Consider the following 115,343-nt stretch of genomic DNA (forward strand, 5'->3'; position numbering starts at 1 on the left):
AAGGAAGTGAGGTTGTTTGTCTATCCAGGTTCATCACAAACCTGAACAGCTTTACTTCCAAACTTCTTTGTGAGCACTTGATTTCGTTAAGCAGCCCAAGAACCTGTTACGGCTCTCGCGCCTGCGCACTCATTCCAAGCGCCCACACTTATCGGTTGTCTAGTTTTTAAAGAACAAGGTATTCGGTACTGCTTGCTTGCTTATCGAGTCGTTTTTGCTTTCGCATTTACTTCTCAACTGAACAGAAGCGAGATTATGAAGGATTTTTTTTACCGTGTCAAATTGTTGCAATCAAACTATTTTTGTCTTGATCACTGCAATATGGCACTAAATCCTGCACCTGCTATGTACAAAACGCTGCTTGACTCATTACAAGTCAGACACTTCGTTTCAACTGCCAAGCCCGCTAATATAGCATGATTACGACTGCGATAAACAGTAAGCAAAGAAGACAACCATGATTGAAGACATTCTGATAAACGTGACCCCCTTTGAGACCCGTGTAGCGCTTGTATCTCAGGGTGCGCTACAAGAAGTTCAGTTAGAGCGAAGCATGCAACGCGGGCAGGTTGGCAACATCTATCTGGGTAAAGTGGTTCGGGTATTACCAGGGATGCAAAGCGCATTCGTCGACATCGGCCTTGAGAGAGCTGCCTTCATCCATATTGCTGAACTGCGAGAGAATCGAAGCGAACGCGCTGCTTCCACCGCGCCAACCCCGATTGAGAAGCTCATCTTTGAGGGTCAGAGCTTGCTTGTGCAAGTGATTAAAGATCCACTGGGAACAAAAGGGGCTCGTCTTTCGACTCAGATCAGCATTGCAGGGCGGATGCTCGTGCACCTTCCTCACGATCCTCACATCGGCGTCTCTCAGAAAATTGATTCTGAGAGTGAGAGGCAATCACTCAGAGATCGCGTAACTGCTCTGATCACCGAGGGCGAGAAAGGTGGGTACATTGTTCGTACACAAGCCGAAGGCGCAACCGATCAAGAGCTTCGTGCCGATATCGATTACCTGACAACGCTCTGGAAGCTCGTGCAAACCAAGGCAAAAACACTGCCTGCCCCTTCCGTTCTGCACCAAGAGTTAACCCTGGCGCAGCGAGTCATGCGTGACATGGTGAGACCCGAAACCAATCAGATTTTGGTTGATTCTCGGAGCACGCTTACCGAACTGATCACGTGGGCGAATATTTATACCCCCTCGGTAACTGAACGTCTGATTCACTACAGTGCAGAGAGGCCTCTGTTTGATACGGCGAACATTGAAGATGAAATCCAGCGGGCCATGTTGCGTCGTGTCGATCTCAAATCTGGCGGCTATCTCATCATCGATCAGACCGAGGCGCTGACCACAGTCGACGTCAATACGGGCGGATATGTGGGGGGTCGAAACTTTGATGACACGATATTCAAGACCAATCTCGAGGCAACCCATGCGATTGCCAGGCAGTTGAGGCTGCGTAATTTAGGCGGGATTGTGATTATCGATTTCATTGACATGGAAGATGCGGGCCATCGCGACTCGGTGCTGGCCGAGCTGAACAAGGCGCTATCGCACGATAGAACCAGAGTTACGGTCAATGGGTTCACACAACTCGGTTTGGTCGAAATGACTCGTAAACGCACGAGAGACTCTCTTGCACACCAACTCTGCGAGCCATGCCCCACGTGCCAGAGCCGAGGCAGTGTAAGAACCAACCAAACAATTTGCTATGAGATCTTGCGTGAAATTCTTCGGGAAGCTCGACAATTCAATCCTAAAGAGTTCCGGATCTTTGCCTCGCAAGGTGTGGTGGACTTGTTTCTGGAAGAAGAAAGTCAGCACCTTGCGATGCTGGGCGACTTTATTGGAAAGCGCATCTCACTCGAAGTTGCAACCGGTTATTCACAGGAGCAATATGACATTGTCTTGACTTGAAATTGAAAAAGCGTCAACCGAAGGTGAAAAAACAACAAGCACAGTCGATATCCCATAAATAAGGGATTTATCTCCTGTTACTCAGTTGGTCAAATGCAGCGTGTGCCGCATAGGCAATGGCATGACTAAATGAGACGGAGTGCGACATGAAAGTTGATTTTTACCCCAACCCGCAGCAGTTTTCTAATTTACAGACAAAGAATATTCCCAACGTACCCGATCCGATGGCGGCGAACCAATCGCAGGTTCAGAAAGCAACGATACCGGCAGCACAGGCTGCTGGCTCGCCTTCAGCGAGCGTTTATCTCAGCGCAGCAGCCAATCACACGGTTGATTTATTACAACAACCAAAGACAGTCACCGGCTACAACGCAAAGGGCAACGCGATCAGCTAAAGGTTCTAGTTCAATCCCATTTGATGCAGATTGCAGTACGCACCGCCCCGGGCAAGTAGCTCTTTATGGGTGCCTTGTTCAAGAACGCGCCCACCGTCCATCACGACGATTTTGTCGGCATTTTGAACGGTGGAGAGCCGGTGCGCGATCACTACGGTTGTTCTTCCCTTCATGAGCGTTTCAAGAGACGCTTGCACCTGACGTTCTGATTCATTGTCCAAAGCTGAGGTCGCTTCATCCAGAATAAGGATCGGTGCATTTTTTATTAACGCTCTTGCAATGGCCAAGCGTTGACGCTGACCACCCGAGAGACGAGTTGCGTTTTCACCTACCTGGGTATTGATTCCCTGCGGCAGATTATCGACAAAATCAAGCAAATTAGCGGCTTTCAGTGCTGCGCGGATCTCTGCCTCAGACGCTTCATGCAACGATCCGTAACCCACATTGACTGCAATCGTATCGTCAAACAACACAACATCCTGGCTGACCAGCGATAGCTGTCTGCGCAAGTTATTTAGACTGAGGTGAGAAATATCATGGCCATCAATTGTGACCAGGCCTGAAAGAGGCAAAACAAAGCGGGGGAGCATGTTGACGAGTGTTGTCTTGCCGCTCCCCGAGCGACCGACGAGTGCCACCGTTTGACCAGGCTCAACAGATATATTCACCTGATTAAGCGTATTAGACTCAGCGTCTGGAAAACGATGTGACAGATCTTTGAACTCGATGCGACCTTTCACTGGTGCTGTGAAATCACCCTGCCCGGCTTCAAATTCAGAGGGTTGATCAATTAAGGTAAAAATACTTTCAGCGGACACCAACATTTTTTGGGTCGCGCTGGATACCTTCGTTAATCTCTTGATAGGATCAAATATCTGCCCAAGGGCGAACAAGAAGGCAGTGAAACTGCCTATCGTCAGCCCACCGTGTTGAAACTGCCACAAGGCAAACGCGATCACTGTGGCAACTGCAATCGCAGTGATAACTTGTGTAATGGGAGTCAAGGCAGCATCGGCCGTTGCAGCACGCATATCAAAACGGCGCAGGCGCCCACTCACATAAGAAAAACGCTCCCGCTCGTACCGATAGCCATCAAATAATTTAATCACTCGCTGACCGTCAATCGCCTCGTTCACCGTGCGAGTCAATTCTGCATTCATTGAAATGGTTTCACGGTTAATTTTTCGCAAACGTCTGGTGAATTGCTTTGATATCAAGACTGAGACCGGCATCGTCAAAATGATGATGAGCGTAAGTTGCCAGGACGTCTGCAGCATCAATGAAATCATATACACCACGAGGCAAGACTCACGCACAATAGTGGTCAATACGTCCGTAGCAAAGCCAGCGACGTTACCGGCGTCTACTGTGAATCGATTGAGCAATCGTCCTGAGTCCCCTTTTTTAAACTCGTGGTCAGGCGTCGTCAAAAGCTTTTCGAACATGTCCCGGCGCATACCCAGCAACACATTATTCGCGGACCATGACAATAGGTAATCACTGAAGAAATTGCACACGCCACGCAGGGAAATCAGGCCTACGATTGCCAAAGGCACTTTCCAGATATCCGCACGTTCTGCCGCCCCCTGGTCGAGCAGGCTTTGCATCCCTGTCACCAACAGGTACTGGGTATACGGCCCGATTGCCATAAAAACGGCAGCGAGCGCGAGACCTTTCCAGTTGGAACCGACCCTGCTGTAGATACGACGCCACAAATCTTTATGTGTGGGTGGCGCTAGGGGTTTACTGGACGACTGGGGGATGGACAAGATAATAAAATCCGGATGACAAGATGGAAGAATGTTGGGGATTTTACTCGTAGACCAAAGGTATCTTCATCAATTAATTTGGGTTAACTGCTGCTTTGTCGTATCCTTACGCCGTGCACAATTCAATGACCTCCTCGACGGCCAAGACATCGGCCAGCGCTGACACACAGTCCCCTGTGCTGATTCGTCTCCCGAACTGGGTTGGGGACGTTTGCATGAGTCTGCCGGTGCTCGACCTGTTTGAAGCAGCACGGATCCCTTATGCCATCTGCGCACGGAGTTGGGCTCAGCCATTTCTCTCAGGTTTTTCGAACCAAGGCTTCTGCAAGGTCGAGGGAAAATTACTGAACGACATCAAATCCTTGCGATCGTGGCTTAGCCAGAATCCAGGCTACAAGCGTGCTTTGCTTCTACCAGACTCGTTATCAAGTGCCCTTGTTTTCAAAGCAGCCGGTTTGCGAAGCGTTGGATATAGAGATGATGGTCGTAGCTTGTTACTCACTCATCCTGTCACAAAACCCACCACCTCACAACATGCAACACAGTACTGGTTTGCATTGGCCCGTGACGCGCTGAGGATCTGGGGCCTTGACCCTGGGCCATTTGAGTTACCCGCGCAAATTTCGCTCCGCCTGACCGGTCTGCATACATCTTGCGCTTCGACTGTTTTGTCAGCTCATCAGTTGTTACCTAAAAAATTTATCTTGATCGCACCCACTGCGACTGGTTTGCACCATGGTCAGATCAAGGTTTGGTCTCACTTTGACGCACTGACGCGAGCGTTACAACAAGCAGGTTATACAGTTGCCATGTGCCCACCACCCGCTGAACGGGATGCCGCCCGGCTCGCGGCGCCAAGTGCCCTGCTGCTTCCGCCGATGGACTTGGGAGGTTTCGCAGCCTTGGCCCAGTTGGCGGCTTTGGTCATTTGCAATGACTCGGGGGTCGCTCATATCGCCGCAGCGGTCAATGCAACACAAATCACCATTTTTGGTGTCACGAACCCGGCGCGCACTCGACCATGGACGCCGACTAGTATTAATCTTGGACAAACGGGTCAATGGCCATCGACCACCGACGTGATTGACTGTGCAAAAGTTACCCTCAACACGCTAGTCTCCTGAATTTGTTAACCACAATACAAATCCCCTCTTTGCTACTGTATCCGCCCAACCTCTGCTTGCTTTTACTTGCGGCCGCGGTGGTTCTGGCCTTAATCCAAAAAAAAAGCAGTGCACTGACACTCGCAGCGATAGGATTATTATGGGTACTGATCTGGTCTTTGCCGATTAGCGCTATTTATTTTGGTGGCCGACTCGAGAATAACTATCGCTATCTCGCTGCTGACAAAGCTCAGCTGACAGATGCGATTGTCGTGTTAGGTGGCAACACGCAAAGCAACCGCTCCAACTGGTTCGAACCCTATAGTCGGCTGACCGCAGTCGATCGAATTGATCGTGCGGCGGAGCTCTATTTTGAAAAGAAGGCACCACACATCATCGTGTCGGGTGGCTCACTCGAAGGCCCCATTAGCGAAGCGCACGGCATGGCGCGCGCCTTAAGACAAAAAGGGGTACCTGAAGCGGTGATTGTTTTAGAAAACGACAGCCGCAACACCTACGAAAATGCGCTGTTTAGTCAGAAAATTCTTCAACAGAAGCATTGGACCAGTGTCGCTGTCGTCACCTCAGCCCTGCATATGCCAAGAGCGATTGCAACGTTTAAAAAACTCGGGATCGAGGCCATACCGAGCAATGTCGCGCCACAGATTGTGATCCCAAGCAATATGCGGTTCAACCCCTGGCTGCCACACACTCGAAGCTTGGAAGCCAGTCGCAGCATCATCAAAGAGTACTTCGGTTTATTGGGGTATTGGTTGCGCGGCTGGATTTAACGCTTGGTTGTAGAGCGTTTCATACTGATCTGTGACCTTATCCCACGATAGCCTATCAACTAGCTGAGCACTGTTATGAATGAGTCCCAGTCTGACTGACGGTGAAGTCATCAGTTCCCTGATCGCACGACTAATTTCATCGGGTTTGTCTGGTTGCTCAAGTACCCAAGCGTCGAAGCCGTGCGTGACGTATTGTGCAAAACCGCAATAACGGGCATCACTGAGCACTACCGGCAACCCGTGAGCCATCGCCTCAAGTGGTGCCATGGCAAAACTGTCGCCCAAGGTTGGGTGTACGTAAAGATCTGCGGCGAAATAGTAAGGCGAAACGACGGCTGTCGGGCGGACAAAGAGCAATCGTCCGCCAAGTGCCAGCGCATGGCGACGAAGACTATCTTGCAACTCGATCTCTGCGCCGACCACCAGAATTTTATAATGTGCTGGTAAGTCGTTTACCGCTTGTAACAAGGTCAACAGCCCTTTGCGAATAGGGTTAAGGGCAACTAGTAAACAAACGATATCCCCAACGTCGATACCCAGGTCAGCTCTTGTTTTGTCGCGCGCAGCGTGATTGACCGGCACTTGATCAACACCAGGGGGTATTACCGTAACATTCAAATCCTGACCGTAGGCTTGCAATAGCTGTACTTTGATCACGGGAGCCACTGCAACGATTTGACGACCAACTTGCCGCACCATGCGAGACGCTTCCAGCCAGAAATAGACGGCATTGCGTGGACTAAGCCATTGAAGCACTTGTGCCCATTTGCTACGGCCTCTCAAACGCCGAAACCGCACGGGGCTAACGTGCATGACTTGTATCTGCCCTGCTGGGCCATCCATGTTCGAATGCACGATATCAAAACCCTGTGCAGTCAGCTGCTTGGCGCGCATAGCGAAGTGCCAGACCCTGAGCCAACTTGGCCACCAGCGCGGCCCGAGAATCCTGACTTCCCTGATCGGCAACTGATGATCGAACTCGTGCGCAATCACGGTGACGTCATGATCTCGTGTGAGTAAGTGTGCGACCAGATCAACGCTATAAGCCTCTGCCCCACCATAACGTCTGCCAAAGCGATCAACCAGAAAAGCGATTCGCAAAGGCTTAGCCACCGCGTCTGTCCTCGTGTTGGGTCAGGCATTTCTGAAAGAATCGGATGAGGTGAGTTTGCCGCCAGATTCCCACTCGCCGGAGTGCAAAGCGATCATCTTCCGTGTGCGCCAAGCCACGCTCGGTCGTCGTCGCGTTGGTGTAACCAGCAGCACACGCCATGCTTGCATGCTCTGACCGATAGTCGCCGTAGGGATAGCAAAACGCAGTGACTGTCTGATTAATCGTTTGTTCGAGTACTCGTTTGGATTCGGTTATTTGATAAAGAGCCTGTTTGTCTGAAATCTCAGTCAGGTGAACATGGTCAAGCGTGTGCGATCCCACTTCTTGCCCGCTCTGAGCCCACGTACGAACTTCGTCAGCGGTCATGAGATCGGCTGAGGGGACATTTTTCGCCTGATCCCAGCTATTGGAGCCACCGAACTGGTTCGCGACAAAATAATTCGTTGAGGTGAAGCCTAACTTTGTTAAAACAGGCAAGGCATTAATCAATACATTGCGATAGCCATCGTCAAACGTAATGCCGAATACTTTCCCGTGGCGCTCGCCAGACAGATAGGGCAACAGGTCTTGCATGCTGAGTCCCTGATAACCCAGTCGCGACATCCACGTCATCTGCCTGGCAAAGCTAGCGGGATGAACTGTCAGACTGCGAAAATTAGTGCCTCTGGGCGCTGGTTGAGCAATCTGGTGATACATCAGGACGGGAATGGGTCGGCGCATGCTATTTAGGTCAGGTGTTGTAAACCGCTAAGGTTTCAGTCACAAATCTATTCAGGTTGAAGTCTTCTAGCGCTTTAATTCTTGCACGTTGCCCCATGGTTTTTAACAAGGTACTGTCGGATGCAAGGCCGCTAAGAATCTCGGCAATCGCACTCGAGTCTCGAACCGGCACAATCCAGCCTTCTTCACGATCTGTTAAGTTCTCGGGCAAACCGCCCACTCGGGTAACGATAACCGGAAGTCCCTGTGACATTAACTCGCGACAAGCGAAAGATAGCGCTTCTCGATAAGACAATACAAACCCCAGGTCGCACGCAGCCAGCCAGGGACGGACATCATCGACCAAACCGGGAAAGCTGAAGTGCTTCTCAACGCCAATAATCTCGAGACGGGCTATTTGATCAACAGAAGGCGGATCCCCAATGACGATCACGTGAAAACGCTTGCGCATTGCAGGACTCAACAGGGCTAGCGCACCGGCAAGATCCAGCCAGCCTTTGTCATCGTCAGTTCCGCCTGAGCTACCTAAAACGATTTGATGTTCGGCCTCGGGCGTGAGATGCTGTGCGCGAAAGGATGCGTAATCACTCTCGCTTGCGGGTGCGAAATAAGCGGTATCGATGCCATGACGAACAGTCTTGACGGGATGCCTACGGTATGGCGACCTGAGCAAAATATCCGAAACAAACTGACTCACCCCAATCGTGGCGTGCGTCGCGAGAATCGAGCGGATCCAATTACCGACACTATTGATCTTGTGGTCATTGTGCTTAGTGAGGATGACACGAGGCTTTGATGAAAGGCCCATGGTCGCCAACATGACCAACTTGTGATCGCTTGAACCGTTGACGTGGATGACATCAAAGCCTTGTTCTTTAATTAACCGTCTCAAGACTTTGCAAGGCGCTGAAAGTTCGGTTACTCGCCCCGGAAAAAACATATCAACTCGCTTAACGCCTGAGATCTCAGCTGCATAGCGATACAGACGACTGGAGCCTGGTGTTGCCAGTGTGATCTCGTGGGACTCGCTCAAGCCTCGCATCAAATTCATGATGTAGGTGACGTGTCCTCCCCCATTTCTAGGATGGAAGTTGGTGTAGAGGATTTTCAACGCTTTTCTCTGTCATTGATCAGCATCAACTTGGCGTATCGATAAAAACTGCCTGATGCCGCGGTCACAGCTAAGACGAGCCCGTAGCGACCATCCAAAAAACCACGCCTCAAAAAATAGATTCGAATGAATGTCCAGAACGAATGGCCCAGCGCGCTCAAGACGCTTGTTTGTTTGCCCCTGCTGGCCATCATCGTGGCTGCATCACTTGAATAGCGATTGATCTTGACGATTAAGGAGTCAAGATCAGGATAGGGGAAATGCAACAGGTGGTTTTTTAACGTCCCCACTGCATTGTTAGTCACGACACGCTCATGCACTTTTACCTCTGAGAACCGAGCTGTGTCGCGTTTAAAAAGACGCAAAACATGATCGGGCCACCAGCCGCTATGACGGATCGCTTGCCCACAAAATTCGGATAATCGCGGCACTTGATAAGCCGAAAATTCAGGTGCCGACAAAATAGCTTTAATCTCGCTCTGCAATGCTTCGGTGACCCGCTCGTCAGCATCGATGGATAGGACCCATAATTGAGTAGCTAGATCGAGCGCTCTATTTTTTTGTGGCCCGAAGCCTGGCCAATCAGCGACTGTGTGAACCTTTGCACCAAGACGTTCAGCGATTTGCGTCGTGCCATCGGTACTGCCCGAGTCCAGCACAATGATCTCATCTGCAAACGAGACGGCTGTCAGGCAAGCTTCGATATGGCGCGCCTCGTTCTTGGTGATAATGATCACCGACAGACCTAGGCTTTTTTGCGGCGTGCTCGCTTCCATAGCTTCCATTGATTGTAGAGAGGTCCCCAGTAAGGGTGTGCCGCCAACCAGGTTCGTTGTGCAAGCCAAAGAAAGCCTCTGTTGCGCACAGCGAAACGGTAAATATGCGCCGGGTCATGTCCCGCTATATTTTGACCATAGGCATCCGTGGTGTACAGATATTTAAAACCAGCATCCCTTGCTAACTGGATGTAGTCCTCGTCAAAGTAACCTTGTGGCCAGCACAGATGATCGGAAACCCCACCTAGTTTCTCTTTGAGAACCCGACGTGAATCAGCCAAATCGGCGGTCATCTTTGTGTTCTTGCTGATCGCATCGGATTGAATCAAATCCCACCGCTCATGTGTGTGTGTGTGGCTATGAAACTCGAAACTTCCTTCTCGCTGCATAAGTTCGATTTCGCTCCAGCGCAGCATGACTTTGTCTTTAAGATCAGAGAACATCAAGGCTTTTGCTTCTTTGTGTGCTGGCGTGGAAGGAAGCTCCGCTGAGCTTCCCTGGTGGGCACGCGCTGCACCCTCGCCAATTAAACCTGTGATGATAAATAACACCGCATGCATGCCGTATTTTTTTAGAATGGGATGAGCGTAGACATAATTATCAAGATAGCCATCATCAAAGGTAATGAGAATGGACCTTTTCGGGACAGCGTTGCCTTGCAAAAATCCAGCAAACTCATCGCCCGTGAGACTGTGGTATCCCGCGCGAGCCAATCCTCGTATCTGTTTTTCGAAATTGGCCGGCGATGTGGTAATCATGCCTGCGCTGGGAGAGACATGGTGATACATCAAAACCGGCACGCAAGAGGCTTGGCTCATGAGAGGATTTGATCCTCGAATTTGATAAAACCAAGGTCTTGTAACCACTTGAGGTAAACCTCTTCGGTACGCTGACCGAGACGCTCAGTGGTAAATATCCCATCTTTCCAAATTCGCTCAGCCCCGATTTGGCCCATGCGAAGCCTGACATCTGGATGATCGACCAAGGTCTGTATCGCCAGTCGGAGTGCGTCGGTATCTTGAGGTGGTACGAGCAAGCCGGTCACACCGGGGATCATCATTTCTCTGACACCGCCTACGTCGGTGCCAATCACGGCAAGTCCGCTCGAAGCAGCCTCTACAAATACGGTACCTAAGGCCTCTAATTGCGTAGCAAGCGCAAAGAAATCAAAGCCAGCGAGCAAGTTTGGCACATCTTTGCGGGTACCCATAAAATGAACTTGAGCTGCCAAGCCTGCCGCTTTCACGCGTTCTTGAAGCGCTTCCATTAAAGGCGATCCGCCACCCACTAAGACCAGATGTACATTTTTTTGCGACTGCAAAATGGGCTCGATCGCATCCAATAAATAGTGGTGGCCTTTGTTCGGACGCATGACCGCGACGCAACCGACGACGGTGTCTTTTGCCGACAAGCCGAGTTCACGTCTCAAACTGGATTTTTCAACTGGTGGGGCCAGCACGACACCGGTATAGATGGTCTCCACCAATTCGCTCGCTATGCCTCGAGCGATTACTTGCTGGCGAACATACTCACTGACAGTTGAAATCCGATGTGGCAACCAGGTATAGGTCAAGAGTGACCCAATTTTGCTGGCTAAGTGCCGGGTGCGAACGATTAACGGGATTTTCGCCAAGCGACCAGCTGCCGCTGCGATCAGGGTATCTTGTCGGCTATGTGTATTGAGCACATCAAAATTACCCGTACGCAAGATGCGCCTGATTTGAAAAATACCCTTGATAATGTTGATCAACCCATCCATGTACAGAGTATGGACGATGAAACCAGCGTCCCTTAATTTCTGAGTCAGTTCGGCATCTGGTTGACAGATTGCCTCAAGATAATGACCACGGTCTCGCATGGCGACCATTTCTTTGAAGATGCGATGCTCTTGACCACCAAAACTAGTTGCCGCTTCTGAATGGATAATTCTTAAGGTTCTTTTTGCTTGCATCAATAAGTTACCTGCACGTCCTTAGGTGAGGTCCACGTCGTCAGTTGCTCAACCAATGAATCTGGCAAACGCACTCTCCAGGATTCTCCCAGGCGAAGCGTACACAAGGCTTGGCTGGTCTCGTAGACGATTTCAACGGGCGTGCCCGTACCAGCGTTACCCTGAGTTGCACGATGCGGGTCGAGCAGTGATTTCAGCTTCGTCGCATCCGCGTTGCCGTTTAGACGAATTCTTAGCACCCTTGCACGCGCTTCGCGAGCCAACTGCAAATCATAAATACTGTCTACACCGATACGAAGCTTGCCCTCCTCATCCTGACTGACTTTTACCTGGGCGATGAGAAGCTGATCTTCTTTCAAGCGATGTTTGTGTTCTTCGAACAGCTCTGAGTAGATGGTAATTTCTTGTTGAGCGTTGCCGTCATCGAGTGTGATGTTCAACATTTTTTTACCCGTCTTGGTTATCCGAGTTTGTATCGTTGAGATCACGCCGGCTACCCATTGTTTATCGCGCGACGGTTCCAACCGGGAAATTGAACGAGGTACAAGGGTACGGACTTCGTCCTTCCAGATATCAAACAAATGACCGCTAAAGAAAAAGCCCAAGGCCAGTTTCTCTTCGCTGAGCTTGGTTTTTAAATCCCAGGCTGGGGTACGCGAGAGCTCCATCGCAACGACGTCACCACTGTCGTCACCAAAAAGAGAGACCTGGTTGGCGCTTCGCTCTGCTTGGTCAGCAGCGTCAAGTGCAGTTGAAAGCGATTCAATCAAAGCGGCTCGGTTTGACTCAATTGAGTCAAAAGCCCCAGCGCGAATCATGGCCTCGATACAGCGGCGGTTGACAGCCTGTCTGTTAATGCGCCTGCAAAAATCAAATAATGAGATGAAAGGCCCAGACTGCCTTGCAACGATAATCGCTTCGATCGCTGATTGTCCCGACCCTTTGACCGCGCCCAGCCCAAAGCGAATGGTACGGGGAGGCAGGCCTTGAACAGTGTAAGTGTCGAAGACAGGTTCAAAACGGTAACCTGACTCGTTGATATCGGGTGCGAGCACCTCAACTTTATTGAGCAAGCAATCTCGCCAGAAAATTTGCACCTTGCCGGTATCGTCCATGTCGGACGACAAGGTCGCTGCAAAGAACTCAGCGGGGTGATGCGCTTTTAACCAAGCCGTCTGATAGGCAATTAAGGCATAGGCGGCTGAGTGAGATTTGTTGAAACCATAGCCAGCAAAGAGCTCCATCAGGTCAAATAACCGCACAGCCATCTGCGTGTCGTAACCTTTTTTCGCTGCACCTTGCTCGAATAACTCGCGATGAGCAGCCATCTCTTCGGGCTTTTTCTTACCCATGGCACGACGCAACAAATCAGCACCGCCGAGCGAATAACCACCGATAATCTGAGAAATGAGCATCACTTGCTCTTGATAGACGATCACGCCATAAGTGCTTTTTAGCGTCTGCTCAAGATCTTGATGAAAGTAATCAACGGTGGCCCGACCATGTTTGCGGTTAACGAAATCATCAACCATGCCGGATTCAAGTGGGCCTGGACGAAACAACGCAAGGACGGCCACGATATCTTCAAAGGTGTTCGGCTTGAGCTTTTTTAACAGCTCTTTCATCCCGCGTGACTCAAGCTGAAACACCGCCGTGGTGTTCGCGTCACACAGAAGCTTGTAGCTGGCTGGATCATCAAGCGACAAGGACATAATGTCGAAGTCTCGCAGCTCGGGATTAAATTTTCGAACGAACCGAACAGCCCAATCAAGAATGGTCAGATTTCTCAGGCCTAGAAAGTCGAACTTAACCAAACCAACGGCTTCAACATCGTCTTTATCGAATTGGGAAAAAGCGCTGTCCTCATGCCCAGGCTGACAATACAAGGGACAAAAATCGGTTAGTTTGCCGGGCGCTATCAAGACACCACCAGCGTGCATACTGACGTTACGGGTAAGCCCTTCGAGTGGCCTGGCAAGATCAACAAGCGCTTTGACTTCTTCTTCGGTTTCGTAACGCTCGCGAAATTGTGGCTCTTCGTTTAGAGCCCGATCTAGTGTCCAGGGATCAGCCGGGTTTTGTTGAATCAGTTTGGATAACCCGTCGCACAGCATATAGGGCATATCCAGCACTCGACCAGCATCTCTGACTACGGCCTTAGCGCCTAACGTGCCAAACGTTGCAATCTGACTGACGGCTGCCCGACCATATTTCTCTTTGACATAGTCGATAACCCGCTCTCGGTTATCTTGGCAAAAATCAATATCGAAATCCGGCATGGAGACCCGTTCAGGATTCAAAAATCGCTCGAACAGCAAGTCATACCGAATAGGGTCGAGATCAGTAATACCGAGAGAGTAAGCGACTAATGAGCCTGCACCAGAGCCACGGCCAGGGCCTACGGGTACGCCATTATTTTTACCCCAGTTAATAAAATCCTGAACAATCAGAAAGTAACCAGGGAAGCCCATTTGTACGATCGTCTTGCACTCTAACGTGAGACGATCAGCATAGGTTGGGTACTGTTTCTCGCGCTCTAGCGGGTCTGGATAGAGCTGCAGCATACGCTTAGCCAGACCAGCCTCTGATAACTGGAACAGGTAGTCATCGAGTGACACACCATCGGGTGTCGGAAAATCAGGTAAGCGCGGGCGACCAAGCTCTAGGGTCAGGTTGCAGCGCTTTGCAATAGCCACTGTGTTGGCCAGCGCAGAGGGAATGTCAGCGAAGCGTTCAATCATCTCTTCGGATGACAACAGGTACTGATCTTCTGTGAACAACTTGGGGCGGCGCGGATCGGTCAGAATCTGGCCTTCCGCAATACAAACGCGGGCCTCGTGAGCTCGAAACTCTTCTTTCGACAAGAACTGAACAGGATGCGTGGCAACAACGGGTAGACCCATATCGCTGGCTAAACCAAGTGCCGCCTGCACATAGGCCTCGTCAATATCTGAGTCGCGACGCTGTAATTCGATGTAGAAGGCCTTGGGAAACCGGATTGACCACTCTTTTGCCAGCTCACGAGCCAAGTCGCCCTGCCCGTTTAACAGGGCTTGCCCGATATCACCTGAAGCGGCGCCCGAGAGAGCGATCAAACCACTGCAATCGTTGAGCCACTCACGGCGAATCTCGCCTCTGCCACGATAGGCATTAGTCAGCCACGCTTGCGTCAAAAGCTCGCAAAGCTTTAAATATCCCTTGTTACTCGCAACCAGAAGTAGAATACGAGTGGGTTTTTCGCGATCTTGGTCATTCGTTACCCACATATCGCAGCCAGCAAGCGGTTTTATCCCCGCCCCTCGGGCCGCTTTATAGAATTTGATGAGCCCGAAAATGTTTGTCAGATCGGTCAGCGCGACGGCTGGCTGATTAAAAGAGCCGACTCGAGTGATCAGGTCGGGGATACGGACAGTGCCATCCACCACCGAAAATTCGGAGTGGACACGCAAATGGACAACAGAAGTGCTTGCTATAGTTTCTGGCATCTGAGAATTGTACCCATTTGCGAGTATTGAAACGCAGGCATTTTTAGTAGCTGATAAAGGTAGTTGTAGAGGATGACAATATGAAATGGGTGATTCTTTTAGCCTGGTTAGGCTCGGTTCTGTTTGCCCATTTTCGCGGCTACGTCAGGTTGCCACTCGGCAGACAGCTACTCGATCACTCAATTTTGCTTGCCCCGCTGAACGCCTTGATGGTGTTGACGTCCAAAGTTGCCACCACCCCTTACATCCCTGTCGAGACGCTAAGTGAACTTAAGTTACTGGAAGACAACTGGGAAACCATTCGGGACGAAGCGCTGCATTTGGCCCAGCTTCGTGAAATCAAAGCACCAGAGCTCCATAATGACATTGGTTTTAATTCGTTTTTCAAATACGGTTGGAAGCGGTTCTATTTGAAGTGGTATGACGCCAAACACCCCTCGGCTGAACAGTTATGCCCAAAAACCGTCGCACTTCTCAATCGAATCCCGAGTGTCAAAGCGGCTATGTTTGCCGAATTGCCACCAGGGGGACAACTGAATCCACATCGGGACCCTTACGCGGGCTCATTACGTTATCACTTGGGCTTAGCAACACCCAATGATGATCAATGCTATATCGATGTGGATGGGATTCGGCATAGTTGGCGTGACGGGCAAGGTGTCATTTTTGATGAAACCTACGTACACGAAGCCTACAACCACACGGACAAGAATCGTATTATTTTGTTCTGCGACATTGAGCGGCCCCTCAAGTGGGGCTGGGCACAAGCGTTCAACCATTGGTTTGGCCGAGTCATGATGTCGGCGGCCAGTTCACCCAACTCAGGCTCCGATCAAACTGGTTTTATTAACCGGCTGACTCACTGGCATTGGTTGCTTGATCAAAAACGCAGAGCATTCAAAAAAGCCAACCGACCGCTTTATAAGGCCACGAAATTCGGTTTGATCGGCCTGGCGATTGTCTTGTTTGTGATTTCCTAAGTTGCTGGGCATCAGCGTTGCATGGTCGCCCAGGCTTTTTCAAGCCGTTTGACCGAGACGGGCATCGGGGTGCGTAGCTCTTGAGCGAATAACGCCACACGCAACTCTTCGAGTAACCACCTGAATTCATCAAGTGCGGGATCGGCCGCCCCTTTTTGTCCTGACCGTGTTCTTGCATATTGGGACAACAAGGGTGCCATCTCTGCCATCAGTTTTGCATCACGAGCTGAATCGCTGCGTAGTTTTTCGATACGGGTGGCTGCAGCCTTTAAATAACGCGGTACGTGGGTCAACTGCGCTTGCGGTATGGTGGAGACGAAATCCCTAGTGATCAGAGCTTGGATTTGCTGCAGAATGTCCTGGTGTGTGTTGGGGTAAGCCTTGGCTTGCGGCAATTTACGAATCAGCGCGGTGTACGCCTCAAGAACGGATCCGGCTAAACGCGCAACTTCTTGTGCCAACAACCCGACTTTCACCCTACCCTCGATACGCTTTGCCTCGAAAGACTGGGCATCGGTTGGTAACTTATCATTTAGGCAGGCCAAGTCAATGGCGCGATCGATAATTTGATCGCGTAGCTGCTCTTGAGTCCCCAGCGGCAGGAAAAGCATTCCGAGCTTCGTAAGCTCGTGCAGATTTTTCTCAAGAAACTTAACCTGCTCTTTTAAGCCTATCTTGAACAAGCGCAATAGACCTTTGCGGTGGGCTAGAGCGGCCGCCTGAGGCTCATCGAAGACATCAAGCGAGCAGTCGCTACCTTGATCGACCAAAGCCGGGTAACCGATCACTGTTTGCGACTTCTTCTTAATTTCAAGTAGCTCGGGCAATTCACCGAAAGTCCATTCGGTCAGATGATCGTGGGCAATAGACTTTGCAACCTGATGATCACTCGTGACCATTTTCGTGAAACTGCTTTGCGCTTGTTTGCCAAGATCAGCTCTGATTTGCGCCAGATTTCGACCCGCCGTCAACATGCGTCCGTGTTCGTCGACAACTTTAAACGACATAAATAGATGGGCGGGTAAAGTCTCAGTCTTGAAATCCGCAACAGTGGGTCTGATCCCAAGTTGCTCTGTGACGTCAGCAATCAACGCATCGATCAAGGTGGAGGATGGATTGCCTAAGCGATCAAAATAACGCTCATAAAACCCCGCAGCGTAGTCCGGCAAAGGCACACAGTGGCGCCGAATTTTTTGTGGCAATGATTTCAGTAAAAGCAGTGCTTTCTCTTTCAGCATGCCTGGGACGAGCCACTCGCAACGATCAGCGTCGACTTTATTTAAAAAGTAAAGTGGTACGGTCAGGGTGATGCCATCTCGCGGCGAACCGGGTTCAAAATGATAATCAACCGCCAGGTCGACCCCTTGCCAGCTGAGTATCTTTGGAAACACCTCTGTCGTTACCCCTGCCGCTTCATGGCGCATCAAAGCGTCTCGGGTCAGCACCAGCTTGGCTGCCTCTTCCTTGGACAGGCCTTTGTACCAATGCTCGAGCGTTGCAGTTTGATGAATGCCCTCTGGCAGGGCTGCCTCGTAAAATGCCTTGATCAAGCTGTCATCCACCAGGATATCGGGACGTCTCGATTGATGTTCAAGCTTCTCGATTTGTTCTATCAGCTTGCGGTTTTGGACGATAAATGGCAAGGATGAATTGATTTCGCCAGGCACTAAGCCTTGCAAAATAAAAATCTCTCTGGCCTGTTTTGGATCAATCGGGCCATAGTGCACTCGCCTGCCAGAATAAACGTGCAACCCATAGAGCGTGGCTCGCTCATTTGCCACGACCTGCCCCAGTTTTTTTTCCCAACGGTGATCAAACCAGCTTTTTCTGAGCAAATGCTTGGCGATCCGTTCAATCCAGGTCGGGTCGATTTTCGCCACACAGCGCGCATAAAGCTTGCCAGTGTCCATGATTTCGGCAGCCATAATCCATTTACCCACCTTCTTCGCAAGTTTGGATCCGGGATTAATCCAGAACTTTATATCTCGTGCACCAAGGTATTGAGTGCTTTCTTCAGATTTCAGACCTAAATTGCCCAGTAAGCCCGCCATTAACGCCAGGTGCAATTGCTCGTATGTTGCTTCAGTCTGGTTCAACCGCCAACCGTGTTCATCAATCAAGGATTTAAGCTGATGATGGATATCATGCCATTCACGCATGCGCATTGGTGACAGGAAGTTTTGTCTCAACAAAGCAACCAGTTTGCGTTGCGGCAATTTCTGTGCGAGTTGCTCGTGATACCACGTCCACAATTTGAGATAGGTCAGAAACTCTGACTTATCGTCTGCGAATTTACTGTGAGCTTGATCTGCAAGTTCTCTAGCCTGCATCGGCCTATCGCGCGGATCCTGAACGGACAGGGCAGCAGCAACGACGAGCATCTCAGCCATGCAATGTTGATCACGGGCAGCCAAAATCATTCGACCAATACGCGGATCCAGGGGGAGCTTTGCCAGTGATTTGCCTGTGGCAGTCAATGACCCGCCCTGTTCCACATCCTGACTGATCGCACCCAATTCTTGTAACAGGTGATAGCCGTCGGCGATCGCGCGCCCCGTGGGTGGGTCGACAAAAGGAAACTGCTCGATCTCGTCCCAACCGAGCGATTTCATTCTTAAAATAACACTGGCGAGCGACGCCCGAAGGATTTCTGGATCTGTGAAGGCGTCGCGTTGCTTGAAATCGATTTCGTCGTACAGCCGGATACAAATACCTGGGCCAAGACGGCCGCAGCGACCAGCCCTTTGATTAGCCGATGCTTGGCTCACTGGCTCAATGCGTAACTGCTCAACTTTGTTACGCCAAGAATAGCGCTTGACTCTTGCTAAGCCGCTATCAATCACAAACCGGATACCGGGAACAGTCAGCGACGTTTCAGCGACGTTGGTTGCCAAGACAACGCGGCGCGCGTTCGTTTTAGGTTTGAAAATTTGCTCTTGTTCTTCTTGCGACAAGCGTGCGTAGAGGGGCAAAATTTGTGTGCTTGAGTGCTGGGTTTTGCGCAAAGCTATTGCTGCCTCACGGATCTCTCGCTCGCCAGGCAAAAACACCAGGATATCCCCCGACCCGGCGCGCGCGCATTCATCGACCGCATCAAGCAAAGCATTGACCAGTTCTCGTTCTTCATCTCGTGCAGAGGGATTCGTTGCTGCAGCGAGGGCCGCTTGAGGCTGCTGTACCTGCGTACCGTCAGCAAGGTTATCGGGTTTGATCGGACGATAGCGGATATCCACAGGAAACAACCGCCCCGAGACCTCAATGACCGGCGCCGGATTCCCGTTTGCGTCAGCGAAATGCCTGGCAAAACGGGTGGCGTCAATCGTCGCTGAAGTAATAATCAGTTTTAGATCTGGCCGTCGGGGCAACAGCTGGAGCAAGTAGCCCAACAAAAAATCAATATTGAGACTTCGTTCGTGTGCTTCGTCGATAATGATGGTGTCGTAGCGGTTAAGCAAGGGATCTCGTTGAGATTCAGCAAGCAAAATCCCGTCGGTCATCAACTTGATAGCCGTTGTCTTACTGCTTTTATCCTGAAACCGGATTTGATAACCGACCCAGTCACCGAGTTCGCTTTTTAACTCTTGAGCAATTCGTTTGGCCACGGAGCTGGCCGCCAGACGTCTTGGCTGGGTGTGGGCAATCATTTTGTTGAGCCCTCTACCTAGCGCTAAACATATTTTCGGAAGCTGAGTGGTTTTTCCAGATCCGGTTTCTCCGCTCAAAATGACAACCTGATGCCTATCAATGGTTGTGGCGATTTCATCGCGTCTGGCACTGACTGGCAGGTCTTCGGGGTATTCGATAGCGGGCGTTTGTCGTGGAGAATTGACAACGCTTTGCAATGAGAATTCGGCTGACAGCTGAGTTTCGGGCATATATTCCTGTCAAAAGTAGAACGCATTATAAAATCTCGCAACATAATGTTTTCTATTAACCTTTTTTGAGACAAAACAACCCGTGACAACATCCCCTCTCGAGGAAGCCGACACCCTATCGGCACAAGAAGCGACTGAGTTCTCCCCTGCCCAGTTTGTGCGCTGGTTTCGAGAGGTTGCACCTTATGTTCACGCCTTTCGCGGCAAGACGTTCGTTGTCGCCTTTGGCGGCGAGCTCGTTCAGGCTAATGCGCTAAACAACCTGATCGAGGATCTTTCTCTTTTATCTGCGCTTGGGATCAAACTGGTTCTCGTGCACGGATCCCGGCCGCAAGTCAACGAGCAGCTTCGCTTGAAAGGTTTTCAGCAACAGTTCGGACGCGGCCGTGAGCCGATGGATCCTGATGCACTCGAATGTGCAAAAGAAGCAGCCGGCGAGATTCGGTTGGACATCGAGGCCGCGTTTAGTCAAGGTTTGCCCAACACCCCGATGTCTCATGCCCAAATCCGGGTTATCTCGGGTAACTTCGTCACCGCGCGGCCAACTGGCATCATCGATGGGGTTGATTACCGACATACCGGGCAAGTCAGAAAAATCGATGTCGAAGCCTTGAAGTTCGCCATTGAACGCGGCTCGATCGTATTGTTATCCCCTCTTGGTTTCTCGCCGACTGGTGAGGCCTTTAATCTAGCCATGGAAGAACTTGCCACCAGTGTGGCAACGTCTTTGCGTGCAGAGAAGTTGATTTTCTTGACTCAAGGACAAGGAGTCATTGACGCCGATGGCAATGTCAACACTGAGCTAGCTCGCCTGGATGCCGACGCCTTGCTTGCCGCGGGTGGCCTTGATGAGGACACTGCATTTTATTTGCAGTACGCCTCTAAGGCCGTCAAGCGCGGCGTCACGCGTGCTCATTTGGTGCCTTTCAACACTGATGGCGTTGTCTTACTCGAGATCTTTACGCATGATGGCGTGGGCACCATGGTCGTCGAAGACACACTGGACGATTTGCGCCCGGCCACCATCGATGACGTCGGTGCAATCCTGCAACTCATTGAACCTCTTGAAGAAGATGGCACCTTGGTCAAGCGAGGCAGAGCCGTCATCGAACGCGATGTCGAGAACTTTACTGTCCTGGAGCATGACGGCGTTATTTACGGTTGCGCCACGCTGCACGCTTTCGCTGAAGACCAAATGGCTGAGATGGGTTGCCTGATTGTGCACCCTGAATGGCAAGGCACAGGCGAAGGTGAGATTTTGCTGAGACACATGGAGTCTCGTGCCCGCGGTCATGGCGCCAAACGACTGTTTGTATTGACCACCAGAACTTCGCATTGGTTTATTAAGCGAGGTTTTGTGCAAGGGGGTGTGGCCGACCTGCCAAAAGAAAAGCAGGCACACTACAATCGGTCAAGAAACAGCCTGATTTTTATTAAACGTCTCTAAGGAAAGCAAGATGAGTCGTATCGTTAACTGCCTGAAACTAAAAAAAGAACTGCCTGGTTTGGACTTACCCCCTTATCCTGGTGATATGGGTACCAGAATCTGGCAGGAGATTTCGAAAGAGGCCTGGCAGAACTGGATGGACGTTCAGACGCGTCTGGTCAACGAAAACCGCCTGAATCTGGCCGATTCACGCGCACGCAAGTACCTTAAAGAACAAATGCAAAAATATTTGTTTGAAGATGGCGACGTTGAAGCGCAAGGATACGTCGCAGGCTAGACCCGGCTAAGCGCAAATAAAAACAGCCCGTCAGGGCTGTTTTTACTTTTCAACCGGTACCTATCTGATCAACGCAATCAACGGTTAAGGCCTGGTAGCAGACGCGTCGGACTTTCCGGCAACCAGGGATTCGGCGTACTTGACGCCTTGATGCCGAACATCATCACCGTGAATCAAATAGATGACCCGCTCTGCCATGTTTTTGCTGTGATCACCAATACGCTCAATAGACCGGGCAATAAACATCAAGTCAATTGCACGCGTAATCGTTCTCGGGTCTGCCATCATGGCATCAATCAGCTTACGGAAAGTCGCTTTCCATTCGCGATCAACTTCCTTGTCGCTACGCACCACCTTAGCTGCCAACACCGCATCATGACGAGCGAACGCATCCATGACTTGATTGAGCATGGCGATCACGCAGTTGGTCATGTGAAGCAACTCGATCGCAGGCAAGAAGGCCTGCGTATCTTCGTGGATACGCTTGGCTGCCAGCGCGATTTTTTCGGCTTCGTCACCCGAGCGCTCCATGTCGGTCAACATTTTCATGATTGACAACAACATACGCAAATCGCTGGCTGTTGGCTGATTTCTAACCATAGTGCCGGTTACACGCTCGTCAATTTCAATTTCGAGCCTGTTAACTTCTTTTTCACTGGCCTTGATGCGATCGATGATGGTCAGATCACCCGTCGACAAGACGTTGATCGCATCAGCAACCATAGATTCAACCAAGCCGCCCATCTGAAGCAGCATGGTGCGAACCCGCTCAATTTCTACGTCAAACTGCTTGAGAGTGTGCTCGGTCATGTCTGTGGCTCATATTAAAAAGTTCATTGAGGTTACAAAACCTCAACCCATCATTCGGTAATCTTAAGTGAGTCTTGTGTCACTTTCATGACACTAAACCGTCATCAAGGGTATTCATCCAATCCGGTACACACCCTTGTCATTCGTGGCTAGCAGTGCAACGTCTGCCGCTTTGAGAGCGAATAGGCCATTACAAACCACACCAGGAATATTGTTTATAGCAGTTTCCAAAGCTTTTGCGTCAACAATCGTAAGCTCGTGAATATCCAGGATCTCATTACCATTGTCCGTCACAAAACCGGTTCTGGGAATCGGCCGCCCGCCCAGCGCGATCAGCGCGCGCGCAACCGACTCGCGCGCCATGGGGATCACTTCTAATGGCAATGGGAAACTCCCCAGCTGATTCACCAGCTTGGATCCATCGGCAATACAGATAAATTTTTCGGCGACAGAGGCAACGATTTTTTCGCGAGTCAGCGCGCCACCACCGCCTTTAATCATCTCTAGCTGAAGATTGATCTCATCAGCCCCATCGACATAGACCGGCATGAACGTCACGGCATTTAAGTCGACCACGCGGATACCGCCGGCGATCAGGCGTTGAGCGCTTCTTTCAGAGCTTGCAACCGCCGCATAAAAACGATCAGCGTGCCTGATCAGGCTATCAATAAACAGGTCTGCGGTCGAGCCGGTCCCCACACCAACAATCGCCTGAGAATCAAGCATAGGAAGGACCAACGCCATTGCCGCATCTGCTGCTTGCTGCTTTAACTCTTGCTGTGAAAACATATGATTACTTGGCTCCTGCATCGAGATTAGGATCGTAACCGATCAACAAAGCGCGATAGCATTCGCTAAGTAAATTTTCATTAACCTTGATGACTGAGCGCTTTAGTCGGTCGAGGTTAGCCTGACAAGCTTTTTCGTCGAGGTATCCCTGCCAGCACCGATCAAAGTCGATTAACCAGATCTGATCGTCCGCGTCGACCAGGATATTAAACACGTTCAAATCAGCGTGATAGATGCCTAGGCGATGCATGTGCCGGATTGCTTGCCCTGCCCTGTCCCAAATTACCGGGCTAAGGCAATCGCTTAGTGGACGGGCGCCGGCAATCCGTTCGGTGATGATAGCGGCACGATAAACAAATCCATAGCGCCAAACCGCGACCGCGAGCGGTCGAGGCACTTTGATACCCTGCAAATAGATGCGATGGAGCAAATGCAACTCTTTGAAAGCCCGCGTATTTTGCAGGCCAGTCCAGACATAAAGGTCTTTGGATAGTTTGGCCGCCCAGCCACCACGACAATATCTTCGCAACACGGCAGCGAGCCCGGCAATCACAACAAACCAAGCTGCGTTTCGACCGCCCTTGGAAACAGGTATGGACGTCTGACTTGAAGCGGTGGGGTCGAACCACGACAGATCGGGTGAAAGCAGTCTTGTCGGATCAAAAAATACATCCACGTGAGCGTGCTTTGCGTGTGCGAATCCGGGCACAAGTTGAGAGCTTGTGGTCGTGACGGTCAAGGTTTGCGCAGGGTTGCTATCAGTAGACATAAATTTAATTCACTTGCCGCAACACGCTGAGCGGCGATGCGCGCAGCACGGCGCCGAGCGTCAGGAATCCTATCAGCCAACTGCCAAAGACACAGGCGCAGACGCCGATCAACCAGGGCAGCAACGAAAACGAAATGGGAAAATGAAAGACCCACTCAGACAAGGCCCAGGCAATGACGGTTGCTCCCCCTGCGGCCAGAAGCCCCGCAATCAGGCCTGTTATAAAGAATTCAATTCGCTGGGCGCGGCTCAATTGATCCCTTGTCGCACCAAGTGCCCTCAACAATGCGGCCTCACGAATTCGCTCGTCACGTGTGGATGACAAGGCCATCACCAAGACCAGGACACCGGCAACAACCGAAAAACCAAACAGGCCTTGAACAGCGAAAGCCACTTTATTTAAAACATCGCGAAGCTGAGCCAAAATGGCGCCGACGTCAAAAACCGTGACATTGGGGTAGCGTCGCAATAGATTTTGCAACCAGACCCCTTCGTCGGACTTAAGCTGAAAAGCCGTCATCCACGTCTGAGGTTGCCCTTCTAGTGCGATCGGACTCGTAATCGCAAAAAAATTGGGTTTCATCGAATCCCAATTCACTTTTCTAATACTGGTGACGTGAACATGGACCAAACGACCGGCGACGTCGAATACAAGCTCATCATTCAAGTTCAGCCGCAAGGTCTTGGCTAAGCCTGATTCGAGTGATACCTCATCGGCGGCGCCGTTAAGGTCGCGACCCTGCTCAATGAATGCTTCTTTCGGCAAACTGGAGGCGTAGGAAAGATTGAACTCCCGGTCAATGAGCTGCTTAGCTCGAGCATCATCAAAATCAACCGAGCCGAGCGGTTTTCCGTTACGTTCAATCAAACGCCCTCTTATCATCGGATATAGCGCAGTCGTTTCGTGCTTTTTTTGCGTAAAGTCCTGTTTAACGGCCTCCAACTGATCCGGCTGTATGTTGATCATGAAGCGATTCGGCGCATCTGGCGGGATGGTTCTCTGCCAGCCTTCTAGCAAATCGGTTCTCACAATCGTTAGCAACAATACAGCCATCATGCCCGCAGCGAGCGCGCTGATTTGAACAACAATGGCATGTCGTCGGCGTATGAGGCAAGACAGACCAAATCTCAACGCGGCGCTGGTGACAAAACGAACACGCCAGACAGCAAGTACCTTCATTGAACCGTAACTGATGAGAGAAAAAATTGCCGTGGCCGCAGCAAAACCTGCTGCCAGCAACAAACCTAACTTGACATCCTTAGCCACCCAGCACAGAAACACGAGCATACCAACTGTTGCTGGAAGATAGGCGCGAATGACAGGGACAACCCAATGACCAGCGCTTGTCTTAAATATTTGCCTCGGCGCAACCCGATTCAGTTCAAGCAAACTCGGCGTGGCCAACATTAATAACAGAAACACCCCCAAGCCCATCGCTTGCAGCATGGCTAAAGGATGAGGTGATGGGAACGAAACACCAGATAGACCATCAAGCACCCGAGCAATCAATCTTTGTCCGATAAAACCGAGGGACACACCGGCAAGGGATCCTATCAGGCCGACGATAAAAAACTCAAGCAGAAAAAGCTGGACGAGCATCTTCTGGGTTGCACCCAAACAGCGCATGACCACAACACTTTTTCTGTGACGTTGCTTGAACTGACGGGCACCCAAGACAAGGGCGATTGCCGCGATTAAGGTCGCCAGCAAACCAACCAAGGTTAAAAATTGCTGGGCTCGCTCAAGCGACTGCCGAATTTCCGGCCGTCCGGATTCGATTGTGACGATTTTTTGACCTGGTTGTAAACGAGGTACTAGCCAAGCCCGAAAGTTTTCAACTTGCTGGGGCTGTCCAGCCACTAACAAAGCGTATTTAACTCGACTGCCCAGTACAACCAGTCCAGTCCGCTCGAGGTCAGCGGCGTTGAACATCACCCTGGGTGCCAAGTTCATAAACTGAGTCCCGCGATCAGGCTCTTGAGTAATCAGTGCATCCAAGACCAGGTTGACGTCTCCGAGCGTAAGCTGAGCGCCCGTTTTTACGTCGAGTCCCGTTAGGACCTGAGGATCAACCCAGAGCTTGCCTGGTGCGGGAATAGTCGTAGCGGCGCGATCAGCTTGCTCGGCGTCTGTCGATATCCTGAGGTTCCCTCTCAGCGGATAGTGGGTCGATACTGCCTTGACGGAGACCAAGAGTGAATGTTCTTCAGTGCTCAACATCGAAGGAAACTGCCAAGTCTGCGCGACCTGAAGACTCTGTTGCTTAGCTTGTGTAAGCCATTCTTCAGCAATCGCCGCATCGGTTTCAACAAGCAAATCAGCACCGAGCAACTGGCCGGCGTCGCGCTCTAATCCCTGGCGTGCGCTGTCGGCAAGCATACTAACGGTGCTGAGGGCAGCAACGGCGACGACAATTGTCAAAGCCAAGAGCAATAAATCGCCTGCGCGTGCATCACGCCAAACCTGCTTCATTGCTAGTTTAAATATACCTGTCATCCCTATGATCTTTAATCACTTGGTTAGCCAACATTGTGCATCGCGCGAAGCAAAACCTAAGACCGCAACTTGTCCATCATTTCTTGTAACCGTTCGACTGGCCAGATTTCAAGACCTTCAATGGCTTGCTTGGGCGCATTAGCTTTAGGGATCATCGCGATCTTAAACCCTAGCTTGGCTGCTTCTTTGAGGCGTTCTTGCCCTCTGGGGGCGGGTCTGACTTCACCGGCAAGCCCAATTTCGCCAAACGCAACCAGGCCCTCGGGTAAGGGCTTATCTCTGAGCGATGAAATGATCGCGAGTAAAACAGCCATATCCGCTGCAGGCTCTGTGATGCGCACGCCGCCCACTGCGTTGACAAAGACGTCCTGATCGTAGGTTTTCACGCCGCCGTGACGATTCAGTACAGCGAGCAGCATGGCCAGACGATTTCCTTCTAAACCCACAGACAGTCGACGAGGATTGGGCACATGAGCGGTATCGACAAGGGCTTGGATCTCGACGAGCAGAGGACGCGTCCCTTCTTGAGTCGCCATCACGCATGAGCCCGCCACTTGGTTAGTGTGCTGCGAAAGAAACAGCGCAGACGGATTCGCCACCCCGCGCAAACCACGATCAGTCATGGCAAAAACGCCAAGCTCGTTGACTGCACCAAAACGATTTTTAAAAGCCCGAATCAAACGAAACGACGAATGGGTGTCACCCTCAAAATAGAGCACCGTATCGACCATGTGCTCCAGGACACGTGGCCCTGCCAGCGCGCCGTCTTTGGTCACATGCCCAATCAACACAATGGGAACACCAGTCTGTTTGGCTAAACGAGTCAACTGTGCAGCGCATTCTCTAACCTGCGAGACTGAACCGGGGGCCGCCGTTAGATCAGCTGAATACAGGGTTTGAATCGAATCAATCACCGCGACGGCAGGCTTTTGCTCGGTCAACGTTGATCGAATAATGTCCAAACGGATTTCAGCAAGCAGATCGACCGAGGCACCCGAGGCACCCAATCTTCTGGCCCGCAAAGCAACTTGCTCGGCAGATTCTTCACCGGTGACGTACAGAACCTTTGCCTGCGCTGACATAGCAACAAGCGCCTGCAACAACAAAGTTGACTTACCGATACCGGGATCGCCGCCGATCAGCACTACGGCTCCGGCGACTAAGCCACCTCCCAATACGCGATCAAACTCGGTCAACCCTGTGGATAGCCTGGGAAGCTCTAAAGCCTCAACGGAAGCCAGGCTTCTTAACTGACTGGTCGGTGCAAGGGGGGCATAGCGATGATCAGGCGCGGTGCTCGAGCCACTATCTAGCGATTCTTCGAGCGTGTTCCAGGCTGTGCAATGAGGGCATTGACCTAGCCATTTGGGGCTGACGCCACCGCATTCAGTGCATGCAAAGACTGTTTTTATTTTCGCCATGCGACAGTGTAGCTAACTAAGCCGGTACACCCGCCAAACTACCACCACCATCTATCCCGATTACCTGTCCCGTAATAAACCCGGCATCAGCTGAGAGTAAAAAAGCAATTAGGGCAGCGACTTCGTTGGCCGATCCGAGGCGACCCAAGGGCACCTGTGTGCCTTGTTGCTGAGCGACATCCTTGCCAGGTGTGGCGTGCATCAACATCTCAGTATCTATTGCGCCAGGGGCAACAGCATTCACCGTAATCCCGTATGCGGCAAGTTCAAGCGCCCAAGTCAGCGTGCATCCAATGATTGCGCTTTTAGCGGCGGCATAGCTGGTTGAATCACGAGCCCCTCTCGCAGATAAGCTGCAAAGATTAACGATGCGACCCGCACGACGGGCTTTCATTGACTCAATGAAGGCCTGAGTCACTTGGACGGCTGTTCTCACGTTAAGGTCAAAGGTCTCAAACAGCACCGACAGGTCAACGCTACCCAAAGGTTGCGATATGGCAGACCCTACGTTGTTGACGACTGCGTCGACAGGAAATTTGTCCCGAATGGTTCGAAGCACCTCTTCGGTTTGACCCGCATCAGACAAATCACATTCATACAAATAGCCAGGAAAATCAATTTCAGCCGTGTTACGGGCGATGCCGACCACATGACAACCTTGATCGGCGAGCTTCTGACTAAGTGCCCAACCTATTCCCTTGGTTGCACCCGTAATCAATACGCAAGTATCTTTCAATGTGAGTCTCCTTTTCGGGAGCCAATCGGAGCAACCCTAAGGTGTTAGTCTAACGCACTGACGTCACTTCAGATCATTCTTTTGAAAGTTCTGGTCCTACTTTTAATCCTTAGCCCTTGACCATGCCTGTCGATCATTACGAGAATTTTCCCGTCGCATCCATCGTGTTACCTAAGCATTTGCGTCAACCCGTCGAAGCAATCTACCGCTTTGCCCGAGCAGCGGACGATATTGCCGATGAGGGACACGAATCAGCCGATGAGAGGCTGGCGACACTCAGAGCGTTTCATAATGCTCTCCATTTGGTTGCCACAGGTCACCTCCAGGCACTGGCTGATTTGCCCGCCTTTTTAGCAAAAATTTTCGTTCCGTTGGCGGACACCATCAGCCAACACCAACTGCCACTTGTCCCATTTTTTGATCTTCTGTCGGCTTTTGAGCAAGATATTCAAACCAAACGTTATGAGGACTTTACCGCTTTACAACACTATTGCGCCCGATCTGCCAACCCGGTCGGACGGTTGATGCTTTATCTTTACAATCAGGCTGATAAGGCGTCGATGGCCCAATCTGACGCCATTTGCACTGCCTTACAACTGATTAATTTTGCTCAGGATGTCGCACTCGACTGGCAAAAAGGCCGTATATATTTGCCCAACAACGAAATGCAACGTTTTGGCGTCTCACCAGAAAGTATCGGCGAAGACATTTGTGACACGTCGTTTAAAAACCTCATGGCGTTTCAGACTGAACGCTGCCGGAGCTTGTTAAAATCCGGTGAGCCGTTGGGTAGAACTTTATCCGGTCGGATCGGTCTTGAATTGCGCCTAATCATGCACGGGGGATGGCGTATTCTGGATCTTATTGAAAAGAATCAATATGACGTCTTTCGTCATAGACCCACTCTGGCTAAATCCGATTGGGCCATCATGCTCTGGCGCGGATTATTAAGTAAACCACTATGACACCCATCGAATATTGCCAGGAAAAGGCTGCTAAAAGCGGATCAAGTTTTTATTACGCGTTTCTGTTTCTCCCACCCGAAAGACGCTTAGCCATCACGGCTTTATATGCATTCTGTCGCGAAGTCGACGACGTTGTGGATGAATGCAGCGACGAGTCGATTGCCCGAATCAAACTCGCTTGGTGGCGCACGCAAATCGAGGCGATGTATCAAGGCAAACCCGATCATCCTGTGACGAAAGCGCTGGCGCCCTGGTTGATTAAATTCAATATCACTTCAGAACGGCTCAATGCCATTGTGGATGGGATGGAGATGGATCTTAATCAAACGCGTTATCTCGACTGGACAGGCCTGCGTCATTACTGTTGGCAGGTGGCGGGCGTAGTGGGTGAGCTCTCTGCAAGCATTTTTGGCTACACCGACGAAAAAACCCTGACTTACGCTGGCAATTTAGGGCTCGCGTTTCAAATGACCAATATCATCCGAGACGTGGGAGACGACGCCCGTCGCGGGCGTATCTATCTGCCAATAGAGGATTTGCAAAAATTCAATATCAAAGCGGCCGATATCTTGAACGGCAAGCATAGCGAAGGTTTTGAAGCTTTGATGGCGTTTGAAGCGAACCGGGCAAGGCAACTTTACGCGGATGCTATCGCAGCACTCAGTGAGGCAGATCGTCGGTCGCAAAGGCCTGGTTTAATGATGGCAGCGATCTACTACGCACTACTTGGTGAAATTCAGGACGAAAAATGGCAGGTCTTAGAGCAGCGGATCTCGCTCACCCCACTGAGAAAGCTCTGGTTAGCCTGGAAAAACTGGGTTTTGGGTGGCAAAAGCGTGATCAAACAGATTAAACAAGGCAGCCTGACCTCTTGAAAATCGCTGTCGTCGGTGCTGGTTGGGCAGGCCTTGCCAGTGCGCTGGCGTTAACAAAAGCGGGGCATGAGGTCACTGTCTTTGAAGCCTCACCTACCCCCGGCGGCCGTGCACGCGGGGTGGCAGATGAGCATCTGGGTATGCTCGATAATGGTCAACACCTTTTGCTCGGTGCTTATTCGGCGTGTCTTGATTTGATTACGCAATTGAACCCAGGCGTTAAGCAAAGCGACTTGTTTGAACGGATACCCTTGCATCTCGAAAGTGCCAATGGTTGGTTCTGTTTGCGCACCCCTAACCTGCCAGCAGGTTTGAATGTGTTCGCGGGGCTTTGGTCTGCGCGAGGTTTGAGCTTGCGTGACAAATGGGCTGCCACGCGCCTGGTGATTGGTTTAAGACGTTTGAACTGGCAAACAGAAGCTAATCAGACCGTTGAGGCGCTGCTTTCACTTTATCGGCAGCCCGATCAACTGACTCAGCGGTTATGGATCCCCTTGTGCTTGGCTGCCCTGAACACCTCGATCGATCAAGCCAGTGCTCAGCTGTTTTTAAATGTTCTGCGTGACAGCCTCGGAGGACAAAAAAACCATAGCGATCTGATAATCCCCAAGGTCGATCTTTCGACCTTGTGGCCAGCTGCCGCTGCAAGCCGGGTTCAAATGCGCTATCGCCACCTTGTTCGCGCGATTAGCGTCTCGTCTAAGCACGTCGATATTGATTCGGAGCGGTTCGACGCCTGCGTTGCAGCCATCCCACCTTACGCCCTTGCCAGAACACTGGTAACCGATGCTGATCCCTACGCGAGCACCACATTAAAACAAGCCCTTCTAGCGTTTAGGTATAACGCGATTGCAACAGTGACGCTCAAGCTTGAGCAAGCTTGGCGCCTACCCCAGCCTCTTTTACTGCTGGACGAAGATCCAGCGCAAGGCCACTTCGGTCAATGGGTATTCAATCGTTCGCTTTACCCCGATCAATTGACAGTAGTCATCAGCGCCTCAGACGACCATTTACGCACTGACAGGGACAACTTTATTGCAGCCATCGCCCAACAGATCAGCAGTCAGCTCAAGCATCGCCCAGATCAGACGTTGCCAATGCCGCAAGTCATCGCTCACAAATTGATCATCGAAAAAAGAGCGACGTTTGTCGCACAGCCCAACCTGTTTCGACCAAGTGTGCAAACCCCCTGGCCGCGTCTCTTGATAGCCGGCGACTACACCGACACTGACTATCCAGCCGTATTGGAAGGCGCTGTGCGAAGTGGACTTGCTGCCGCAAAACACTTGTTAAGTGTTAACTTCATGCTTTGATTGTTTGAAAAACCAAAATATATTCACCATGATTAAAGCGGTTTGCTACTTTGCCAAGTGGTCTTTGTTGGCGTCATTGATCGCCCTGCTGGCGGGTACGGCATCCTCCGCCCTCCTGATTACCTTAGATTGGGCAACCAATACTCGCAATGACCACCGATGGCTTATTCTGTTGTTGCCGGTTGGCGGTTTTGTTGTTGGTTGGTTCTACCTGCGCTTTGGACAACAAGTCGAAGGCGGCAATAACCTGCTGATTGATGAAATACATGACCCTAAAAAGACAGTTCCACTTCGAATGGCACCGTTCATTTTTATTGGTACCGCTATCTCGCAACTGCTAGGCGCCTCTGTGGGACGTGAGGGGACCGCCGTACAAATGGCTGGCGCGCTGGCAGATCAGATCACGCACCTCTTGAAACTGAAGTCTGATGATCGTCGCTTAATTTTGATGGCAGGGATCAGCGCTGGGTTTTCTTCTGTTTTTGGCACCCCAATGGCTGGGTGGGTGTTTGGGATCGAGGTGCTGACAACGGGTCGTATGCGCTATGAGGCGATTTTCCCGTGTGTGCTGGCAGCGGTGCTTGCGAATCAAGTTGGTGATTTTTGGGGTGTGCATCACACGACTTACTTGGCTGGCGTGGTGCCACATCTTTCTGTTTGGGGATTCGTTGCCACCGTGATCGCTGGTGCTATGTTCGGTGTAATCGGTCAATTGTTTGCGAAGTCGACGCACGCATTGTCTAGTCAAATGAAAAAACGGATTGCTTACGCACCACTGCGACCTTTCATCGGTGGAGCGATCATTACAGCTTGTGTTTTGGGGTTTACAGCAGATCGGTATATTGGCTTGGGTATCCCTACCATTATGTCTGCGTTTGAACAGCCTTTGCCTCTGTATGACTTTGTAGGCAAAACATTGTTCACTGTTGCCTCACTAGGTGCCGGCTTCAAGGGGGGTGAAGTGACTCCCCTCTTTTATATTGGTGCGACGCTCGGCAATGCGCTGGCACAGTTACTGCATATGCCGATTACCTTGATGGCCGCTTTAGGGTTTGTTGCGGTATTTGGAGGCGCCGCTAATACACCGATCGCCGCTACATTGATGGCGATGGAACTCTTCGGTGCGGAGATTGGCATTTACGCTGCAATTGCCAGCGTGATGAGCTATGTATGCTCTGGTGAGTCTGGCATATACAAAACCCAGCGTAGCGGACACGCGAAACTTTAGACGGTTGTTTGGTGCTAGGGTCGCCAGCCGTCAGGCCCAGCTACGAGGTGACGTGATCCCGAATATAGGCACTGACCGATTCCACATCACAAGGCAAAACCGTCACTTTTTGAGCTAACGACTCTAGGTTTTCAAGGCCTTTCGGTAGCGGTGCTGGGTGCCCAATTGCCTCTTCAATTGTTTCAGAGAATTTTGCAGGCAGCGCTGTTTCAAGCACCAGCATGGGGATGCCTGGCTCGGCAAACTGAGCTGCGACTTTAACGCCATCCGCTGTATGCGGGTCAATAAGTACCCCAGTTTTCTCGTACACGGATCGAATCGTGGTGAGCCGATCGGCATGTGTACTCGTGCCAGAAACAAAGCCGTATTGCTTTTCAAACGAGGGCTGATAGCTCGACAAATCAAACTGTCCCGTTTGCCCGAGCTGGCTCCAAAGGGCGGCCACTTGCGCAGCGTCACCGTCTAGTAAATGGTAGACAAAACGCTCAAAATTCGACGCTCGCGAGATATCCATCGAGGGGCTTGAAGTCACGTGGGTTTGCAACGCTGATCGCGGTCGATAAACGCCAGTTCGAAAGAACTCCTCCAGCACGTTATTTTCATTGGTAGCCAGTACCAACCGACGTATTGGCAAGCCCATCATTCGGGCAATGTGCCCGGCAAGAATATTACCGAAGTTACCCGAAGGCACAGCAAAGGAAACCAACTGTTCTGAACGGGTTGTCGCCTTGAGCCAGCCATGAAAATAATAGACAACTTGCGCTGCAATTCGGGCCCAGTTGATCGAATTGACTGCACCAAGCTTGTACTGAGCTTTAAAATCCAAGTCGCTGGCGAGAGCCTTGACGACATCTTGTGCTTGATCAAAATTGCCTTTGACCGCCAAATTATGGATATTGGCATCTTGCAGCGAGTACATCTGCGCTCGTTGAAACGTGCTCATGCGACCTAGTGGTGAAAGCATGAAAACCGCCACGCCTGGTTTGCTTCGCATGGCATATTCAGCGGCTGAACCGGTATCCCCGGAGGTTGCCCCAAGGATATTCAAACGGGTGTGACGAGCAGCGAGAACATGAGGGAAAATCTGACCCAAGAACTGCATTGCCATGTCTTTAAAGGCCAGGGTTGGGCCTTCAGACAAACCTAACAAAGACATCTCACCCATCAGTGGCTTAATTGGAACAATCGCTTCTGTTTGAAAGGATTCTTCCGTGTAGGCATCTCGAGTCAGCTGCGCAAGCGTCTGAGCAGGAATGTCCGTTACGAACAAACCTAATACTTTCGCCGCTAAGTCTGCATAGCTCAAAGACCGCCAGCTTTCTAGCTCAGCGGTCGACACCACCGGTACGGTTTGCGGGATGGCCAAGCCCCCATCAGGTGCCAAGCCTTCAAGCAGGACCTCTGAAAACAGCTGTGCTTGCATGCCGCCACGGGTTGAAACGTACTTCATGCCAGTGATTCCATTCTCAGTCGTGTGACTTTTGATTTAACGAAAGACAGCGCCTCGATACTAGCGATTGCTTGATTAATATTGCGCTCGACAGCCTCGTGAGTCACGAAAATAAGCTCTGCTGTCTTGTCATGTACGCGGGGTTGCTGAATCATTGCCTGGATGGAAATACCAGCATCAGCCAGCAATCGAGTCAAATCCGCAAGCACGCCTGGCTGATCAAGGACTCGCATGCGCAAGTGATAAGAAGTGACGACATCGTCAATACTTAGGATAGGCGTATCAGCCATGGCATCCGCCTGAAAAGCAAGATGCGGGACACGATGCTCGGGATCGGCAGTCAATAAGCGTGTCACATCAACCAGGTCAGCGACGACAGATGAGGCGGTCGGTTCTTCACCAGCGCCTTTGCCGTAAAACAACGACTGACCCACTGCATCGCCACGCACCAGCACTGCGTTCATGGCGCCTTCAACGTTAGCGATCATCGACTCTTTGGGTACAAGTGTGGGATGCACTCGAAGTTCAATCCCCTCAGGACGGCGCTTGGTGATGCCGAGCAGCTTGATGCGATAGCCAAGCCTCTCGGCCATCTCAATGTCTTCCGCAGCGAGCTTTGATATCCCTTCGATATAGGCCTTGTCGAACTGCACAGGGATACCAAAAGCAATCGAAGCTAATAAAGTTAATTTATGGGCAGCATCCACCCCTTCGATGTCGAAGGTGGGATCAGCCTCGGCATAGCCCAAGGCTTGTGCGGCGGCCAACTCAGCTGCGAAGGATGTGCCTTTGCTGCGCATTTCGGACAAGATGAAATTCGTTGTACCGTTGATGATGCCTGCGACCCATTCGATGCGGTTGGCCGTCAGGCCTTCACGCATTGCCTTAATAATTGGGATACCACCCGCCACCGCTGCTTCGAAGGCAACGATGACCCCTTTTTTAGATGCTGCAGCAAAAATTTCATTGCCGTGCTTTGCCAGTAGTGCTTTATTGGCCGTCACGACGTGCTTACCTTGATCGATCGCAGTCAGCACCAAATCAAGTGCCAGCGTGTCGCCACCAATCAACTCCACAACGACGTCGATACTTGGGTCACGCACCAAACCCTGCGGATCTGCGTCGATCTTGACAGACGTCCCGACCAGTTGCTGTGCTTTTGCAACGTCTCGGACGGCGATGCGCGTCACCTCAATGCTGCGACCAGCACGGCGAGCGATTTCTTGCGCGTTGCGGGCTAGCACCTTCCAGGTGCCGCCACCGACAACGCCTAAGCCGAGCAAACCTACTTTAATTGAATCCATCACAACAGCCCATCCTTACGGAACATTTCTTTGATGCCGCGAACAGCCTGGCGGGTCCTCTGTTCATTTTCAATCAAGGCAAAACGAACGTATTCATCACCATAGTCACCAAAGCCGATGCCCGGTGAAACCGCTACTTTTGCTTCTTGCAAAATCCGCTTTGAAAATTCAAGCGAACCCAAGGCTCGGTAGGGCTCTGGTATGTGAGCCCAGATGTACATCGACGCTTTCGGGATATCAACAAGCCAGCCTGCTTCGTGCAGCCCACGAGCAAGTACGTCTCGGCGACTTTGGTACATTTGCACGACTTCAGAAACACAATCCTGCGAACCTTCGAGCGCAGCGATTGCTGCCACCTGAATCGGCGTGAAGGTGCCGTAGTCGTGATAGCTTTTAATGCGGGCCAGCGCGTTCACCATGTCTTTGTTGCCGACCATGAAACCAACACGCCATCCAGCCATGTTGTAGCTCTTACTCATGGTGAAGAACTCGACCGCGACATCACGTGCGCCTTCTACTTGCATGATTGACGGAGCAACATAACCATCAAAACAGATATCGGCGTAGGCAAGATCGTGGACAACCAAAATATCGTGTTCACGCGCCAAGGCGACGACTCTTTCAAAGAAGGACAGATCAACGCATTGTGCAGTGGGATTGCTGGGAAACCCGAGAATCATCATTTTTGGTTTCGGGATAGACTCGCGCACGGCCCGTTCTAGCTCTTCGAAAAAATCAACGCCTGGCGTCATGCGCACCGAGCGGATATTGGCACCAGCAATCACCGCCCCGTATATGTGGATGGGATAGCTTGGATTGGGCACCAACACCGTGTCACCCGCATCGAGCGTCGCTAGCATCAGGTGCGCTAAACCCTCTTTAGAACCAATGGTTGCGATAGCTTCTGAGTCAGGATCAAGCCCAACGTTGTACCGGCGCGAATACCAGTCCGTAATAGCTTTTCTCAACCTGGGAATCCCTTTGGAAACAGAATAGCCGTGAGTTGTTGGCTTTTCAGCGCATTCAACCAGTTTTTCGACAATATGCGAAGGGGTTGGCCCATCAGGATTGCCCATGGACATGTCGATAATGTCCTCGCCGCGCCGACGTGCCGCCATTTTTAATTCGCCAGTGATATTGAACACGTAAGGCGGCAAGCGCTCGATGCGGGGGAACTTCCTCATGAATAAATCCTTGGTAATAGCCAGTCGTATTTCAAACTGAAAACCCATTAATCTAGCTCAATGAGCGTTTTGGGGCAAATTGACACAAAATTAACTCGGCAAATACAAAAGTTTGTACAGAAAACCCCGCTTGTTTCTCAAACAAGTAGCATTTGAGTACGTTATGATCACTCAAACCTGCCGGAGTATTTATTGAAGCTTCACACAGATACCAACTCGGCAATGAATGCGGTGACTGCCTATGACACCGGGTTCGTCGAGATAAACAAGATCCGCTTCGAACATGCGGTCGCTTTTGGTCCCCTCGGTGAAATCACCCGGTGGCCTGCCCAAAATCCCCAAGATATTTCATTTGAGTTACTGCTTCAGGCAACCCGACTATCGTTGGCGGCTGTCGACCCCCTGTCTTTTCTGGATGAAGACGAATATTCGACGCCCAGGATTGAGGGCGATAAACCCGAGGTATTGCTAGTGGGCACCGGGTCAAGACAAATTATGTTGCCGCATACCGTCACCCATCAATTATTGCGTATCGGCGTCGGTGTTGAAGTGATGAGCACCCCAGCCGCTTGCCGCACTTACAACATTCTAATGGGCGAAGGACGGAAGGTTGTGGCCGCCGTGATCCCAACTTCTGCGTGAGAGGAAATCATGTCATTACTTGAAATAAACCAGCCAGTCCCCGAGTTCAACGCCATCAGCACTTTTGGTGACGTCACCCTCGCGCGTTGCCGCACCAGAGCACTGGTGATTTATTTTTACCCAAAAGACAATACGCCCGGTTGCACGACGGAGACGCAAGGCTTCAAAGATCACCATCAAGCTTTGATGGACGCGGGGGGCGCTGTGGTTGGCGTATCAAGAGACTCTCTCAAATCCCATGAAAACTGGAGCGCGAAATTAGAGCTCCCATTCCCCCTCATCAGCGATCCTGAAGAAAAGCTCTGCGAGCTATTCGGCGTGATGAAAATGAAAAATATGTATGGCAAGCAAGTTCGAGGTATTGAACGAAGCACATTCCTGATCGACGCCCAGGGTGTGCTCGTGCGCGAGTGGAGAGGCGTCAAAGTTCCTGGTCATGTCGAAGAAGTTCTACAAGCAGTGAAAAACTTGAACAATCATTGAAACGATTATCCTTACTTGGAGAGTGCCCTCTTATGCCGCTTCCGAAGTTGCCCACGCACCCAGCTAGTATCCTTGACCTCAACGGGACAGAAACCCCAAAACTATCGGCGATTCCCAAGATCGCAGATATACAGCCTGCACTATATGGACTGGAAGACAACGCTGACGATTCAGAGACCAACTTCGAAGCCAAACCGGTGCGTGCTTCAGCACACACTTCGGCTCAACAAGCAAATCGCGCCTCAAGTGCCAAGGCACCTTTAAAAGCACCCACCACACCAGCCGCGTCAAAACCAGGTCGCGCCGTTGCCAATCCGGCAACCTCCCGGGTGGCTAAACGAAGCACGAGCAAAGCGGCAAAGGCCGAACCGGCGAAACTCTTTGTGCTTGATACCAACGTATTACTGCATGACCCAAGTTCGTTGTTCCGCTTTGAGGAACACGACATATTTTTACCCATGATGGTGCTAGAAGAACTAGACCACCAGAAAAAGGGCATGTCAGAAGTTGCTCGCAATGCTCGTCAAGTCAGCCGCTCGCTTGATTCGATTGTAGGGGATAACAAATCGCTTGCGGATGGATTGCCTTTGAATGCCTTAGGTCATAAAGACGCAACAGGCTTCTTGCACTTTCAAACGAAAGCCCTCGACAACTTGTTACCGTCTGACATGCCAGTCGGCAAGGCGGATAACTTAATTCTTGGTGTTGTCAGAGCATTGCACGACAAACATCCGGAACGTCAGGTTGTGCTGGTATCAAAAGATATCAATATGCGGCTCAAGGCCTTTGCCCTCGGTCTTGCTGCAGAGGATTACTTCAACGATCAGGTACTGGAAGACTCTGATCTTTTGTATTCTGGGGTGCTCGAACTACCCGAAAACTTCTGGAACAAACACGGCAAGGGTGTTGAATCCTGGCAGCAAGGTGGTATCACCTATTATCGTATTAATGGTCCACTGTGCAGCCAGTTTATGGTCAACCAGTTTGTCTATTTTGAAGGCTCAATGCCTTTGTATGCGCAAGTACGCGAAGTCAACGGCAAAACCGCTGTCCTCGCCACACTGCGTGATTACACGCATGGGAAAAACAATGTTTGGGGCGTGACTGCACGTAATCGTGAACAGAATTTTGCGATGAACTTGTTGATGAACCCAGATTGTGATTTTGTCTCTCTGCTGGGACAGGCCGGCACGGGCAAAACCTTGTTAGCCCTTGCTGCTGGCTTGGCTCAGGTACTTGAAACCAAGCGTTACACCGAAATCATTATGACTCGGGTCACGGTGCCGGTGGGGGATGACATTGGTTTCTTGCCAGGCACCGAGGAAGAAAAAATGTTGCCTTGGATGGGAGCACTTGAAGACAATCTGGACGTGCTCAATATGGGTGACCTGGATGCCCCGCAAGGTAACGGCAGTGGCAACGGCCAGGGTAATGATTGGGGACGCGCTGCAACGATGGATCTGATCCGTTCGCGCATTAAAGTCAAATCACTTAACTTCATGCGTGGCCGGACTTTCTTAAACAAATACCTGATCATCGACGAGGCTCAGAACTTGACGCCAAAACAAATGAAGACACTTGTTACGCGCGCAGGCCCAGGCACCAAGGTCATTTGTCTGGGCAACATCGCTCAAATTGATACGCCTTATTTGACCGAAGGCAGCTCGGGGCTCACTTTTGTCGTAGATAGATTCAAAGGTTGGCCGCATGCGGGACATGTCACCCTGCAAAGAGGTGAAAGATCTCGTCTGGCCGACTACGCTGGTGATGTCCTTTAACGCAAAACCACTTGCGTTGACCTTGGGAGATGCCTGCGGCATCGGCCCCGAGATCATTGTCAAACTGCACGACAAGGGGCTTACGGCCCCTTGTATTGTGTATGGGGATGCTGGTGCTTTAAAACGCGCTGCTATCCAACTGGGATCCGCTTTGAACATCGTTGAAGTTAATGATGCCTCTAGCCATTACTGGGGGCAATTGATGCCTGGTACGTTGTTTGTTAAACCAATCAATCTGCCATTACCCACAGATCTTCCTTTAGGCTCAGTTGACGCTCGCGCTGGCCGCGCTGCTTATGAGGCCTTGTGTGCCGCCATTGACGATGCGATGGCTGGGCTTGTCAGTGGGCTGGTGACCGCACCACTTAACAAAGAAGCGATGCACGCCGCGGGACTGGATTTTCCCGGACATACCGAAATTCTGGCGTCGCGCTCACGCACGCCTCACGTCTCAATGATGCTGGTCAATCATGAGTTACGAGTGATTTTGGTCACGATTCATGAATCCATCGCCAATGTGCCGCGTTTATTGACCAAATCGCTTGAACTGCTGACCATCCAGCAAGCTGAGCAAGCTTGTAAGCAGCTCGGGATTGCAGCACCTCGGATTGCGGTCGCCGGCCTCAACCCACACGCTGGTGAAAACGGTAAATTTGGCACAGAGGACAGAGACGTTATTGCACCGGCGGTTGCCCAAGCTCAAGCACTGGGCATTAACGTCACGGGTCCCTGGCCTGGCGATACTGTTTTTATGCGTGCTCGCCGTGGCGACTTTGATATTGTTGTGGCTCAGTACCACGATCAAGGACTCATCCCGATCAAATATCTCGGTGTCGATGAGGGAGTCAATGTGACGGTTGGTTTGCCCTTCGTACGCACAAGTGTCGATCATGGCACGGCGTTTGATATTGCCGGTCAAGGCGTTGCGGATCCGTCTTCTTTGCATACAGCCTATGAATTAGCTTACAAATTATCACAAAATAAAGATAATTTTAGCTATCAAGAAAAATAATGCTGAAGACCGTAAATTTCAGTTTAAGTTCACCTGCTAAGTATATAATTCGTTTGGATTTTTACTAAAAGGCTTCACCAATGCGATCCAAACTTTACTTTTTTTCAGCCAAACACGTCGCAACGTTGATGGCCTGTGTCGCCCTCGTTGGCGTAACTGAAGCGAGTTTGGCGCAACAAAACAACGGTTCTGATAGCCAAACTAACAAAGCCAAGAGCACAACGAACAGCAAGAAAACCGACAGCAAGCCTGCCCCGTCAAGCAAGGCCAAACCTAAGCCTGAGGTCGTTACCAGCGGGGCTCTTAAATCACACGTGGTGTACGTGCAAGATCTGGCGAATAGCAATGTATTGCTGTCAAAAAATGAAGACGAGGTTCGTCCTATCGCGTCAGTTACTAAGCTGATGACGGCGATCATTGTGGTCGACGCGAAACAGCCCATGTCTGAGATGATTGAAGTAACTCAAGACGATGTCGACAAGCTTAAACATAGTCGCTCACGTTTGCCGGTTGGTACAAAATTAACCCGCGGTGATATGTTGCATCTCGCCTTGATGTCGTCGGAAAACCGAGCCGCCAGTGCACTTGCTCGCTACTACCCCGGTGGCACCAGTGCTCTCGTCCTGGCAATGAACACCAAGGCACAACAACTTGGCATGCGCCAATCGCGTTTTGTTGAGCCAACGGGCCTGTCTAGTGCCAACGTCTCGACCCCCCGGGATCTCGTCAAAATGATGCAGGCTGCCATGCAGCGCCCTGCCATTCAAGAATTCACAACCGACGATCAGCAAGAAATCAGAACCGTCGGTAAGACAGCAACCGTCTTTAGAAACACGAATTCGTTGGTGACCAAGGCAGATTGGGATATCAAAGTATCCAAGACCGGCTTTATTAACGAGGCTGGACAATGCTTGGTGATGATTGCACGCATCAACAATAGAGACACAGCCATTGTGTTGCTCGATGCGATTGGTCGTGGCACTCGGGTCGCGGACGCAATCAGAATTCGCCAGTTGATGCAGCGTCAGGAACTTGCTGCCCTGTAATCAGATCATTTGACACAAGCTGAAGACAGTCACTACACGAACTGAAACTTTTAGTAGCTGCTTCCCTGGTGACCACCCGAGAAGTTCAGGAAGCGGGTACTAGACCCCTGAAAAGTCATGCGCACGGATCCGATCGGACCATTACGCTGCTTACCAATAATAATTTCAGCTGTACCTTTGTCTGGTGAATCAGGGTTGTACACCTCATCGCGATAGATAAATAAGATCAAATCCGCATCTTGTTCAATTGCGCCCGACTCACGAAGATCACTCATGATGGGTCTTTTGTTTGGACGTTGCTCGAGGCTTCGATTTAACTGAGACAACGCAATCACGGGGCATTCAAGCTCTTTCGCAAGACTTTTGAGTGACCGGCTGATCTCTGAAATCTCAGTCGCACGGTTTTCGCCCGCACTCGCTGCGCCCATTAACTGAATGTAATCAATGACGATGAGACCAAGCGTTCCGTACTGCCGAGCGAGTCGTCGCGCACGCGAGCGAACTTCTCCAGAGCTAAGCGCGGGGGTCTCATCAATGTAGAGCTTTGCATCTTGCATTTTCTGCACAGCATGTGTGACTCTCGGCCAGTCTTCTGCCAGTAATTTACCGGTTCTCATCCGGTGCTGATCCAACATACCCACAGAACCCAACATCCGCATGGCGAGCTGCACTGCGCCCATCTCCATGGAAAACACGGCGACTGGCAGACCTTGCTCGATTGCTACATGCTCTGCAATGTTCATGGAGAAGGCAGTCTTACCCATCGAGGGCCGCCCAGCAACAATAACTAAGTCTCCCTTTTGCAGACCCGACGTCATTTTGTCTAGATCAGAAAAACCCGTTGGAACACCGGTCACGTCTGAGTCACCTGCTTGGTGATAGAGTTGGTCGATACGATCTACCACTTCAGATAACAACGGTTGAATCACTCGAAAACCGGTGGTTGTGCGAGCACCTTCTTGGGCAATCTTGAATACCTTGGCCTCGGCCTCGTCAAGCAGTTGACGGGCTTCTTTACCTAGCGGGTTAAACGCTTCTGCAGATATCTCGTCGGCAACAGATACGAGTTTTCGGAGCATTGAGCGCTCGCGAACGATTTCGGCGTAACGGCGAATGTTTGCCGCTGACGGGGTGTTATGCGCCAAAGCATTTAAGTATGAAAGACCACCAACTTCTTCTGACTTACCCGCGCTTGAAATGGACTCATGAACAGTCACAACGTCTGCCGGGCGTGACAAATTGATTAAGCGATTGATATGCTGCCAGATCAGTCGATGATCGTACCGATAGAAATCTGCCTCACCAACCGTATCGCTGATCCTTTCCCAAGCGCTATTGTCCAGTAGCAACCCGCCTAATACCGATTGCTCGGCTTCAACAGAATGAGGCGGCACGCGCAAGTAATCAAGCTGGGGATCTGGTGGATTATTCATCAGTCAATGTTAACCCTAAGGTGTTAGTTACGTACAAAAAACCCTGCACATCTTTGCCGGGAATCAAGCGCAAGATGGGCCCGACAATACGCACCAACCAAGTGAACACCATAGCCATATTTTTCAGATGTTGTTTCACTGCGACGTCAGGGTTTTGCAACAAATACTCATGCAGCATTTGATTGCAGAGCGCTTGACGTTCACTCGCTGAAATTTCATCGGCACGCATCCCCGCGAGCGAGGACAGCATCTGATAGAAATCATAAGCTTGACCCAAGGGCAGAGCCAAGGCCTCGCCGATATTCTCTTCAAAATCGATACGAGTTAACTTGTTGTCGTCGAACATCAGATTGCGCAATTGCGCACCACCGTGCACAAAACCAGCAAGGTGAAACGAAGCTAAGTCACTCGCCACCCTTTTAATCCAGACGATGCGTCCTGCTGGATCACTGGTTCGAAGGTAGTGCGGCAAATCCTCACCGACGAACTCAAGCACCAAGACACCGGGTTCTTGATGCAGTATTTTGGGAACATGACACCCTGCAGCGCGCAGCAGCTGTAGTCGCCTGGCCTCTTCAGTCAAGCCGTTTTGCAGCAATGTACGAGTAGCGGGACGCTGACCCCAAACCAGCCAACAAAGTAAGGAAAGCGTAAAAGACCGCATAAACCTGAAGGCGTATATCAGTCCGTCAAAGGGTTTGGGACCACGTCGCTTAACGACGAATTTCTGCCCACCAAGGGTAATGATTTCGACACCGTTGGGGTCATGTGCGTGAGCAGCCAACCAAGTTGCCAGGGCAATGTTTAAACTTTGCTCAGAATTTGTTTCAATAGCCACGGACACGTATCAAAACAGCACGTTTGGTTAAAACAAAAAAGCCGGCAAAAAGGCCGGCTTTTTTGCCAGAAAAATAATCTGCTCTTAGACGAGATCGCCTGCGATCACGACTTTAATCGTGCTCACCACATCGGGATGCAGGGACACTTGGATCGAGTACTCGCCAATGGCTTTCAATGGGCCTTCTGGCAAACGAACCTGAGCTTTCTCAATCCCAGCAAAACCGGCTTTGACCAAAGCGGCAGCGATATCCATATTGGTGACAGAACCAAACAGGCGGCCGTCAACGCCAGACTTCTGTGTGATGGTCACTGCCTGACCTTCCATGCGCTCACCTAAGCCCTGGGCAGCCGCAAGCTTCTCAGCTTGAACTTTTTCGAGTTCTGCGCGACGCGCTTCGAAATCTTTCAGGGCGACTTCAGTTGCACGACGAGCTTTCTTTTGTGGGATCAGGAAGTTGCGAGCGTAGCCGTCACGCACGCGAACCACATCACCGAGGTTGCCGACGTTAACGACTTTTTCGAGAAGAATAATTTGCATAATAGGCCTCGGATCAGTTGTGGTTGTCTGTGAAAGGCAACAATGCCAGGAAACGCGCGCGCTTAATCGCTGCGTCGAGCTGACGTTGATAAATTGCCTTGGTACCTGTCAGGCGAGCAGGAATGATTTTGCCGTTTTCTTGAATGAAATCTCGCAAAGTATCGATATCTTTGTAATCGATCTGGTCAACACCCGCTGCGCTGAAGCGGCAAAATTTGCGGCGCTTGAACAGGGGGTTTTGCTGAGTGAATTTCTTTTTTTCTTTACGTTTACCGAAAAAAGCCATGATGTGCCTCGTTCAAATTTGTTTAATCAGTTGCGCATGCAACCTGAATTTCGGAGAATCTTTTCGCACTGGTGCCAAAAAACCTTGTATCTGTACCTTTGATCCTAACTGCAACTTACCGGTCATCTGAACCAGATCCCCCATCGCAACAACTGGTAACGAAATAATCACCTTGCGAGATTGACCTGCTTCTATTACATCTGACTCGCTGCTAATCAAGAACTCTGAGACTGCAACCCCGGCTGGCGTATATCTCACCGGTGACACCTCAAGCACTTGACCCGCGATATCGAGTCGATTCATGAACGGTTTATTCTGAATCCTGATCCATGCTGACTGAGTCGGCAGACGCCTTACGGGCTTCATCGCGCTCAACTTGTTTCATCATGATCGAAGCTTCAGTTTGGGCAGCCTTGGTCTTGATAACCAGGTGGCGCAACACAGCATCGTTGTAACGGAAAGAATGCTCAAGCTCGTCTAACGTGCTTTGACCACATTCAATGTTCAGGCACACGTAGTGTGCTTTCACGAGTTTTTGAATGGGATACGCCAATTGACGGCGACCCCAGTCTTCGAAACGGTGCACGTTACCACCTTGGCTGGTGACTACTGCCTGGTAACGCTCGACCATTGCGGGAACTTGCTCGCTTTGGTCGGGGTGCACGATAAATACCACTTCATAGTGACGCATGGGTAAAACTCCTAGGGATATCCGACAATTTAGACAGACAAAAAACCTGTCAGACTTACCGGTGACAGCCCGCCATACTGCACATAGCCAGTTGGTCGAGCAGGAAAGCCCTCAATTATGGGGCAATAAGACAAAAAAAGCAAATAAGTCATGCACTTATTGTGATATTACAGCTCTAGCCTATCGAAAATTTTAGGCAAGCCATCCACCAGGATTGCTTTGGTGATAACAGTCGACATGTTGCGATCTTGTTGTAGTGCCTGCATCATCGCTGCACAACGGCCCTTAAACTCGCATGTCGTGGCATCTGATGAAGACCGTGACTCTCGATCAATTGAGCAACGTTGGTGCGACCAGCTATCAGCGATGGCGCAACGACTTTTCTGATTCATGGCTGATCCTTTGATTTCAACTCTATGCGAGTCTACGTCTTGCGGGACGAATTCTTGGTGCGCTGGCGCACAGATCTGAGAGCAGGCGACCGGGATACCAAGCAACAAGAGAGCCAAGCGAAGCAGTGCTATGTCAACGGACGTTCACTCAAGCAAAAAAACGTTCGGTAATTGCAGACTCAATACCCTCTGCACTCAAACCGACCTCCACCAACAAACCCATTTGATCACCGTGATCGATAAAGCGATCGGGCAAACCCAAGTGCAGAATCGGGCATACGATGCAGGCAGCTGCGAGTACTTCAGAGACGGCGCTACCCGCACCGCCCATCAGGGCACCTTCTTCGACGGTCACAAGACCTTCGTGGCGGGCAGTCAAGTCAAGAATCAAATCACGGTCGATCGGTTTTACAAATCTCATATCAACGACAGACAAATCCAGTGAGTCAGCCGCTTTGAGCGCTGCCGCTAATAAGGTGCCAAACACGAGAATCGCTATTTTTTTACCTTGCCGCTTCACAACACCCCGCCCCACAGGAACCGTCTCGAGTGATGTTGTTGGCACGACGCCTGTGCCTGAACCTCGAGGATAGCGGACGGATGCCGGACCTGGGTACTGATAACACGTCGACAGCAGCAAGCGAGTCTCCGCCTCGTCTGAAGGAGTCGCCACAACCATATTTGGAATACACCGCAAAAAAGCAATGTCGTAATTACCAGCATGAGTGGCGCCGTCAGCACCGACTAATCCAGCTCGATCGAGCGCAAAGGTCACGTCAAGATCCTGAAGCGCCACGTCATGAATCAACTGATCATAACCACGCTGTAGAAAAGTCGAGTAAATCGCGACAACAGGCTTTTGACCCTCGCAAGCAATGCCAGCAGCAAATGTCACCGCGTGCTGTTCAGCAATACCCACATCGAAATAACGATCAGGAAAACGTTTTTCGAACTCAACCAGTCCACTGCCTTCTCGCATGGCAGGCGTAATGCCGAATAATCGAGTATCTTGCGCGGCGGTGTCACATAACCATTGACTGAAGACTTGGGTATACGTGATTTTGGCTGGTGCGCTGGATTTTTGAATACCCACTGCGGGATCAAACTTACCCGGCCCGTGGTAGAGAACTGGATCTGCCTCTGCCAGCTTGTAGCCTTGCCCCTTTTTCGTCACAACGTGCAAGAACTGAGGGCCTTTCAACGCTCGCATATTCTGCAAGGTCGGGATCAGTGATTCAAGATCGTGTCCATCAACAGGGCCAACATAGTTGAACCCCATTTCTTCAAATAAGGTGGCTGGTGTCACCATGCCTTTAGCGTGTTCTTCAAAACGACGGGCAAATTCAAGCACTGGCGGCATGTGTTGCAACACCGCCCGCCCTACACTCTTTGCCGCTGCATAAAATTGACCGGACATCAAACGTGCCAGATATCGATTCAAGGCCCCGACAGGCGGTGAGATCGACATGTCGTTATCGTTCAAAATGACTAGCAGATGAATATCAGGTGTGACGCCTGCGTTATTCATCGCTTCGAAGGCCATACCCGCACTCATGGAGCCATCGCCAATGACAGCGATGTGTTCACGAGCAATGCCGGCGTTACGCGACGCGACCGCCATCCCTAGCGCGGCAGAAATAGATGTCGAAGAATGAGCCGTCCCAAATGAGTCATATTCGGATTCGGATCGTTTGGGAAAACCGGATAAGCCGCCGTGCTGGCGTAAGGTCGCCATCCCGTCTTTTCTGCCCGTCATAATTTTATGGGGATAGGACTGATGGCCTACATCCCAGATAAGGCGATCATGAGGCAGATTAAATACATGATGGAGCGCAATCGTTAACTCGACCGTGCCAAGATTGGATGACAGGTGGCCACCCGTTCGCGAGACTGAATCCAGTACATAAGCTCGCAACTCTTGCGCCAGTTGCTTGAGTTCGCGCCTATCTAAGACCCTGACGTCGGCTGGTGAATGGATAGTGTCGAGTAAATTAAAAGGCATGTTTGAATAAATTTCTAATTTTTTCTTAATAAGATGTAATCAGCCATATTTATCAGCAACTTTGCATCATCGCCTAAAGGAGCAAGCGCTGACAGTGCCTGGCCATGCAAAGCGTCAGCCAGTTGCCGGGCCTCATTCAAACCCAGCAATGAAACATAGGTGGGCTTATTCGCCGCGGCGTCTTTACCTGGTGTTTTACCCAGCTGAGAAGAATCAGCTGTCACATCCAGAATATCGTCAACCACTTGAAATGCCAGACCCATCATTCGACCATAATCATTCAGACAGACCCACTGCTGAGCGTGAGCGTTCGCCACGATAGCACCAAGTGATACGCTCGCGGCCAACAAGGCACCTGTTTTCAGTGTGTGCATCAATTCGAGACGTTCACGACTCAGGGTCTTGCCAACACTATCTAAATCAATCGCCTGTCCGCCCGCCATCCCGTGACTGCCAGAGGCGATGGCCAGCGTTCTGACGGCCTGAACCACACGTGCCGGGTCTATTTTCATATCCGTCAACCACTTAAAAGCCAATGGTTGCATAGCGTCGCCCGCCAACAATGCGCTCGCTTCATCAAACGCGACGTGCACAGTCGGCTTGCCGCGCCTTAAGACATCGTCATCCATGCACGGCAAATCGTCATGGATCAACGAGTACGCATGAATCAGCTCGACTGAGCAAGCAGCCTGATCGAGGGCGGTCTGGTTCTGATCCCCAGCAGGTCCACACGCCCTCGCTGCAGCATATACCAGAGCGGCTCGAACGCGTTTGCCTCCGCCCAGCACCGAGTAACGCATAGCTTGGTGCAAACGCTCTGGCACCGCATCAGGCCTGGGCATCGCTTCGTCAAGTGCGGCTTCTACGCGGTCGACGTGCGAACGCAGCCAAGCATCAAATCCTTCTAACCCCGCCATCATGCTTTGTCTGCGTCATCCATCGGGCGCAGCAGGCCCGCTTCAAGCACTTTGACTTGCTGCTCAGCTTGCGTCAATCTTTCTTGGCATACTCTGGTTAGTTCTACCCCGCGTTTATAAGCACCTAAAGACTGCTCAAGCGAGAATGATCCTGACTCCATCTCGGACACCAGGCCCTCGAGCTCAGCTAGTGCGGTCTCAAAATCTTGAGGCAAAGGCAATTCTTGAGCGCCAACAACTTGAGACTGGGCAGAGGTTTTACTGACTGTCGCCACGCTGACTCCGGGTATCTAGATTAAATATTGACTGCGTAGTGGGGATTGTACGAGATGCGGCGCTAAGGTGCGTTAATGATATACTTGCACACTTTGATTATCGGCCTATCCGATTTTTCTTCGCGCCAGTCCGGGTTGCCCGTTCTGGCTTTTTTATCTTTGCGGGGGGAATCATGACCGACATTGGTCGGATGGCGCATTTGACGCCAGCGCGCACCCAATTACCGGTGAGCTCTTATTTTGATGCTGCACTGTTTTTGCGCGAGCAACAGAGCATTTTCCAACAGTCACCGATTTACGTCGGGCACGAGAAATCCGTTCCTGAGCCGGGTGATTGGCGCTGCCTGATCCAAGAAGACAATGGCAGAGTGCTGGTGCGTGGCGCTAACGGTATTGAATTGCTGTCAAATGTATGTCGTCATCGTCAAGCCTTGATGCTGGGGGGTAAGGCTGGCAATGTCTCAGGTCCTCAAAATACACATGGCAGTCTAAGTGGCAGCGGTGGCAACATTGTTTGCCCACTTCATCGCTGGACCTACGACAAACAAGGCCAGTTGCTCGGGGCTCCGCAATTCGACGACAAGCCTTGCCTCAACCTGCAAAGATTTCCGCTTCAAAATGTCCACGGTTTGCTCTTTGAAGGTTCGGGCAACGTCAATGCGGATCTCGGCCATCTGTTCAAGCGCCCAGAGTTTGCTTTCTCTGACTACGTACTCGATCATGTTGAAGTGCACCAATGCCATTACAACTGGAAGACTTTCATTGAGGTGTACTTAGAGGATTATCACGTCGCGCCGTTTCATCCTGGGCTCGGGCATTTTGTGACCTGCGATGACTTGTCCTGGGAGTTCAACAAGAACTACAGCCTTCAGCGTGTTGGCGTCCACCAAGCCTTGGCGCAACCCGGTTCGCCTGCTTACAAAGTCTGGCATGAAAAGCTGATGGATTTTCGCCGCGGCCAAGCCCCGGATTTCGGCGCTGTGTGGGTAACGTATTTTCCCACACACATGATCGAGTTGTATCCGCATGTGCTGGTGCTATCTACGCTTTATCCAAAGTCACCTCAAGAGACAGTTAACGTCGTGGAGTTTTACTATCCAGAGGAAATCGCTCTTTTCGAACGCGAATTCGTCGAAGCACAGCGCGAAGCATATTTTGAAACGGCGATTGAGGACGATGAAATCGCTGAGCGCATGGACGCCGGCAGACTGGCATTGATGCAACGTGGCGTATGCGAAGTTGGTCCTTATCAATCACCAATGGAAGATGGCATGCAGCACTTTCACGAATGGTATCGTCGGATGATGGGTGAAGTATGAAACGAGTTGTACTGTTCCTGTTAACGAACTTAGCAGTCATGTTAGTTTTGAATGTCACCCTCAGCATCCTAGGGGTGAATCGTTTTTTGACGGCACAAGGTTTGGATCTAACCTCATTGGTTATTTTTTCGGGCGTCATTGGTTTCGGCGGGGCGTTTATTTCATTGCTAATGAGTAAATGGCTGGCTAAGTCCAGCACCGGTTCTGTCGTGATCAACCCTCAGGCTCCGGCGGATGCACGTCAGGCCTGGTTAGTTGATACGGTCTATCAACTAGCAGATCGTGCCGCAATTGGCAGACCAGAAGTTGCCATTTATGAAGGCGAGCCGAATGCGTTTGCCACGGGAGCTTTCAAAAACGAGGCCTTAGTTGCCGTTTCAACTGGTCTACTTGAAAGTATGACTGAAGAGGAAGTCACCGCTGTGCTCGCGCACGAAGTGGCTCACATTGCCAACGGTGATATGGTGACCTTAACCTTGATTCAAGGGGTCGTGAATACCTTTGTGGTCTTCTTGTCTCGAGTGATAGGTTATTTTGTCGACCGCGTATTATTAAAGAACGAGCGCGGCATGGGGGTTGGTTTTTATGTCACGCAATTTGTCTGCGAATTAGCTTTTGGCATACTCGCAAGCATAATCGTCGCTTGGTTTTCCAGGCATCGCGAATACCGTGCCGATGCGGGATCTGCAAAGTTGTTAAGCTCTCGCGAGCCAATGCTTCGTGCCCTCGCCCGGTTGGCAAATATGCAAGCTGGTGAACTGCCGCAAAATTTTCAAGCGGCGGGTATTACCGGTGGCAAAAGTATTAGTTCGTTGCTCTCGTCGCACCCGCCATTGATCGCCCGGATCAGGGCATTGCAGGATCTGAGCCTGCCTTTGAACTAGTGCACGTCAACCAATACCGTCGATAAATACACGACGATCACCCCGATTGCTACCAATAACAATTGGGGTATCGCATCTTTTAGAGAACCTCGTGCGTGCATCTGCGGGATAAGATCAGCGATAGAAATATAAAGAAAGCTCGTTGCAGCCACGACCAGTATATAAGGCAGTGACGTTAACGCGTGTTCAAGCAACAGGTAACCAAACAGACCACCTAAGGCTGAACAGGCACTTGAAAACAAAATCAGCAGAAAAGCCCGCTGACGAGTCAAGCCAGCATTGGTTAGCACAACAAAATCACCCAGCTTATGAGGCACTTCGTGCAAAATAATAGAGGTGGCCGTGAGTACCCCTAGCGTCGGATCTGTCAAAAACGCAGCAGCAATCACAATACCGTCAACCAGATTGTGCAACGAACTTCCAATCAAAATCAGAACACCACCTTTACCGGCAACCGTTCGATCCATGCCGTGATGATGGTGGTGCCCATCGCCCTCGTGATGATGACTATGCCTGAGCAAAGCAATTTTTTCGAGTACAAAATAACCGACCACGGAGGCAAGCATCCAACTAAAAAGGAGGCGTGGGCTAATGCCTTCAGAAAAAGCTTCGGGCAGCAGATGCAATAACGCGACGGCTAACAAAACGCCAACTGAAACGCTAACCATGTGATGCAAGTATTTTGCAAAGACGCGGGTACTGAGCCAATAAGCGATACAGACCGCCACAACCCCGCCGATGAGGGTTGAAAGTAAAATTGAAAATAACGTCATCAGTGAGCCTGCTCCCAGTTTTGTCCTACCCCGACTTCAGCAACAAGCGGCACTCTCAGGGTAGCGACATCACACATCAACTTTGGTAGTTCTGTTTTCACAAGCTCTAGCTCGTCAAGCGGTGTATCTAAGACCAATTCGTCGTGAACCTGCATGATAATTTTAGTTCTAAGCTCTTTGACCTCCAGCCAATCTTGAACCGCGATCATCGCCATCTTGATCAGATCGGCTGACGTCCCTTGCATAGGCGCATTAATCGCAGCCCGCTCGGCACCTGCGCGCCTGGCCCCTGCTGCCTTGATATCAACTAGCCAGAGACGCCGTCCGAAGACAGTTTCGACAAACCCTTGCGCGTGCGCCTGGCTTCGGGTGTCAGCCATATATTGCGCAACACCTGGATAACGGGCGAAGTAGCGGTCAATATAGGCTTGAGCCGCGTCACGCGTAATGCCCAAATTGCTAGCCAGACCAAACGCACCCATGCCATAAATCAGACCAAAGTTAATCGCCTTGGCAGCACGCCTTTGTTCAGCCGACACGTCTTGCAAACTAACACCAAAAACTTCTGAAGCAGTCGCCTTATGGATATCTTCGCCTGCGGCAAACGCGCGCTGCAAGTTCGCGTCATTTGATACATGAGCCATCACGCGTAATTCGATTTGCGAATAATCTGCCGAGACGATCATTCCCTCTGTGGCGACAAAGGCCTGGCGTACCCTTCGCCCTGCCTCAGAACGCACCGGAATATTCTGCAAGTTGGGTTCAGACGACGCCAACCGTCCCGTGATGACCGCCGCCTGTGCGTAATGCGTATGCACTCTGCCGGTTTTCGCGTTGACCATCTTGGGCAACTTATCGGTGTAGGTAGACTTCAGTTTTGCTATACCTCGGTATTCAAGCAAGACTTGGGGCAAGGGATAGTCTTGCGCGAGTTTTGTCAGTACTTCTTCGTCCGTGGAGGGTACGCCTTGCGGAGTTTTGCGGACAATGGGCAATTGCATTTTGACAAAGAGGATCTCTCCCAGCTGCTTGGGCGAATTTAAATTAAAAGGTTGGCCCGCAAGCTCGTAAGCTTTTTTCTCCAGCGACAACATTTCTTGACCGAGTACATGGCTTTGACGACCCAGTTCGGTCGAGTCAATTTTGACACCCGTACACTCAATTTTGAATAAAACGTTAGACACTTTGATTTCAAGCTCATAGATAGCCAAGAGGCCAGCGTTTTCTCTGAGCTTGGGCTGTAGCAACTGATGTAGCCTCAAGGTGTAATCAACATCTTCACAGGCATACTGAGACGCACGTTCAATGTCGACCTCGTCAAAACCAATCTGGTGGGCGCCCTTGCCACACAGATCCTCAAACGATAAGCCTTTAACGCCCAACCAACGCTGAGCGAGATCAGCGAGACCAACGGTTTTATGGGATTCAAGTACGTAAGCCTGCAACATGGTGTCGTGTGCAATCCCTTGCAACACAATCCCTTCGTTGGTGAACACGTGAGCGTCATATTTGGCATGATGCAGCAATTTGGTTGGGGTCTTATCTTCCAGCCAGGGTTTCATTTTTTCAAGCACGTTTTCTCTAGATAATTGAACCCCTGCATCCTGACCGCTGTGGGCTAGCGGGATATAACACGCTTGCCCTGGAGCAACAGACAGCGATATGCCGACGAGCCTTGCTGTCATCGGATCGAGTGCAGTCGTTTCGGTGTCAATCGCGACGCAATCACTTTGCCTGATTAAGGCCAACCAACGATCAAAGCTATCCCAATCCGTGATGGTTTCGTAGGACTGAATCGCCGGTGCGGCTGGACGTTCGGTCTCAATAGCTTGTCTGACATCGAGAGCGGGTGTACGCTGAGGTTCGCCGGTGAGCTCTCGCAACCAAGTTCTGAATCCATAACGTTCATAGATCTCAAGCAACACGGCTTGATCATACGGTTTCGGTGTTAACTCAGCGATATTCTTCACCTCGTTCTGAATATCGCAATCGGTCTTGATGGTGATCAGTTCGCGGGTCAGCGCAAAGTTAGCAGCGGCATCGCGCAAATTCTGACCAGCTACACCCTTGATGGAGTCAGCCTGTTCAACCAAAGCTTCGATCGAGTCGAATTCTTGCAGCCATTTAACCGCGGTTTTAGGACCCACTTTTTGTACGCCCGGTACGTTGTCGACTGTATCGCCAACCAGCATCAAATAATCGACGATTCGGTTAGGTGGAACACCAAATTTAGCCAATACCCCTTGCGGATCGAGTTTCTCGTTGGACATGGTGTTCACCAAGGTCACATGACTGTTCACCAGTTGCGCTAGATCCTTGTCACCAGTAGAGATAACAGAGTGAACGTCTTGTTGAGTTGCCCAACAGGCCAGCGTGCCAATAATATCGTCTGCCTCAACGCCGGGCACGCTGAGCACAGTCCAGCCCATCGCCCGTACGGCTCTATGGATAGGCTCGATCTGCAACGCCAGATCCTCGGGCATTGAAGGACGATGTGCCTTATAGTCCGGGTAGATCTCGTCTCGAAAAGTCTTGCCTTTAGCATCAAAGACGCATACTGCATAATTTGCCTGATATTCTTCTATTAATTTGCGCATCATGTTGACGACGCCGTAGATGGCACCAGTGGGCTCACCCTTGGCGTTTCTCAGGTCGGGCATTGCATGGAAAGCGCGGTAGAGATAACTCGATCCATCCACCAGCAACAAGGTTTTTTTCATGGCTATTAATCAACAAGCGGTCGCGCCCGAAATTGAGCGATCAACCCAAATTATGTCAGAGATGGTGCGAGCTGCAGAAACGCTGACAAATTTGGGCTTGGCTGTCAGTGTATTCGGTAGCGCACGTATTAAGCCATCGTCGTCTTACTATGCCCAAAGTCAAGCCTTAGGTCGCAGGCTCGCCGAGGCTGGGCTTGCAGTAATTGCCGGTGGTGGTCCCGGGATCATGGAAGCCGCGAACAAAGGCGCCTTTGAAGCGGGTGGTCACAGTGTTGGTTTACACATCAAAGTCGCCCAGGAAGCTCAGGCTAATCAGTATTTATCCAGTCAACTGGATTTTGATCATTTTCTGTCGAGAAAATCGACGTTTTTTCAGTTTAGCGTCGCTTATATTGTGCTTCCCGGAGGCTTTGGTACTTTGGATGAGCTGTTTGAATGCTTGACGTTAGTACAAACGAGACGCATCGCACCGTGCCCCATTATTTTGGTGGGTAAAGCGTTCTGGGGAGGACTAGTTGACTGGCTACGCGATCAACTATTAGCCAATGGACTGGTCGATGCTTGTGACCCAGATCTATTTACCGTTGAGGATGATCTGGATGCTGTGATGGTTCAGATCAACCATCACATCCAGAAAAAAGGCCTTGAGGTTTAAGTCAAGGCCTTGATTGGTTAGCTTAAGAGCCGCTTGAACGAGACATCTTTTTACGCTCATGCTCAGCCAAGTAACGCTTACGCAAACGAATACTCTTAGGCGTGACTTCGACCAACTCGTCATCATCAATGAACTCGACGGCGTATTCGAGATTCAACTCAACAGGCGGCACCAAGCGCACCGCTTCATCAGTGCCAGAGGCACGAACGTTGGTCAGCTGCTTACCCTTGATCGGGTTAACAACCAAATCATTGTCACGACTGTGGATACCGATGATCATGCCTTCGTATACTGGATCACCATGTGACACAAACATACGACCACGATCTTGCAGCTTCCAGATGGCGTAAGCAACTGCCTCACCATCGTCCTGGCTGATCAACACGCCATTACGACGTTCGCCCAAGAGACCATCTCTGACCGGACCATAGGCATCAAAGGTGTGGCTCATCAGACCGTTACCACGTGTCATTGTCATGAAATCGCCGTGAAAGCCGATCAGACCTCGAGCAGGCACACGATATTCAAGGCGTGTACGACCGCGTCCATCGCTCACCATGTCGAGCAACTCAGCTTTACGACGACCAAGTTCTTCCATGACAGAACCTTGAGTATTGTCTTCTAAGTCGATACTCAGATTTTCGTACGGCTCAGTTTTGACACCGTCTTCTTCATGAAACACCACCCGTGGACGCGACACGGCCAGCTCATAGCCTTCGCGACGCATGGTTTCAACCAGAATAGTCAAGTGCAACTCGCCACGACCCGACACTTCAAACACGGTGTCATCATCTGTGTCACGAACGCGTAAAGCCATATTGGACTTTAACTCGCGATCAAGACGCTCGCGGATTTGACGGCTAGTGACGAACTTTCCTTCCCGCCCTGCAAGTGGGCTGGTGTTCACCATGAAATTCATGGTTAACGTCGGTTCATCGATCTTGAGCAAAGGCAAAGCGTCAGGCGAGTCTGGTGAACAGATAGTTGTACTGATACCAATATCTTCAATGCCGTTAACCAGCACGATGTCACCAGCAATTGCTTCGTCTACGATCTCTCGCTCCAAGCCTTTGAATTTTAGGACTTGATTGATCCGACCTTTAAAGGGCACACCGTCAGGACCATCCAGACAAACCACTTCCATGCCGGACTTGATGCGACCACGACGGATACGACCAATACCGATCTTACCAACGTATGTGCTGTAATCAATCGAGGAGATTTGCAACTGTAACGGGGCATTTGGATCATCATCGCGCATGGGCACATGCTGAAGAATTGCGTCGAACAAAGGACGCATATCACCGTCACGAACATCTTCATTCAAACCGGCGAAGCCGTTCAAACCCGAGGCGAATACAACCGGGAAGTCCAACTGTTCTTCGGTTGCGCCCAGTTTGTCAAATAGTTCAAACGTTGCGTTGATGACGAAGTCGCAGCGTGCACCCGGCCGATCCACTTTATTGACGACGACGATTGGCTTCAAACCGAGAGCCAGGGCTTTTTTGGTGACAAAACGCGTCTGAGGCATTGGGCCTTCAACCGCATCAACCAAAAGCAGAACGCCATCAACCATGGATAGCACACGCTCGACTTCTCCGCCGAAATCGGCGTGACCGGGGGTATCGACGATATTGATGTGGGTACCGTCATACTCAACGGCACAGTTTTTTGACAGAATGGTGATGCCACGCTCTTTTTCAAGATCGTTGGAATCCATCACCCGTTCGGTCATTTTTTCGTTCGAACGGAAGGTGCCCGACTGGCGGAGCAACTGGTCGACCAATGTGGTTTTGCCGTGGTCAACGTGGGCAATAATGGCAACGTTACGCAATGCGCGTGACATACATATCCTTTAAGTAGTAACTGCGTTCTTGGCCGAAGGCAACAAACCTTCGGGTAATTCATTCATGGGCAACAGTACCTTTTCAGGCTCTGACATGGTCTGCAAGGGTTCAAGTTCTATCGCTTGATCCAGCGAAAAGGGCCCAACACGAGTCCTTCTCAATGCAGATAAGTGGCCGAAACAACCCAACTTTCGGCCAATATCTTGTGCCAAGGTTCTGATGTATGTGCCTTTGGTGCAAGACACCTCAATCATCGCGTGCTTGGGGCCGAAAGATAACAGATCGACATGACGAATCGTAATCTCTCTTGGTTCACGCTCTAAAACAATACCTTGGCGGGCATATTCATACAACGGCTTACCATCACGCTTTAATGCAGAAATCATCGGAGGAATCTGCAATTGAGTCCCCACGAAAGTCTTGAGAACCTGTCGTAAATCGCTTTCAGACACCCCGTCAAACCCTTCACCCGCTTGCTCTAGCACAACACCAGTCAGATCACCCGAATCCGTTTCTTGACCGAACGCAAGAGTCGCCACATACGTTTTGTCAGCATTCAACATAGAGCCAGAGATCTTAGTCGCTTTACCTAAACAGCAAATCAACAGACCTGTTGCAAAAGGGTCAAGCGTACCCGTATGTCCTGCTTTCTGAGCATCAAGCGCTCGTTTCGCACGCTGTAAGGCATGATTACTCGATAAACCTACTGGCTTATCAAGTAATAAAACTCCGTCGAGCACGCGCCCACGTCGCTGCTTTGCCATCGTCAATATCCAGATTCAAGACGACAGCCCTTAAGGCTTGTCTTCAGGTTCGTCGGCTACACCAACGTAATGACCTGGCTCATTTGCCTGGTCGATGAGCTTAGACATTTCAATCCCGCGTTTCAACTGAGGATCATGGAAAAAACGCAAGGTCGGTACAGTGTGGATGTGCAGAAGTTTAAATAACTGAGAGTGAAGCCAACCTGCCTTTTCGTTCAACAAAGTCTCGGCCTGAGCAGGCTCTGCACCTAAGACCGTAAAATAAACTTTAGCGTGGGCATAATCTGCTGTCAGATCCACCGAAGAAAGTGTAATTAACCCTGCCCGAGACATATCAATTTCGCGTTGAATAATCAACGCCAGATCTTTTTGGATCTGATCTGCGAGCCTGATGTTTCGGCCCGGGATGGATTTCTGCTTGTGTCGGTTCATGGTGAGGCTTAAAGAGAACGCGCCACTTCCTTGATCTCAAAGATTTCAAGTTGATCACCGACCTGAAGATCATTGTTACCGCGCAAGGTTACGCCGCAATCAAACCCAGACTTGACTTCTCTGACATCGTCTTTGAAGCGACGCAAGGATTCCATCCAGCCTGTCCAGTGAACCACGTTATTGCGCAGCAAGCGTACTTGTGAATCGCGTCTGACCAGGCCATCTGTCACCATGCAACCTGCGACGGTTCCGATACGCGAAATCGTGTAGACCTCGCGAACCTCGACCATGCCGATCACTTCTTCGCGTTTTTCAGGCGCAAGCATGCCCGACATTGCTGCCTTCACTTCGTCGACTGCATCATAAATAATGTTGTAGTAACGAATATCAACACCATTGGATTCGGCCAGCTTTTTGCTGCTGGCGTCAGCACGCACGTTAAAACCAATAATTACCGCACCAGAAGCAATAGCCAGGTTCACATCGCTTTCAGACACACCACCAACAGCAGCATGCACAACTTGTACGCGAACCTCTTCGGTTGAGAGTTTGACCAGTGATTGGACCAGCGCCTCTTGAGAACCTTGCACGTCAGTTTTGACGATAAGCGACAGAGTTTGTGCGCCTTCTTTGATGTTCTCAAACATCGATTCTAGTTTTGCAGCCTGCTGACGAGCCAATTTAACGTCGCGGAACTTACCCTGGCGGAACAAGGCGATTTCGCGTGCTTTGCGTTCATCCACCAAAACCATGATCTCATCACCTGCGGAAGGAACTTCCGTCAGACCTTGAATTTCAACCGGGATAGACGGGCCGGCGGTTTGAATGGGTTTACCATTTTCGTCAAGCATCGCACGAACGCGCCCATAAGCAGAACCTGCAAGCACCACGTCACCACGGTTCAGCGTACCGCTTTGAACAAGAATGGTCGCGACTGGGCCACGGCCCTTATCGAGACGCGCTTCAATCACGAGTCCCTTTGCCGGGGCATGAACCGCTGCTTTCAACTCAAGCACTTCAGCTTGAAGCAGGACATTTTCTAAGAGCTCGTCAATGCCAATACCCGTTTTTGCGGAAACCGACACAAAGGGCACATCACCACCGTAGTCCTCAGGCACAACCTCTTCTACAACCAGTTCCTGTTTGACTCGATCCGGATTGGCTTCAGGCTTATCGATCTTGTTTACCGCAACAACCAGTGGTACACCGGCAGCCTTGGCATGATGAATAGCCTCTCGAGTTTGAGGCATCACCCCGTCATCTGCTGCCACAACCAGAATCACGATATCAGTCGCTTTGGCACCCCTGGCACGCATGGCTGTGAACGCTTCGTGCCCTGGTGTATCCAGGAATGTCACCATGCCACGCTCTGTTTCAACGTGATAGGCACCAATATGCTGTGTAATACCACCTGCTTCGCCTGAAGCGACTTTGGCCCGACGGATATAGTCCAGCAATGAAGTCTTACCGTGATCAACGTGTCCCATGACAGTTACCACCGGCGCGCGAGGCATCAGCTCGGCATCTTCGTGCGGGGTGTCATCCAGGAACGCTTCTGGATCATCCAGTTTTGCCGCGATCGCTTTATGGCCGAGCTCTTCGACTACGATCATCGCGGTCTCTTGATCGAGTACTTGGTTGATGGTTACCATCTGACCCAGAGACATGAGGTGCTTGATGACTTCGCCTGCTTTCACTGACATTTTGTGAGCCAGATCCGCAACGCTGATCGTCTCAGGCACATGAATTTCACGCGCGATGAATTCGACTGGGGCTGGTTCTTGGCGGTCCACTTGACTAGTATTGCCACGACCACCTTTCTTACCACTTGATTTGCTCTTACCACCAGCGCGCCAGCCGTCCCGACCAGGAGCCGAGGGTGCATCACGTTTCTCGGGCGGCTTCTTGCCCCGTGAATCGTCGGACCAGGTTGAAGAAACTTCTCCGGACTTAATGACCTTCTTACCAGCTGCGTCGCTTGGCTTTTTGTCACCCGGTTTAGCAGGTGTCGCAGCAGGTTTATGCAAAGTACCGGACAGTGCTGCCGCATCAGGCTCTGCTACTTTTGCTGGCTTGCGCGAGCGATTCAGCATGTCACGCAGCGCAGCGGCTTCTGCTTCTGAGGCGCGCCGAGCTTCATCACGCACTGCCTCTGTTGCTACTTTTGGCGCTGGTGGCGCAACACCGCGGCCGCGAGTCGGCTTAATTGATTTAGGTGCTTCGTCCGCAGAGGACGTGGTGGTTGCAACGACCTCAGACTCGACGCCTGAGGACGTGGCATCCACGGTCTTAGCAAGAATCGCTTGTTTACCCGTCTCAGCAACAACTGGCTCAGTTACCCACTTTTCTAACGGTGCGTCGACGATAAACCCAGTCGATGACTGATCTTCAGCGTCAGTTAGTGGCGCAGCGGTCGTATCGGGGGCTGCAATGGTGACTATCGGCTCGATAACTGGAGTTAACTCGACTGGGGCGGCCTCAACAGCAGCCAAGGCTGGCGGAGCGACGTCGGGTTGTGCAGCGCTGACAACTGGCTCCACGACCAGTTGCTCAGCGGCAGCAAGCGGCTGAGTAATTTGCTTGTCCTCAGCCAAAGACTGTGCGGCATCGGCTTGACCATCTTGAGTTTCTGGAGTCGTCAAAGGTACTGGTAAGTCACCGGCATGGGACGCTGGTGCTTCAATTTGCGACACATCGTTATCTTTGCCTGGTGTTGCGGCCACATCAGCTGTTTCAGCCGCATCGCGCTTGACGAAAACACGCTTTTTACGTACTTCGACTTGAATGGTACGGGACTTACCCGTTGCATCGGCTTGTCGGATTTCGGACGTCTGCCGACGCATAAGAGTAATTTTTTTGCCGTCAGTCGCACCATGAGACTTACGCAGGGATTCAAGCAACCTAGTCTTATCCGAATCGGTGACCTTATCATCCACAGAGCCGAGATCGACGCCAGCTGAACGCAGCTGCTCAAGCAGCACATTAGCGGGCATTTTCAACTCAGTGGCGAACTGGGCAACTGTAATACTGGACATTAGACTCTCTCTTCCCATTTACTGCATGACTGCATAAACTTAAATAATCACTCAGTACAACCGTGTTCTATTCGAACCAGTGTGCACGTGCCGCAATAATAAAATCACTGGCCGATTTCTCATCTAAGCCCGTTAATTCAGATAACTCATCAGTGGCCAGTTCGGCCAAGTCATCTCGAGTATGGATGCTGCCTTTCGCCAGTAACGCGGCCAGCTCAGGAGTCATCCCCTCGAGACTGAGCAAATCCTGAGCCGTTTCGACACGCTCTTCTTGCGCAATGGCTTCGGTCAACAAAGCATTGCGTGCTCGGGTCCGCAATTCATTAATTGTGTCTTCATCGAAAGACTCAATCTCGAGCAATTCTTGCATTGGCACGTAAGCGATTTCTTCAAGACCGGTAAATCCTTCATCGATCAAGATATCGGCAACCTCTTCGTCCACATCCAGCCGGGTCATAAACGTCGAACGCAAATTAGCCCGTTCGACCTCTTGCCGATTTTGGCTTTCTTCAGGCGTCATAATGTTAATTTGCCAGCCAGTCAACTCGGACGCCAGACGGACGTTTTGACCTTTTGAGCCAATTGCCTTGGGTAGATTTTCTTCGTCAACCACCACATCCATGGCGTGACGATCTTCGTCGACCACAATCGACTCAACGTTGGCTGGTGCCAGCGCACCAATCACGAATTGAGCTGGATCCTCAGACCACAACACAATATCGACTTGTTCGCCACCGAGTTCGTTACGAACTGCAGTGACACGCGAACCACGCATACCAACACAAGTGCCAATCGGATCAATGCGCTTATCGTAAGCAACCACAGCAATTTTTGCACGCACACCAGGATCACGGGCGGCACCCTTGATCTCAAGCAAGCCCTGCTCGATCTCAGGCACTTCGTTTTCAAATAGTTGTTTGATAAATTCTGGCGCATTTCGCGACAAAATCACTTGCTGACCTCGTGCAGTCCGATCAACCTTAAAGACCCAGGCGCGCACTCGGTCGCCAACGCGCAAGTTTTCTTTCGGGATCATTTCGCTGCGAGGCAAACGAGCTTCGATTTTGCCTGTTTCGACGATGGCATCGCCCTTGTCCATCCGCTTGATGGATCCGGAAATAATCAACTCGTTTCTGTCAAGAAAATCTGTCAGGACCTGTTCACGCTCTGCATCGCGAATTCTTTGCAAGATTGCTTGCTTGGCAGCTTGTGCACCTATCCGACCAAATTCGATTGGCTCAAGCGGCTCTTCGATGTACTCACCGACTTCGATATCAGACACAACATCAAGCGCATCTGAGAGCATCTCTTCGCGATCAGGAGCCTGAAGACCAGCTTCATCGGGGACCACCAGCCAGCGTCGGAAGCCCTCATGATCGCCACTAAGGCGATCAACCGAGACGCGGATATCTGCGTCTTCTTTGAAACGTTTTTTCATGGCCGAGGCCAATGCCCCTTCCAGTGCATCAAAGACCACATCGCGCGTCACGTTTTTCTCGCGCGCTAAGGCATCAACCAACAGAAGAATTTCGCGACTCATCGCTTTTTACCCTTGAAATCCAAAACCGGATCCAGCTTAGCGCGCTCAACGTCAGAAAACTTGAACACGACTCGCCGGACTTCGCCTTTTTTTGCTTCAAAATCGACGCCAAACTCGAGATCGGTTTGCCCGGCCTCAGTTTTGGCACCTACCTCACTTGCGTCAACGGCTGTCAACACAAGCAAACCAGAAAAAACCTTTTGATTGTCCACTGCTTCACGCAGCTTTACCTCAATCCTTTCGCCGACGAATCGCTGAAAGTCTGCGTGCGTGCGCAACGGCCTGTCCACCCCGGGCGATCCAACCTCAAGGCGGCGATAATCGATATTTTCGACCTCGTAGACACGCGACAAGTGTTTTGATACCTGCTCGCAATCTTCGATACGCACGCCTTCAACTCGGTCTATGGTGATACGCAATAGACCAAGTGCCGCCCGCTCGACGTCAACAAGTTCGACATCCATCGATGCAAGGGCCTGCTGAGATAAACTAAATAGATCCGCCATCGACTCAAAAAAAAAGGGCTGAAAACAGCCCGATTGCAAAAAACAAATAAAAACCGAAGCGATTAAAGCTTCAAGCTCATTATCTTAGCATATTTCCCAGCAAAAAATCTTGCCAGACCAATAAGTTACAGAAGCAAGCTCGGCTTACCGACCCCCGCGCGGCTTACTAAAACCGAGGCGTGACTCATGCGCCGAAGCGCCACTTGGCTGCCAATCGTCGCCTTTCGGCGCCGACCGGGGCGCACCCGCTCTCGGACCTGTTGGGCCGCGACGCGGACCGGCTTTTGGCCCGTTCGCATTCGGCCCTTTTGCGGCCCTGGGTGGACGCCCATCCCCGCCAGCTGGCCTACCGGTGGGCTGTTGATTCGGTTGCTTATCAATACCAGCAAGTCCAGGCTGACCACCGCCAGGTTTACGCGGCTTGTGCGAAGGTCTTGGTTTGCGTGCGCCCGGTGGATTGCCGGAGGCAGCTGCCCCGTTACCCGCAGCACCCGCAGCAGCTGGGCCTCTGTTGCTTCGACCGCCGGCGCGTCCTTGTGGATGACCATTGGCATAGCCACCACCCACAGTAAGCGCAGCAGACGCAAACTCGCCACCTCGTGAAAAGCCACTAGGCTTGTCGCGTCCACCAGAAATCTTGCCGCGGCGACCCAGTTTGGCCCCGTTCATACCGTTTTGCTCCATCGTGCCGAATCCCGGAGGCAAGGCACTATCGTGGGAGGCTGGCTGCCGAGGGCCACGCGAACGACCATCTCCGTCACCTTCCTCGCGCAACAGGCCCACCTGTACCATCAACGCTGTGACGAATTTTGGATCGAGCTCTTCCCAACGACCACGACGTAAGGTTGTTGGCAAGACAATGTCACCAAAGCGGGTTCTGATCAAGCGGCTAACCGTTAATCCAACGGATTCAAACATACGTCTCACTTCACGGTTGCGCCCTTCGTTCAAGGTGACGCGATACCAGCGATTGCTCCCCTCGCCCCCGAGAAACTCAACCATACCAAAGCTCGCAAGACCATCCTCAAGCGTCACGCCTTCCAGCAGTGCCTGACGTTGTTCAGGCCCCAACTCGCCCAACACGCGGACCGCATACTCCCTTTCATTGCCATAACGTGGATGTAACAGGCGATTCGAAAGATCGCCTGAGGTCGTGAGGATCAGAAGACCTTCAGTGTTTAAGTCGAGACGTCCAATGGAAAGCCATTTACCCACTTTCATCTTTGGCAAACGCGAAAAAACGTTAGCACGGCCACCTGGATCGTCATGGCTGACAATTTCGCCGGCAGGTTTGTGATAAAGAATGACGCGTGGTGGCTTGCGTTGATTCGTTCGAGTCACTGGCTTGCCGTTCACACGAACTTGATCGTTCGGGCCGACGCGCTGACCAATATGCGCTGGCTCGCTATTGACTGAAACCCGACCTGCCACGATCAGTTCTTCCATTTCGCGGCGAGAACCTATCCCTGCGTCAGCCAAAACTTTATGAAGCTTAGGCATGAGTACGTCGCTGTTCAGGTATTTACCCAAACGCTGCTCGATTCGTTCTGCGCTACTTAAATAAGACAGGGCTTCTGTTGCTTCTTGCTCGCCGACAACAGGATCAATCTGCTCGGGGGAGGTATCTATGGCAATAAAGGTCTGATCCTCTGTCTGATCGTCGGCAACAAATCCCGCGCCTTGTTCCGTGGGCACCGGCTCTGAGTGATCAGCCGAATTTGTCGCTTGTGCGTCTTGGGCATCAACATCAGGCCGACGGCGACGAAATGGCGTTCTTAATTTTCTGGCCCGAGGCTTAGCTGCGCGCGCCGCTTCGGGGGGCGCTGCTGAGTCAGGTGCCGCCGAAAGCTCAGCAGTCTGCTCGGATGTTTCATTACTGTTATTGTTTGTGTTCGTCACTTGGACTCCGGATTAACCTGACCAAATTGGTCGTCGGTCGCAAAAATAATTGGTTCTGCTGGCGAGTCAGCGGCATCTGTATGTGTGCCGGTGATAACCAACTCTGTTTCGTCTTGTTTAATATTCGCCGCTGCCATGTCAGCAGCAGGTTCGCCTTCTATGTTCAGCGAACCCAGTGCCTCACCAATCTCAAGGGATCCCAGTGCAGGCAATTCATCCAACGCACGCAATCCCAAGTCATCGAGAAACTGCCGAGTCGTACCCAGCAATCCGGGCCGCCCAGGACCATCCCGGTGCCCTATCACCTCAACCCAACCTCTTTCTTCGAGCGTTTTGATGATCTGGGACGAGACTGTAACACCTCGGATGTCTTCGATGTCGCCTCGAGTCACTGGTTGACGCCAGGCAATAATGGCGAGAGTTTCCATCACAGCCCGTGAATATTTTGGTGCTCGCTCAATACTAAGACGCTGTAAATAAACTTGCATGCTCTCCCGGCTTTGAAAGCGCCAGCCGCTCGCAAGCTCAACGAGTACCATGCCGCGATCATTCCAGGAAATTTGCAGTGACTCTAAAACTTCTCTGACTTCATGGTCAGCCAATGATTCATCATCGAACAGTTTTTTTAACTCTGACATCGGCATTGGTGCACTTGCGCACAACAGCGCAGCTTCCAGTACCAGCAAGGCTTTGGGGTCATTCATCAGGTTCTTCTTTCCTTTTTAGCGCGACGTCCATTTGCGAAGACACGCTAGATAAGCTATACTCTTTTTCTCAGACGCGGGGTGGAGCAGTCTGGCAGCTCGTCGGGCTCATAACCCGAAGGTCGTAGGTTCAAATCCTGCCCCCGCAACCAAAATACAACTTCTGGTCGATCGCAAAATCTGCGCTCGGCCAGTTTTGTTTTCAGGGCTTGAACTTTGAGGACTTAAAAGTCAAATCAACAGATTCAAGTCAAAAAATTCGAGTCAGCACTCAAAAACAATTTGGCTAGATCAATCAGATTGGGCGTTGTTTCTGTATCGCCTGACCAGCACGCAAGACTGGTACAAGTGCGCGTTTCATTGCAGTGACTTGTGTAAATATGGCAATTTAGAAACGCGAGACCCTAGCGTTAAGCACAAAAACTAAATAACGGTAAGGGATCAACAACACACTTAGTGTAACGTATGAAGCAGCATCTCTTCAACACCCTGCATAGAACTAGGGTCAGTTAATGACTCTGCCAGTGCCGCACCAGCGGATGCCACCCGAACATCTAAGGTGCCAGCATAACGATACCGTTGTCCCAAAAATGGGGTGTGCTTGAGAGTAAATTTAATGTTTTCGGGGTCAGCCTGCCCGGACAGGACGACCACACCAGCAAGCTTGCGACTTTTATTTGCTAATGCTTGAAAAAATATACGCCGCAAATGATCGCCCAGGGCACTGTTTAAACCACAACACAGGCAAGACCCATCGCTGTTTGAACTTACTAACCGGGGCACGTACAAATAACGATCTCCCCCAGCCAAGGAGCAAAATTCTAATATATCGCTAATGATAATGATTTGATTGAGGCTCGCTTGCCGCTGGAGATTGCTCAGGACCGTTGCGCATGCGCTTTCGTCCAGCAACACCAACGCGATGGGAATCCGGCTGGGCATCTGGTTAATCTTGTGATTTGGCAGGCCACTGAAACATGGGTGGTTCTTTAGACAAGAAACGAGCGACTGCCTGTGCGTGCCAATCACTCGTGCGTGCGATTCCTTGAGCAGCAGCTTCAATATCAATCATTGCGTCCAGCGAAGTATTCAAGGACACGTTTAAGGCGCGCTTCATCAAGCCAAGCGAGGACGGTGAAGCTGAAGCGAAACATTGTGCAATCTGTTTCGCACGATCTAATGCCCCATCAATGGCTGTAATTTCGGTCACGATACCCAAGTGATGAGCCTCTTCAGGACCGAGCTCGCGACCAGAGAAACAAAGTTCTTTGGCACGTTGAATGCCTACAATCCGCGGCAAGGTATAAAAAGCAGCACAGTCTGGGACCAGCCCAAGTCGAACAAACGACATACAAAAGCGGCTACCCGGCTCAGCAAGGACCATATCGGCAGTTAAGGCGAGACTAAAGCCTGCGCCAAATGCCGGGCCTCGCACAGCGGCGATCACGGGAACTTCGAGCCTAAGAATGGTTTCAATCCAGGACAAATAATTAAAGCGCATTCTGTCTCGACCCGTTTCAGAGTTACCGGCAGCAGACATCATGTTGCTAATATCGCCACCGGCACAAAACGCACCGCCCGCGCCAGTAATCACCAGCGCGCGCAAATCTCGTTGCTGGGCGAGATCCGCCAATAATATTTGAAGCTCTGTCGCCATCACTTGATCGATTGCGTTCTTGCGCGCTGGCCTGTTCAGCGTCAAAACGCCTACGCCATTGTCGAACTCGTATTGAATCGCTTGCATTGCGTGCTCCTGATTGAACAAAACAACGAGGGTAAAAGACTGTCGAAGGAGCATAGCAGACGCAACCGAACACTGCTCGGTGCAGATATTTACCATCACATCGAGGGGTGCAGTGTGGTAGATTTTTGAAACTTATCACCCAGACTACACGCCATGATCAAAAACACAGAACAAGAAATCGTCGATCGCGCGATCACCTCTAGACATTCAATGCGCGCCTTTCTGCCCACGACAGTGGCGCGAGAGGACATTGAGTTAATGCTCGAGGTAGCGGCCCGAGCACCCTCTGGCTCGAACACACAACCATGGAAAGCCTACGTGCTGACCGGGAATATCAAACAGCGGTTATCAAGCGAAATTTTAGTGACGCTGGCAGATCCTGCTAAAGCGGACGAGATCACCGAAGAGTACCGCTACTATCCCCATAACTGGGTCTCACCGTACATTGATCGCAGGCGCAAAGTGGGCTTCGGCCTTTACAATTTGCTGGGACTGGGTCGAGATGACAAGGCGGCTATGCAAGCGCAGCATGAACGCAACTTTATATTTTTTGACGCGCCGGTTGGAATTATTTTCACGATCGATCGCACGATGAATACAGGCTCTTGGTTGGATTTTGGTTGTTTCTTGCAAAGCTTCATGGTTGCCGCGCGCGGCCGAGGTTTAGACACCTGTGCACAAGCAGCATTCAATCGATTTCATCAAACGATTCGGCGAGTGACAGGAATCCCTGAAACCGAAGTTATTATGTGCGGTCTTGCACTGGGCTACGCGGACATGTCTAAAATCGAGAACAGTCTGATTAGCGAGCGCGAACCTGTTTCTGAGTTTGCGAAATTTCTCGAATAGTTGCCATCGAATCAGTACCAAACCTGTTGACGACTTATGCAATACACACCAAATCCTTAGTTACCTATCCTCACAAGGCGCACGACGATGACTAGTATTTCTCTCTCTCTGACCGATTTTTGGATTCCGCTCCTTCAGATCATCGGTGTCAATATCGTTTTATCTGGCGATAACGCGGTTGTCATTGCGATGGCAGCTCGTTCGCTGGCTCCCGATCAACAGAAAAAAGCGATTTTCTGGGGATCCGGCGCAGCAATTGTGATGCGCATACTGTTAACGATTTTCGCAGTCAAATTACTCGTGTTGCCTTACCTAAAGCTCGTAGGGGCTGCTCTGTTGCTATGGATCGGTTATTCGTTATTAGCAGGCGGAGATGATGAAGAAATTGACAGTAGTGACCACCTCTTGACTGCCATCAAAACCATCCTGCTTGCAGATCTGGTGATGAGTCTCGACAATGTAATTGGCGTTGCCGCAGCGGCGAAAGGAAGCACGTTTTTACTTGTTGCCGGGCTTGCAATCAGCATCCCACTGGTCATTTTCGGTGCCTCAATGCTGTTAAAAGTAATGGAAAGATTCCCCCTCATCATTACAGTGGGTGGCGGACTACTTGGATGGATTGCAGGTGACATGGCAGTCAATGACCCGGCCATTAAAGACTGGGTGGACACGACCGTGCCGCACTTGCACGAGGCGGCGCCCGTGCTCGGCGTACTCATCGTTCTGGTTACTGGAAAATTTTTAAGTAAATCATCCCCTGCGGAGTGATCGCAAGCAACGTGCAAATAACCAGACCAGTGCAGCAAAACCAACTTCGATAAACTTGGACCAGTCATTTAATGGCTGGATCCAAGTTTCGATTAAAGGTTCATCAACAATCATGCTTGCTGCTGTCCATGCCAGTACGACCGCACCAAGATCGATCACGGCTGGATGACGCTCAATCAGTTTTAGGACGAGACCACTGCACCAGACGACGATTGGGATGCTGATAACCAGTCCCAGCCCGACCAGTAAAAAACTGCCATGAGAGGCGCCAGCCACGCCGAGCACGTTATCCACACCCATGACGGCGTCGGCAATAACGATGGTCCTCATTGCCGCCCAGAAACCAACTGATTGATCTTGAGCATGTTCATGACTGTCGTCTTGTGTCATCAGTTTGACTGCAATCCAGACGAGTATCAGGCCACCGGCGAGCATGACCCCTGGCACCTTTAGTAACCAAACGACCCCTACCGTCATGACGCTACGAACCACAATAGCGCCAACTGTTCCCCAAAAAATAGCCTTGCGCTGTTGCGCTTTGGGCAGATTTCTCGCGGCCAGAGCGATGACCAACGCATTATCGCCAGCCAACACCAGGTCGATCAAAATAATCGCACCCAGAGCGCTGAAAAACTCAATCGACCACAAATCCATGTAAACCTCAGTTAGCTATCTAATCAATTCATGCGCGCGCAATAAAAACCTTTTGGCTACGCAATCACGCAACAGGCCTGACGTACTACTTTAAAGCGAATACATAGATAAAGCGATTCATGTTGCAATACGCAACACTTTATCCAACAATGTAAGACTTCTTACAACCGCGTAGGCTCTGACCCTTGGTGCGTCGCATTGCTCACCTCGATATGGACGCTTTTTTTGCGTCCGTCGAATTACTGACTTACCCAGATCTAAAGGGCCGGCCGGTTGTCGTTGGGGGACGAAACGCTTCTCGCCCGACTATGGGACAAGACGGCGGCTGGCTCTATCCCAAACTCAAAAATTACGCTGGCCGCGGCGTGGTCACGACCTCAACTTACGAGGCCAGGGCCTTGGGTGTGTTTTCAGGCATGGGGTTAATGAAGTCGGCTGAGTTAGCCCCGGAGGCAGTCTTACTGCCCGGTAACTATGAAGCGTATCGGCATTACTCACGGTTATTTAAATCAGCGGTTGCCAGCGTTGCGCCCATCATCGAAGATCGGGGTATTGATGAAATCTACATTGATCTCACCGATCTGCTCCAAGATTCGATTGAAATCGCAACACAGATCAAATTAGCGGTGCGGGAAGCGACAGGTCTGAGTTGCTCAATTGGAATAACTCCAAACAAGCTTTTATCCAAAATCGCCTCCGATCTCGACAAACCCGATGGCATTACCATACTGAGTCAAACAGATCTTGAAGCGAAAATATGGCCCTTGGCTGCAAAAAAAATAAACGGAATTGGCCCCAAGGCGACTGAAAAGCTGAAGAATCTGGAGATTCACACCATAGGTGAACTCGCCAGGACAGAGGTCGCCCTTCTCATTGAGCATTTTGGGCAATCGACTGGCTTATGGATGAATCGAGCCGCTCACGGCCTGGATGACAGACCTGTTGTCACAGAGTCGGAACCCAGATCGATCAGCCGCGAAACGACCTTTGTCCGTGACTTGCATGTCAAAACGGACCGCAATGAACTGTCTGAGATATTTACCTCTCTGTGCACCAAATTAAGCGAAGATCTACGCAGGAAAGCCTACGCAAGCAAAACGCTGGGAGTAAAACTTAAGTATGCAGACTTTCGTGTCGTCACTCGAGACATCAGTGTGCCGCACGCCTTGTTCGAGGCGGCAGACATTCGCCGGACTGCACAGGAATGCCTCAAGAGAGTCCCGCTGGAACAAAAGATTCGCCTCATTGGCGTCAAAGCAAGCAATCTCATCCCAATCGAGGATCTGAGCCAGGCGGAACCCGCACTTCAAGCAGACTTACCTTTCGATTTCGAATAACGAAACCCGAGGCATAGCATTTTTGGTTATATGGATAGACTGATTCTTTCTTTGACCCTACCTCGTCATAGCGATAGCCTTGAGCTTTAGTTTTCGCTAAACAACGATAATAATGTATCAACCCAACGTATTCGACACTGATCGTCTTAAAGAGCGGGCCGCGCAATTAGCTGGGCAAATCCACCGGAACAAGATCGGGCAACTGAGCGACGACCACCTTAAGCCGCTGCGTTTGCAAAATGGTCTGTATATCCAGCGCTATGCTCCCATGCTGAGGATTGCGATTGCCTATGGCATGCTTAACAGTGCGCAATTAAGAACGCTTGCTCAGGTCGCTCGCCAATATGACCGAGGCTATGGTCATCTGACAACTCGTCAAAACATGCAGTTGAACTGGATCTCACTAGACGACACGCCGAAGGCGTTGGCGGATCTGGCTGAAGTAGGTATTCACGGCATTCAATCAAGCGGCAATTGTCTGCGTAACATCACCAGCGATGCGCTGGCTGGTATCGCGCCCGACGAGATTCTGGACCCTCGCCCCTACGCTGAACTGATGCGCCAATGGAGCACCTTTCACCCTGAGCTGTGCTTTTTGCCGCGCAAATTCAAAGTAGCCTTGACTGGCACACCCGAAGACCGGGCTCTGGTGCAGTTGCATGACATGGCTTTTGAAGTGGTGCGGGCTGAGCCCGAAGCAGTCTTTCGAGTTCGCGTGGGAGGTGGCATGGGTCGCACCCCTATCTTGGCACCCGTGCTGCGTGAAGAACTGGAATGGAAACACTTGTTAACCTACACGCATGCGGTGATGCGGGTCTATAACGAATTGGGGCGTAGAGATAATCTGACCAAGGCTCGGATCAAAATTCTCGTGCGTGCAGTCGGTATTGATACCTTCCGCGAGCTGGTAGAAGCAGAATGGGCACGATTGCGCGACGGCATTCACCAGTTGACTCAAAGCGAGCTTGATCGGGTCAAAGCCACCTTTGTAGAACCCGACTGGACAAAGGGCGCTGCGCTGCTTGACGTCGCCGGCCAATTTAACGGGCCAGACAAGTCGTCCTGGGATCACTGGTTAAAACGCAATCGTCTGCCGCACAGGAGAGCGGGCTATGCCGCTATTCTCATCCCGTTGAAACATCACACTCGCGCACCGGGCGATGTCACCAGTGATGAAATGGACGCTATTGCCGGCCTTGCTGATCGTTTTAGCCAAGGCTTTATTCGTGTGAGCCACACGCAAGACTTTGTTCTGCCAGCCGTGCTCGAAAAGGATTTGCCAGAGTTATATGTTGCTCTGAAAAAATTGAACTTGCATCACGCGCTAGGGGGATTGCTCGGTAGCATGGTCAGTTGCCCAGGCGGTGATTTCTGTGCGCTTGCTAATGCCCGATCCATCCCGGTGGCAGAAGACATAGCGCGCCGCTACCAGTCAATCGATGCTCAGGAGAACATCGGGCCGCTTGACCTACGGATATCGGGCTGCATGAATAGCTGCGGTCATCATCATACCGGTCACATCGGGATTCTCGGTGTGGACAAAGACGGAGCCGCCTTCTATCAAGTGCTCTTGGGAGGGCATTCCGGGCATGGATCCCCCGCAGCCCTAGGGTCCATTATCGGCAAAGCCTTTGCCGAGGATGAGATTGGCGACGCGATCGAAGAGATTCTCGATACTTACCTCGAGTTGCGCGAACCCGGCGAAAACTTTAAATCCTGTGTTGCACGTCTGGGCAAACAGCCTTTCGCGAACGCCGCAGACCTGATTAGAAAAAAGGTCAAACAATCATCAGAGGCTACGTCCGAAACAAGCGAGTTAGCATCGTGAGCGTGACCTTGATCGGGGCTGGGCCGGGTGACCCCGAGCTCATGACTCGCAAAGCTTGGCGAATATTGGGCGATGCTCAGGTGGTGTTGTATGACGCATTGATTGACTTTGAAGGGATGCGTGAAGCAGCCCCGCACGCTAAATGGCTAGATGTGGGTAAACGTCTGGATCAACCATCTGTCGAACAAGCTTTTATCTGTGCCAGTTTGCTCACCTTTGCGAAACAGGGTTTGAATGTTGTCAGGCTAAAAGGCGGTGACCCATCAATTTTTGGTCGCATGGCAGAGGAACTCGAGATCCTTCGTCGCAACCATATCGACTTTGAGATAGTGCCCGGCGTCACCGCCGCTTGCGCTGCTGCGGCCGAGCTGCAGGCTAGCTTGACGCTCAGGGGTGTGTCTCGCAGTGTCGCTTTCGTTACGCCGCGGGTCGGTCGTCGCGAACAAGAAAATGAAACACAGTGGCTAGACGCGTCAATGGCGGCAGAAACCGTTATACTTTATATGGCGGGGTCTCAGTCACAGCTCGTTTGTCAGCGGTTAATTGATGCAGGTAAATCGCCAACCACCACTATTTGTCTTGTAGAAAATGCCAGTCGCTCGGGCCGCCGTTTGCGGTCCAGCTTAGCCGCGATTGCAGCTGCTGGTTTCGCAAAATGCGACGGCCCAGTCACTTTAGTGATTGGTGACGCGATGAATGAAGTGGCTGCCGAGCGCTTGTCACAGCCTGATCACATAGAATTTGGATATAAAAATGACTCAAGAGAATTCGCCAGTCGCTGAAAATGCTCCGACGATCGTGGTGTTCGACATGCACGGAAAGCGCATTGCCCAGCCAACTACGGCAATCAACATCATTGAACCTGAAACCCTGCTGAGCAACGATACGGCACTTGGCTTAAGCGAGCAGTTAAAAAAAATCGCCGAAGAAAATCGTCACGCACCGGCGATAGGCCTCAAGTTCGCCAAGTTTGCAGACGGTCGTTCTTACTCGATTGCAGCGCGCTTACGCGAGGCGGGCTACACGGGCGAGCTTCACGCGCTCGGTGATATCAATCAAGAACTGTTGTTTCTACTCAAACGTGTGGGATTTACCCACGCCCACATCCCAGACCCTGGTGCAGAGCGCCTGGCGGAAAGCGTTGTTTCTCCCTTCGCGGGATACTACCAAGCGGGCCAGGATGGCTCCAAAGCCCCTTGGCAATCGACCGCTCATTGACTGAGCTTGCGAATCATGCCGGCCGCGACGGTGTGCTGGGTGGCTTCGTCAATCAATACAAACGCGCCCGTTGCAGTTAGCTGATCGAACAGATCCGCCATCACTGGTTTTTGCAGATCCAAATCAACCTGTCCAATATCATTCATTTGCAGCGTTTGCGAACTTTGACCACTTGACAGTGTGCGCACATCAAGCACTTGATTCACTGCCCTAACCTTCGCAAACACCGAACGGGTCGTGTGCTGTAAGACATATTTACGTGACAAAGATAAGGGTTCTGCATCCAGCCAGCAAATGTCCGCACATAACCGCTTAGCCAAGACGGGAGCGGTTTCGCTGCAAGCGCTGACGATCAAGTCTCCTCTCGACACATCGATATCATCGGTTAACCGAAACATCACAGGCGAACCTGCCACAGCTACCGTCTCAGCCGGCATTGATTGCAGATGCTTGACGCCGTTGGAGAGATGAATTTCAGAAATGGTTGATGACACGCCAGACGGCAGCACCGTGATTTTTTGACCAACTCGCAATTCACCTGATTCGACGCGCCCGAGATATCCTCGGAAATCCTCCGCGGCACTGCCATCTTGTCTGGCCACATACTGAATCGGCAAGCGCAGTGCAGGCATTGAAGGAGTAACGGATGTATCGAGACTCTCCAGCCACTGCAACAAACTTGGGCCTTGATACCAAGGCATTTTGTTGCTACGTGTGACGACATTGTCGCCTTGCAGCGCAGACAATGGAACGATCGAAGGCTCGGGCAAATTTAATTTCTGTGACAATTGAATCAAGGCCGCGCTGATCGCACTAAATGCTGTTTGATCAAAATCCAGCAAGTCCATTTTGTTGACAGCAAATACAACATGGCGCAGGCCCAACAGTCGAACAATTGCCGCATGCCGGTTGGTTTGAGCCAATAGAATAGGAGGAGTCGCAGTGAGGTCGACACCTGTCGCATCGACCAAGATGACCGCAACATCCGATTGGGACGCACCTGTCACTAAATTACGGGTGTACTGCTCATGGCCTGGTGCATCTGCAACGATAAATTTACGCTTTGCGGTCACGAAATAGCGGTACGCAATATCGATGGTGATGCCCTGCTCTCTTTCTGCTTCGAGCCCGTCGGTCAGTAATGCGAGGTCGATCGCAGCGTCTTGTGCTTTCACCCGAGCATGTTTGCTGCGGGAAACAGCAGCCAGTTGGTCGGATAATACCGCCTTCGTATCGTAAAGCAGCCTGCCAATCAACGTGCTCTTGCCGTCATCAACACTGCCGGCAGTCATGAATCGAATCACCCCTGCGCTCATCAGAAGTACCCCTCTCGTTTACGGCGCTCCATTGAGGCCTCGCTTGTTTGGTCATCCATCCGTGTTGCGCCCCGCTCGGTGAGCGCTGACAAGACAGTCTCGGCGATCACGTCTTCCGGCGTTGCCGAGTCGCTGGCAACGGGGCATGTGCAGCTGATATCGCCCACCGTTCTGAAGCGCACCTGCCTGATGCTGCTGATATCGTTTACGTGCTTGGGGGTAATATCCGTCACGGGCACAAGCAGACCATTTTTTTCAACGACCTCTCTCAGGTGAGCGTAGTAGATGTTGGGTAGAGATAGCCGTTCACGCGCGATGTACTGCCAGATATCAAGCTCAGTCCAGTTCGAAATTGGGAACACCCTCATGTGCTCACCAGGAGCAATCCGGGCGTTGTAGAGGCTCCAGAGTTCTGGACGTTGCGCTTTTGGATCCCATTGTCCAAACTCATCTCGAAAAGAAAAAATACGCTCTTTAGCGCGCGCTTTTTCTTCATCGCGACGAGCACCGCCCAAGAGGGCATCAAACTGGTTTGACGCGATGGTTTCCAGCAAAGTCACGGCCTGAGCTGCGTTTCGGGAATCGGTCGGTTTACGAAGTTTCACCGAGCCTTTTTTGATTGAGTCTTCCACTAATCCGACAACGAGACGATCGCCAGTTTGTGCAATTAAGTTGTCGCGATATTGGAGGACCTCTTGATAATTGTGCCCGGTGTCGATATGGACCAGAGGGAAAGGCAATCTAGTTGCTCGATTGCCCAAAGCAAATGCTTTACGAGCAAGGTGATACATGACGATTGAGTCCTTGCCACCTGAGAACAGCATGGCAGGATTGGCGCACTGCGCCACGACTTCGCGAATGATGTAAATGGACTCTGACTCAAGCCAGTCAAGATAATCATTCTGGAGGGCTTTGACTTCGTTATTTGACATGTAAACCACACTCCTTGTTTGCTTGTTGCAACCACCACCAGCGGCCAGCTCGCGTTTCTTCGTCGGCTCGTATAGCCCGTGTGCAAGGTTCGCAGCCAATGCTGGGATATCCTTGAAGGTGGAGCGGGTGAATCGGGACGCTATGATGTTCGAGGTAGGTCCACACATCAGCAGCGAGCCAATCAAAGAGGGGGTTGTATTTGGCAATGTCACGAGCATTATCTAGTTCTGCAAACTGCAAGGCGACGCGGGTGACAGCCTGTTCTTGTCGCTGACCGGTAATCCAGGCATCCGATCCACTCAGCGCCTGATCAAGCGGCAAAACTTTTCTGGCTCGGCAACAAGCTTTTTTTGCCTCTTCACTGTCATAAAAACCATTGAGGCCATGCACACTGATGAAGCCTTCTATGTCTCTCGGTTCGGGCTGAACTCGTTTGATCGACAGTCCGTAATGCTGTTCTGCGATCCCGACCATATCGAGCGTCTCCTGGTGAAGCCGGCCGGTATCAAGTGTGAAGATCTCGATTGGCGCACTAACTTTGACCATGGCATCGATCAGGACCATGTCCTCTGCTGCCATGCTGCTGGCAAAACGAATGACTTGATGCTGACCACTGACCAAGCTGAGCCGATCGAACAAGCTTTGATGAAGCTGCTCAACTTTCTCGCTGAGTGGGCGAGATAGCGGGATTTGCCAAAGGGCTGGACTGTAGGAAGACATATCTGGTTTCATGACTCGATTGACAATGACGTTCATGCTATCGGGGATCATCACATTGGCAAACGACTAAGTTGCTATTTGAATATAAGCAATCAACTTATTACGTGAGGCAATAAGGGCGGGCCACAATCACCATCAAACATCCCTCAGACATCCAGTTGGCGTACCTCGAGCGCTGTCATTTTCGAGCTGTACAATAGGGTAAGTACTAGTCAGGACAGGCGGCGTTTCCCGAGCCTTCCAAAACCCGCAAAGCGATTTATTTTGGTGTTTATGCGTTCATTTTTTGTTGTAGCCTTTTGTCTTGCAGTCACCGGTTGCACTGCCCCTAAAGACCAACTTCACTCACCGTCTAATCCAGAAATCAGTCAAATTGAACCTGCTTTGTCAAGCGCTGCAGGCAGAATCCGTGAACACTGGTGGGTTGACCTGCATGATCCACAACTGGTGGAAGTGATTGAGCTCGCTTTGGCCAAGTCACCCACTATCGAGACAGCGGGCACACGAATTGCCGCCGCACAAGCGATTGCTCGCGCCCAGCAAGCGAGTCTGGTGCCACAAGTCGGTTTTAATGCTCAGATCGATCAGCAGCAATTCTCGCAAAACTACATTTTTGTGCCAGGCATGCAAATCTATAATGGTTATGGCTTTGTTCAAGCCAACATGAACTGGTCTCTGGATATCTGGGGCAAACAGCACAAATATTTTGATGCAGCAAACAGCCGAGTCAAGGCTGCCCAGTTCAACGTTGCCGCAGCTCAACTCATACTCACGAGCTCGATTGCAAAGGTCTATACGGATCTTGATCGTGCACACCAATTAAAAGATCTCAGCGTAAAAGAGGCAGATTTGCGCAATCGCCTCCACCAAATCGCTGTCGCCCGACAGCAGGCAGGGGTAGTAGACGCACTGGATGCCAAGCAGCGGCTTGTTGATCGTGACTTGGCACAAGTTCGTCTGACTCAAGCTGCTTTAGCAATCAAAGTCCTGCAGCATCAACTGGCTGCTCTTGCTCAGCAGGGTCCCACCTGGGGAGAAAACCTCCAAGCGCCTAAATTAGATTCATCTCATCCCGAACTCCCGGACACCATCCCTGCAAACCTGTTGGCCAGACGCCCTGATCTGCAAGTCTTGCTTGAGCAAATCACTGCTGCTGGCCTGGACTTCGACGCTGCCAAGCTCGAGTACCTGCCCGACGTTAACCTTCAAGCTTATGCTGGCTTCCAGGCCATCGGGCTACCGATGTTGTTTCAATCAAGCAGTCAGGCTTTTAGTATTGGTCCAGTGATCAGTTTGCCTATTTTCGAAGGCGGTCGTATCGCAGCCAATGCACTAGGTAAGGAGGCCGCCCGTAACGAGAGAATCTCTACTTATCAAGAGCAACTCACTACCGCTTTAAAAGAGTCTGCTGACGGGATTGCAACAGTCAAAAGCACTGCTGTTGAGCTCACTCAGGTGCAGCGCGCTCTTGCGGATAGTCGCAGCTATTGGCAAATCCAGCAGCAGCGCAAAACCGCGGGTTTGACGACCAGTGACAACGTTCTCAGCGCTGAACTGAATGTCATTCAGCAACAAAGACAAGTTATTGACACTCAAGCCAGATCCCTCAGTGCCAAGATATCGCTGATTCAAGCACTTGGCGGCTCGTTTGAGAAACCCACAGACCACACGGCTAACTAAGCATCATGACCACACCCACCACGACCCAAACCGTTGCCCCAAACGAAACCAGTAGCCGCAACGCTGGCCGCAGCACCGCGTTTCGTCTTTTCTTCTTGTTATTACTGCTGGGAGCCATCGGTTACGGGATTTACTGGTTTATGTTCCTCGATCATTTTGAATCGACTGATGACGCCTATGTCGCGGGTACACAGGTACAAGTGACTGCGCAAACCGAGGGGACCGTTTCTGAGGTGCTGGTGCTCGACACACAAGCAGTAAAAGCAGGTGATGTCATGTTTAGATTGGATTCGTCAGATCAGAAAATTGCCCTTGAAAAAGCGGATGTTGATCTGGTCAAAGCGTATTACACGGTCAAAATAGCAATTCTCACCGCGCAACAACGCAAACAAGACTTCGACAAAGCACAAATCGACTACAAACGTCGGATGGCCTTGCAAGGCGACGCAGTCGTCTCTAAAGACGAAATCGACCGGATCAAACTTACATTGGAAAATGCCAAGATTGCATACGATCAAGCACTTGCAGCCACGGAAAACATCACGGAGGTCGCTCAAACCGCGCGTCACTCTGAGGTACTGAAAGCGATCAATGCGGTTCGGCAAAGCTACTTGGCAGTGGTTCGTACTGACATTCTCAGCCCAGCCGATGCAGTCGTTTCTAAAAGATCTGCTCAATTGGGGCAAAGAGTGAGCGCAGGAACACCAGCTGCATCCTTGGTCATGAACCAGAAGATTTGGGTGGACGCGAACTTCAAAGAAAACCAGATCCGTAATATGAGAGTTGGACAGACTGCGCAAGTCGAAGCAGACATCTACGGAAGCAAGGTCGTCTATCAAGGTAAGGTGGCAGGTTTCGCGCCAGGCACTGGCTCAACCTTAGCGCTGCTGCCTCCGCAGAATGCCAGTGGCAACTGGGTCAAAGTCGTTCAACGGCTTCCCGTTAGAATAGAAATCGATCCGGAGCAACTGAAACAGCATCCTTTGAATATCGGTTTGTCGATGAACGTGAAAGTCGACGTGTTAGATACTAAAAGCCTACCGCTAGCACCGATGAATCATAAAGCCGAGCTCAAGACAGATATTTACGCTACGCAGCTCAAAATAGCCGATGAGCACGTATCAGCTGTTCTAAAACGTGCTCGCTGAGATCTAAAACCCCATGGCAAATGAAGTAGCAGCGCAAGCGCCGCAGGAGCAGCTCAAAGGCTTGAAGCTGGCAATCGGCACGATCGCCTTGGCCGCTGGGTCATTTATGAATGTCCTGGACACCTCAATTGCCAACGTTTCATTACCAACCATCGCAGGAGACTTTGGTGTGACGGCAACCCAGGGAACTTGGGTCATTACGTCCTACGCGGTCAGTGAAGCGATTTTTTTACCGCTCACGGGCTGGCTGTCGAAGCGAATCGGCGATGTCAGACAGTTCATCTTCGCAACTTTGCTCTTTACTGTTGCCTCAATGTTATGTGGTGCAGCGCCTTCGTTCGAAATGCTGATTCTGGCGCGGGTGCTTCAGGGGGTAGTCGGTGCGTCGATGATTCCTTTGTCTCAATCCTTATTGGTCAAAATTTACCCTCCTGCGAAACGCGGCATGGCTTTGGGTATCTGGGCGACAACAACCGTGATTGCGCCTGTTTTGGGGCCTGTCATCGGAGGATGGCTTACTGACACGCTGGTTTGGCGCTGGGCTTTCTACATTAATTTGCCCTTCGGTATTTTGACCGCTTATGGCGTTTACTGGCTCTTTGGTGCCCCCAAAGCCAAATCTTCGACAGAAAGCATCGACATCGTCGGCCTGTTACTGTTAATTATTGGGGTCAGTTGTCTGCAGATCATGCTGGACAAAGGAAACGAGCTCGATTGGTTCTCGTCAGAGTTGATTATCGGCTTGTCGATTGTTAGCGCGATTGCTTTGGTAAGTTTCGTTATCTGGGAGCTCGGCGAAGAGAATCCTGTGGTTGACCTCAGATTATTCAAGCTTCGAAACTTCAGGACGGCTGCAATTTGTTTGTTTTTTGGCGCCTTCTCTTTCTATATCTACATCGTCATCGGCCCACTTTGGTTGCAAACACAACTGGGTTACACCGCGTTTCAGGCGGGGCGAGTCATGGCGTTTACGGGCGTCCTGGCCTTAATCACCGGACCCATATTCGGTGCCAACATCAATCGCGTCGATGCGCGTTTCATTGCAACGATAGGCTTTAGCTGCATGGCAGGTGGTTGTTTTTGGGCCGCAAGCTTTACAACCGCAGTCGACGAGTCAAGCTTAATGGTTGCGCGGTTGATCATGGGTGTCGGGATTTCAGGCTTTTTTATGCCGATGACAGCCATCGCCATGTCATCGTTAAAACCTCAACAATTCGCCGCAGGCAGTGGTTTAACCAATTTCTTAAGAAACATGGGCGGCAGTATCGGCACAGCGATTGCAACGACAGTCTGGCAAGACAACGCGGCCAGACATCACGCGCATTTAGTTGAAAATGTTGCACTTGGGAATCCAGCCTATCAGCAATTCTCTGAGCAAGCTACTAATGCTGGATTAGTAGAACCAGTGAAATCAGCAGTCATTGATCAATTGATTTCATCGCAAGCTTATCTGCTTTCGACCAATCAACTGATGATCGCAGCAGGCGGATTGCTTCTCTGTCTGTTGCCACTGATATGGTTGGCGAAGCCCCCCTTTGGGGCGGCCAAGGGTGCCCACTAGATAGCGTAAGATGCACACAGCACACGAGCCCGGCAAAATATAAAATCAGGCGAAATAATCGGAGACACAGATGTCGACCTCTCAACCAGCTTCAGTCAAGCGCTTTCCTCAAATCACGCTCGATACGTTGCCAGACAAGGACGCAAAAGCGTTAGCTCAAGAAATACTCGACATATCTAGTATCGGTCTCGCAGGACCTTACAACGTGATGTTGCGCAGCCCCATATTTGCGCGACGGATCAAAGATCTGCTTGACTACCTCCGCTTTAATACCTCACTGCCTAAGCACCTCAATGAATTCGCTATCCTGATACAGGGTCGTCTTTGGTCGTCTCAGGTTGAGTGGCATGCTCATTACCCTATCGCTCTCAAAGCAGGACTTCGGTCATCGATTGCAGATGATTTGAAAGCCAATATCCGCCCGCGCGATATGCATGAAGATGAAGCAATTGTTTATGACGTTTGCATGGATCTCAGCACCAAGCACAAAATCAGTGATGACCTATTTGATCGCGCCAAAGCTATCTTAGGCGAGCAGCGGCTCGTCGATCTGGTTGCTGTCAGCGGCACCTATATGACTGTTGCGGCGCTGTTAAGTTTGGGCAACGAACTACCGCCAGCCGGTGCACCCCTGCCATTTCCTGACAGTGTTTGAAAATTAGGTTACAAACTAGCACAACAATAAATAAAGTCGTACAGGAGACTAAAGATGTGGGAAGAAAGCCAGCGCTATCCTGACCCCAGAGTGATATCAATAGATAAAGCATTTGATCAGTACAGACTGGCGCTCGCGTCTGTAGAAAGAATTGCCAGCGGTTGTAGATGGGCAGAAGGTCCCGTGTGGTTTGGCGATGGCCGTTACCTGCTCTGGAGCGATATCCCCAACAATCGCATCATGAAGTGGGAAGAACAGACAGGCAATGTCAGCGTGTTTCGTCAGCCTTCAAATTACGCTAACGGCAATACCCGTGATCGCCAGGGTCGTTTAATTACCTGCGAACATATTGGACGTCTCACACGCACCGAGTACGACGGCACGATCACCGTGTTAATGGATTCCTTTCAAGGGAAACGACTCAATTCACCTAACGATGTCGTGGTGAAGTCCGACGGCAGTATCTGGTTCACGGATCCACCTTTTGGCGCAAATAGTGACTACGAAGGCAACAAACATCCAGAAGAATTGCCCCACGCGATCTATCGCCTCGATCCGGACACGGGTAAGGCAGCTATGCTGACGGATCAAATTAAAGGGCCTAACGGACTATGTTTCTCTCCTGATGAGAGCCTACTTTATGTCATTGAATCCAGAGGTACACCAAATCGTTTAATTCACGCTTACTCGTTAAAAGATGGTAGTAAAAGACTGGGCAAATCGACGGTATTTCTTGATGCAGGTGCCGGCACGATTGACGGCATGCGCGCAGATATTGATGGAAACCTATGGTGCGGCTGGGGGATGGGCAGTGCCGAAATGGATGGGGTCAGAATTATTTCGTCCAAGGGTGAAATGATCGGACGTATCGACCTGCCTGAGCGCTGCGCGAATGTCTGCTTTGGTGGCGCGAAACGCAACAGGCTATTCATGGCATCGTCACACTCTGTTTACGCGCTTTATGTGAACACTCAAGGTGCCGTGGGCGGTTAAACCGTTCGTTCAACAAATCTATTGTGGTTCTCAATGCCAAACACCCCAGCCTCTCAAGACCTGATTGACTCGCCCTATGCTCGCAGAAGATTGATCCTGGCCGTCGTACTAGGATTATTCGGCTGTAGCTGCATGTATGTCGTATCAGTGGTTTTACCCTCAGTGCAAGCTGAGTTTCAAATTTCGCGGTCAATGGCTTCCCTCCCCTATACGGCGTTAATGATCGGTTTTGGGGTGGGCGGTATGCTGATGGGAAGGCTAGCAGACAAACATGGTGTCCGACTGCCGTTAGCGATTGGTGGTATCGCCCTGTTTTTAGGCTTTGGGTTAGCCAGTATGGCCGACAACATATACAGTTTCGCGCTGGCACATGGACTGCTGCTTGGCTTACTGGGCGCGGCAAGTGCTTTTTCTCCCTTATTGGCGGACACTGCACTTTGGTGGAATAAGCGCCGTGGCATTGCGGTGGCGATCTGCGCTAGCGGCAATTACCTGGCTGGTGCTGTGTGGCCTGCCGTCACACAACAGATGATTGATCACATCGGTTGGCGCAATGCCTATCTAACGCTTGGGATCGTCTGCGCGAGCGTAGTACTGATCTTGAGCCGTTGGCTTAAGCAACGACCACCGGTCATGCAAACAACTGCGACGCCAGCTCAACAGGCAAGTGCCGTCCTACCCTTTGGTCTAAGCCTCAACCGTGCGCAATTGCTGCTTTGTCTGGCAGGCTTGGCTTGCTGCGTAGCCATGTCAATGCCGCAGGTTCATATTGTTGCCTACTGTGCAGATCTCGGCTATGGGGCGGCCCGTGGGGCTGAAATGCTTTCCATCATGCTGGGTTGCGGGATTATCAGCCGTTTAGTGTCGGGGGCAATCTGTGATCGGATCGGTGGCTTACGCACACTGCTGATGGGTTCGACCCTTCAAGGGATTGCGCTGCTGATGTTTCTGCCTTTCAACGATTTAGTGTCTTTATATCTGATCTCGGCTTTGTTTGGCTTATTTCAAGGGGGTATTGTCCCGTCATACGCCATTATTATTCGCGAATACTTCCCCGCAGAGGGCACTGGTCAACGCACAGGTGCCGTCATGATGGCGACACTTTTTGGGATGGCGCTGGGTGGTTGGATGTCAGGCAAGCTGTTCGATATCACTGGGTCATACAAATCCGCCATGCTCAACGGCTTGGTCTGGAACGCATTGAACTTATCGATTGCAATCTGGTTACTTTGGCGAGTCAAAAATCTGGGGTTGTCAATCAAGCCGCTGATTGGATCAAAAACCGTCCAGACTTGAAGTGCTTGAGAATTAAGGCTTGACGAAACGCAAAGCAAAACGATCACTGGTGGTCTCCATCTTTGTGGATTGCACCTCCCGCGTATCGGCGGCATTGCGCCAGGCGATAGACTTAGCCTCTAGCTTAAAACCAACTTTGGTCAGTTCTTGAATAACCGTCTGCTCGTCGATACGGTGCAAGCTTGCTGTGACGGTAAGGCCTGCACCCTCAGTCGCTGCGTGATCAAGGATAACGAGATGACCACCGATCTTCAGGGCATTGAATATAGCCAGATTCATCTTTGTGCGATCGATGGGCAGATTGACGATGTCGTGATAGCTCAACACCAGCGTCACCATATCGGCTTTGGGTAAATCAGACGGGTAAACCTCTTCGAATGATTGAATCAGCACCTTGATATTGCTCTGTGGATGTACAGACAAACGGGCATCAAGAGCGGCTGAGGGCTTTGATATTTGCGCGAACAATTTCCCCTGAGGCCCGACCGCCAGAGCCAACAGCTGCGAGGTATAGCCCGCACCTGCGGCCACATCAAGCACGGTCATACCAGGTTTCACTTGCGTAAATGTCAAGAAATCAATGGGCCGACGTGACGCATCCATGGTTCGATCTTTTTCAGTTCGAATCGGGCTGTCTATGGCTGTTTGATACGCAGCATCTGGTGCCGCCTCGCTCTTTGAGGCAAACACACAGCAACACACTAGGGCCATCGTGACGAGCCTAGCCCAATCAGCCACACGCGAATTTGTCATTCGGTTTACCCAAGTCTTGTGTAACATTTTCGCGCGTCCTTTTTCTCTTAAAAAGTTGGCTTGTTTTTATCTTTACCGCGCGGGAAAATAGCGGTCACTTGCGTGGGACGAACTGCATCAGAAGCCGGAGACCCAGTCGTCTTGGCGGAAGACGTATCTTTCTTGGGTTTTTTGGTTTCTTTATTGGTTTTTTGCTGACCCTTGGCCATGATGTAAGCTCCTTTTGTAGGACAATGATCCTGATTTCAATCCAATATATGATTGCCGACCACAGTGTACGACGCCATGACTAAAAATACCTAACTCGATGCCGACTCAGACAGATATCCCCTTGTTCCCGTTAGGCACGACGCTGTTTCCGGGTGGCCTATTGCCCCTTCAGATTTTCGAAGTGCGCTATCTGGATATGATCAAACGGTGTCTCAAAGAGAGCAGCAAGTTTGGAATTGTCACCATCGATCAAGGATCAGAAGTCAGGATAGCTGGTGAAGTAGTCAGCTTCGCTCAAGTAGGGACTCTGGCGAGCATCCACTCTTTCGATGCAGTGACACCAGCGCTTTTTATGATTCGTTGCAAAGGCGAGCAGCGTTTCAGCATTAGTCAGAGCAAACGCGAGGTGAATGGCTTGTGGACTGCATCCATAGACCTGATCGAAGCAGACCATTTTGTCGAAGTGCCATCAGAACTTTTTGACGCGTCCACGGCACTGAGAAAAACATTGATCGCCATTTTGGAAAAAACGGAACCAGAGGAAGAACTAGCGATTCTCGAGCCGTACCGGTTTAATGATTGCTCTTGGGTCAGTAACCGCTGGGCAGAACTGCTTCCCTTGCCGCCGCCGCAAAAGCAGCATTTGCTGGCGATGGACAATCCAAGACTGCGCCTGGACCTTATCGCCGAGATCTTACAAGACCTCGGTGTGCTAGGCGACTAAAGCACGCGACGAATCAGCGCTTATTGATCGGTCAAGCCGGCGATGTAATCCGCCAAAATAGGTATATCACTTTCTTTCACCACTGAAAGCGCCGAGGTCATATTGCCGTCCATATCCCATCGGGTATGAGCTTTAAAACCCTGAAGCTGTGTGAGCAGATAATCGTACTGCTGGCCAGCAATGCGCGGGATGTGCTGGATACCCTTGAGCGCAGCGCCGTGACACTGAGTACAGTTGTACTGTTGAGTCAACGCTGGGCCCAACTTGGCGTTTTCTTCTGACGCTTTGTGTTGAGGTGCTGTCACCTTCTCTGAGGCGAAGTAGGCAGCTAAATTATTCATCTCAGCATTGGTCAGATTAGCAGCCATTGGCGACATTTGCGCATTTTTACGATTACCTTCGCGATAATTGTAAAGTTGCATGCCGATGGCTTGCGCTGCATGACCAGAAATCGAGGGCACACCAGGCGTCACCGAGTTGCCGCCCGGCCCGTGACAGGCGATACAGGTTTGAGACATCGCCTTGCCAGCCTCAAGATCAGCCGCCTGCACCACTGAAGATAAACACAAAAAAACCGCAGTGGCCGTCAGGCCAGCTGCGATTTGTCTAACGGTTGATGCTTGAATCATTATTTCTTGTAGCTCACGCGGTAAATAACGCCGTTGTAGTCATCCGAGAACAGGATGGAACCATCAGGCATTTGAAGGATATCAACTGGGCGACCCCACATCGGAGGATCAGCCTTGTCATCGGTCAGGAAGCCAGTCACAAAGGGCTCATATTTAACAACTTTGCCATTTGCATCTAAGACTACGCGCATCAAATCGTAACCACGCTTGTCGCTTTTATTCCAAGAGCCATGACGAGCCATCAGAATGTTGTTCTTGTACTCGGCAGGAAACATGTTGCCGGTGTAGAACTGGATAGCCAGCGGTGCCACGTGTGCGCCTAACTTGAGCGCTGGCGGTGTGCTGTGCGCGCAGGTGTCGTACTTGCCGTAGATCGGATCCGCGATGTCGCCTTGATGACAGAATGGGAAGCCGAAGTTCTCGCCTTCTTTGTTCAGCACATTCAACTCGTCGTTAGGGATATCCTCACCTAACCAGTCACGGCCGTGCTCGGTAAACCAGAGCTTTTTCGTGACCGGATGGAAGGCCATGCCGACACTGTTACGAACGCCCGTTGCGATACGCTCCATCTGACCCGTTGCTGGATCAACACGCATGATGACTGCCTGGTTATAAAGCGGCATTGTGATGTTTTCAGGCGAACCGATGTTGAAGTACAGTTTGCCGTCTGGGCCCATGACCAGATACTTCCAGTTGTGACCTGGGCCATTGGTGGGATCAATACCCTCGACAACAATCTTGCCTGGACCAGGATTGTCAAGATTCGCTTCGATATTGTCAAAACGCCAGATTTTGTCATGCTCGGCAACAAATAAAGTGCCTTTTGAGAAGACCACGCCGTTAGGCATGATCATATCCTTAGTGATTGTTTTGACCACTTTTTTGCCGTCTTTCTCAACGACAGCGACGACGCTCTTGGTGTTGCGATTGCCAACGAAAATCGTACCTTTATCGCCGCGCGCCATCGAGCGTGCTGACGTGACCCCATCGGCCCAGACTTCGATGTGGAAGCCAGGTGCCATCTTGATTTTGTTCAAAGGCAAATCTTTGGCTTCGGTACCCGTCATGATGGGGGCGAAGGGATGAAGGGTCACAGGCTGCTTGGTATTATCCATACCCTGCTTCCAGGCTGGAGGCGGTGCTGCAGGGGCCGCAGCCGGAGGCGTCTGTGAAAAAGCGGGCATCGTGAATGTCAGTGCGAGCACTGACAGGGCAAGTTTAAATCGCATGGTTGTCTCCCTAAAGATTTAACTAATTCTTAATTACTCATCAAGTGAACCACAATAATCACTAAACGACCAGTCGTTCGTGCAAATCCTTGATCTGGTCGTCACTGTAGCCCAAATCCCTCAAGACTTCTTTGGTATGGGCACTGCGCTCGGGGGTTGGTTGATCAATCACCGCGGGCGTTCTGGATAACGATACGGGCTGGCCGACCAACTCGATATTGCCAAGCTCTGGATGAGCGATGGGGATGGCAATGCCAAGATGTTTAGTCTGGGGATCGTCGAAGACCTCGTTCATTTTATAGATTGGGCCGCAAGCGACGCTTGCTGACTCAAAGAGCTCGATCCATTCCTGGCTCGTTTTAGTGACCATGATCCCTTCAAGTGTCTGATTCAAAGGCACTCGATTTTTCGAGCGAAGCGGCGCTGTCGAGTAGTCGGGTACTGAGAGCAGATGCTCAGCCTTCATGGCTTTGCACAATCGTTGCCACATGTCTTGCGAGCTTGCGCCGGCAATATTGACGTGACCGTCTTTAGTCTTGAATACCCCAGTCGGTACCGATGTAGGATGATCGTTGCCTGCTTGACCCGGAATTTCTTGATTCACCAGCCATCTCGCTGCTTGAAAATCCAGCATACCGATCATGGCTTCGAGCAACGAAGCTTGAACCCACTGCCCGCGACCGGACTCTTCTCTTTCTAGGAGGGCGACCAGTACACCGAGGGCGCAATACAAACCTGCAGAGGAGTCTGCCACGGCGATCCCCGCACGAACTGGACCTTGTCCTGGCAAACCTGTGATGCTCATCAATCCGCCCATACCCTGCACGATCTGATCGTATCCTGGTCGTTTGGCGTAGGGACCATCTTGACCAAAGGCCGAAACACTTGCGTAGATCAAACGTGGATTAGTCTGACTCAAGGTCTCGTAGTCAACGCCAAGCCGGTGTTTGACGTCTGGCCGGAAATTTTCGAGGACGACATCCGTTTTGTCCGCTAGCTTCTTGAAAATAGCAACCCCTTCGGGGTCTTTTAGGTTCAAGGTAATCGCACGCTTATTTCGATGAAGATTCTGAAAATCTGGTCCATTGCGCGCATCACCCAACCCATCGCTCACACCAAGCGCATCAGGCGATTCGATTTTTAGGACATCACAGCCCCAGTCAGACAATTGACGCACGGCAGTTGGCCCTGCACGCAAGCGAGTTAAATCGAGTGCGCTAAACCGCGATAACGGTCCTTTTCTTAATCGTGTTTGCTCGCTCATTTGGAGTCTCCTTTAGGTCTTTTTTATCTTCAGCGCCACCTATGTTGCACCTACTATTTTTTTGTTTTTTTATCTGCTTCGGCAGCTTTCACTACTTTGCCCCAGCGCTCGTAGTCTCGCCTAATCAAGGCGTCGAACTCTGCAACTGAAATAGGAGCTGTATCAAATCCATCAGCAGCAAGGGAACTCTTCACATCTGGCATGGATAAGATCAGATTGATCTGGTGATTGAGTTTTTCGACAATATCAGGCGGTGTTCCAGCCGGTGCAACAATGCCATACCAACCAGACGCATCAAAATCTGGAAACCCCGACTCAGCTGCTGTTTTCACCTCAGGCAGCGCGGCCACTCGTTTGCTCGCAGTCAAGGCAATGGGTTTGAGTTTGCCCGAGAGAACAAACGGGATCGCCGATGGCAAACTTGCGTACATTACATCGACCTCCCCTCTTGCCAAATCCACCACCGCTGTGGTCGCATTCTTATACGGGACATATGTCATCCGTGTTTGACTCAACATGAGGAATAACCGCCCAATGAGTTCTGTTTGCGAAGAGGTTGAGGCGTAGGTCATATTTTCGGGATTCGCTTTTGCAAGCGCCGCCAACTCTGTCAGCGAGTTGAATTTCGAATCCGGATAACTGACCACAAGGTAAGGCTGAGTGACGCCCAAGGCGACCGCTGTGAAATCCTTTAAGGGATCAAAACCCGGATCTTTATAGATAAACGGACTAACGGCGAACGCACTGGTGTAGGCAATGGTGAGGGTATAACCATCCGGCAGTGCTTTAGCCCCCAGCGACGTGCCAAGGTTACCTTGCGCCCCAGGTTTGTTATCTACCACTACAGTTTGACCCCAGGCAGCGCTCAGTTTTTGAGCGATCACGCGTGCAAACGCATCTGTGCCCCCACCTGCCGCGTTGGGTACGATTAAGCGGATGGTGTGATCAGGATAGCTCTTAGACTGAGCATAACTGTCACCGAGGTAACTCAACAGGAGCAAAAAAACGAATACACCCGCCCAATGGCACGTGGGGAATCTTTCAGTACTTAATACGGGCTTCATCGGATTCTCTCGACATTGCGATTAACTGTGATTGACAGCTGCCGTTGGCAGCCTCGATTGTTACTTGCTTTTGGACAGTACATGGGCACTCAGCCCCACAACCAAGCCCCAAAAAGCGCTCCCAATCCCCAAGAGACTAACTCCCGAGGCTGTTACCAAAAACGTCAGTAAGGCGGCCTCACGTCCAGGGGCATGAACCAGACTATCAGACAAACTATTGCCAATGACACCAAGCAAGGCAATCCCGGCAATGGCGACAATGAGGGAGTGAGGAAAAACGGCAAAAACGCTTACTACCGTCGCACCCAGCAAGCCTAAGGCAAGGTAAAACACACCTGCCCATACAGAAGCCCAGTACCGTCGCCCCGGATCTGGGTCTGCGTCAGGGCTCATGCAGATTGCCGCGGTGATGGCTGCCAAGTTAAAAGAGAACCCACCAAACGGAGCTAAAACCAGGCCGGTCAGACCCGTCCATCCGATAATAGGTGACACAGGCAAGTCATAGCCGTTCGCTCTTAAAACCACCACGCCAGGCAGATTCTGTGACGCCATGGTCACCAGAAATAAAGGTATGCCTACCCCGATTAAGGTCGATATAGAAAAACTCGGGCGAACAAATTCCAGTTGGGCGAACTGCAAAGAGGCCTCACCCCAATGCATCTGCCCAGAACCAGCTGCCGTCAACATCCCCGCCAGCAAAGTCAAGGGCACGGCATATCGCGGCACCCACCGTTTTGCTAATAAGTACACGAGTAGCATCGTGCCCACGATTACAACACTGTTGGCTAGCTCCGCAAACACACTCACCCCAAAGCGCAAAAGCACGCCAGCAAGCATCGCTGACGCCAGCGACTTGGGGATGTATTTCATGAGCCGATCAAACCAGCCCAAAAATCCCACAATCAACAACAAGCTTGACGAAAAAATGAACACGCCGGTTGCTTCTGACATCGATACGCCGCTAAGAGACGTTGCCAACAACGCGGCGCCCGGCGTTGACCAGGCAGTGAGCACCGGGCTTTTAAAGTACAACGACAAACCGATGCAGGTAGCCCCCATACCAATGCCGAGGGCGCATAGCCAGGAGGCAATCTGTGCCGGGCTGGCGTTTGCAGCGTGAGCTGCCTGAAACACGATGGCCGCCGAGCTCGTGTAGCCAACCAACACAGCAATAAAACCCGCCGTAACGTGGGAGGGTGCAAACCAGCCCGTAAGGCTTGAACCGCTTTGACTCATTAAATTGTCCCGGTATATTCTTTTGGTCTAACCATCTCAAAAATTTTGTTGACTTCGACGTAGTCGCCTCGATAACCACAACGGCCAAGGGGTCTCGCGGCGGCCGTATCAAAGATGCCGTCCTTGATGAATTCGTTTTTGATATGCACACCGATGACTTCGCCTATCGTCAACCACGCGTTGATTTTCGTGCCTTGCAGATCAGTTAACTGAATGATCTGCGTTAATTTGCACTCCATGGCAGCGATCGCCTCTGCCACCCGAGGCGGTTTGACCAACGTTGAGGGCGCCGCCTCAAGGTTAGCCAGTTCAAACTCATTGACACCCGGCGCCACGGAGGCAGAAGTCATATTCATCGCCTGAGCAAGATCAGCACCGACCAGATTGGCAACAAACTCGCCAGTTTCTTCGATATTACGGACACTGTCCTTTTTGTCACCCGTCGTACAAAATGTTAATAATGGCGGGCTATCGCACAGCGCATTAAAGTAGCTGTAAGGCGCAAGATTGACTCGGCCTTGCCGGTCGACGGAGGAGATCCAGCCAATTGGTCGAGGCGCGACAATCGCTTTGAAAGGATTATGTTTTAAACCATGACCCTTGCTAGGTTCATAAAAATGGTCACTCATATTGATGCTCCTCATCGTTATTTTTGATAGTCATGATAGCAATCCCACCGACGTATTACCGACCTTAATTGATTATTTCACCCCTGCCTAGACATTGGACTTAAAACGGGTGAAACTCTGAGATAGAATTGAAGACACAATTAAAAATATAAAGTCAACATTACATGGGGCATTGAGAATGAGCGAATTGCGTTACGAAACACCTGCGACAGTCGAGGCCGCTGCGGCGCTGCTCGCTTCTGCGGCTGGGCCCGCACGCGTGCTGGCTGGCGGTACAGACATGCTGGTTCAAATGCGATCAGGTCGGGTAAAACCCGAGCTGCTGGTTGATGTCAAACACATTAGCGAAATGACAAGTCTGAAGCAAGAAAATGGCGGCTGGCGTGTCGGCGCTGCAGTCAACTGTATGGCGCTGGTGGAGAACAAGGAATTCGCTGCCACCTGGCCCGGTGTGATCGATGGGGCCAATCTCGTGGGATCGGTTCAAGTCAGAGGTCGTGCGACGCTGGGCGGAAACCTATGCAACGCATCACCTGCCGCAGATAGCGTGCCAGCCATGATTGCGGCCGGTGCTGTAGCAAGCGTCGTCGGCCCGAATGGTCGGCGCGAAGTGCCTGTTGAGCAGATTAATGTGGGGCCGGGCAAAACATCGCTGGCAAAAGGTGAATTGGTGGCCTCATTCTTTTTACCAAGTCGCCCCGCTCATTCGGGTGATGCCTACTTGCGGTTCACACCACGCTCAGAAATGGATATTGCAGTGGTAGGTGCGGGAGTCAATTTGACTCTTGACGCACAAGGCGTATGCACGGCCGCAAGGATTAGTTTGGGCGCGGTTGCTGCTCAGGCATTGTTTTTACCAGAAGCTGGCAAAGCACTCGTTGGGACAAAAGTTGACGAGGCTGCGCTCGATGCGTTAGCTGCCAGCGCAAGTGCGGCCGCCAACCCCATTGACGATAAACGCGGTACGAAAGCGTTCCGAATCAAAGTTGCCGGTGTGCTGGCTAAACGAGCCGCCATCGCAGCCTTAGCAAGAGCAAAAGGAATCAACTGAAATGTCCAAGCATCACATTACCACCACCATTAACGATAACCCCGTCGAGTTTCTCTGTGAACCTCAGCAACCACTGCTTGACGTCCTGCGTGATGAATTAGGCATGACCGGCACGAAAGAAGGCTGCGGGACCGGCGATTGTGGCGCCTGTAGCATCACGCTCGATGGCCGTCTGGTCTGTTCTTGCCTCGTGTTGGCGGTAGAGGCTCAAGGCAAAGCAATTCAAACCATCGAGGGAATGGCGCAAGGCGATCACCTGCACGTCCTGCAGCGTAAGTTTCTGGAGCATGCTGCTTTGCAATGCGGCATATGTACGCCGGGTTTTTTGATTGCAGCGCGTTCTTTGCTTGAGCGTAACGCCAATCCCACAGAAGAAGAAGTTCGTTTCTGGTTAGCGGGCAATCTGTGTCGTTGCACCGGTTATCAAAAAATCATCGAAGCAGTGCTCGATGCCGCGAAAGAAATCCGAGGAGCCTAATTATGTTGACCAAAACGATGGATCCAGCAAAAGCATTGAAACTTGTCGGGACCAGTCCGGTACGACCAGACGGTGTGCCCAAGGTTACAGGTCAGGCCGTCTATGGGGCTGATACGATTTTGCCCGGGATGATCTGGGGCAAGATTTTACGGTCTCCCCACGCGCACGCTCGCATCAAATCAATCGATACCAGTAAAGCGGCAGCCCTAGCCGGTGTTAAAGCAATCGTGACCGGCGCTGACCTGCCCGACCATAAATTTGAATATGTGGGACCAGAGCGCGTCGCGGTGAACTATTGGCACATGACCCGAAATATTCTTGCCCGCGAAAAAGTTTTGTACGAAGGCCATGCCATCGCGGCAGTTGCAGCAACGACTCCAGCGATCGCTCAACAGGCCTTAGATCTGATTCACGTAGATTATGAGATCCTGCCTCACGTGATTGACGTCGATGCAGCAATGCAACCGGGCGCTCCGTTGTTGTTTGAGGACATGATCACACGCGGGGTCGAGCCCGCACCCGCAACACCATCAAACATTGCTAAACGCCTTGAGTTTTCGGTGGGCGATCTGGCGAAAGGATTTGCAGAGGCCGATGAAGTGGTTGAGATGTCGTTTACGACGGCTGCTGTGCATCAAGGCTATATCGAGCCGCACTCATGCGTAGCTCGCTATGGCGCTGACGGGCAATGCGAGCTGTGGTCAGCCAGCCAAGGACACTTCGTGGTGCGCGCTTACACCGCCAAATTGCTTGGCATGGATATCGGCAGCTTACTCGTCCATCCTGCTGAAATCGGTGGTGGTTTTGGTGGCAAGACGGTGGTGTATGTAGAGCCGGTAGCAGTCGCTCTATCCAAAAAATCCGGCTTACCGGTAAAAATCATGATGAGCCGTGAAGACGTCCTCAAAGCAACTGGCCCCACCTCTGGCGCCTCCATGACGGTCAAAATAGGTGTAACCAAAGCCGGCAAAATCGTTGCTGCCGATTCTACATTTAAGTTCCAAGCGGGTGCTTTCCCCGGATCGCCAGTGATGAATGGTGCAATGTGCGCTTACGCCTGCTATGACATCCCTAACTCCAGAGCTGTAGGTTACGACGTAGTTTCTAATCGACCTAAATCAGCCGCTTACCGGGCACCCGGATCACCAATCTCAGCGTTTGGTGTTGAAAGTGTGCTTGACATCTTAGCCAAGAAAATTGGCATGGATCCCCTAGAGCTGCGCTACAAAAATGCCGTATCTGCCGGCTCACCAACCGCTTGGGGCCCTAAACATGCGCACGACGGTTTCAAAGAAACGATCGAAGCTTTGATGCAGCATCCGTCCTACAAAATTCCCCTCGGGAAAAACCAAGGTCGTGGCGTGGCGTCTGGTTTTTGGTTTAACGGTGGTGGCGAGTCCGCGGCGACCCTTCACGTCAATGAAGACGGTTCTGTCGTCGTTGCAACGGGCAGCATGGACGTAGGTGGTTCACGTGCATCGATGGCCTTGATGGCTGCTGAAACGCTGGGCATTCCTTACGATAAGGTTCGGTCAACTGTGGCCGATACGGCTTCGATTGGCTATAACCACGTAACTGGCGGCTCACGCGTGACATACGCAACTGGTATTGCAGTGGTTCAAGCGTGCAACACCGTCATTGAAGATATGCGCGGCCGTGCTGCCCTGACCTGGGATGTCAGCATTGATGACGTGATTTGGGAAGATGGTCACGCCAAGTTGGTCGATGGTCGTGCTGGCGATCATGCACCCTTATCCTTAGCAGCCATAGCGGCTAAGCGTGCTGTGACGGGCGGGCCTATAGTCGCCGAGGCGGCGGTTAATGCGGGTGGCATGGCACCAGGCTTCAGCACGCAGTTCTACGATGTTGAAGTCGATCCTGAAACTGGTCACACCAGGATATTGCGGGTCGTTGCGGCTCAAGACGTTGGTCGTGCCATTCACCATGATTACTGCGAAGGTCAAATCCAGGGTGGTGTCGTACAGGGTATTGGCTGGGCGTTGAACGAGGAGTATGTGTACGACAAAGACGGGCATTTGTCGAATGCCGGTTTTCTTGACTACCGTATCCCCGTAGCATCTGATTTGCCTCACATTGACGTGGTCATGGTTGAAGTGCCCAACCCCAACCATCCGTTTGGTGCAAAAGGTGTCGGCGAGGTCAATATTGTCCCGCCAATGGCTGCCATTGCTAATGCAATTGAGCAAGCCACTGGTAAGCGCATGACTTCACTACCGATGTCTCCGCCTAAAGTGCTCGCTGCAATCGACGGCTAAAAGAGCGAGCCATGACAGCTGCGCACATTGTTCTGACTAGCGGCTTTAGCCGCCGCTACACGAACGGCGTTAAAGAGTTTGATATTGACGCAACCAATGTGCGTGGCCTGCTCAAGGCCATGGATCAGCTTTATCCTGGCTTAGCTGAGATTCTTGAAGAAGAAACAGCGATTGCCATTGATGGCGAATTACATGAAGTGGTTTATACCCAAGTGCTTAGGCCTGGTTGTGAAGTATTTTTTATCCCTCGTATTGAGGGTGGTTAAGCCGCGCTGGCGACTCTCCTATCCATTATTGACGGCCTCACTTAACCATCAACGTAGCCATACAAGCGATCACAGCCAGAAGCGTGGCAAACTGACCACCTATCATCCAGTGAAATTTGTGATCAACACCAGATCGTAAACCCTGCATATTGCGATCCATATCAACTCGCAAATCGTCAATTCGCTGAATCATCTCTTTTCTGGTTTCGCCAATCGATTGCTCTAAGCGCTCAACTGAGCGATCAAGCCGATCGATTGATTTCTGGGTTTGTTCTGCAATAACTTCTAGAGCAGTTACTCTGTTTTCCATAGTCCAACACCTCACCTAACCATCAACGTAGCCATACAAGCGATCACAGCCAGAAGCGTGGCAAACTGACCACCTATCATCCAGTGAAATTTGTGATCAACACCAGATCGCAAGTCGTCAATTCGCTGAACCATCTCTTTTCTGGTTTCGCCAATCGATTGCTCTAAGCGCTCAACTGAGCGATCAAGCCGATCGATTGATTTCTGGGTTTGTTCTGCAATAACTTCTAGAGCAGTTACTCTGTTTTCCATCAAACACCTTAACTTTGTTGCGTAATCAGTACTGATCATGAGATCGGCACACACAACAAAACTCTACGCTGTTGAGCAGCGTAAATCAACAAACGACGACAAAAAAGCCGGCGTAAACGCCAGCCTTTTTGGTAACAAAACGCAACTAAGACTAGGAAGTCATTACTTCTGCAACATCTTGAAGATACTCGCATAATCAAGGCCACCATGACCTGATTTACTATGGATATCAAACAAGTTGCGAGCGGTGGCACCCAACGTGACTGTTGTTTTGGTGGACAAGGCGTTTTCTACAGCTAAGCCCAGATCCTTGAGCATCAGATCTGTACCAAAGCCGCCTGTGTAACCCCTTGAGGCTGCTGAATCTTCCTTAACCCCTGGACAAGGGTTGCCGTTGATCAACGCCCAGTTCGATCCGGAACTTTTACTGATAATTTCAGTCAACACTTTGGGATCAAGACCATTGGCAATACCAAGCTGCAAGGCCTCCGCCGTGGCGATCATGGTAATACCCAACAGCATGTTGTTACAAACTTTCACGGTCTGACCACTGCCATAGCCACCAGCGTGATAAATGGCTTTACCCATTTTTTCGATATATGGTTTAGCTCTGGCAAAGCCCTCAGCAGTGCCGCCCACCATAAAGGTCAAGGTGCCTGCCTCTGCGCCAAAGGTGCCACCAGAAACAGGCGCATCGACCATGGTGATGCCTTTGCTTTCGGCCAATTTGCCTAAATCGCGCGAGACTTCAGGTGCTATGGTCGAACTGTCGATAATGAGTGTGCCGGGCTTAGCAAGTGTCAACAAACCGGTCTCGCCCAAGCAGACTGCCTGAACATGCTGACTAGCAGGCAACATGGTAACGATGGTGCTGGCTGCTTTAATCGCATCAGCCAAAGACTTAGTCGATTGACCGCCACTGGCAACTAGGCTGTCGACACTTGCCTGAACCAAATCAAAACCGGTCACGACGTAGCCAGCTTTAGCTAGGTTTTTAGCCATGTGCAGGCCCATGTTACCCAGGCCGATAAACAAGACATCTGAACTCATTATTTCTCCTTGTTAGTATTAAACTCGTGTCGGTACAATTTTAGGCAGGCGCGGTTTGCGCACCTCTGACCAACTTGCCAGGATAAGCTCCAGTCGGTTTGCCGTCCAAATAAGTCACGACCCCGGATACGATTGTCGCGCGATAACCATCCGCTTGTTGCGACAGACGCCTTCCCCCTGCGGGCAAATCACGCACAATCGCTGGTGCCCGCAGTTTCAAATTATCGAAATCGATCAGATTAATGTCCGCTTTGTACCCGGGTTTGAGAACACCCCTGTCGTGCAAGCCAACAACTGCCGCGGTATCTTGTGTCTGCCATTTAACGAGGTCTGCCAGTGGCAACTTCTCGCCACGGGTGCGATCACGCGCCCAATGCGTCAATAGGTAGGTCGGGAAGCTCGCATCGCAAATGAATCCATAATGTGCGCCACCATCACTAAGCCCCGGAACGGTATCTCTATCGGTCAACATCTCTCGGACGACTTCAAGATCTTGCTCGACATAGTTATAAAGTGGGCGATACAACATAGCCTGTCCGTCTCCAGCGATTAAATAATCGTAGGCAAAAGAATAGGGATCTTGACCTGCCTGCTTGGCTAGCGAACTAATACACTGATCTGGACTGGGCTCGTAATTAGGTGGATCCTGAAGCAAATACAGGTTATCGAAGTTAGCAAAACGACGCGTTAACATGGGGGTTTGATGGCGTTCAGATAAGATTTGTCTGCGCGTGTCGGGATCCCGCAATCGTGCCAGTTTCTCGGGCAAAGGCAAATGGGCGATTGCCTCATAGCCAGGCAGTTGAGAGAACGGTGATAGCGTTAAAGCAAAACTAAAAATCAGGGCAACAGGTCTCGCACCAACTTGGGCTTTCATGACTACTCCCGCATCGACCGCTGCGTGCATGTGATCCATCACGCGACGCCACCGATCAGGCAGGTGCTCGTGCTGCAGTAAGGTCAAGGATAAAGGCCGACCGGAGGTTTCAGCGATCCTGCGCAACATGGCGAACTCTTCGTCCACATCATCGAAATCCGTCACCAGTTGCAAAACACCTTTGCCCGCCTTGTGCAATCCCATGGCGATTGCGGTCAGTTCGCTCTCTGCAGCCCCGAGGCTTGGCGTTTGTTTACCATCGCTGCTGCGATGCAAAATTGTTCGAGAGGTGGTGAAACCCAGTGCGCCTGCTTCGACTGCCTCGGCGGCAATTTGCGCCATTTTTTCTAGATCATCGACTTGTGCAACCTCATGGTTTGCACCTCGATCACCCATCACGTGAATTCGCAGAGGTGCATGGCCAAGTTGTGCCGCCACGTCGAGGTCAAATCGACGCGCTTCCAGCACATCCATGTATTCAGGGAAGCTCTGCCAGGTCCATGGCAAACCTTCTTCGAGCACAATACCTGGAATGTCCTCTACGCCCTCCATCAGCTTCATCATGACTTCGCGATGCTCGGGCAGACAGGGGGCAAAACCAATCCCGCAATTACCCATGACAACCGTGGTGACGCCCATCTGCGATGAGGATGCGATCTGCTGGCTCCATGTTACCTGGCCGTCGTAGTGAGTATGGATGTCAACAAAACCCGGTGTAACGAGCAGGCCTTTCGCGTCAATCTCTTGCTCAGAGTTGCTTGACACAGTACCCACTTCGGAGATGATCCCTTCAACGATTGAGATGTCACCAACATAAGGGACAGCGCCAGTGCCGTCGACGATAGTGCCGTTTCTAATAATCAGGGTGGGTTTAATGTCCATTGTCTCTCGTCATTATTGTTTGTCGTCTTCAGTACAGACAACACGACTTTGTTCAGTTATCGTAACAAGAATATGTCAATCCGAACAAAAAATCACAATTTATTGGGGCAAAAGTATGACCAAGATGACCTTTGAAGAGTTTGAGACTCAATCATTAAGCTCGGGTTTTAATGAGGTTGTTAAAAAAGTTTGGGAGCCTGACCTTACGCTTGAAGCGCACACCCACCCCTACGACGTGCACGTCATACTGGCTGAAGGTGAACTGTGGCTGACCAAGCACGGCATCACACATCATGTGACTCCTGGACAAGATTTCACCGTGGCAGCAGAAGAAGTGCATGCAGAGCGATACGGATCTAAAGGTGCCACTTTTTGGGTCGCAAGAAAACATACTCTGTAAAGATTGAGACATATACATGAAACGAATTGCCTTGCTCGCCTCAACGCTGTTGCTCATCGGTTCTGTACACGCAGAGCTCACCAAATTGGAGATCACCTCTACTGAACCGTTCGGTCATTTTTTGAGTGGCGAATTTGTCATCCTCAAAGGAAAGATACACGGCGAGATCTCGCCAAAAGAAAACATCCCGGGTTTAGATAAGGTCAAAATCAATCCGCATGGCAACATCGATTATTCTGCCCGAGTCGTCCTCGTGATGCCAAGCGATAACGGCAGATCAAACGGGACGCTGATTGTGGATATTCCAAATCGCGGGAAAGCTTATGCAGAGGCGCTGTACAACTCCCCACCCGGTCTGCCGTATTTATCCGGCACTTTCGCGCAAGGCACAGGATTCTTGCAGGATTCTGGCTTTAGCACCGCCGAAGTCTTCTGGGAGCTTGGGCAAGGAGCTGAGCTGCCATCCTTTGTTGATGCACAGGGCAAAACTCAATATGTGGAAGGCGTCGGTTTCGCGATCGTGCGGGATGCGGGTCTGTTTTTCGCGCACGCGTCTACTGACTGGACTGGACACGTCAATCCCTTGCAAGGAAAAATCAGTCGAACCCTTGCCAGTGGAAAATCGCAAACAGGCCGTTATTTAAAAACATTCTTGCTAAACGGCTTCAATATGGCTGGGCAGCAACGTGTGTTCGACGGCATGCATGTGTTTGTTTCTGGTGCCGGCTTATTGCCCATCATGCAAACTGGCCCTGGACCAGAATCGAGTACGAACGGCGCACCGAGCTTTGCTAACCCAGAAATGCGCGGTGTTCATGAAGAAGTGCTGACCATTTCAGACATTATTAAACGGGTTCAAGCTCGAGGAGAAGTGCCTCCAAAGATGATCTTGATATCAAGCACGACCGATTACTATTCCGGTCGCGCATCACTAGGACGAACTGGCGCCAGCGGGACCACAGACCTGGCTTTACCGGCAAATGTAAGAATGTATGACATTGCCGGTGGATCGCATGTGCTTTTGCCAATCCAGAACAAAGACTGCACGATTCCCGTTGCAACACTTGATTGGCCTCCCGTCGCGCGCGCCACGCTTGCACGATTGGACCAATGGGTGGCCGACAATACCCCACCCCCAGCGAACGCTTTATTGAAACTTCAAAAAGCGCAAGAAACACCCCCTACACTCCGGGCACCTAAACATTTGGCGGATGCAGTCATCCAAGTGCCCGTGCTTGATGAGGACGGCAATGCGCTAGGCGGCGTTCGTTTACCTGACCTCGTGGTGCCGCTTGGCACCCATGGTGGCCAGAACGCGCCACAAACCTTCACCTGTTCGCTTGCGGGCTCTTACGTCGCGTTTGCAAAAACCAAAACTGAACGGGAGGCCAATCATGATCGCAGACCATCTCTTGCCGAACGGTACAAAAATCAGGATGAGTACGTGAATCGGATCAGGATTGCCACGATTGATCTCGTGCGTTCAGGATTTCTGTTACCCGAAGATGCTGCCATCATTGTGGCTCGCGCGGCATCCAACCGCATCTTTGATGAAGTGCAGAGAGATCTAAATCCGCGCTAACGGACTGAAGACCTCAGTTGGGTTGATAGCCACTCTCTTTAATGATTTTGGCCCATGCTGAGGAATAGCTGCGCTCTCTCGTTTGCAACTGAGACGCCGTCAGATAATCAGGGCTCAACCCCATGCTGGCAAATTGCTCTTTGACGTCTGGTTTGGCAACGACCTTCTCGAGTGCTTTGGAGACTTGGTTCAAGATTGCTGGTGGTGCGTCTTTGGCTGCAAAGACCCCATAAAAAGGCAAATCTTCAAAGCCATTGATTCCCAGCTCTTTAAAGGTTGGCACATCGGGCAAGCTAGCCTGTCGTGTAGCGCCCATCACTGCCACGATCCGCAATTTTTTAGCCTGATGAAACTCAATAAAATCTGGCACGGAGGCTGATCCAGCTTCTATTTGATTGCCCAGCATATCCGCCATCATCGGTGCGCTGCCTTTATAGGGCACCGACAGCAAATCAAGTTCATATCTTTTTGCTAGGGTTTTAACTAGAAACTCAAGGGTCGATGCCGGTGCGGGGATACCAACTGAACCCTTTTTGCCGGGTTTGGATTTGACTAGGTTAATGTAGTCGTTAAAACCTTGAGCCGAAGTGCCGCTTGATAAGGCAAATGCATTGACAAAGCTAGCTACCCCAGCCACGGCAACAAAATCAGCCTCAACGTCAAACCCCGGCGTTTTCATGACCAAAGGCAAAATCGATATCGTGTGGTCATGCGATAGAAATAACGTGTACCCGTCGCTGCCAACTGACTTTAGATACTGGGCGGCAATTTGGCCCCCCGCCCCCGGCTTGTTTTCTACCACCACAGACACGCCCAATTCGGTGGATAAGCGCGCTGCCAATAAACGGGCTAAGGCGTCTGTGCCACCGCCCGCAGGAAAACCCACCATCAATCGCATCGGTTTATCGATCTGAGCTTCAGAGCTCGAACCATACACGCTCAACAACAAAGCAAGCATCAAAAAGCTGATTGAATAGATTGATTTAAGCAGTCGACCGATAACCGATGGCGTTGTCACAACAGCGTCCTTTAATTTAGGCTTGAAAAACATCACGCAGGGCTTGCGCACACATTTTGACAGCGGTGTTAGCTTCGCGCAAGACTCGTCCCATCAAGGCAAAACCATGGATTTGCCGTTCGAAGCATACATACTGAGTGGGAACGCCAGCCGCCGACAATTTGTCGGCATAGGCTGCACCTTCGTCGCGAAGCGGGTCGTAACCAGCGGTAATAACAAAGGCGGGAGGCAAATCAGCATGACTCTCTGCTCGCAACGGAGAAGCTCGCCAATCCTTGCGAGAGTCGAGATCAGGCATATAGTGATCAAAAAAGTATTTCATTGTCGCTGCGCCCAAGCCGTACCCTTCGGCGTTGGTCACCATTGACTGGGTTGTCCCGTGAGCATCGGTCACAGGGTAGATCAATAACTGCAGCACTGGTTTGAATACGCCTGATTCTCGAAGCGACAAAGCAACGACCGCAGCGAGGTGACCTCCAGCACTATCACCACCGACCGCAATACGATTCGGGTCGATATTGAGCGTTTTAGCATTGGCATGCACCCATTCTGTCGCTGCCACACAGTCGTCAGACGCTGCGGGCATATGGTGCTCAGGCCCCATCCGGTAATCAACTGATACCACTGCACAACCGGCTAAATTCGACAGTTCACGGCAGATAACGTCATGCGTCTCCAGGTCGCCAATCACATGACCCCCACCGTGGTAGTAGACCAAACATGGCAGCGTCGCATTGGCTGAACTACCGATCGGCCGGTAGCTGCGGATTTTTATCGGGCCGTGTGGGCCAGTAATATCTCGATCCGCCACAGCGGCAACCTCGGGTGCATCGGGCTGGGTAAAAAAACGCCGCGCAAGATAAGCTGCTCGACCCTCCTCGGGCGGCAGGCTCTGCATCGGCGGAACCCCTTTTTCAATCATCAAATCCAATAATGCACGCGCCTGTGGATCCAGCATGTTTATCCCCGTTATTGTGGTTAAGACAACATCTATTATGCAACGATTAAAACGCCTGTTGGCTGTACAACTGAGCAGCCATTTGAACGGTCTGAAAATGAATATCAACGATGGTCTGAATATCCGTGCTGTATCCACCAGCCATCACAATCGCCAGAGGCAATCCTCTCGCCTGTGCAAAGTGCATCACCATGGCGTCGCGCTCACGCATACCGCTACGAGTCAGCTTCAATCGTCCGAGGCGATCTGATTCATGGGGATCGGCACCTGCCAGATAGATAACGAAGCCAGGCTTGAAGGCCTTAGTCAGCTGACTAAGTGCGGAACTCAACTTGGCCAGATAAGCATCGTCGTCACACCCATCCGGTAGCGGCACATCCAAATCACTTTGCTGCTTTCTGAATGGATAATTGCGCTCACCGTGAAGAGAGAGAGTAAAGACGGACGAGTCATGTTGAAAAATTGAAGCGGTCCCGTCCCCCTGGTGTACATCGAGGTCAATCACCGCGACATTGAGCGAGCGGTTAGTCTCGCGCTGAAGCATTCTGGCGGCAATCGCAACGTCATTAAACACGCAGAAACCACTGCCATGGTCACGGTAGGCATGATGGGTGCCGCCAGCCAAGTTCGCTGCCACCCCATCGATGACGGCCGCTCTGCAGGCGCCAATAGTCGCCCCGGCGGAGCGACGTGAGCGCTCAACCATCGCGGGGCTCCAGGGGAAACCGATTTCCCTTTGCTCAACAGGGGTGAGCTCACCGCGGAGAACACGCTGCACGTAACGTGGTTCATGCGTCAATAAAATTTGAGCGTCGCTTGCGGCCTCAGCCTCGACAAGTTCGATATCGGTGCATTGCTCAACGGCCTCGCGCAACAAACGGTATTTTGACATGGGGAAACGATGACCGGCTGGTAGGGGCAGCACAAAGTGGTCAGAGTAAAACGCTTTCATTGCATCAAGCTGAGCGGCGAGCACCGAAATTGATGGTGCTCAGCGCGATTCCCAAGACGATCAGAACCAAAGAACCCAATACATAGATATCCAACGGTTCGTCCAAGATCCAGCTCGAAAACAATAAGGCAACCACTGGTACGCCCAATAAGCCCATTGAGGTGACAGAGGCAGGCAAATCTCGACTGATGGTGTTCATCGCCCAATAGGCAAGCGCCGTACTAATCGCCCCTCCGTAAGCCATTAAAAAGATCATGTGCCAGGACCACTGCACAGGCGGCACTCCTTCAAAAATCAAGGCTAAGGTAGTTTGTAACAGCGCCGCAAACAATAGCTGCCAGGGCACGAGCTCAAACAGCGGAGTAACCCATTGATGCGCGCGGCCATAAACAATACTTAAGGCCCAGCAAACCGCGCCCAGCAAAATCAGTCCGTGTCCGAGGACAATGTGCGGATCATGCCAATCCATGGAAGCAGGTTGCATAATCAACAATAACCCGCTCATGCCAAGCGTCATGCCCGCGGTCTTCTTGAACGTCATCGATTCCTTAAGAAAAAACCAGGCTAGCGGAAACACCCATAACGGCGTCGTGTAGGCAAGAACAACCGATCTGCCTGCTGGAAGATACTGCAGGCCGATACTGACCAGGGCTGAGAATCCGACCATGTGAAGGACTCCCATACTAAAAATGACAGGTAAATCGGCTTTGACGGGTACGGTGACTCTTTTAGCCGCGACGCAAATGAGCCAGTAAATGAGGCAACCGGGGGCGAGTCGTGCCACCACCGCCCAGACCGGCGGCAAATAATTCAACAAGGACTTGTTTACTGTCCACGTCATCCCCCAACCCGCCATAAGCAGGATCAGCAGAATGAAGGCCTTACGACGAACAACTAATGAGTCGGGCTGTTTCAATTTATTATTAAATGTAAGATGATGGATAGCCTGAACACATCATACCAACACTACGGAGCTCGTGACGGCATGGCCTTAGCAAAAACATTGTTTGAAAAAATCTGGGATCGCCACACGATTTTGCAGCAAAGTGACGGATCAACCCTGTTACACATTGCTCGACATTTGGTGCATGACGGATCGCATGCAGGGTTCAAAACCTTACGTGAACGCGGACTCAAATTGAGAAGACCCGACTGCACCTTCGGTAGCCCCGATCATTACGTCCCGACAACGACTCGTGACATGGCGACGATCAAAGAAGAAGGTCGTCGCAACGTCGTCACCTCGATGAATGCCAATGCAAAAGAGTTTGGCATGACGATGTTCGCGTTGGACGATATCCGTCAGGGCATCATCCACGTGGTGGGACCAGAACAAGGCATATCTCAGCCAGGGTTGGTGATAGTCTGTGGTGATAGCCACACCGCGACGCATGGGGCCTTGGGTGCGCTGGCCTTCGGCATCGGCGCATCAGAAGTCACGCACGTTATGGCGACTCAAACACTCTGGCAAACCAAGCCTAAGTCGATGCGAATCACTGTTACCGGTCAATTGGGTGCAGGCGTCACGGCGAAAGATGTGATTCTTGCGATCATTGCGAAGATCGGTGCTGCGGGCGGCACTGGGCACGTCATCGAATACGCTGGTAGTGCCATTACTGGCCTGTCGATGGAAGGTCGCATGACGCTTTGCAATATGTCGATCGAGGCGGGTGCACGCGCAGGTATGGTCGCGCCTGACGAAAAGACTTATGCCTATATAAAGGGCCGTCCTTATGCACCAAGTGGGCAAGCATGGGATGAGGCTATGGTTTACTGGAAGTCGTTGCCAACAGACGCGGGCGCCAAATTCGACCAAGAAATAGAATTGAACGGCAGTGAGATCATCCCCATGATGACTTGGGGGACCAGCCCGGAAGAAGCAGGTCCAATCAACGGAGTGGTTCCTGATCCAGCTGACATCAAAGATCTCGAAAAGCGTGAAGCCTTGCAGCAGTCACTTGACTATATGGGATTGAAGCCGGGCATGCCCTTCACCGATATCCGTGTCGATAAAGTATTTATCGGATCTTGTACCAATAGTCGGATTGAAGACATCCGAGCCGCTGCAGCGGTTGTAAAAGGGAAGAAGGCGAAGATCTGGGCCATGGTAGTCCCGGGTTCGGGATTAATCAAAGCGCAAGCTGAGGCAGAGGGCCTGGACAAAATCTTTCTGGACGCTGGTTTCGAGTGGCGCTACGCGGGTTGCTCGATGTGCGTGGGGATGAACGGCGATCTTCTCAACGAAGGCGAGCGAAGTGCGTCTACCTCAAACCGCAACTTCGTCGGACGCCAAGGACGTGGCGCACGCACCCATCTGGTCAGCCCAGCAATGGCTGCCGCCGCGGCCATTTACGGCCACTTTGTCGACGTGCGGAGCTTGAACCAAGGACATGCCCAATGAAAAAGTTCATCACCGTTCGATCAATCGCCATCCCGATGGGCACCCCTAACGTGGATACGGATCAAATTATTCCCGCCAGATTCTTGTGGCATCCTCAGTCAGATGGCTATGGCAAGTGGCTGTTTAACGATGTTCGACTCAACGAAGACGGCAGCCCCAAACCTGGATTCATCTTAAATCAGTCCCCCTATCAGGACGCCACCATCATTGTCGCCGATCGTAACTTTGGTTGCGGCTCATCGCGAGAGCATGCCGTGTGGGCGCTAATCGACTATGGCTTTCAAGTGGTGATTGCCAGTAGTTTTGGCGATATTTTCTATAACAATAGTTTCAAACAAGGGCTCTTGCCTATCGTCTTGCCTGAACCAATATTGATCACTTTACGAGAAGCGATTGAGAAGAATCCGTCTGAAGGTTACGTGACCGTTGACTTAGTCGCTCAACAGATCGAAGGGCCTGACAGTTTCAAGGTTGGCTTCGACATCGATCCATTTAGAAAAAAGAAACTGCTTGAGGGGCTTGACGATATCGCCGTCACGCTCACGTTCAATGAACAAATCAGTGCATTCGAAACCAAGTACAGCCAGGCCATGTCATGGCTACTACCCAAAGCAGTTTAATCACGTAACAAGGCATCACGCAAACATGAAACTTTTTACCGCAGACAAATTCGGTGCAATTGAAGTGAGCAACCGTGTCATCATGGCCCCTCTTACCCGCATGCGCGCAGTCGCAGGCGACGTCCCAAATGAACTGGCCATTGAATACTACAGTCAGCGAGCCAGTGCTGGTCTGATAATCTCTGAAGCTACTCAAATCTCACCTTTGGGTAAAGGCTATCCCGCTACGCCGGGCATCTATAGCGATGCGCAAGTTGTAGGATGGAAAAAAATCACTGAGGCTGTTCATGCCAAAGGCGGCAAAATGATCGCTCAGCTGTGGCACGTCGGCAGGATATCTGATTCATCCTTACATCCAGAACAAGGCCTGCCCGTTGCGCCATCGGCCATCGCGCCCTCGGGCAAAGTATTCAAGGCGGACTGGTCAATGGCGCCTTTTGAAACCCCGCGTGCAATGGACCTTGCTGAAATACCCGCGCTCATTCAGGATTTTGTTCAGGCAGCTCAGCAGGCTAAAGCGGCTGGGTTTGACGGTGTCGAGGTCCACAGTGCAAACGGTTACTTGCTGGATCAGTTCTTGCAAGATGGATCAAACAAACGCACTGACAACTATGGCGGATCGTTCGCCAACCGTAATCGCTTACTGCTTGAGGTATTGACTGCAGTCAATACCGTTTGGGGCAGCGATCGAGTCGGCGTAAGGTTATCCCCTTACGGAACGTTTAACGATATGTCCGATTCGGATACCGCAGGCCTGTTTACCTATGTTGTGAGCGAACTCGCTAAACTCAAGCTAGCTTATTTGCACTTGATCGAGCCACGTTCAACCATGGCCGGTGGCTCAGACAAGACCCTGGACGATGCACCGAATACCGCTGGTTTATTTGCTAAAGCCTTTGGTGGGAAAGTCATCAGCGCTGGTGGCTACGATCGCGATGGCGCAATTAAGGCAGTCGAATCTGGTGAGGCTGATGCAGTAGCCTTTGGACGTCTGTTTATATCCAATCCCGATCTACCCAAGCGTCTCGAATTGAATGCTGCACTGACTCCATACAACCGTGCAACCTTTTACGGCGGTGGCGCCGTTGGTTACACGGATTACCCAAGTCTTTAATCAAAAGACCTTTTCACCCCTTAACCGAGGCATATCATCATGACAAAGAAAGCATATTGGGCAAGTGTTTATCGCTCGATTTCCAAACCTGACAATCTGGCCGCTTATGCCAAGTTGGCTGGCCCAGCGATCACTGCGGCGGGCGGTAAGTTTCTCGCACGTGGGATTCCTGCAGCCGTGAAAGAAAACGGCCTAATGGAGCGCTTGGTTCTGGTTGAGTTCCCCAGTGTCGCGGCCGCCGAGGCCGCCTATGCAAGCCCCGGCTACAAGGCTGCGCTAGAGGCCTTGGGTGAAGGCGCCGTTGACCGTGATCTTCGTATCATCGAAGCGGCTGAGTAAGCGGATAGTCAACCAAGCTTGCCAATCAGCTTACTTGGCTGATTGGTGGTGACGTTTTCTGACGAGGTAAATCGGCCGGTTTTTGGTTTCCATATAAATCCGGCCGATGTATTCACCTAGTACGCCTACGCTGATTAGTTGCAGACTACCGAAAAACAAGATCGCGACCAGCAAAGAGGCATAACCCGGCACATCCACACCAAAGATCAAGGTTCGGGCAACAATAATTGCAGCATAAATAAACGTCGCCAGCGCACCGAATGCCCCGACGTAAGACCAAAACTTCAAGGGCGCAGTACTAAAGCTCGTAAAACCTTCAACCGCAAAGTTCCAGAGCTTCCAGCCAGAAAACTTGGATTCACCCGCCGACCGAACTTGTCGCACATAGTCGATGGTGACCGTTTTAAAGCCAACCCAGGCAAACAGACCTTTCATGAAGCGATGATGTTCAGGTAACTGCTTGAGGGCATCGACGACGATTCTATCCATCAGTCTGAAATCACCCACGTTCTTGGGGATTTTGATTGACGAGACCTGATTGTGAAATTGATAGAACGCATTGGCGGTGGTGCGCTTCATGAAACTATCGGCAGCACGATTGGAGCGGCATGCAAGGACGACTTCAGCGCCGCCGAGCCAGGCTCTGATCATCTCGGGGATGAGTTCAGGCGGGTCCTGCAGGTCGGCATCGAAAGGAATCACCGCGTCACCTGTGGACTCGTCGATACCCGCAGTCATGGCAGCCTCTTTGCCGAAATTACGCGACAACTCGACGATATGAAAACGATGATCTTTAGCAGCAAGAGCCACTAACTTATCGAGTGTGTCATCACGACTACCGTCATCGACGCACACGACTTCGAACGCCACGTCGGTTACTTGTGCAAATACTTGGCATAGCGCGTCATATAGCTTGGGGATCCCTTCGCTTTCGTTATAGCAAGGAATCACGACCGAGACTTTTCGCTGATCAATCACTGTATGTTCTCATCCTATCACTTCACCCGCGTATTCTACCTCTCGGACAGGTTGAAGGCATTAAGCAAAACTTCAATTGTGTAAACTATCCCATCCATTCAAGATCCCCGGCGAAGCATGACAGATTCATCCCTCCAGTCCCCCGATACGCTAGCTACAACGAGAAAAAAATGGCTAGGCTACTTTGATCTGAGCAAGCCGGCTGATCTCGCTAAGCTGACCGGTTGCTTTGTGGTTTTTCATGTGCTGCTTTGGTTGATTCTAACGACCTTGACCCATCGCGCCCCACATTGGGACAATATGGAGGAAATCGTCTGGGCTCAATCCTTTGAGTGGGGATATTACAAACACCCACCCTTCTCTACCTGGGTGTACACCTTCTGGACGTCAATTTTAGGACAGCACTTCTGGGTCACGTATTTCTCGTCATTGTTCAATATTGGCCTCATGCTACTTATTATTTGGCGCATTGCGTTGATGGTCATGAACCCAGCACGGGCCGTCATGGCGGTAGTGCTTTCGTCCATCATTTTCTATCACAGTGTTCACGGAATCATCTCTGATCAGAACACCCTGCAGTTAATGCCGATTGCGTTGATGGCCTGGCTCATGCTGCTGGCCGTTCGTGTCGGTGGCTGGTGGCGATGGGTACTAATGGGTATAGCAGCTGCCATTTGTCTCTTAACAAAATACAGCGCGGTTGTATGGTTTGCGGTGATGGGTATCTGGTTACTGCAAGATTCACGGATGCGCAACTGGCGTATTTGGGCGCTGGTTTTGTTATCCATCGCCAGCTGCCTGATCGCATTATGGCCACACATTGACTGGTTAATCCGAGAGAACTACCCTACTTTCCGCTATGCGGAATACCAGGCAGGTGGTCGCGGTGTATCAGAAAACTGGAGCAAGCTCGGCGGTTTTCTGAGTTCTCAAGCCGCGCGCCTTGCCCCGCTGTTGATTGCAGTTGGCATTATCCGCTATCACCTTCGCAAAGACGCCGTGATTGAAAGGATCGCCTTGGTCGATCAACCTCTTCAGGCGGAATGGCGCTTTGTCGATGTCTTAGGTTTAGGCCCAATGCTGTTGACCATCGTGCTTGGTATTGCAGGGGTTAATCTCAACGCAAATTGGGCAGTGACGTTCTTCATTATCACAGGTGTTTGGGCGGTCAGATTTTTGCCAAAAGTTGACACAGTTCGACTACTAAAGACCGTGCTTGCCGTCGGTATCGCTATGGATATCGCGCTCGCAACTGGGGAAGCCTTGAGCGGTGGCTTGGTTGTCGATCTGATGAAACGGCAATCGAGAGCGAATTTTCCAGCTGAACAATACGCCGCCTTGTTGGATAAAGCGTGGGCTGAGCATATGGGACCCGACACACCCGTTTCGCTCGCGGTCGCTGACGAATGGTTCGGTGGCACTTATCTAGTTGAATCCAAACATAAGCCCTTGATTTTTTTAGACGGCTATTACAGCGAAACACCTTGGATCAAGCGAGATATGTTGCAGAACTGCGGTGCCTTGATGATCATTGATCGTCGCGAAGACTCAGCTCCGCCAAGACCGAATGTCATCGAGTTGTTGAAGAAGGCGTCGTGGCGAGGCCAATTCGAAATTCCCTGGACTCGCACAGGCAAGGGGGAGCAGCTTCAGATCGAGTGGGCAATTATTGAGCCGGCAGTCAAAGGGGCTTGTAAAAAATAAACCCGTGGCAAGCCGCTAACGATGGATATTTGCGTTAGCGTCTTTGGCCCATAAAGCGTCTCGCCAATGTCGCACCATCAAAATGGTGAGCACAAGCCCGGCAATTGGATACAACATGGCTGTTGCGCGAAACCCGATGACGTTGATCAATGGGCCTGACAGCAACAGCCCAGCAGGCAAGCCCCAGATCGCCAGCATGCGAATACCCATCATCCGTCCCCAGAATTTGGGTTCTGTCTCGCGGATCATGATAGACGCCACGGGGATCAGACAGATACTTTGAACGAAACCACTGCCGATCAATAACAGATAAACCCAGCCGAGACCTTTGACGTTAGCGTAAATAAAAATCAGGACGAACCAGGTGGCGCTAGCAAAGATGACCGATCTAGCGGTCCCTAAATTGAAACGGTTGAGGGCGAGAATAATCGACCCTAACAAACCGCCAAAAGAAAAAGATGCAGTGAGCCAGCCAAATCCAGCCTGATCTAAATCATAGATATTCTTCGCGACGTAGGGTAGCAAGCCCAAAAAAAATGGATAAGCGAACAGATTAACGAGAAAGGCAAAAAATATACAACCAAGAAGCACGGGATTTGCCCACGCATAAGCAAAGGACTCTGATAGCTCAGCCCAGACTGACTGAGGCTTAACGCTAGACCCGGTAGTAGGTAGGCGCTGTTTGGCAATCCCAAAGGTCAGACACCAGCTGATTGCGTACATGGTCAGTACCATGACGTAAGCCCAGCCTATGCCAAAGACAGCAAACATGCCGACACCTGAGAGCGCTCCCGCCACCTTGGCCGAGTCGTAGGTTAAGCGTGAAATACCCAAGGCACCGGTCAGTTGTTCTGCAGGAACGGTTTGCGCGATTAACGCATTGCGTAACAACATATCTGACGGCCGCATCAACCCGCATATCCCAGCCAGAATTAAGGCGTATAGCGGCGTTAATGTATCGGTGAAAGCGAGTGCGCAATAACTCGCCGCCAACAAGACATAGACGAAGCGGGTCATAAAAAAGACTTGACGATGCCCGATTCGATCCCCCGCGACACCAAACAGCGGTGAGATCAGCGATCCACCGTATTGCAATGCGCCATAAAGTGCGAGCAACGTAACTGAACCCGTTTCGACCAAAATAAACCAACCGAGGATAAGGGCCTCCATTTCGAAAGCCCAGGAGGTGGCTAGATCAGCGGTCCACTGAAATCTGAAGCTTCGAACCCCGAAAGGTGCAAACGCTGAATGGCGCGCTGTGGTCATGGAAATCTCTGAGCCTAACGACTCGGCATGTCGCTAATCGAGTAGACGAGATTGACCGTGGCGTCAGTGGGCACCTCGGGCATCGTGAGGTTCCAGGTTTCCCATTCAAGGCACATCTTTTGCAAAAGGTCTGGTCGGACACTGGCTTGATTGGCCCTTTCTCTCTCATCGTTCTGAAGGTTGAACAGATAGTCGATGCCATCGACGCGAAGGTATTTCCAGTCACCATTGCGTAACGCTCGTTGACCACGGTGCTTCATGCGCCAATACAGCGGTCGATCAAAAGTTTGTGTCGCATCGCGTAGTAGGCTGACTAATGAAACACCGTCAAGCGGATAGTCGGGATCGATTTCGGCACCACCGAGTTCAAGCATGGTGGCGGACCAATCCATGGTCATGGCTTGTTGAAGACAGACTTGTCCTGCAGAAATATGCGCAGGCCAATGGGCAATCCACGGTACTCGAATACCTCCCTCAGTCAAATCCATTTTCCCGCCAACAAGAGGCCAACTATCGCTGAAACGTTCGCCGCCATTGTCAGAAGTAAATACGAGCAGTGTGTTGTCCAGCTGACCGTTCTGGCGCAAGGCATCAACAACCCAACCAATACCCTCATCCATATGATGGATCATGCGCTGGTAGACATGAATGTTGCCACCGTGCAAATGCCCGAGATTCCGAGCAAGCGCCGGAGCGATTGCTGCGTCATCGCGTGTCTCCCATGGCCAATGGGGTGCGGTGTAGTGCAGGCTCAGAAAGAATGGCTTATCTGAATGTGCTGGTGCGCTCATTCGATTGACGTAGTCGGTAGCCCGTCTGGATAACAGATCAGTCAGGTAACCGTGATCTTGTTTGGCTTCTTCGCCTTCATACAGGTCATAGTCACCGGCATTGCTGCAGTGGGTAAAGTAATCAACCCCACCAGCCATCGGGCCATAGAACTCCTCATAACCAGACTTCAAGGGGCCGAAATATGGTGGATAACCCAAATGCCACTTACCGATCAAAGCGGTCCGGTAGCCTGCTTTCTTGAGCATGGATGGAAGTGTAGGTAGCTCTGGCGGTAGTCCAAGGGTACTGCTCGTTTTGCTTTTGCTGTTGATTGGCTCTTCGGCGGCACCACGCAATCGATATTGGTAACGCCCAGTCATCAGCGCAAAACGGGTTGGCGAACAAACTGGCGAATTTGAATATCCCTGGGTAAACCTGACGCCCTGTGCGGCCAGCTGATCAAGGACAGGTGAAACTCTGCCAAAAGGTGCATCACGTCCGCCATAACAACCCAGATCAGCAAAACCAAGATCGTCCGCAACGATAAAAATGATGTTAGGTTTCTTCAAAACAAATCCTGAACTAATTTATAAATTTAATGGCTTGAACTTATTCGGTGATCCATTAACAGCCACGCCAGTCGAGCCGCGACTCTGGCTGTCTGATCATCTATATCCAAACGGGGGTTGAGCTCAGCAATATCGGCAATTCGCATCTTGCCACTATTTTTTACATGCAGAGCAATTGCCTCAATGACAGCCAGCGGGACACCGTAGGCTGCGGGGGCCGACACGCCAGGCGCGACACTGGCAGGCAGAACATCCAAATCGATCGTCAAATAGACGTCATCAGCATCAGCGAGCAAGCGATCCAGACGCTGAATCAAAGCGCC

At 51.2% G+C, this 115,343-nt stretch carries 106 protein-coding genes, 1 tRNA gene and 1 pseudogene (1 of these 108 running past the window's edge); 44 read left to right on the forward strand and 64 right to left on the reverse strand.

Features of this window, described 5'->3' with window-relative positions; genetic code table 11:
• Positions 1–457: 457 nt before the first annotated feature.
• Together rng and BCM14_RS10695 are read left to right on the forward strand one after the other, a co-directional pair.
• A complete protein-coding gene (gene rng / locus BCM14_RS10690) occupies positions 458–1,921 on the forward strand; it encodes a ribonuclease G (protein WP_106228030.1) in 1,464 nt (487 codons plus the stop codon).
• 146 nt (positions 1,922–2,067) lie between these two features.
• The gene (locus tag BCM14_RS10695) at positions 2,068–2,316 is read left to right on the forward strand and encodes a hypothetical protein (protein WP_106228031.1); all 249 of its coding nucleotides are present in this window, start codon (positions 2,068–2,070) and stop codon (positions 2,314–2,316) included.
• Between the two features lie 5 nt (positions 2,317–2,321).
• Here BCM14_RS10695 and msbA read toward each other — a convergent pair whose 3' ends face one another.
• Positions 2,322–4,085: a lipid A export permease/ATP-binding protein MsbA gene (gene msbA / locus BCM14_RS10700; protein WP_106228032.1), complete on the reverse strand. Its 1,764-nt coding sequence runs from the start codon at positions 4,083–4,085 to the stop codon at positions 2,322–2,324.
• Between the two features lie 125 nt (positions 4,086–4,210).
• Between msbA and BCM14_RS10705 the strand changes: the two genes are divergently transcribed.
• Together BCM14_RS10705 and BCM14_RS10710 are read left to right on the forward strand one after the other, a co-directional pair.
• Positions 4,211–5,209, forward strand: a complete 999-nt coding sequence (locus tag BCM14_RS10705) for a glycosyltransferase family 9 protein (protein WP_106228033.1) — start codon at positions 4,211–4,213, stop codon at positions 5,207–5,209.
• 2 nt (positions 5,210–5,211) lie between these two features.
• Positions 5,212–5,979: a YdcF family protein gene (locus tag BCM14_RS10710; protein WP_259673557.1), complete on the forward strand. Its 768-nt coding sequence runs from the start codon at positions 5,212–5,214 to the stop codon at positions 5,977–5,979.
• Here BCM14_RS10710 and BCM14_RS10715 read toward each other — a convergent pair.
• The 7 genes from BCM14_RS10715 to dnaE are packed head-to-tail and all read right to left on the reverse strand — an operon-like array spanning position 5,947 to position 15,136.
• The gene (locus BCM14_RS10715) at positions 5,947–7,092 is read right to left on the reverse strand and encodes a glycosyltransferase family 4 protein (RefSeq protein ID WP_106228035.1); all 1,146 of its coding nucleotides are present in this window, start codon (positions 7,090–7,092) and stop codon (positions 5,947–5,949) included. The two genes, BCM14_RS10710 and BCM14_RS10715, sit on opposite strands and share 33 nt — an antisense overlap.
• On the reverse strand, positions 7,085–7,813 hold the full coding sequence (locus BCM14_RS10720) for a polysaccharide deacetylase family protein (protein WP_259673558.1): 729 nt from the start codon (positions 7,811–7,813) through the stop codon (positions 7,085–7,087). The genes BCM14_RS10715 and BCM14_RS10720 overlap by 8 nt, the downstream gene beginning before the upstream one ends.
• A 10-nt stretch (positions 7,814–7,823) precedes the next feature.
• A complete protein-coding gene (locus tag BCM14_RS10725; protein ID WP_106228036.1) occupies positions 7,824–8,924 on the reverse strand; it encodes a glycosyltransferase in 1,101 nt (366 codons plus the stop codon).
• Entirely contained in the window at positions 8,921–9,709 is a 789-nt protein-coding gene (locus BCM14_RS10730) for a glycosyltransferase family 2 protein (RefSeq protein ID WP_259673559.1), read from the reverse strand. The genes BCM14_RS10725 and BCM14_RS10730 overlap by 4 nt, the downstream gene beginning before the upstream one ends.
• A complete protein-coding gene (locus BCM14_RS10735) occupies positions 9,670–10,518 on the reverse strand; it encodes a polysaccharide deacetylase family protein (RefSeq protein WP_106228038.1) in 849 nt (282 codons plus the stop codon). Before BCM14_RS10735 ends, BCM14_RS10730 begins: the two co-directional genes overlap by 40 nt.
• Positions 10,515–11,651, reverse strand: coding sequence for a glycosyltransferase family 4 protein (locus BCM14_RS10740; protein WP_106228039.1), 1,137 nt, complete (start codon positions 11,649–11,651; stop codon positions 10,515–10,517). The genes BCM14_RS10735 and BCM14_RS10740 overlap by 4 nt, the downstream gene beginning before the upstream one ends.
• Complete coding sequence (dnaE, locus tag BCM14_RS10745; protein ID WP_106228040.1) at positions 11,651–15,136, reverse strand: DNA polymerase III subunit alpha; 3,486 nt, start codon at positions 15,134–15,136, stop codon at positions 11,651–11,653. The genes BCM14_RS10740 and dnaE overlap by 1 nt, the downstream gene beginning before the upstream one ends.
• Positions 15,137–15,216: 80 nt before the next feature.
• On the opposite strand from dnaE, the gene BCM14_RS10750 reads away from it, so the two are divergent.
• Positions 15,217–16,116, forward strand: a complete 900-nt coding sequence (locus BCM14_RS10750; protein WP_106228041.1) for an aspartyl/asparaginyl beta-hydroxylase domain-containing protein — start codon at positions 15,217–15,219, stop codon at positions 16,114–16,116.
• Between the two features lie 11 nt (positions 16,117–16,127).
• Here the strand turns inward: BCM14_RS10750 and hrpA are convergent, their stop codons facing one another.
• Entirely contained in the window at positions 16,128–19,991 is a 3,864-nt protein-coding gene (hrpA, locus tag BCM14_RS10755) for an ATP-dependent RNA helicase HrpA (protein ID WP_106228042.1), read from the reverse strand.
• A gap of 82 nt (positions 19,992–20,073) precedes the next feature.
• Here hrpA and argA point away from each other — a divergent pair, with 82 nt between their 5' ends.
• Both argA and BCM14_RS10765 read left to right on the forward strand, forming a co-directional pair.
• Complete coding sequence (argA, locus tag BCM14_RS10760; protein ID WP_106228043.1) at positions 20,074–21,438, forward strand: amino-acid N-acetyltransferase; 1,365 nt, start codon at positions 20,074–20,076, stop codon at positions 21,436–21,438.
• Between the two features lie 10 nt (positions 21,439–21,448).
• On the forward strand, positions 21,449–21,715 hold the full coding sequence (locus tag BCM14_RS10765) for an oxidative damage protection protein (RefSeq protein ID WP_106228044.1): 267 nt from the start codon (positions 21,449–21,451) through the stop codon (positions 21,713–21,715).
• Between the two features lie 84 nt (positions 21,716–21,799).
• Here BCM14_RS10765 and phoU read toward each other — a convergent pair whose 3' ends face one another.
• The 6 genes from phoU to BCM14_RS10795 form a co-directional block, all read right to left on the reverse strand.
• Complete coding sequence (gene phoU / locus BCM14_RS10770; RefSeq protein ID WP_106228045.1) at positions 21,800–22,525, reverse strand: phosphate signaling complex protein PhoU; 726 nt, start codon at positions 22,523–22,525, stop codon at positions 21,800–21,802.
• Between the two features lie 114 nt (positions 22,526–22,639).
• The gene (gene rpiA, locus BCM14_RS10775; RefSeq protein ID WP_106228282.1) at positions 22,640–23,314 is read right to left on the reverse strand and encodes a ribose-5-phosphate isomerase RpiA; all 675 of its coding nucleotides are present in this window, start codon (positions 23,312–23,314) and stop codon (positions 22,640–22,642) included.
• Between the two features lie 4 nt (positions 23,315–23,318).
• Positions 23,319–24,083, reverse strand: a complete 765-nt coding sequence (locus tag BCM14_RS10780; protein ID WP_106228046.1) for a 3-deoxy-D-manno-octulosonic acid kinase — start codon at positions 24,081–24,083, stop codon at positions 23,319–23,321.
• A gap of 4 nt (positions 24,084–24,087) precedes the next feature.
• A complete protein-coding gene (locus tag BCM14_RS10785) occupies positions 24,088–26,580 on the reverse strand; it encodes an ABC transporter permease (protein ID WP_106228047.1) in 2,493 nt (830 codons plus the stop codon).
• Positions 26,581–26,636: 56 nt separating this feature from the next.
• Positions 26,637–28,001: a DNA repair protein RadA gene (radA, locus tag BCM14_RS10790; RefSeq protein WP_106228048.1), complete on the reverse strand. Its 1,365-nt coding sequence runs from the start codon at positions 27,999–28,001 to the stop codon at positions 26,637–26,639.
• A 16-nt stretch (positions 28,002–28,017) separates the two neighbouring features.
• A complete protein-coding gene (locus BCM14_RS10795) occupies positions 28,018–28,737 on the reverse strand; it encodes an SDR family oxidoreductase (protein ID WP_106228049.1) in 720 nt (239 codons plus the stop codon).
• 122 nt (positions 28,738–28,859) lie between these two features.
• Between BCM14_RS10795 and hpnC the strand changes: the two genes are divergently transcribed.
• Genes hpnC through BCM14_RS10815 form a run of 4 tightly spaced genes read left to right on the forward strand, consistent with a single transcriptional unit; the run spans position 28,860 to position 33,118 of the window.
• A complete protein-coding gene (gene hpnC / locus BCM14_RS10800; protein ID WP_106228050.1) occupies positions 28,860–29,702 on the forward strand; it encodes a squalene synthase HpnC in 843 nt (280 codons plus the stop codon).
• Positions 29,699–30,577, forward strand: a complete 879-nt coding sequence (hpnD, locus tag BCM14_RS10805; protein ID WP_106228051.1) for a presqualene diphosphate synthase HpnD — start codon at positions 29,699–29,701, stop codon at positions 30,575–30,577. Before hpnC ends, hpnD begins: the two co-directional genes overlap by 4 nt.
• Positions 30,574–31,890: a hydroxysqualene dehydroxylase HpnE gene (hpnE, locus tag BCM14_RS10810; RefSeq protein WP_106228052.1), complete on the forward strand. Its 1,317-nt coding sequence runs from the start codon at positions 30,574–30,576 to the stop codon at positions 31,888–31,890. The genes hpnD and hpnE overlap by 4 nt, the downstream gene beginning before the upstream one ends.
• Before the next feature lie 28 nt (positions 31,891–31,918).
• On the forward strand, positions 31,919–33,118 hold the full coding sequence (locus tag BCM14_RS10815) for a voltage-gated chloride channel family protein (RefSeq protein ID WP_106228053.1): 1,200 nt from the start codon (positions 31,919–31,921) through the stop codon (positions 33,116–33,118).
• A gap of 40 nt (positions 33,119–33,158) precedes the next feature.
• Here the strand turns inward: BCM14_RS10815 and thrC are convergent, their stop codons facing one another.
• From thrC to alaC, 3 genes are read right to left on the reverse strand one after another with little or no spacing between them, the layout of a single operon-like run.
• A complete protein-coding gene (gene thrC / locus BCM14_RS10820; RefSeq protein ID WP_106228054.1) occupies positions 33,159–34,568 on the reverse strand; it encodes a threonine synthase in 1,410 nt (469 codons plus the stop codon).
• A complete protein-coding gene (locus tag BCM14_RS10825; RefSeq protein WP_106228055.1) occupies positions 34,565–35,872 on the reverse strand; it encodes a homoserine dehydrogenase in 1,308 nt (435 codons plus the stop codon). The genes thrC and BCM14_RS10825 overlap by 4 nt, the downstream gene beginning before the upstream one ends.
• On the reverse strand, positions 35,872–37,056 hold the full coding sequence (gene alaC, locus BCM14_RS10830) for an alanine transaminase (RefSeq protein WP_106228283.1): 1,185 nt from the start codon (positions 37,054–37,056) through the stop codon (positions 35,872–35,874). The genes BCM14_RS10825 and alaC overlap by 1 nt, the downstream gene beginning before the upstream one ends.
• 192 nt (positions 37,057–37,248) lie before the next feature.
• Between alaC and BCM14_RS10835 the strand changes: the two genes are divergently transcribed.
• The 5 genes from BCM14_RS10835 (at position 37,249) to pbpG (ending at position 42,017) form a co-directional block, all read left to right on the forward strand.
• Entirely contained in the window at positions 37,249–37,698 is a 450-nt protein-coding gene (locus tag BCM14_RS10835; RefSeq protein ID WP_106228056.1) for an Mth938-like domain-containing protein, read from the forward strand.
• 9 nt (positions 37,699–37,707) lie between these two features.
• A complete protein-coding gene (locus BCM14_RS10840) occupies positions 37,708–38,181 on the forward strand; it encodes a peroxiredoxin (protein WP_106228057.1) in 474 nt (157 codons plus the stop codon).
• A gap of 32 nt (positions 38,182–38,213) precedes the next feature.
• Complete coding sequence (locus BCM14_RS10845) at positions 38,214–39,959, forward strand: PhoH family protein (protein WP_106228058.1); 1,746 nt, start codon at positions 38,214–38,216, stop codon at positions 39,957–39,959.
• Positions 39,949–40,971 (forward strand): 4-hydroxythreonine-4-phosphate dehydrogenase PdxA, encoded by a 1,023-nt coding sequence (pdxA, locus tag BCM14_RS10850; RefSeq protein ID WP_106228059.1) that lies wholly within the window; start codon positions 39,949–39,951, stop codon positions 40,969–40,971. Before BCM14_RS10845 ends, pdxA begins: the two co-directional genes overlap by 11 nt.
• An 80-nt stretch (positions 40,972–41,051) precedes the next feature.
• On the forward strand, positions 41,052–42,017 hold the full coding sequence (gene pbpG, locus BCM14_RS10855) for a D-alanyl-D-alanine endopeptidase (protein ID WP_106228060.1): 966 nt from the start codon (positions 41,052–41,054) through the stop codon (positions 42,015–42,017).
• Between the two features lie 50 nt (positions 42,018–42,067).
• On the opposite strand, the gene BCM14_RS10860 is transcribed toward pbpG, so the two are convergent.
• From BCM14_RS10860 to BCM14_RS10905, 10 genes are all read right to left on the reverse strand, one after another.
• The gene (locus BCM14_RS10860; protein WP_106228061.1) at positions 42,068–43,450 is read right to left on the reverse strand and encodes a replicative DNA helicase; all 1,383 of its coding nucleotides are present in this window, start codon (positions 43,448–43,450) and stop codon (positions 42,068–42,070) included.
• Complete coding sequence (locus BCM14_RS10865; RefSeq protein WP_106228062.1) at positions 43,443–44,288, reverse strand: RIO1 family regulatory kinase/ATPase domain-containing protein; 846 nt, start codon at positions 44,286–44,288, stop codon at positions 43,443–43,445. Before BCM14_RS10865 ends, BCM14_RS10860 begins: the two co-directional genes overlap by 8 nt.
• Before the next feature lie 84 nt (positions 44,289–44,372).
• Positions 44,373–44,828, reverse strand: coding sequence for a 50S ribosomal protein L9 (rplI, locus tag BCM14_RS10870; RefSeq protein WP_106228063.1), 456 nt, complete (start codon positions 44,826–44,828; stop codon positions 44,373–44,375).
• Between the two features lie 13 nt (positions 44,829–44,841).
• On the reverse strand, positions 44,842–45,114 hold the full coding sequence (gene rpsR / locus BCM14_RS10875) for a 30S ribosomal protein S18 (RefSeq protein ID WP_106228064.1): 273 nt from the start codon (positions 45,112–45,114) through the stop codon (positions 44,842–44,844).
• 12 nt (positions 45,115–45,126) lie between these two features.
• On the reverse strand, positions 45,127–45,417 hold the full coding sequence (gene priB / locus BCM14_RS10880; RefSeq protein ID WP_106228065.1) for a primosomal replication protein N: 291 nt from the start codon (positions 45,415–45,417) through the stop codon (positions 45,127–45,129).
• 7 nt (positions 45,418–45,424) lie between these two features.
• The gene (rpsF, locus tag BCM14_RS10885; protein WP_106228066.1) at positions 45,425–45,805 is read right to left on the reverse strand and encodes a 30S ribosomal protein S6; all 381 of its coding nucleotides are present in this window, start codon (positions 45,803–45,805) and stop codon (positions 45,425–45,427) included.
• Between the two features lie 167 nt (positions 45,806–45,972).
• Positions 45,973–46,197: a hypothetical protein gene (locus BCM14_RS10890; protein ID WP_146129762.1), complete on the reverse strand. Its 225-nt coding sequence runs from the start codon at positions 46,195–46,197 to the stop codon at positions 45,973–45,975.
• 148 nt (positions 46,198–46,345) lie between these two features.
• On the reverse strand, positions 46,346–48,199 hold the full coding sequence (dxs, locus tag BCM14_RS10895) for a 1-deoxy-D-xylulose-5-phosphate synthase (protein WP_106228068.1): 1,854 nt from the start codon (positions 48,197–48,199) through the stop codon (positions 46,346–46,348).
• Between the two features lie 14 nt (positions 48,200–48,213).
• On the reverse strand, positions 48,214–49,119 hold the full coding sequence (locus BCM14_RS10900) for a polyprenyl synthetase family protein (protein WP_106228069.1): 906 nt from the start codon (positions 49,117–49,119) through the stop codon (positions 48,214–48,216).
• Positions 49,116–49,391 (reverse strand): exodeoxyribonuclease VII small subunit, encoded by a 276-nt coding sequence (locus BCM14_RS10905; RefSeq protein WP_106228070.1) that lies wholly within the window; start codon positions 49,389–49,391, stop codon positions 49,116–49,118. The genes BCM14_RS10900 and BCM14_RS10905 overlap by 4 nt, the downstream gene beginning before the upstream one ends.
• A 173-nt stretch (positions 49,392–49,564) precedes the next feature.
• Between BCM14_RS10905 and BCM14_RS10910 the strand changes: the two genes are divergently transcribed.
• The gene (locus BCM14_RS10910) at positions 49,565–50,710 is read left to right on the forward strand and encodes an aromatic ring-hydroxylating oxygenase subunit alpha (protein ID WP_106228071.1); all 1,146 of its coding nucleotides are present in this window, start codon (positions 49,565–49,567) and stop codon (positions 50,708–50,710) included.
• Positions 50,707–51,594, forward strand: coding sequence for a protease HtpX (htpX, locus tag BCM14_RS10915; protein ID WP_106228072.1), 888 nt, complete (start codon positions 50,707–50,709; stop codon positions 51,592–51,594). Before BCM14_RS10910 ends, htpX begins: the two co-directional genes overlap by 4 nt.
• On the opposite strand, the gene BCM14_RS10920 is transcribed toward htpX, so the two are convergent.
• Together BCM14_RS10920 and polA are read right to left on the reverse strand one after the other, a co-directional pair.
• The gene (locus BCM14_RS10920; RefSeq protein WP_106228073.1) at positions 51,591–52,367 is read right to left on the reverse strand and encodes a ZIP family metal transporter; all 777 of its coding nucleotides are present in this window, start codon (positions 52,365–52,367) and stop codon (positions 51,591–51,593) included. The two genes, htpX and BCM14_RS10920, sit on opposite strands and share 4 nt — an antisense overlap.
• A complete protein-coding gene (gene polA, locus BCM14_RS10925; RefSeq protein WP_106228074.1) occupies positions 52,367–55,087 on the reverse strand; it encodes a DNA polymerase I in 2,721 nt (906 codons plus the stop codon). Before polA ends, BCM14_RS10920 begins: the two co-directional genes overlap by 1 nt.
• Here polA and BCM14_RS10930 point away from each other — a divergent pair.
• Complete coding sequence (locus BCM14_RS10930; protein WP_259673560.1) at positions 55,086–55,742, forward strand: LOG family protein; 657 nt, start codon at positions 55,086–55,088, stop codon at positions 55,740–55,742. The genes polA and BCM14_RS10930 overlap by 2 nt on opposite strands.
• A gap of 22 nt (positions 55,743–55,764) precedes the next feature.
• On the opposite strand, the gene typA is transcribed toward BCM14_RS10930, so the two are convergent.
• The 8 genes and pseudogenes from typA to scpB form a co-directional block, all read right to left on the reverse strand.
• Positions 55,765–57,588: a translational GTPase TypA gene (gene typA / locus BCM14_RS10935; RefSeq protein WP_106228075.1), complete on the reverse strand. Its 1,824-nt coding sequence runs from the start codon at positions 57,586–57,588 to the stop codon at positions 55,765–55,767.
• Between the two features lie 9 nt (positions 57,589–57,597).
• Positions 57,598–58,353 carry a tRNA pseudouridine(55) synthase TruB gene (gene truB / locus BCM14_RS10940; RefSeq protein WP_106228076.1) on the reverse strand — a complete coding sequence of 252 codons (756 nt, stop codon included), beginning with the start codon at positions 58,351–58,353 and terminating at the stop codon, positions 57,598–57,600.
• 30 nt (positions 58,354–58,383) lie between these two features.
• Positions 58,384–58,785, reverse strand: coding sequence for a 30S ribosome-binding factor RbfA (gene rbfA / locus BCM14_RS10945; protein WP_106228077.1), 402 nt, complete (start codon positions 58,783–58,785; stop codon positions 58,384–58,386).
• Between the two features lie 8 nt (positions 58,786–58,793).
• On the reverse strand, positions 58,794–61,820 hold the full coding sequence (infB, locus tag BCM14_RS10950) for a translation initiation factor IF-2 (RefSeq protein ID WP_106228078.1): 3,027 nt from the start codon (positions 61,818–61,820) through the stop codon (positions 58,794–58,796).
• A gap of 67 nt (positions 61,821–61,887) precedes the next feature.
• Positions 61,888–63,360: a transcription termination factor NusA gene (nusA, locus tag BCM14_RS10955; protein WP_106228079.1), complete on the reverse strand. Its 1,473-nt coding sequence runs from the start codon at positions 63,358–63,360 to the stop codon at positions 61,888–61,890.
• Positions 63,357–63,866, reverse strand: a complete 510-nt coding sequence (rimP, locus tag BCM14_RS10960; protein ID WP_106228285.1) for a ribosome maturation factor RimP — start codon at positions 63,864–63,866, stop codon at positions 63,357–63,359. The genes nusA and rimP overlap by 4 nt, the downstream gene beginning before the upstream one ends.
• 144 nt (positions 63,867–64,010) lie before the next feature.
• Positions 64,011–65,765 (reverse strand): pseudouridine synthase, encoded by a 1,755-nt coding sequence (locus tag BCM14_RS10965; protein WP_106228080.1) that lies wholly within the window; start codon positions 65,763–65,765, stop codon positions 64,011–64,013.
• 107 nt (positions 65,766–65,872) lie between these two features.
• A pseudogene (scpB, locus tag BCM14_RS10970) lies at positions 65,873–66,469 on the reverse strand (SMC-Scp complex subunit ScpB); the annotation flags it as partial.
• Between the two features lie 75 nt (positions 66,470–66,544).
• Between scpB and BCM14_RS10975 the strand changes: the two are divergent.
• A tRNA-Met gene (locus tag BCM14_RS10975) sits at positions 66,545–66,621 on the forward strand.
• Positions 66,622–66,922: 301 nt separating this feature from the next.
• Here the strand turns inward: BCM14_RS10975 and BCM14_RS10980 are convergent.
• A complete protein-coding gene (locus BCM14_RS10980; RefSeq protein WP_106228082.1) occupies positions 66,923–67,411 on the reverse strand; it encodes a hypothetical protein in 489 nt (162 codons plus the stop codon).
• 4 nt (positions 67,412–67,415) lie between these two features.
• Positions 67,416–68,213, reverse strand: a complete 798-nt coding sequence (locus BCM14_RS10985) for an enoyl-CoA hydratase/isomerase family protein (RefSeq protein ID WP_106228286.1) — start codon at positions 68,211–68,213, stop codon at positions 67,416–67,418.
• Between the two features lie 153 nt (positions 68,214–68,366).
• On the opposite strand from BCM14_RS10985, the gene BCM14_RS10990 reads away from it, so the two are divergent.
• Together BCM14_RS10990 and BCM14_RS10995 are read left to right on the forward strand one after the other, a co-directional pair.
• Positions 68,367–69,062, forward strand: a complete 696-nt coding sequence (locus tag BCM14_RS10990; RefSeq protein WP_106228083.1) for a nitroreductase — start codon at positions 68,367–68,369, stop codon at positions 69,060–69,062.
• Positions 69,063–69,149: 87 nt separating this feature from the next.
• Positions 69,150–69,830, forward strand: coding sequence for a TerC family protein (locus BCM14_RS10995; RefSeq protein WP_106228084.1), 681 nt, complete (start codon positions 69,150–69,152; stop codon positions 69,828–69,830).
• Here the strand turns inward: BCM14_RS10995 and BCM14_RS11000 are convergent.
• Complete coding sequence (locus BCM14_RS11000) at positions 69,813–70,484, reverse strand: TerC family protein (protein ID WP_106228085.1); 672 nt, start codon at positions 70,482–70,484, stop codon at positions 69,813–69,815. The two genes, BCM14_RS10995 and BCM14_RS11000, sit on opposite strands and share 18 nt — an antisense overlap.
• A 185-nt stretch (positions 70,485–70,669) precedes the next feature.
• Here BCM14_RS11000 and dinB point away from each other — a divergent pair, with 185 nt between their 5' ends.
• From dinB to BCM14_RS11020, 4 genes are all read left to right on the forward strand, one after another.
• Entirely contained in the window at positions 70,670–71,821 is a 1,152-nt protein-coding gene (gene dinB, locus BCM14_RS11005; RefSeq protein WP_259673561.1) for a DNA polymerase IV, read from the forward strand.
• A 112-nt stretch (positions 71,822–71,933) separates the two neighbouring features.
• Positions 71,934–73,649 (forward strand): nitrite/sulfite reductase, encoded by a 1,716-nt coding sequence (locus tag BCM14_RS11010; protein WP_106228087.1) that lies wholly within the window; start codon positions 71,934–71,936, stop codon positions 73,647–73,649.
• The gene (cobA, locus tag BCM14_RS11015; protein WP_106228088.1) at positions 73,646–74,431 is read left to right on the forward strand and encodes a uroporphyrinogen-III C-methyltransferase; all 786 of its coding nucleotides are present in this window, start codon (positions 73,646–73,648) and stop codon (positions 74,429–74,431) included. Before BCM14_RS11010 ends, cobA begins: the two co-directional genes overlap by 4 nt.
• The gene (locus BCM14_RS11020) at positions 74,403–74,867 is read left to right on the forward strand and encodes a DUF934 domain-containing protein (protein WP_106228089.1); all 465 of its coding nucleotides are present in this window, start codon (positions 74,403–74,405) and stop codon (positions 74,865–74,867) included. The genes cobA and BCM14_RS11020 overlap by 29 nt, the downstream gene beginning before the upstream one ends.
• Here the strand turns inward: BCM14_RS11020 and BCM14_RS11025 are convergent.
• Genes BCM14_RS11025 through BCM14_RS11035 form a run of 3 tightly spaced genes read right to left on the reverse strand, consistent with a single transcriptional unit; the run spans position 74,861 to position 77,872 of the window.
• Complete coding sequence (locus BCM14_RS11025) at positions 74,861–76,183, reverse strand: sulfate adenylyltransferase subunit 1 (RefSeq protein WP_106228090.1); 1,323 nt, start codon at positions 76,181–76,183, stop codon at positions 74,861–74,863. The genes BCM14_RS11020 and BCM14_RS11025 overlap by 7 nt on opposite strands.
• Positions 76,183–77,115 (reverse strand): sulfate adenylyltransferase subunit CysD, encoded by a 933-nt coding sequence (gene cysD, locus BCM14_RS11030; RefSeq protein WP_106228091.1) that lies wholly within the window; start codon positions 77,113–77,115, stop codon positions 76,183–76,185. Before cysD ends, BCM14_RS11025 begins: the two co-directional genes overlap by 1 nt.
• Positions 77,105–77,872, reverse strand: coding sequence for a phosphoadenylyl-sulfate reductase (locus BCM14_RS11035; protein ID WP_259673562.1), 768 nt, complete (start codon positions 77,870–77,872; stop codon positions 77,105–77,107). Before BCM14_RS11035 ends, cysD begins: the two co-directional genes overlap by 11 nt.
• A 237-nt stretch (positions 77,873–78,109) precedes the next feature.
• On the opposite strand from BCM14_RS11035, the gene BCM14_RS11040 reads away from it, so the two are divergent.
• The 6 genes from BCM14_RS11040 (at position 78,110) to BCM14_RS11065 (ending at position 85,169) form a co-directional block, all read left to right on the forward strand.
• On the forward strand, positions 78,110–79,516 hold the full coding sequence (locus BCM14_RS11040; RefSeq protein WP_106228092.1) for an efflux transporter outer membrane subunit: 1,407 nt from the start codon (positions 78,110–78,112) through the stop codon (positions 79,514–79,516).
• 5 nt (positions 79,517–79,521) lie between these two features.
• Positions 79,522–80,664 carry an HlyD family secretion protein gene (locus BCM14_RS11045; RefSeq protein WP_106228093.1) on the forward strand — a complete coding sequence of 381 codons (1,143 nt, stop codon included), beginning with the start codon at positions 79,522–79,524 and terminating at the stop codon, positions 80,662–80,664.
• Between the two features lie 13 nt (positions 80,665–80,677).
• Entirely contained in the window at positions 80,678–82,225 is a 1,548-nt protein-coding gene (locus BCM14_RS11050; protein ID WP_106228094.1) for a DHA2 family efflux MFS transporter permease subunit, read from the forward strand.
• Between the two features lie 70 nt (positions 82,226–82,295).
• On the forward strand, positions 82,296–82,880 hold the full coding sequence (locus tag BCM14_RS11055) for a carboxymuconolactone decarboxylase family protein (RefSeq protein WP_259673563.1): 585 nt from the start codon (positions 82,296–82,298) through the stop codon (positions 82,878–82,880).
• Positions 82,881–82,934: 54 nt separating this feature from the next.
• Complete coding sequence (locus BCM14_RS11060) at positions 82,935–83,873, forward strand: SMP-30/gluconolactonase/LRE family protein (RefSeq protein WP_106228095.1); 939 nt, start codon at positions 82,935–82,937, stop codon at positions 83,871–83,873.
• A gap of 33 nt (positions 83,874–83,906) precedes the next feature.
• The gene (locus tag BCM14_RS11065; protein WP_106228096.1) at positions 83,907–85,169 is read left to right on the forward strand and encodes an MFS transporter; all 1,263 of its coding nucleotides are present in this window, start codon (positions 83,907–83,909) and stop codon (positions 85,167–85,169) included.
• A gap of 12 nt (positions 85,170–85,181) precedes the next feature.
• Here BCM14_RS11065 and BCM14_RS11070 read toward each other — a convergent pair whose 3' ends face one another.
• Positions 85,182–85,922: a class I SAM-dependent methyltransferase gene (locus tag BCM14_RS11070; RefSeq protein ID WP_259673564.1), complete on the reverse strand. Its 741-nt coding sequence runs from the start codon at positions 85,920–85,922 to the stop codon at positions 85,182–85,184.
• A 47-nt stretch (positions 85,923–85,969) separates the two neighbouring features.
• Positions 85,970–86,131, reverse strand: a complete 162-nt coding sequence (locus BCM14_RS15325; protein ID WP_259673565.1) for a hypothetical protein — start codon at positions 86,129–86,131, stop codon at positions 85,970–85,972.
• Positions 86,132–86,229: 98 nt separating this feature from the next.
• On the opposite strand from BCM14_RS15325, the gene BCM14_RS11075 reads away from it, so the two are divergent.
• A complete protein-coding gene (locus BCM14_RS11075; RefSeq protein ID WP_106228098.1) occupies positions 86,230–86,856 on the forward strand; it encodes an LON peptidase substrate-binding domain-containing protein in 627 nt (208 codons plus the stop codon).
• Between the two features lie 20 nt (positions 86,857–86,876).
• Here BCM14_RS11075 and BCM14_RS11080 read toward each other — a convergent pair whose 3' ends face one another.
• From BCM14_RS11080 to BCM14_RS11105, 6 genes are all read right to left on the reverse strand, one after another.
• Positions 86,877–87,485, reverse strand: a complete 609-nt coding sequence (locus tag BCM14_RS11080) for a c-type cytochrome (protein ID WP_106228099.1) — start codon at positions 87,483–87,485, stop codon at positions 86,877–86,879.
• Entirely contained in the window at positions 87,485–88,714 is a 1,230-nt protein-coding gene (locus BCM14_RS11085) for a PQQ-dependent sugar dehydrogenase (protein WP_259673566.1), read from the reverse strand. The genes BCM14_RS11080 and BCM14_RS11085 overlap by 1 nt, the downstream gene beginning before the upstream one ends.
• A gap of 61 nt (positions 88,715–88,775) precedes the next feature.
• Positions 88,776–89,978 carry a CaiB/BaiF CoA transferase family protein gene (locus BCM14_RS11090; protein ID WP_106228100.1) on the reverse strand — a complete coding sequence of 401 codons (1,203 nt, stop codon included), beginning with the start codon at positions 89,976–89,978 and terminating at the stop codon, positions 88,776–88,778.
• 53 nt (positions 89,979–90,031) lie between these two features.
• Entirely contained in the window at positions 90,032–91,042 is a 1,011-nt protein-coding gene (locus tag BCM14_RS11095; protein WP_106228101.1) for a Bug family tripartite tricarboxylate transporter substrate binding protein, read from the reverse strand.
• A 60-nt stretch (positions 91,043–91,102) separates the two neighbouring features.
• Positions 91,103–92,278: a benzoate/H(+) symporter BenE family transporter gene (locus BCM14_RS11100; RefSeq protein ID WP_106228102.1), complete on the reverse strand. Its 1,176-nt coding sequence runs from the start codon at positions 92,276–92,278 to the stop codon at positions 91,103–91,105.
• Positions 92,278–92,907, reverse strand: a complete 630-nt coding sequence (locus BCM14_RS11105; protein WP_106228103.1) for a flavin reductase family protein — start codon at positions 92,905–92,907, stop codon at positions 92,278–92,280. The genes BCM14_RS11100 and BCM14_RS11105 overlap by 1 nt, the downstream gene beginning before the upstream one ends.
• A gap of 178 nt (positions 92,908–93,085) precedes the next feature.
• On the opposite strand from BCM14_RS11105, the gene BCM14_RS11110 reads away from it, so the two are divergent.
• Genes BCM14_RS11110 through BCM14_RS11125 form a run of 4 tightly spaced genes read left to right on the forward strand, consistent with a single transcriptional unit; the run spans position 93,086 to position 96,978 of the window.
• Positions 93,086–93,958: an FAD binding domain-containing protein gene (locus tag BCM14_RS11110; RefSeq protein WP_259673567.1), complete on the forward strand. Its 873-nt coding sequence runs from the start codon at positions 93,086–93,088 to the stop codon at positions 93,956–93,958.
• Position 93,959: 1 nt separating this feature from the next.
• Complete coding sequence (locus BCM14_RS11115) at positions 93,960–94,436, forward strand: (2Fe-2S)-binding protein (RefSeq protein ID WP_106228104.1); 477 nt, start codon at positions 93,960–93,962, stop codon at positions 94,434–94,436.
• A gap of 2 nt (positions 94,437–94,438) precedes the next feature.
• Positions 94,439–96,712 (forward strand): xanthine dehydrogenase family protein molybdopterin-binding subunit, encoded by a 2,274-nt coding sequence (locus BCM14_RS11120; RefSeq protein ID WP_106228105.1) that lies wholly within the window; start codon positions 94,439–94,441, stop codon positions 96,710–96,712.
• An 11-nt stretch (positions 96,713–96,723) separates the two neighbouring features.
• Positions 96,724–96,978 (forward strand): MoaD/ThiS family protein, encoded by a 255-nt coding sequence (locus BCM14_RS11125; RefSeq protein WP_106228106.1) that lies wholly within the window; start codon positions 96,724–96,726, stop codon positions 96,976–96,978.
• Positions 96,979–97,015: 37 nt separating this feature from the next.
• Here the strand turns inward: BCM14_RS11125 and BCM14_RS11130 are convergent, their stop codons facing one another.
• The 4 genes from BCM14_RS11130 to BCM14_RS11145 form a co-directional block, all read right to left on the reverse strand.
• Entirely contained in the window at positions 97,016–97,288 is a 273-nt protein-coding gene (locus tag BCM14_RS11130) for a hypothetical protein (RefSeq protein WP_106228107.1), read from the reverse strand.
• Positions 97,289–97,299: 11 nt separating this feature from the next.
• Positions 97,300–97,539, reverse strand: coding sequence for a hypothetical protein (locus BCM14_RS11135; RefSeq protein ID WP_146129763.1), 240 nt, complete (start codon positions 97,537–97,539; stop codon positions 97,300–97,302).
• 162 nt (positions 97,540–97,701) lie between these two features.
• Positions 97,702–98,589: a 3-hydroxyisobutyrate dehydrogenase gene (gene mmsB / locus BCM14_RS11140; RefSeq protein WP_106228109.1), complete on the reverse strand. Its 888-nt coding sequence runs from the start codon at positions 98,587–98,589 to the stop codon at positions 97,702–97,704.
• A gap of 40 nt (positions 98,590–98,629) precedes the next feature.
• Positions 98,630–100,348, reverse strand: coding sequence for an N-acyl-D-amino-acid deacylase family protein (locus BCM14_RS11145; RefSeq protein WP_106228110.1), 1,719 nt, complete (start codon positions 100,346–100,348; stop codon positions 98,630–98,632).
• A gap of 115 nt (positions 100,349–100,463) precedes the next feature.
• On the opposite strand from BCM14_RS11145, the gene BCM14_RS11150 reads away from it, so the two are divergent.
• A complete protein-coding gene (locus BCM14_RS11150) occupies positions 100,464–100,748 on the forward strand; it encodes a cupin domain-containing protein (RefSeq protein ID WP_106228111.1) in 285 nt (94 codons plus the stop codon).
• 16 nt (positions 100,749–100,764) lie between these two features.
• On the forward strand, positions 100,765–102,330 hold the full coding sequence (locus tag BCM14_RS11155; RefSeq protein WP_106228112.1) for an alpha/beta hydrolase domain-containing protein: 1,566 nt from the start codon (positions 100,765–100,767) through the stop codon (positions 102,328–102,330).
• Between the two features lie 13 nt (positions 102,331–102,343).
• On the opposite strand, the gene BCM14_RS11160 is transcribed toward BCM14_RS11155, so the two are convergent.
• The 4 genes from BCM14_RS11160 to BCM14_RS11175 all read right to left on the reverse strand — a co-directional run bounded on the left by BCM14_RS11160 (position 102,344) and on the right by BCM14_RS11175 (position 106,174).
• Positions 102,344–103,288, reverse strand: a complete 945-nt coding sequence (locus tag BCM14_RS11160) for a tripartite tricarboxylate transporter substrate-binding protein (RefSeq protein WP_106228290.1) — start codon at positions 103,286–103,288, stop codon at positions 102,344–102,346.
• A 76-nt stretch (positions 103,289–103,364) separates the two neighbouring features.
• On the reverse strand, positions 103,365–104,306 hold the full coding sequence (lipP1, locus tag BCM14_RS11165; RefSeq protein WP_106228113.1) for a LipP1 family hormone-sensitive lipase: 942 nt from the start codon (positions 104,304–104,306) through the stop codon (positions 103,365–103,367).
• Positions 104,307–104,352: 46 nt separating this feature from the next.
• Positions 104,353–105,258, reverse strand: coding sequence for a histone deacetylase family protein (locus BCM14_RS11170; protein WP_106228114.1), 906 nt, complete (start codon positions 105,256–105,258; stop codon positions 104,353–104,355).
• Positions 105,259–105,262: 4 nt separating this feature from the next.
• Positions 105,263–106,174 (reverse strand): DMT family transporter, encoded by a 912-nt coding sequence (locus BCM14_RS11175; protein ID WP_259673568.1) that lies wholly within the window; start codon positions 106,172–106,174, stop codon positions 105,263–105,265.
• A 69-nt stretch (positions 106,175–106,243) separates the two neighbouring features.
• On the opposite strand from BCM14_RS11175, the gene leuC reads away from it, so the two are divergent.
• The 4 genes from leuC to BCM14_RS11195 are packed head-to-tail and all read left to right on the forward strand — an operon-like array spanning position 106,244 to position 109,732.
• Positions 106,244–107,659 (forward strand): 3-isopropylmalate dehydratase large subunit, encoded by a 1,416-nt coding sequence (leuC, locus tag BCM14_RS11180; protein ID WP_106228291.1) that lies wholly within the window; start codon positions 106,244–106,246, stop codon positions 107,657–107,659.
• The gene (gene leuD, locus BCM14_RS11185) at positions 107,656–108,279 is read left to right on the forward strand and encodes a 3-isopropylmalate dehydratase small subunit (RefSeq protein WP_106228116.1); all 624 of its coding nucleotides are present in this window, start codon (positions 107,656–107,658) and stop codon (positions 108,277–108,279) included. The genes leuC and leuD overlap by 4 nt, the downstream gene beginning before the upstream one ends.
• Positions 108,280–108,304: 25 nt before the next feature.
• A complete protein-coding gene (locus BCM14_RS11190) occupies positions 108,305–109,393 on the forward strand; it encodes an alkene reductase (RefSeq protein WP_106228117.1) in 1,089 nt (362 codons plus the stop codon).
• 39 nt (positions 109,394–109,432) lie between these two features.
• A complete protein-coding gene (locus BCM14_RS11195) occupies positions 109,433–109,732 on the forward strand; it encodes a DUF1330 domain-containing protein (RefSeq protein WP_106228118.1) in 300 nt (99 codons plus the stop codon).
• 30 nt (positions 109,733–109,762) lie between these two features.
• Here the strand turns inward: BCM14_RS11195 and BCM14_RS11200 are convergent, their stop codons facing one another.
• The gene (locus BCM14_RS11200) at positions 109,763–110,710 is read right to left on the reverse strand and encodes a glycosyltransferase family 2 protein (RefSeq protein ID WP_106228119.1); all 948 of its coding nucleotides are present in this window, start codon (positions 110,708–110,710) and stop codon (positions 109,763–109,765) included.
• Positions 110,711–110,827: 117 nt separating this feature from the next.
• Here BCM14_RS11200 and BCM14_RS11205 point away from each other — a divergent pair, with 117 nt between their 5' ends.
• The gene (locus BCM14_RS11205) at positions 110,828–112,414 is read left to right on the forward strand and encodes a glycosyltransferase family 39 protein (RefSeq protein ID WP_106228120.1); all 1,587 of its coding nucleotides are present in this window, start codon (positions 110,828–110,830) and stop codon (positions 112,412–112,414) included.
• A gap of 15 nt (positions 112,415–112,429) precedes the next feature.
• Here BCM14_RS11205 and BCM14_RS11210 read toward each other — a convergent pair whose 3' ends face one another.
• The 3 genes in view from BCM14_RS11210 to hutG are tightly spaced (at most 26 nt apart) and all read right to left on the reverse strand, a layout consistent with a single transcriptional unit that may run on beyond the window.
• Positions 112,430–113,680, reverse strand: coding sequence for an MFS transporter (locus BCM14_RS11210; RefSeq protein WP_106228121.1), 1,251 nt, complete (start codon positions 113,678–113,680; stop codon positions 112,430–112,432).
• A gap of 14 nt (positions 113,681–113,694) precedes the next feature.
• The gene (locus BCM14_RS11215; protein WP_106228122.1) at positions 113,695–115,020 is read right to left on the reverse strand and encodes a sulfatase family protein; all 1,326 of its coding nucleotides are present in this window, start codon (positions 115,018–115,020) and stop codon (positions 113,695–113,697) included.
• A gap of 26 nt (positions 115,021–115,046) precedes the next feature.
• Positions 115,047–115,343, reverse strand: partial view of a formimidoylglutamase gene (hutG, locus tag BCM14_RS11220; RefSeq protein ID WP_106228123.1) — the final stretch only. The gene runs 678 nt beyond the window's last position; only the last 297 of its 975 coding nucleotides appear in the window; its start codon lies off the right edge, out of view; the stop codon is at positions 115,047–115,049.

Source organism: Jezberella montanilacus (assembly GCF_003003055.1).
GTDB classification, from domain to species: Bacteria; Pseudomonadota; Gammaproteobacteria; order Burkholderiales; family Burkholderiaceae_B; genus Zwartia; species Zwartia montanilacus.

Coding starts and splice junctions, on each gene's coding strand:
- hpnC (WP_106228050.1), top strand. CDS start 28,860: ATGCCTGTCGATCATTACGAGAATTTTCCCGTCGCATCCATCGTGTTA.
- BCM14_RS11130 (WP_106228107.1), bottom strand. CDS start 97,288: ATGGAAAACAGAGTAACTGCTCTAGAAGTTATTGCAGAACAAACCCAG.
- rplI (WP_106228063.1), bottom strand. CDS start 44,828: ATGCAAATTATTCTTCTCGAAAAAGTCGTTAACGTCGGCAACCTCGGT.
- leuC (WP_106228291.1), top strand. CDS start 106,244: ATGGCCTTAGCAAAAACATTGTTTGAAAAAATCTGGGATCGCCACACG.
- BCM14_RS10735 (WP_106228038.1), bottom strand. CDS start 10,518: ATGAGCCAAGCCTCTTGCGTGCCGGTTTTGATGTATCACCATGTCTCT.
- BCM14_RS10920 (WP_106228073.1), bottom strand. CDS start 52,367: ATGACGTTATTTTCAATTTTACTTTCAACCCTCATCGGCGGGGTTGTG.
- pbpG (WP_106228060.1), top strand. CDS start 41,052: ATGCGATCCAAACTTTACTTTTTTTCAGCCAAACACGTCGCAACGTTG.
- BCM14_RS10900 (WP_106228069.1), bottom strand. CDS start 49,119: ATGATGGCGGGGTTAGAAGGATTTGATGCTTGGCTGCGTTCGCACGTC.
- rpiA (WP_106228282.1), bottom strand. CDS start 23,314: ATGTTTTCACAGCAAGAGTTAAAGCAGCAAGCAGCAGATGCGGCAATG.
- htpX (WP_106228072.1), top strand. CDS start 50,707: ATGAAACGAGTTGTACTGTTCCTGTTAACGAACTTAGCAGTCATGTTA.
- BCM14_RS10815 (WP_106228053.1), top strand. CDS start 31,919: ATGATTAAAGCGGTTTGCTACTTTGCCAAGTGGTCTTTGTTGGCGTCA.
- BCM14_RS10825 (WP_106228055.1), bottom strand. CDS start 35,872: ATGGATTCAATTAAAGTAGGTTTGCTCGGCTTAGGCGTTGTCGGTGGC.
- BCM14_RS11110 (WP_259673567.1), top strand. CDS start 93,086: ATGAGCGAATTGCGTTACGAAACACCTGCGACAGTCGAGGCCGCTGCG.
- radA (WP_106228048.1), bottom strand. CDS start 28,001: ATGGCGAAAATAAAAACAGTCTTTGCATGCACTGAATGCGGTGGCGTC.
- BCM14_RS11065 (WP_106228096.1), top strand. CDS start 83,907: ATGCCAAACACCCCAGCCTCTCAAGACCTGATTGACTCGCCCTATGCT.
- dxs (WP_106228068.1), bottom strand. CDS start 48,199: ATGCCTTTTAATTTACTCGACACTATCCATTCACCAGCCGACGTCAGG.
- BCM14_RS10705 (WP_106228033.1), top strand. CDS start 4,211: ATGACCTCCTCGACGGCCAAGACATCGGCCAGCGCTGACACACAGTCC.
- BCM14_RS11055 (WP_259673563.1), top strand. CDS start 82,296: ATGTCGACCTCTCAACCAGCTTCAGTCAAGCGCTTTCCTCAAATCACG.
- BCM14_RS11150 (WP_106228111.1), top strand. CDS start 100,464: ATGACCAAGATGACCTTTGAAGAGTTTGAGACTCAATCATTAAGCTCG.
- BCM14_RS11085 (WP_259673566.1), bottom strand. CDS start 88,714: ATGCGATTTAAACTTGCCCTGTCAGTGCTCGCACTGACATTCACGATG.
- BCM14_RS11100 (WP_106228102.1), bottom strand. CDS start 92,278: ATGAGTCAAAGCGGTTCAAGCCTTACGGGCTGGTTTGCACCCTCCCAC.
- BCM14_RS11040 (WP_106228092.1), top strand. CDS start 78,110: ATGCGTTCATTTTTTGTTGTAGCCTTTTGTCTTGCAGTCACCGGTTGC.
- nusA (WP_106228079.1), bottom strand. CDS start 63,360: ATGAGTCGCGAAATTCTTCTGTTGGTTGATGCCTTAGCGCGCGAGAAA.
- priB (WP_106228065.1), bottom strand. CDS start 45,417: ATGAATCGACTCGATATCGCGGGTCAAGTGCTTGAGGTGTCACCGGTG.
- BCM14_RS10780 (WP_106228046.1), bottom strand. CDS start 24,083: ATGTCTACTGATAGCAACCCTGCGCAAACCTTGACCGTCACGACCACA.
- phoU (WP_106228045.1), bottom strand. CDS start 22,525: ATGACCGAGCACACTCTCAAGCAGTTTGACGTAGAAATTGAGCGGGTT.
- BCM14_RS11045 (WP_106228093.1), top strand. CDS start 79,522: ATGACCACACCCACCACGACCCAAACCGTTGCCCCAAACGAAACCAGT.
- BCM14_RS11145 (WP_106228110.1), bottom strand. CDS start 100,348: ATGGACATTAAACCCACCCTGATTATTAGAAACGGCACTATCGTCGAC.
- BCM14_RS11160 (WP_106228290.1), bottom strand. CDS start 103,288: ATGCTTGCTTTGTTGTTGAGCGTGTATGGTTCGAGCTCTGAAGCTCAG.
- BCM14_RS10785 (WP_106228047.1), bottom strand. CDS start 26,580: ATGACAGGTATATTTAAACTAGCAATGAAGCAGGTTTGGCGTGATGCA.
- BCM14_RS11115 (WP_106228104.1), top strand. CDS start 93,960: ATGTCCAAGCATCACATTACCACCACCATTAACGATAACCCCGTCGAG.
- BCM14_RS11135 (WP_146129763.1), bottom strand. CDS start 97,539: ATGGAAAACAGAGTAACTGCTCTAGAAGTTATTGCAGAACAAACCCAG.
- rpsF (WP_106228066.1), bottom strand. CDS start 45,805: ATGCGTCACTATGAAGTGGTATTTATCGTGCACCCCGACCAAAGCGAG.
- BCM14_RS10740 (WP_106228039.1), bottom strand. CDS start 11,651: ATGCAAGCAAAAAGAACCTTAAGAATTATCCATTCAGAAGCGGCAACT.
- mmsB (WP_106228109.1), bottom strand. CDS start 98,589: ATGAGTTCAGATGTCTTGTTTATCGGCCTGGGTAACATGGGCCTGCAC.
- BCM14_RS11090 (WP_106228100.1), bottom strand. CDS start 89,978: ATGAGCGAGCAAACACGATTAAGAAAAGGACCGTTATCGCGGTTTAGC.
- dnaE (WP_106228040.1), bottom strand. CDS start 15,136: ATGCCAGAAACTATAGCAAGCACTTCTGTTGTCCATTTGCGTGTCCAC.
- BCM14_RS10845 (WP_106228058.1), top strand. CDS start 38,214: ATGCCGCTTCCGAAGTTGCCCACGCACCCAGCTAGTATCCTTGACCTC.
- BCM14_RS10840 (WP_106228057.1), top strand. CDS start 37,708: ATGTCATTACTTGAAATAAACCAGCCAGTCCCCGAGTTCAACGCCATC.
- BCM14_RS11210 (WP_106228121.1), bottom strand. CDS start 113,680: ATGACCACAGCGCGCCATTCAGCGTTTGCACCTTTCGGGGTTCGAAGC.
- rbfA (WP_106228077.1), bottom strand. CDS start 58,785: ATGAACCGACACAAGCAGAAATCCATCCCGGGCCGAAACATCAGGCTC.
- truB (WP_106228076.1), bottom strand. CDS start 58,353: ATGGCAAAGCAGCGACGTGGGCGCGTGCTCGACGGAGTTTTATTACTT.
- BCM14_RS11000 (WP_106228085.1), bottom strand. CDS start 70,484: ATGGATTTGTGGTCGATTGAGTTTTTCAGCGCTCTGGGTGCGATTATT.
- BCM14_RS11020 (WP_106228089.1), top strand. CDS start 74,403: ATGACTCAAGAGAATTCGCCAGTCGCTGAAAATGCTCCGACGATCGTG.
- lipP1 (WP_106228113.1), bottom strand. CDS start 104,306: ATGCTGGATCCACAGGCGCGTGCATTATTGGATTTGATGATTGAAAAA.
- rng (WP_106228030.1), top strand. CDS start 458: ATGATTGAAGACATTCTGATAAACGTGACCCCCTTTGAGACCCGTGTA.
- BCM14_RS10730 (WP_259673559.1), bottom strand. CDS start 9,709: ATGGAAGCTATGGAAGCGAGCACGCCGCAAAAAAGCCTAGGTCTGTCG.
- BCM14_RS10695 (WP_106228031.1), top strand. CDS start 2,068: ATGAAAGTTGATTTTTACCCCAACCCGCAGCAGTTTTCTAATTTACAG.
- leuD (WP_106228116.1), top strand. CDS start 107,656: ATGAAAAAGTTCATCACCGTTCGATCAATCGCCATCCCGATGGGCACC.
- BCM14_RS11025 (WP_106228090.1), bottom strand. CDS start 76,183: ATGAGCGCAGGGGTGATTCGATTCATGACTGCCGGCAGTGTTGATGAC.
- hpnD (WP_106228051.1), top strand. CDS start 29,699: ATGACACCCATCGAATATTGCCAGGAAAAGGCTGCTAAAAGCGGATCA.
- BCM14_RS11075 (WP_106228098.1), top strand. CDS start 86,230: ATGCCGACTCAGACAGATATCCCCTTGTTCCCGTTAGGCACGACGCTG.
- BCM14_RS10720 (WP_259673558.1), bottom strand. CDS start 7,813: ATGCGCCGACCCATTCCCGTCCTGATGTATCACCAGATTGCTCAACCA.
- BCM14_RS10765 (WP_106228044.1), top strand. CDS start 21,449: ATGAGTCGTATCGTTAACTGCCTGAAACTAAAAAAAGAACTGCCTGGT.
- BCM14_RS11095 (WP_106228101.1), bottom strand. CDS start 91,042: ATGAAGCCCGTATTAAGTACTGAAAGATTCCCCACGTGCCATTGGGCG.
- BCM14_RS11190 (WP_106228117.1), top strand. CDS start 108,305: ATGAAACTTTTTACCGCAGACAAATTCGGTGCAATTGAAGTGAGCAAC.
- BCM14_RS11125 (WP_106228106.1), top strand. CDS start 96,724: ATGACAGCTGCGCACATTGTTCTGACTAGCGGCTTTAGCCGCCGCTAC.
- cysD (WP_106228091.1), bottom strand. CDS start 77,115: ATGTCAAATAACGAAGTCAAAGCCCTCCAGAATGATTATCTTGACTGG.
- BCM14_RS10995 (WP_106228084.1), top strand. CDS start 69,150: ATGACTAGTATTTCTCTCTCTCTGACCGATTTTTGGATTCCGCTCCTT.
- BCM14_RS15325 (WP_259673565.1), bottom strand. CDS start 86,131: ATGGCCAAGGGTCAGCAAAAAACCAATAAAGAAACCAAAAAACCCAAG.
- infB (WP_106228078.1), bottom strand. CDS start 61,820: ATGTCCAGTATTACAGTTGCCCAGTTCGCCACTGAGTTGAAAATGCCC.
- pdxA (WP_106228059.1), top strand. CDS start 39,949: ATGTCCTTTAACGCAAAACCACTTGCGTTGACCTTGGGAGATGCCTGC.
- BCM14_RS10890 (WP_146129762.1), bottom strand. CDS start 46,197: ATGAATCAGAAAAGTCGTTGCGCCATCGCTGATAGCTGGTCGCACCAA.
- BCM14_RS11170 (WP_106228114.1), bottom strand. CDS start 105,258: ATGAAAGCGTTTTACTCTGACCACTTTGTGCTGCCCCTACCAGCCGGT.
- BCM14_RS11155 (WP_106228112.1), top strand. CDS start 100,765: ATGAAACGAATTGCCTTGCTCGCCTCAACGCTGTTGCTCATCGGTTCT.
- BCM14_RS10930 (WP_259673560.1), top strand. CDS start 55,086: ATGGCTATTAATCAACAAGCGGTCGCGCCCGAAATTGAGCGATCAACC.
- BCM14_RS11070 (WP_259673564.1), bottom strand. CDS start 85,922: ATGACAAATTCGCGTGTGGCTGATTGGGCTAGGCTCGTCACGATGGCC.
- BCM14_RS11120 (WP_106228105.1), top strand. CDS start 94,439: ATGTTGACCAAAACGATGGATCCAGCAAAAGCATTGAAACTTGTCGGG.
- BCM14_RS10860 (WP_106228061.1), bottom strand. CDS start 43,450: ATGAATAATCCACCAGATCCCCAGCTTGATTACTTGCGCGTGCCGCCT.
- BCM14_RS10980 (WP_106228082.1), bottom strand. CDS start 67,411: ATGCCCAGCCGGATTCCCATCGCGTTGGTGTTGCTGGACGAAAGCGCA.
- rimP (WP_106228285.1), bottom strand. CDS start 63,866: ATGGCGGATCTATTTAGTTTATCTCAGCAGGCCCTTGCATCGATGGAT.
- BCM14_RS11195 (WP_106228118.1), top strand. CDS start 109,433: ATGACAAAGAAAGCATATTGGGCAAGTGTTTATCGCTCGATTTCCAAA.
- BCM14_RS10750 (WP_106228041.1), top strand. CDS start 15,217: ATGAAATGGGTGATTCTTTTAGCCTGGTTAGGCTCGGTTCTGTTTGCC.
- typA (WP_106228075.1), bottom strand. CDS start 57,588: ATGTCACGCGCATTGCGTAACGTTGCCATTATTGCCCACGTTGACCAC.
- thrC (WP_106228054.1), bottom strand. CDS start 34,568: ATGAAGTACGTTTCAACCCGTGGCGGCATGCAAGCACAGCTGTTTTCA.
- BCM14_RS10910 (WP_106228071.1), top strand. CDS start 49,565: ATGACCGACATTGGTCGGATGGCGCATTTGACGCCAGCGCGCACCCAA.
- BCM14_RS11080 (WP_106228099.1), bottom strand. CDS start 87,485: ATGATTCAAGCATCAACCGTTAGACAAATCGCAGCTGGCCTGACGGCC.
- BCM14_RS11035 (WP_259673562.1), bottom strand. CDS start 77,872: ATGAACGTCATTGTCAATCGAGTCATGAAACCAGATATGTCTTCCTAC.
- BCM14_RS11050 (WP_106228094.1), top strand. CDS start 80,678: ATGGCAAATGAAGTAGCAGCGCAAGCGCCGCAGGAGCAGCTCAAAGGC.
- BCM14_RS11010 (WP_106228087.1), top strand. CDS start 71,934: ATGTATCAACCCAACGTATTCGACACTGATCGTCTTAAAGAGCGGGCC.
- rpsR (WP_106228064.1), bottom strand. CDS start 45,114: ATGGCTTTTTTCGGTAAACGTAAAGAAAAAAAGAAATTCACTCAGCAA.
- BCM14_RS10985 (WP_106228286.1), bottom strand. CDS start 68,213: ATGCAAGCGATTCAATACGAGTTCGACAATGGCGTAGGCGTTTTGACG.
- BCM14_RS11060 (WP_106228095.1), top strand. CDS start 82,935: ATGTGGGAAGAAAGCCAGCGCTATCCTGACCCCAGAGTGATATCAATA.
- BCM14_RS11205 (WP_106228120.1), top strand. CDS start 110,828: ATGACAGATTCATCCCTCCAGTCCCCCGATACGCTAGCTACAACGAGA.
- alaC (WP_106228283.1), bottom strand. CDS start 37,056: ATGAGGAAGTTCCCCCGCATCGAGCGCTTGCCGCCTTACGTGTTCAAT.
- BCM14_RS10990 (WP_106228083.1), top strand. CDS start 68,367: ATGATCAAAAACACAGAACAAGAAATCGTCGATCGCGCGATCACCTCT.
- BCM14_RS11105 (WP_106228103.1), bottom strand. CDS start 92,907: ATGAGTGACCATTTTTATGAACCTAGCAAGGGTCATGGTTTAAAACAT.
- polA (WP_106228074.1), bottom strand. CDS start 55,087: ATGAAAAAAACCTTGTTGCTGGTGGATGGATCGAGTTATCTCTACCGC.
- hrpA (WP_106228042.1), bottom strand. CDS start 19,991: ATGCCCGAAACTCAGCTGTCAGCCGAATTCTCATTGCAAAGCGTTGTC.